81 protein-coding genes and 2 rRNA genes are annotated in these 82626 nt (G+C 46.8%); 36 read left to right on the top strand and 47 right to left on the bottom strand.

Going from position 1 to position 82626, the window contains the following annotated elements:
* Positions 1-93 (bottom strand): 16S ribosomal RNA (locus CBX98_RS22980); the annotation flags it as partial.
* A 494-nt stretch (positions 94-587) separates the two neighbouring features.
* Here CBX98_RS22980 and CBX98_RS22975 point away from each other — a divergent pair.
* The gene (locus CBX98_RS22975) at positions 588-1136 is read left to right on the top strand and encodes a gamma carbonic anhydrase family protein (RefSeq protein ID WP_074190038.1); all 549 of its coding nucleotides are present in this window, start codon (positions 588-590) and stop codon (positions 1134-1136) included.
* Positions 1137-1143: 7 nt separating this feature from the next.
* On the opposite strand, the gene CBX98_RS22970 is transcribed toward CBX98_RS22975, so the two are convergent.
* The 4 genes from CBX98_RS22970 to CBX98_RS22955 all read right to left on the bottom strand — a co-directional run bounded on the left by CBX98_RS22970 (position 1144) and on the right by CBX98_RS22955 (position 3868).
* Complete coding sequence (locus CBX98_RS22970; protein WP_012841273.1) at positions 1144-1407, bottom strand: DUF1488 domain-containing protein; 264 nt, start codon at positions 1405-1407, stop codon at positions 1144-1146.
* Positions 1408-1410: 3 nt separating this feature from the next.
* Positions 1411-2244: a shikimate dehydrogenase gene (gene aroE / locus CBX98_RS22965; RefSeq protein ID WP_074190039.1), complete on the bottom strand. Its 834-nt coding sequence runs from the start codon at positions 2242-2244 to the stop codon at positions 1411-1413.
* A 101-nt stretch (positions 2245-2345) separates the two neighbouring features.
* Positions 2346-3263, bottom strand: a complete 918-nt coding sequence (hemF, locus tag CBX98_RS22960) for an oxygen-dependent coproporphyrinogen oxidase (protein WP_109170335.1) — start codon at positions 3261-3263, stop codon at positions 2346-2348.
* A gap of 47 nt (positions 3264-3310) precedes the next feature.
* On the bottom strand, positions 3311-3868 hold the full coding sequence (locus CBX98_RS22955) for an L-threonylcarbamoyladenylate synthase (RefSeq protein WP_048625612.1): 558 nt from the start codon (positions 3866-3868) through the stop codon (positions 3311-3313).
* Positions 3869-4067: 199 nt separating this feature from the next.
* On the opposite strand from CBX98_RS22955, the gene purE reads away from it, so the two are divergent.
* Complete coding sequence (gene purE / locus CBX98_RS22950) at positions 4068-4553, top strand: 5-(carboxyamino)imidazole ribonucleotide mutase (RefSeq protein ID WP_109170334.1); 486 nt, start codon at positions 4068-4070, stop codon at positions 4551-4553.
* Positions 4554-4557: 4 nt separating this feature from the next.
* Positions 4558-5691: a 5-(carboxyamino)imidazole ribonucleotide synthase gene (locus tag CBX98_RS22945; protein WP_109170333.1), complete on the top strand. Its 1134-nt coding sequence runs from the start codon at positions 4558-4560 to the stop codon at positions 5689-5691.
* 65 nt (positions 5692-5756) lie between these two features.
* On the opposite strand, the gene CBX98_RS22940 is transcribed toward CBX98_RS22945, so the two are convergent.
* The 4 genes from CBX98_RS22940 to CBX98_RS22925 all read right to left on the bottom strand — a co-directional run bounded on the left by CBX98_RS22940 (position 5757) and on the right by CBX98_RS22925 (position 9074).
* The gene (locus tag CBX98_RS22940; protein WP_109170332.1) at positions 5757-6326 is read right to left on the bottom strand and encodes a topoisomerase DNA-binding C4 zinc finger domain-containing protein; all 570 of its coding nucleotides are present in this window, start codon (positions 6324-6326) and stop codon (positions 5757-5759) included.
* Positions 6327-6404: 78 nt separating this feature from the next.
* Positions 6405-6884, bottom strand: coding sequence for a DUF494 family protein (locus tag CBX98_RS22935; RefSeq protein ID WP_005379074.1), 480 nt, complete (start codon positions 6882-6884; stop codon positions 6405-6407).
* 2 nt (positions 6885-6886) lie between these two features.
* The gene (dprA, locus tag CBX98_RS22930) at positions 6887-7996 is read right to left on the bottom strand and encodes a DNA-processing protein DprA (RefSeq protein ID WP_109170331.1); all 1110 of its coding nucleotides are present in this window, start codon (positions 7994-7996) and stop codon (positions 6887-6889) included.
* Positions 7980-9074 (bottom strand): LysM peptidoglycan-binding domain-containing protein, encoded by a 1095-nt coding sequence (locus tag CBX98_RS22925; RefSeq protein ID WP_109170330.1) that lies wholly within the window; start codon positions 9072-9074, stop codon positions 7980-7982. Before CBX98_RS22925 ends, dprA begins: the two co-directional genes overlap by 17 nt.
* A gap of 138 nt (positions 9075-9212) precedes the next feature.
* Here CBX98_RS22925 and def point away from each other — a divergent pair, with 138 nt between their 5' ends.
* From def to CBX98_RS22895, 6 genes are all read left to right on the top strand, one after another.
* Positions 9213-9731, top strand: a complete 519-nt coding sequence (gene def / locus CBX98_RS22920) for a peptide deformylase (protein WP_005379068.1) — start codon at positions 9213-9215, stop codon at positions 9729-9731.
* A gap of 33 nt (positions 9732-9764) precedes the next feature.
* Positions 9765-10712, top strand: a complete 948-nt coding sequence (gene fmt / locus CBX98_RS22915) for a methionyl-tRNA formyltransferase (RefSeq protein ID WP_005394039.1) — start codon at positions 9765-9767, stop codon at positions 10710-10712.
* An 80-nt stretch (positions 10713-10792) separates the two neighbouring features.
* The gene (gene rsmB / locus CBX98_RS22910) at positions 10793-12076 is read left to right on the top strand and encodes a 16S rRNA (cytosine(967)-C(5))-methyltransferase RsmB (RefSeq protein WP_025628789.1); all 1284 of its coding nucleotides are present in this window, start codon (positions 10793-10795) and stop codon (positions 12074-12076) included.
* Between the two features lie 64 nt (positions 12077-12140).
* Positions 12141-13517, top strand: coding sequence for a Trk system potassium transporter TrkA (trkA, locus tag CBX98_RS22905; protein WP_005394041.1), 1377 nt, complete (start codon positions 12141-12143; stop codon positions 13515-13517).
* Between the two features lie 9 nt (positions 13518-13526).
* Positions 13527-14972: a TrkH family potassium uptake protein gene (locus CBX98_RS22900; RefSeq protein ID WP_109170329.1), complete on the top strand. Its 1446-nt coding sequence runs from the start codon at positions 13527-13529 to the stop codon at positions 14970-14972.
* A gap of 25 nt (positions 14973-14997) precedes the next feature.
* Entirely contained in the window at positions 14998-15582 is a 585-nt protein-coding gene (locus CBX98_RS22895; RefSeq protein WP_065646623.1) for a DUF3157 family protein, read from the top strand.
* A 38-nt stretch (positions 15583-15620) separates the two neighbouring features.
* Here the strand turns inward: CBX98_RS22895 and CBX98_RS22890 are convergent, their stop codons facing one another.
* Positions 15621-16274, bottom strand: coding sequence for a hemolysin III family protein (locus CBX98_RS22890; RefSeq protein WP_005394044.1), 654 nt, complete (start codon positions 16272-16274; stop codon positions 15621-15623).
* A 70-nt stretch (positions 16275-16344) separates the two neighbouring features.
* Positions 16345-17151, bottom strand: a complete 807-nt coding sequence (locus CBX98_RS22885; RefSeq protein ID WP_005394045.1) for a sporulation protein — start codon at positions 17149-17151, stop codon at positions 16345-16347.
* A 296-nt stretch (positions 17152-17447) separates the two neighbouring features.
* On the opposite strand from CBX98_RS22885, the gene CBX98_RS22880 reads away from it, so the two are divergent.
* From CBX98_RS22880 to CBX98_RS22860, 5 genes are all read left to right on the top strand, one after another.
* Positions 17448-17615, top strand: coding sequence for a hypothetical protein (locus CBX98_RS22880; RefSeq protein WP_005379043.1), 168 nt, complete (start codon positions 17448-17450; stop codon positions 17613-17615).
* Between the two features lie 166 nt (positions 17616-17781).
* On the top strand, positions 17782-18048 hold the full coding sequence (locus CBX98_RS22875) for a YihD family protein (protein ID WP_047010287.1): 267 nt from the start codon (positions 17782-17784) through the stop codon (positions 18046-18048).
* A 313-nt stretch (positions 18049-18361) separates the two neighbouring features.
* Positions 18362-19783, top strand: a complete 1422-nt coding sequence (ccoG, locus tag CBX98_RS22870; RefSeq protein ID WP_047010286.1) for a cytochrome c oxidase accessory protein CcoG — start codon at positions 18362-18364, stop codon at positions 19781-19783.
* Positions 19784-19836: 53 nt separating this feature from the next.
* Positions 19837-20823 (top strand): serine/threonine protein kinase, encoded by a 987-nt coding sequence (locus CBX98_RS22865; protein WP_109170336.1) that lies wholly within the window; start codon positions 19837-19839, stop codon positions 20821-20823.
* Between the two features lie 34 nt (positions 20824-20857).
* Positions 20858-21460: a thiol:disulfide interchange protein DsbA/DsbL gene (locus CBX98_RS22860; RefSeq protein ID WP_005379036.1), complete on the top strand. Its 603-nt coding sequence runs from the start codon at positions 20858-20860 to the stop codon at positions 21458-21460.
* A 46-nt stretch (positions 21461-21506) separates the two neighbouring features.
* Here CBX98_RS22860 and CBX98_RS22855 read toward each other — a convergent pair whose 3' ends face one another.
* Positions 21507-22385, bottom strand: a complete 879-nt coding sequence (locus CBX98_RS22855) for an acyltransferase (RefSeq protein ID WP_005394051.1) — start codon at positions 22383-22385, stop codon at positions 21507-21509.
* A gap of 149 nt (positions 22386-22534) precedes the next feature.
* On the opposite strand from CBX98_RS22855, the gene CBX98_RS22850 reads away from it, so the two are divergent.
* On the top strand, positions 22535-23491 hold the full coding sequence (locus CBX98_RS22850; RefSeq protein WP_109170327.1) for a DUF2860 domain-containing protein: 957 nt from the start codon (positions 22535-22537) through the stop codon (positions 23489-23491).
* 57 nt (positions 23492-23548) lie between these two features.
* Here the strand turns inward: CBX98_RS22850 and CBX98_RS22845 are convergent, their stop codons facing one another.
* Positions 23549-25072, bottom strand: coding sequence for a YifB family Mg chelatase-like AAA ATPase (locus CBX98_RS22845; RefSeq protein ID WP_006742918.1), 1524 nt, complete (start codon positions 25070-25072; stop codon positions 23549-23551).
* 464 nt (positions 25073-25536) lie between these two features.
* Here CBX98_RS22845 and ilvG point away from each other — a divergent pair, with 464 nt between their 5' ends.
* Genes ilvG through ilvA form a run of 5 tightly spaced genes read left to right on the top strand, consistent with a single transcriptional unit; the run spans position 25537 to position 31836 of the window.
* Positions 25537-27183, top strand: a complete 1647-nt coding sequence (gene ilvG / locus CBX98_RS22840; protein WP_005394061.1) for an acetolactate synthase 2 catalytic subunit — start codon at positions 25537-25539, stop codon at positions 27181-27183.
* Between the two features lie 11 nt (positions 27184-27194).
* On the top strand, positions 27195-27479 hold the full coding sequence (gene ilvM / locus CBX98_RS22835) for an acetolactate synthase 2 small subunit (RefSeq protein ID WP_005378958.1): 285 nt from the start codon (positions 27195-27197) through the stop codon (positions 27477-27479).
* 12 nt (positions 27480-27491) lie between these two features.
* Positions 27492-28430 carry a branched-chain-amino-acid transaminase gene (ilvE, locus tag CBX98_RS22830; RefSeq protein ID WP_109170326.1) on the top strand — a complete coding sequence of 313 codons (939 nt, stop codon included), beginning with the start codon at positions 27492-27494 and terminating at the stop codon, positions 28428-28430.
* Between the two features lie 14 nt (positions 28431-28444).
* Positions 28445-30286: a dihydroxy-acid dehydratase gene (gene ilvD / locus CBX98_RS22825; RefSeq protein WP_005394064.1), complete on the top strand. Its 1842-nt coding sequence runs from the start codon at positions 28445-28447 to the stop codon at positions 30284-30286.
* A gap of 2 nt (positions 30287-30288) precedes the next feature.
* Positions 30289-31836, top strand: a complete 1548-nt coding sequence (gene ilvA / locus CBX98_RS22820; RefSeq protein WP_104971093.1) for a threonine ammonia-lyase, biosynthetic — start codon at positions 30289-30291, stop codon at positions 31834-31836.
* A gap of 55 nt (positions 31837-31891) precedes the next feature.
* Here ilvA and punR read toward each other — a convergent pair whose 3' ends face one another.
* Positions 31892-32794: a DNA-binding transcriptional activator PunR gene (gene punR, locus CBX98_RS22815; RefSeq protein WP_005394068.1), complete on the bottom strand. Its 903-nt coding sequence runs from the start codon at positions 32792-32794 to the stop codon at positions 31892-31894.
* 152 nt (positions 32795-32946) lie between these two features.
* On the opposite strand from punR, the gene punC reads away from it, so the two are divergent.
* Positions 32947-34152, top strand: a complete 1206-nt coding sequence (punC, locus tag CBX98_RS22810; RefSeq protein ID WP_031780373.1) for a purine nucleoside transporter PunC — start codon at positions 32947-32949, stop codon at positions 34150-34152.
* Between the two features lie 45 nt (positions 34153-34197).
* On the opposite strand, the gene CBX98_RS22805 is transcribed toward punC, so the two are convergent.
* Positions 34198-34974, bottom strand: a complete 777-nt coding sequence (locus CBX98_RS22805; protein ID WP_104970000.1) for a transporter substrate-binding domain-containing protein — start codon at positions 34972-34974, stop codon at positions 34198-34200.
* 115 nt (positions 34975-35089) lie between these two features.
* Here CBX98_RS22805 and CBX98_RS22800 point away from each other — a divergent pair, with 115 nt between their 5' ends.
* Positions 35090-35830, top strand: coding sequence for an amino acid ABC transporter permease (locus CBX98_RS22800; protein WP_031780374.1), 741 nt, complete (start codon positions 35090-35092; stop codon positions 35828-35830).
* Positions 35831-35911: 81 nt separating this feature from the next.
* Here CBX98_RS22800 and glmU read toward each other — a convergent pair whose 3' ends face one another.
* The 23 genes from glmU to CBX98_RS22685 form a co-directional block, all read right to left on the bottom strand.
* On the bottom strand, positions 35912-37273 hold the full coding sequence (glmU, locus tag CBX98_RS22795; protein ID WP_005394079.1) for a bifunctional UDP-N-acetylglucosamine diphosphorylase/glucosamine-1-phosphate N-acetyltransferase GlmU: 1362 nt from the start codon (positions 37271-37273) through the stop codon (positions 35912-35914).
* Between the two features lie 149 nt (positions 37274-37422).
* On the bottom strand, positions 37423-37845 hold the full coding sequence (locus CBX98_RS22790) for a F0F1 ATP synthase subunit epsilon (protein WP_005378937.1): 423 nt from the start codon (positions 37843-37845) through the stop codon (positions 37423-37425).
* An 18-nt stretch (positions 37846-37863) separates the two neighbouring features.
* The gene (gene atpD / locus CBX98_RS22785) at positions 37864-39267 is read right to left on the bottom strand and encodes a F0F1 ATP synthase subunit beta (protein WP_005383849.1); all 1404 of its coding nucleotides are present in this window, start codon (positions 39265-39267) and stop codon (positions 37864-37866) included.
* 35 nt (positions 39268-39302) lie between these two features.
* Positions 39303-40169 (bottom strand): F0F1 ATP synthase subunit gamma, encoded by an 867-nt coding sequence (atpG, locus tag CBX98_RS22780; RefSeq protein ID WP_005394082.1) that lies wholly within the window; start codon positions 40167-40169, stop codon positions 39303-39305.
* A gap of 44 nt (positions 40170-40213) precedes the next feature.
* Positions 40214-41755 (bottom strand): F0F1 ATP synthase subunit alpha, encoded by a 1542-nt coding sequence (gene atpA / locus CBX98_RS22775; RefSeq protein ID WP_005394084.1) that lies wholly within the window; start codon positions 41753-41755, stop codon positions 40214-40216.
* Positions 41756-41768: 13 nt separating this feature from the next.
* Positions 41769-42302 carry a F0F1 ATP synthase subunit delta gene (gene atpH / locus CBX98_RS22770; RefSeq protein ID WP_005394085.1) on the bottom strand — a complete coding sequence of 178 codons (534 nt, stop codon included), beginning with the start codon at positions 42300-42302 and terminating at the stop codon, positions 41769-41771.
* 14 nt (positions 42303-42316) lie between these two features.
* On the bottom strand, positions 42317-42787 hold the full coding sequence (gene atpF, locus CBX98_RS22765) for a F0F1 ATP synthase subunit B (RefSeq protein ID WP_031780375.1): 471 nt from the start codon (positions 42785-42787) through the stop codon (positions 42317-42319).
* A 74-nt stretch (positions 42788-42861) separates the two neighbouring features.
* Positions 42862-43116 (bottom strand): F0F1 ATP synthase subunit C, encoded by a 255-nt coding sequence (atpE, locus tag CBX98_RS22760; RefSeq protein ID WP_002540812.1) that lies wholly within the window; start codon positions 43114-43116, stop codon positions 42862-42864.
* A 57-nt stretch (positions 43117-43173) separates the two neighbouring features.
* Positions 43174-43986, bottom strand: a complete 813-nt coding sequence (gene atpB / locus CBX98_RS22755; RefSeq protein ID WP_005378922.1) for a F0F1 ATP synthase subunit A — start codon at positions 43984-43986, stop codon at positions 43174-43176.
* Between the two features lie 8 nt (positions 43987-43994).
* Positions 43995-44384, bottom strand: coding sequence for a F0F1 ATP synthase subunit I (locus CBX98_RS22750; protein ID WP_005378921.1), 390 nt, complete (start codon positions 44382-44384; stop codon positions 43995-43997).
* A 189-nt stretch (positions 44385-44573) separates the two neighbouring features.
* Entirely contained in the window at positions 44574-45455 is an 882-nt protein-coding gene (locus tag CBX98_RS22745; RefSeq protein WP_109170325.1) for a ParB/RepB/Spo0J family partition protein, read from the bottom strand.
* Positions 45456-45479: 24 nt separating this feature from the next.
* Complete coding sequence (locus tag CBX98_RS22740; protein WP_005383838.1) at positions 45480-46253, bottom strand: ParA family protein; 774 nt, start codon at positions 46251-46253, stop codon at positions 45480-45482.
* 10 nt (positions 46254-46263) lie between these two features.
* Positions 46264-46899 carry a 16S rRNA (guanine(527)-N(7))-methyltransferase RsmG gene (gene rsmG / locus CBX98_RS22735; protein WP_109170324.1) on the bottom strand — a complete coding sequence of 212 codons (636 nt, stop codon included), beginning with the start codon at positions 46897-46899 and terminating at the stop codon, positions 46264-46266.
* 1 nt (position 46900) lies between these two features.
* On the bottom strand, positions 46901-48796 hold the full coding sequence (gene mnmG / locus CBX98_RS22730) for a tRNA uridine-5-carboxymethylaminomethyl(34) synthesis enzyme MnmG (RefSeq protein WP_047010278.1): 1896 nt from the start codon (positions 48794-48796) through the stop codon (positions 46901-46903).
* 477 nt (positions 48797-49273) lie between these two features.
* Complete coding sequence (gene mioC / locus CBX98_RS22725; protein WP_005394096.1) at positions 49274-49708, bottom strand: FMN-binding protein MioC; 435 nt, start codon at positions 49706-49708, stop codon at positions 49274-49276.
* 100 nt (positions 49709-49808) lie between these two features.
* Positions 49809-51170 carry a tRNA uridine-5-carboxymethylaminomethyl(34) synthesis GTPase MnmE gene (mnmE, locus tag CBX98_RS22720; RefSeq protein WP_012841264.1) on the bottom strand — a complete coding sequence of 454 codons (1362 nt, stop codon included), beginning with the start codon at positions 51168-51170 and terminating at the stop codon, positions 49809-49811.
* A gap of 117 nt (positions 51171-51287) precedes the next feature.
* Positions 51288-52910 carry a membrane protein insertase YidC gene (gene yidC / locus CBX98_RS22715; protein WP_005394100.1) on the bottom strand — a complete coding sequence of 541 codons (1623 nt, stop codon included), beginning with the start codon at positions 52908-52910 and terminating at the stop codon, positions 51288-51290.
* A gap of 2 nt (positions 52911-52912) precedes the next feature.
* Positions 52913-53170 (bottom strand): membrane protein insertion efficiency factor YidD, encoded by a 258-nt coding sequence (yidD, locus tag CBX98_RS22710; protein WP_005378822.1) that lies wholly within the window; start codon positions 53168-53170, stop codon positions 52913-52915.
* The gene (gene rnpA, locus CBX98_RS22705; protein ID WP_005394102.1) at positions 53137-53460 is read right to left on the bottom strand and encodes a ribonuclease P protein component; all 324 of its coding nucleotides are present in this window, start codon (positions 53458-53460) and stop codon (positions 53137-53139) included. Before rnpA ends, yidD begins: the two co-directional genes overlap by 34 nt.
* 46 nt (positions 53461-53506) lie before the next feature.
* Positions 53507-53641, bottom strand: a complete 135-nt coding sequence (rpmH, locus tag CBX98_RS22700) for a 50S ribosomal protein L34 (protein ID WP_005378825.1) — start codon at positions 53639-53641, stop codon at positions 53507-53509.
* A 242-nt stretch (positions 53642-53883) separates the two neighbouring features.
* Positions 53884-54621, bottom strand: a complete 738-nt coding sequence (locus CBX98_RS22695; protein WP_005378827.1) for an amino acid ABC transporter ATP-binding protein — start codon at positions 54619-54621, stop codon at positions 53884-53886.
* Positions 54618-55289 carry an amino acid ABC transporter permease gene (locus tag CBX98_RS22690; RefSeq protein ID WP_005378829.1) on the bottom strand — a complete coding sequence of 224 codons (672 nt, stop codon included), beginning with the start codon at positions 55287-55289 and terminating at the stop codon, positions 54618-54620. The genes CBX98_RS22695 and CBX98_RS22690 overlap by 4 nt, the downstream gene beginning before the upstream one ends.
* A 114-nt stretch (positions 55290-55403) precedes the next feature.
* Entirely contained in the window at positions 55404-56150 is a 747-nt protein-coding gene (locus CBX98_RS22685) for an amino acid ABC transporter substrate-binding protein (protein ID WP_005378831.1), read from the bottom strand.
* A gap of 412 nt (positions 56151-56562) precedes the next feature.
* Between CBX98_RS22685 and dnaA the strand changes: the two genes are divergently transcribed.
* The 6 genes from dnaA to CBX98_RS22645 all read left to right on the top strand — a co-directional run bounded on the left by dnaA (position 56563) and on the right by CBX98_RS22645 (position 64386).
* Positions 56563-57969, top strand: a complete 1407-nt coding sequence (gene dnaA / locus CBX98_RS22675) for a chromosomal replication initiator protein DnaA (protein WP_005378835.1) — start codon at positions 56563-56565, stop codon at positions 57967-57969.
* Between the two features lie 63 nt (positions 57970-58032).
* Entirely contained in the window at positions 58033-59133 is a 1101-nt protein-coding gene (gene dnaN, locus CBX98_RS22670) for a DNA polymerase III subunit beta (protein ID WP_005394106.1), read from the top strand.
* 9 nt (positions 59134-59142) lie between these two features.
* Positions 59143-60222, top strand: coding sequence for a DNA replication/repair protein RecF (gene recF, locus CBX98_RS22665; protein ID WP_005394107.1), 1080 nt, complete (start codon positions 59143-59145; stop codon positions 60220-60222).
* 13 nt (positions 60223-60235) lie between these two features.
* Positions 60236-62653, top strand: a complete 2418-nt coding sequence (gene gyrB, locus CBX98_RS22660; RefSeq protein ID WP_005394109.1) for a DNA topoisomerase (ATP-hydrolyzing) subunit B — start codon at positions 60236-60238, stop codon at positions 62651-62653.
* Positions 62654-62999: 346 nt separating this feature from the next.
* Positions 63000-63416: a GreA/GreB family elongation factor gene (locus CBX98_RS22655; RefSeq protein ID WP_012841260.1), complete on the top strand. Its 417-nt coding sequence runs from the start codon at positions 63000-63002 to the stop codon at positions 63414-63416.
* Positions 63417-63948: 532 nt separating this feature from the next.
* Positions 63949-64386: an Hsp20 family protein gene (locus CBX98_RS22645; RefSeq protein ID WP_005394114.1), complete on the top strand. Its 438-nt coding sequence runs from the start codon at positions 63949-63951 to the stop codon at positions 64384-64386.
* An 84-nt stretch (positions 64387-64470) separates the two neighbouring features.
* Here CBX98_RS22645 and CBX98_RS22640 read toward each other — a convergent pair whose 3' ends face one another.
* The 5 genes from CBX98_RS22640 to CBX98_RS26310 all read right to left on the bottom strand — a co-directional run bounded on the left by CBX98_RS22640 (position 64471) and on the right by CBX98_RS26310 (position 71565).
* Entirely contained in the window at positions 64471-65724 is a 1254-nt protein-coding gene (locus tag CBX98_RS22640) for a valine--pyruvate transaminase (protein ID WP_109170322.1), read from the bottom strand.
* A 221-nt stretch (positions 65725-65945) separates the two neighbouring features.
* On the bottom strand, positions 65946-68030 hold the full coding sequence (locus CBX98_RS22635; RefSeq protein WP_109170321.1) for an alpha-amylase: 2085 nt from the start codon (positions 68028-68030) through the stop codon (positions 65946-65948).
* A gap of 216 nt (positions 68031-68246) precedes the next feature.
* Positions 68247-70313 carry a glycine--tRNA ligase subunit beta gene (gene glyS, locus CBX98_RS22630; protein WP_005394119.1) on the bottom strand — a complete coding sequence of 689 codons (2067 nt, stop codon included), beginning with the start codon at positions 70311-70313 and terminating at the stop codon, positions 68247-68249.
* 12 nt (positions 70314-70325) lie between these two features.
* A complete protein-coding gene (gene glyQ, locus CBX98_RS22625) occupies positions 70326-71243 on the bottom strand; it encodes a glycine--tRNA ligase subunit alpha (RefSeq protein WP_006743179.1) in 918 nt (305 codons plus the stop codon).
* Between the two features lie 178 nt (positions 71244-71421).
* Positions 71422-71565: a hypothetical protein gene (locus CBX98_RS26310; protein WP_012841258.1), complete on the bottom strand. Its 144-nt coding sequence runs from the start codon at positions 71563-71565 to the stop codon at positions 71422-71424.
* 162 nt (positions 71566-71727) lie between these two features.
* Here CBX98_RS26310 and CBX98_RS22620 point away from each other — a divergent pair, with 162 nt between their 5' ends.
* Positions 71728-72282, top strand: coding sequence for a TMEM165/GDT1 family protein (locus tag CBX98_RS22620; protein WP_012841256.1), 555 nt, complete (start codon positions 71728-71730; stop codon positions 72280-72282).
* A gap of 206 nt (positions 72283-72488) precedes the next feature.
* Positions 72489-72749 carry a hypothetical protein gene (locus tag CBX98_RS22615; RefSeq protein WP_031780377.1) on the top strand — a complete coding sequence of 87 codons (261 nt, stop codon included), beginning with the start codon at positions 72489-72491 and terminating at the stop codon, positions 72747-72749.
* A gap of 42 nt (positions 72750-72791) precedes the next feature.
* Here CBX98_RS22615 and tusA read toward each other — a convergent pair whose 3' ends face one another.
* Positions 72792-73040 (bottom strand): sulfurtransferase TusA, encoded by a 249-nt coding sequence (tusA, locus tag CBX98_RS22610; protein ID WP_005394130.1) that lies wholly within the window; start codon positions 73038-73040, stop codon positions 72792-72794.
* A 133-nt stretch (positions 73041-73173) separates the two neighbouring features.
* Here tusA and CBX98_RS22605 point away from each other — a divergent pair, with 133 nt between their 5' ends.
* Together CBX98_RS22605 and CBX98_RS22600 are read left to right on the top strand one after the other, a co-directional pair.
* Complete coding sequence (locus CBX98_RS22605; protein ID WP_046874581.1) at positions 73174-73356, top strand: hypothetical protein; 183 nt, start codon at positions 73174-73176, stop codon at positions 73354-73356.
* A 166-nt stretch (positions 73357-73522) separates the two neighbouring features.
* Positions 73523-74467 (top strand): LysR family transcriptional regulator, encoded by a 945-nt coding sequence (locus CBX98_RS22600; protein ID WP_109170320.1) that lies wholly within the window; start codon positions 73523-73525, stop codon positions 74465-74467.
* Positions 74468-74518: 51 nt separating this feature from the next.
* Here the strand turns inward: CBX98_RS22600 and CBX98_RS22595 are convergent, their stop codons facing one another.
* The 3 genes from CBX98_RS22595 to fadB all read right to left on the bottom strand — a co-directional run bounded on the left by CBX98_RS22595 (position 74519) and on the right by fadB (position 79142).
* Complete coding sequence (locus CBX98_RS22595; RefSeq protein WP_085344399.1) at positions 74519-75499, bottom strand: MDR family oxidoreductase; 981 nt, start codon at positions 75497-75499, stop codon at positions 74519-74521.
* A 281-nt stretch (positions 75500-75780) separates the two neighbouring features.
* Entirely contained in the window at positions 75781-76956 is a 1176-nt protein-coding gene (fadA, locus tag CBX98_RS22590; RefSeq protein ID WP_006743176.1) for an acetyl-CoA C-acyltransferase FadA, read from the bottom strand.
* A gap of 14 nt (positions 76957-76970) precedes the next feature.
* The gene (fadB, locus tag CBX98_RS22585) at positions 76971-79142 is read right to left on the bottom strand and encodes a fatty acid oxidation complex subunit alpha FadB (protein ID WP_005394137.1); all 2172 of its coding nucleotides are present in this window, start codon (positions 79140-79142) and stop codon (positions 76971-76973) included.
* Between the two features lie 261 nt (positions 79143-79403).
* Between fadB and CBX98_RS22580 the strand changes: the two genes are divergently transcribed.
* From CBX98_RS22580 to CBX98_RS22560, 4 genes are all read left to right on the top strand, one after another.
* Complete coding sequence (locus CBX98_RS22580; protein ID WP_005378891.1) at positions 79404-80027, top strand: YigZ family protein; 624 nt, start codon at positions 79404-79406, stop codon at positions 80025-80027.
* A 46-nt stretch (positions 80028-80073) separates the two neighbouring features.
* Positions 80074-81531, top strand: coding sequence for a TrkH family potassium uptake protein (locus tag CBX98_RS22575; RefSeq protein WP_005378893.1), 1458 nt, complete (start codon positions 80074-80076; stop codon positions 81529-81531).
* A 9-nt stretch (positions 81532-81540) separates the two neighbouring features.
* On the top strand, positions 81541-82068 hold the full coding sequence (gene hemG, locus CBX98_RS22570) for a menaquinone-dependent protoporphyrinogen IX dehydrogenase (RefSeq protein ID WP_109170319.1): 528 nt from the start codon (positions 81541-81543) through the stop codon (positions 82066-82068).
* A gap of 465 nt (positions 82069-82533) precedes the next feature.
* Positions 82534-82626: ribosomal RNA gene (locus tag CBX98_RS22560) — 16S ribosomal RNA — on the top strand; the annotation flags it as partial.

Below are 82626 nucleotides of genomic sequence, written 5' to 3'. Positions count from 1 at the left end.
CCCGAAGGTTCAGATAACTCGTTTCCGCTCGACTTGCATGTGTTAGGCCTGCCGCCAGCGTTCAATCTGAGCCATGATCAAACTCTTCAATTTAAGATTTTGTTCGGCTCAATGAATACTGAACATTACATAAGTAATGTTTGAATTGACTGTGCTGAGTCTTGCGACTCAATGGTCACTTCGTTTCATTGAAACCTAATTTGAAACCGAAGTTTCTAATTGGATTATCATCAACGAGTGCCCACACAGATTGATAGGTCTATATTGTTAAAGAGCTTTCCTGTTGAGCTTTGCTCAAAACAGGACGGCCATTTTAGCGAGTTAAAGTTTAGTGTCAATCACTTTTTTCAAACTTTCTTCAAGCGTTTCCGCTTGGCTAATTTGGCTTGCTAACTTGGCTTTCGTTTCTTTCGAAGCATTGCCGTGTCAGCGAGGTGGCATTATAGAGATTGCGATCACATTGGCAAGCCCTTTTTCACGTTTTTTTTGATTTTTTTATCGTTTGGGTGTTTTTTATTCTAAAAGGCGAGTTTTCACTACTATTCTACCTCCATGTCCCCTGTACTCGCCCCTAATAAGGAGAAAAGATGAGCTTAATTAGAAGCTACAAAGGTATAAAGCCTCAACTTGGTGAGCGTGTTTACGTTGACTCAACCTCAGTGTTAGTCGGAGATATCCGTATTGGGGACGATTCTAGCATTTGGCCATTAGTAGCGGCACGAGGCGATGTGAACCACATTCACATTGGTGATCGAACTAATATTCAAGATGGCAGTGTTTTGCATGTCACCCATAAGAACGCCGAAAACCCAAACGGCTACCCACTTATCATTGGCAATGACGTTACGATTGGCCACAAAGTGATGCTGCACGGTTGTGAGATCCACGATCGTGTTTTGGTTGGTATGGGGGCGATTGTTTTAGATGCTGTCGTTATTGAATCAGAGGTGATGATTGGAGCGGGCAGTTTAGTGCCGCCAGGAAAGAGATTAGAAAGCGGCTATCTTTATGTCGGTAGTCCAGTTAAACAAGCTCGTCCTCTATCAGAGACAGAACGAGCTTTTTTGCAAAAGTCTGCCAATAACTATGTTCAAAACAAAAACGACTACTTACATGAAGTAGAAGACTTGAACTAAAGGTCTATTAGCCGATGATAATATGGCCTTCTTCGTTGAAGGCTTCATCTTCTATTAACTCTTCTGCTATTTCTTCCAGATCAAATCGGTAGTCAATAAAAGCAGAGAGCACGGCCTGCTCCGTATCTAACTCTGAGCCAGATAACTTTTCTAACTTTTGTTTCGTCACAAAGCATTCTATTAGTGCGCCTGATTGTTGCGCCGCAAAGTTTACTGATTGTGATACTTCATCCCATGATTGCATGTCTGGGAATAAAATGGATTGATTCATCGCTTATTGACCTTCAAGGTTCTTTCTTAATTCACGCAAAATCTGTTTGGCGCCTGGACGAAGACCGCGCCATAACATAAAACTCTCAGCAGCTTGGCCAACTAACATACCTAAACCATCATAAGCATGTGCCGCACCGTGTTGCTTAGCCCATTGGTTAAATGTGGTATCACCTTTGCCATACATCATGTCGTAGCTTGTACTATTGGCGGCGAACACCGAGGAAGAGATCGCAGGTAACTCACCACTCAATGATGCAGACGTGGAGTTGATTACGACATCGAACTCTTCAGCAATGGTATTCATCTCGTTTGCTGTAACAGGGCCATATGCAGAAAACAATTCTGCCAATTCTTCGGCTTTGGAAAATGTACGATTAGTTATCGTTAGAGATGTTGGTTTTTGATCGAGCAATGGTTTAATCACACCTCGAGCGGCACCACCAGCTCCTATGATCAAGATACGTGCACCTTCTAACACGACTTGATGTTGCAACAAGTCCTGCACTAAACCTGCACCATCAGTGTTATCACCAATGATTTCACCATCATCAAGCTTCTTAAGTGTATTCACAGCTCCAGCAAGCTGAGCACGCTCGGTCAAACGGCTGGCAAATTGATAGGCGTCTTCTTTAAAAGGCAAGGTCACGTTACAGCCTTTGCCGCCGTCAGCAAAAAATGCTTTCGCCGCCTCGATAAATCCACCCACAGGCGCACATTCTGCGGTGTATGTTAGGGACTGATTAGTTTGGCGAGCAAAGAGTGTATGGATAAATGGCGACTTGCTGTGCCCGATAGGGTTACCAAACACGGCGTAACGATCGATTTGCAGGGTCATTTCCTTACCTTTATTCCTTACTTAGATATAGAGAAAACAGGGCCATCTGATTACAGATGACCCTATCACTATCTATCTATATAGAAAAGGAGATTCCGTGCTTACCATTCGCGTGGTTTCAGGTATCGCTCGTAAAGTTCGGCTTCAGGCGTTCCTGCTTCTGGTTCGTAGCGGTACTCCCATCGCGCTAACGGCGGCATCGACATCAGAATCGACTCGGTACGCCCACCACTTTGTAAACCGAATAAAGTGCCACGGTCGTACACTAAGTTGAACTCAACATAACGACCACGACGGTAAAGTTGGAATTCACGTTCGCGCTCGCCATATTCGATGTCTTTACGACGAGACACGATCGGCAAATAAGCTTGGCAATAGCCTTCACCCACCGCTTTGATGTAATCAAAACACTTATCAAACTCCCAGTGATTCAAATCATCAAAGAACAAACCACCAACACCACGAGTTTCATTTCGATGTGGCAAGAAGAAGTACTTATCACACCACGCTTTGTGTTCTGCATATACTTCTTCACCAAATGGGGCACAGATTGCCTTAGCTGTATCGTGCCATGACTGACAATCTTCTTCGAAAGGATAGAAAGGAGTCAGGTCGAAACCACCACCAAACCACCAAATTGGTTCTTCGCCCTCTTTCTCGGCGATAAAGAAACGCACATTCGCATGAGAAGTTGGGACGTAAGGGTTTTTGGGATGGATAACCAAAGAGACCCCCATCGCTTCAAAACGGCGACCCGCTAGCTCCGGACGATGTGCCGTCGCAGATGCTGGCATTTCTTTCCCTTCTACATGCGAGAAGTTCACCCCACCTTGCTCGAAAACAAGGCCATCACGCATAACACGTGAGCGCCCACCGCCACCAAGACGTTCGCCCGGTTCACGATGCCATGCATCCTCGACAAAGACGGCCTTTCCATCTTTTTGTTCTAACTGCTGACAAATGGAGTCCTGAAGTGACATCAGGAACTGCTTTACGGCGTGCTTATCGATTGCTGACATACGTTATTACCTATTACGTGATACCGGTTGATGACTGGCAAGCAGGGTTAGCCCTGTCTTAATATTTGTGAAGTTTTGGCGTCACGAATCTCGCTGGGTTTATCACGGCCGCTGGTTTCACCACGAAGAATGGCCACCAGCTTATCACCCAATTGCTGCTCTACCTCTTCCGTGTTCATACACGGTGGCAAGCCGGAAAGATTCGCGCTGGTAGAGGTTAACGGCTTTCCGAATGCATTACACATCTTTTGAACCAAAGGATGATCAGTCACACGAACTGCAATTGAATCAAATTGCCCTGAAACCCAGTTGGAGACTTTATCGCTCGCTGGCATGATCCAAGTGTATGGACCAGGCCAAGTTGCATGAACGGTCGCTAATTGTTCTGGAGTCAGTTGAGATTCATCAATATATGGCAAGAGCTGCTCATAACTTGCAGCGATCAGAATCAGCCCTTTTTCCACCGGACGCTGCTTGAGATCCAGCAGTTTTTGAATTGCTTCTGGGTTATCTGGATCGCATCCGACACCAAAAACCCCTTCTGTTGGGTAGGCAATCACTTCGCCTTGTTGTAGTGCGTTGAGCACTTGTTCAAAGTTATCCACCGATTACTTCCTGATTGTCTGACTGTATTATTTTCACTAAGTGTACAAATATTCATTCTCAGACACTAAAGCAATTTTTTTATAAAATGTATCAATAGCGTCAACAACAAGACGCAAACGTTTGCTTGAGATAAAAATCCCCGTATAATGCGCACAAATTTATCAGCTCACCTAATTTTGCAGCTTGAAGGAGTTTGAGATGAAAGTCGGTATCATCATGGGTTCTAAATCCGATTGGCCAACCATGAAACTAGCAGCAGACATGCTAGACCAATTTGGCGTACCTTACGAAACAAAAGTCGTGTCAGCACACCGAACTCCTCAATTACTGGCGGACTACGCCAGTGGCGCAAAAGAACGCGGCATCAAAGTGATCATCGCCGGTGCAGGCGGTGCAGCTCACCTACCAGGTATGGCAGCTGCATTTACTAGCATTCCTGTACTCGGTGTTCCAGTTCAGTCTCGCGCACTAAAAGGCATGGACTCTCTGCTATCTATTGTACAAATGCCAAAAGGCATTGCAGTCGGTACGTTAGCGATTGGCGAAGCGGGCGCAGCAAACGCCGGTATCCTAGCAGCGCAAATTCTAGGCACTCATGATGAAAACATCATGGCGAAGGTAGAAGCATTCCGTAATGAGCAAACGGAAACAGTTCTCGCAAATCCAAACCCTGCAGAGGATTAATCAGATGCATGTACTGGTTCTTGGTGCGGGTCAATTAGCTCGAATGATGTCTCTGGCTGGTGCGCCACTGAATATTCAAATTTCAGCTTACGATGTCAGCAGCGGTGATGTCGTTCACCCTTTAACTCAACAGGTACTTGGCCATGGCTTGGAAAATGCGATTACGCAAGTTGATGTGATTACTGCCGAGTTCGAGCATATTCCACATGACGTGCTCAAGGTTTGCGAAGCGAGCGGCAAGTTCCTACCAAGTACGCAAGCCATCAAAGCAGGTGGTGATCGCCGTATTGAAAAAGCACTGCTTGATGATGCTGGCGTGCGCAACGCGAAATACTACGTGATTGAAACTCGTGAAGACTTTGAGCGCGCAATTGAACACGTTGGTATGCCAATGGTGCTGAAAAGTGCATTAGGTGGTTACGATGGTAAAGGCCAATGGCGCTTAAAAGAAGCTTCTCAAGTCGACGACATTTGGACTGAGATGGCAGAGTGCATCGCGGCAACACCAACTCAAGCGATTGTTGCTGAAAAGTTTGTTCCTTTTAACCGCGAAGTATCATTGGTTGGTGCTCGAAGCAAAGATGGCAGTGTGGAAGTGTACCCTCTGGCAGAGAATGTTCACACCAACGGTGTATTGAGTCTTTCTACTGCGATTGATGCGCCAGGGTTACAGGAACAAGCAAAGCAAATGTTCACGGCAGTCGCAGATAGCCTAGATTACGTTGGTGTATTGGCGCTCGAATTCTTTGATATCGATGGCACACTGTTAGTGAATGAGATTGCCCCACGCGTACACAACTCTGGTCACTGGACACAGCAAGGTGCAGAAACGTGTCAGTTTGAAAACCATCTGCGCGCAGTATGCGGCTTACCATTAGGTAGTACGAAATTGGTTCGTGAAACCTCAATGATCAATATTCTTGGTGAAGACACACTACCAGATGCATTGTTATCAATGGATGGTTGCCACATTCATTGGTATGGCAAAGAGAAACGTGCAGGTCGCAAGATGGGACACATCAACGTGTGTGGTGACTACCCAGGAGAATTGCACCTTAGGTTGTGCGCTCTGGCAGACATCTTAGACCCAATAGCTTTCCCTGCTGTGCAAGCGTTCGCTAAACAGCCTCAACACTAACGTTTGGCAGCAAAAAAACAAAAAAGGGTCGCACGATGCGACCCTTTTCAATTCCTTTGATTCATTTACCCTTGCTGGGTGTGCTGACACTTACGATTAGCACACTGCAATTTCACACCACTGGCAAGTTTCTTCTCCACCAACAGAGTAAAACCACACTCTTCGCATCGCCCCTTGACCGGAGCAAGGTTCACAGCAAATTTGCATTTAGGGTAGTTATCACACGCGTAGAATGTTTTGCCAAATCGGGTTTTACGCTCAACCAAATGTCCTTTGCCACATTCAGGGCAAGCGTGTTGCTCTTGCGGCTGCTTTTCTGGCTCTGGTTGATTAATCGACTCAATATGATGGCACGCCGGATAGTTACTGCAACCAACAAACATCCCATAACGCCCTTGGCGTAATACCAACTCGTTACCACAACCTGGACAAGAAACGCCAAGCTCTTTGACGATGTGTCCATCATTGTTGTGCAGAGCTTTGATGTAATCACAGCTTGGGTAGTGGCTACAGCCAAGAAAGGGACCGTGTTTGCCATGTTTGAGGATCAACTCACTGCCACATTTAGGACACGGCTCGTGTTCCAATGCGTGTTCATGGGCAGAGAAAAGGGTGTTGTCGATTTTACTACTCATACTTACCGTTTCGTGAAAAACACACCAAAAGACAAGCTCGCGTTCTTGCTAGCTAAACTCGAACTTGCCTAGATTGGGTTAGTGAAGAATCCCTTGTTCCTTGGTGTACAACAGCTCTTCCATTAGCGTATAAGCGTTTTCATTACCAGGCACATTAAACAGCACCATCAAAATGATCCATTTGAGGTCTTCAAGCTCAAACTCGCTCGTTTCTAGACCCATCACTCGGTCAATCACCATTTCGCGAGTTTCTGTGGTTAACACATTGATTTGCTCAAGAAACAATAAAAACCCTCGGCATTCCAAATCTAAACGCTGCATCTCTTTCGCTGTGTAGATACGAGTTGATGACGAAGCCATGCAAGTCGAGATTGCAGAAGAGGTGTCACTTTGCTGCAATGCGGCAAGCTCTTCTAACCAGACAAGGGCTTTGTAGATATCTTTTTGTTGGAAGCCTGCACGGAGCAGCTCTTCTTCCAACTCGTCTTGTTCGACCTGTAACTCTGCATCGCTATGGATGTAGGTTTCGAATAGATACATCAGTATATCCATCATCATAGCTAGCCCCTCCCCTTTCGAATATAGCCACCTGAAACCGCAACGACATGCCCAGAGAGTTCTAACTCTAAGAGCTGCATCATGACTTCCTGGACAGGTATATTGGTCCTGTTTGCAAGAATATCAACCGGTGTAGCTTCACTTCCTACGTTAGCTAACAGCTGAGGAAATGGCAATTCTTCTTCATCATTTAACGTAGAAAATAAATCGGTACTCTGATTAATAGACCAATCAAGCAAAGACTGTATTTCATCTAAGACATCTTTCGTCTTTTCTACGAGGCAAGCACCATGACGTATCAACTGGTTGCCACCGCTGGCATTAGGGGCATTTATCGAAGCTGGCAGCGCAAACACTTCTCGACCTTGCTCAAGCGCGTAACGAGCAGTAATTAACGAGCCACTCCTTTCCGCCGCTTCCACAACTAACACACCTAGCGATAATCCGCTAATAATGCGGTTTCGACGCGGGAAGTTTTCCGGGCGCGGCTTGGCGTTGGGGCGAAACTCAGACACCAAAGCCCCATGTTCAATAACACGTTGCGCTAAACCACGATGACGTGCCGGATAAATATTTTCTAAGCCAGATCCCAGCACCGCAATCGTCTTACCTTTTGCTTGCAACGCACCATCATGCGCATGGCCATCAATGCCTAAAGCGAGACCACTGGTGACAATAAAATCGTGCTGAACAAATTCTGCGGCAAAGTGGCGTGCATGCTGTAAGCCATCAATACTCGCATTTCGGCTGCCAACCATTGCTATCTGTGGCTGCGAAAGACAAGTAGAATTTCCTTGAACAAAAAGCAGAGGTGGCGGCGCAACGATTTGTTTGAGTTGAGGTGGATAAAGCGGGTCAGTCAGTGTCAGGATATGATGATTTGTAGAAGCCTCAAGCCAACTTAAACAGGCTTCAACTTCTTTATCTGTTGAAGCCCAAGCTTGAATTTGCTTAGTTGTTAACCCAAGTTGTTGTAGCTGTTCGGGAGAGAGGTTTACGATGTTACCCGGCGTGTCTCTTGCCAGTAGCTTATTCATTTTGACCCCGCCAATGCCTGGTAAACAACTCAGTTTTAACCAGGCAGCGAGATCATCGTTATTTCGTCGATTCATCGATGGTTAATTCGTCCGCCAACGGTGACACCACCGAAATATCTTGGTTAATGGGTTTAGTACTGTTAGTGATCAGTGCCAAGCTAAAGTACTCATAGGGACGAATGACCAGCAACTCACCAACTTTGCTTTGAGGCAAAGTAATTTTCTTATCAAGCACGCCAAACTCTTTCTTGAACTCATCGCCGTCTTTGTAAACTGGGTGCGCGTCTTCTTTTAAATCAAACACACTGCCTTGCTTCAGATTGTCTGACGTGCCTTTATCAATCACCACGACTTGGTTAGTTGAACTAAAGCGAATACCTTCGATATTACCTAGCAACTTTGCCGAACTGCCTTGTGGCGACGGCAGCGGGTAGAACGTAGTCGTGAAGTCAGTATTTTCAACCGATTGATTTGGCAACGCGATATCGTTACGTAGAATTTCTTGCATCTGCGATGTAAGCTTCAAACCTGAATAATCACTCGAAGCTTCAACGAGCTCGCCTTTGGCAATCAAACGCAGCGCGGTAATCTCTTTAGACACATCGTCACGCGAAAAGGTAGCTACTGGTCGGTAAATAGCCCAACCTGTCGCGGTCTGATTACCATTGATATACAGCACATCTTCTGCAGTCAGATACTTACTGCCTTTGCTGCTACCCATCACTTTTGCTGCACTGTTCAACGCATCTTGATCCAGCAACCGATCCGATTTGAGGTAAGGCATCACCAAACCTTCCGCGACCGTTGGTACCGCTTTCTTTTCCGTGATACGTGCTTTCGGGCTCAGCTTCTTAACCGGTTTTAGGCTCAATACGGGCTGACCGTTAATCCACACCAAAGACAGCTTGTCACCGGGATAAATTAAATGAGGGTTGTCGATTTCCGGGTTTACTTGCCATAAACGAGGCCACAACCACGGGCTATCCAAGTACATGGCCGAAATATCCCATAGCGTATCGCCCTTCACGACTACATATGTTTGTGGCGCATCATCTTTAACAGTCAGTGGGTTTGCATCCACATTTGCTACAGCGTTGAAAGAGAAAAGTAACGGCAACGTAACACTGGCAACGTTGCGGAAAATTCGATTCATGACCCTCGTCCTTGGTCTATTAAGCAGGAACCAGAATGGAAATTGGTGCAAGGATGCTGTCATTTAGGCTATAAAATGTCTAGAATTGAGCCAACAAGGTTTGTGCTGTTTCGGCACAGTTCAATATTTCGAGTGAATATGTCTGTATTACAAGTATTAACATTCCCGGATGATCGCCTGCGCACAGTCGCAAAGCCTGTTGAAGCGGTGACGCCTGAGATTCAAAAAATCGTCGATGACATGATTGAAACCATGTACGACGAAGAAGGTATTGGCCTTGCTGCAACGCAGGTTGATATCCACAAACGTATCGTAGTGATTGATATTTCAGAAACTCGCGATGAGCCGATGGTGCTAATCAACCCTGAGATTCTGGAAAAGCGTGGCGAAGATGGCATCGAAGAAGGCTGTCTGTCGGTACCAGGTGCACGCGCACTTGTGCCTCGCGCTGCAGAAGTTACCGTTAAAGCACTGGATCGTGATGGCAAAGAGTTCACCTTTGAAGCCGACGACCTGCTAGCGATTTGTGTTCAACACGAGCTTGATCACTTACAAGGTAAGCTATTCGTGGATTACCTATCGCCACTGAAACGCAAACGCATTCAGGACAAGCTAGCAAAAATCAAACGCTTTAACGAGAAGCAGCAAAACGCTTAATCTCGAACCATACCAATTAGAAGGAAGCCTACCTTGAGTCAGTCTTTACGTATTGTCTTTGCAGGTACTCCGGATTTCGCCGCCCGTCACTTGGCGGCGTTGTTGTCTTCGGAGCATGAAGTCATCGCGGTTTACACAAACCCAGATCGTCCAGCGGGTCGTGGCAAGAAATTGGCTGCGCCACCGGTAAAACAACTGGCGCTGGAACACAACATCCCGGTTTACCAACCTGAAAGCTTTAAGTCCGACGAAGCGAAACAAGAACTTGCCGATCTGAACGCCGATCTCATGGTTGTCGTGGCGTACGGTATGCTACTGCCACAAGCGGTTCTTGATACCCCTAAACTGGGTTGTATCAACGTACATGGTTCTATCCTACCTCGTTGGCGTGGTGCGGCTCCAATCCAACGCTCTATTTGGGCGGGCGATGCAGAAACGGGCGTGACCATCATGCAGATGGACATCGGTCTCGACACTGGTGATATGCTGAAGATTGCAACTCTGCCAATCGAAGCGACAGATACCAGCGCTTCAATGTACGAAAAATTGGCTGAGCTTGGCCCAGAAGCCCTGATTGACTGCTTAGCCGACATTGCTGCGGGTAAAGCAGTGCCAGTGAAGCAAGACGATGAGCTAGCGAACTACGCGAAAAAACTCAGCAAAGAAGAAGCACGCATTAACTGGAACGACGATGCGGCTCACATTGAGCGCTGCGTTCGTGCATTTAACCCATGGCCAATGAGCCACTTTGAGGCGGCAGAAAACAGCATCAAAGTATGGCAAAGCCGTGTGGCAGAGCAAACCAGTGACAAGCCAGCCGGCACCATCTTGCAAGCAGATAAAACCGGTATTTATGTTGCGACAGGCAACGGCGTACTGGTGCTAGAACAACTGCAAGTTCCTGGCAAAAAAGCCATGTCAGTTCAGGATATTCTGAATTCGCGCGCGGCTTGGTTTGAAGTTGGTACTCTGCTGGTTTAAGCCATACTAGGGGTTATCATCCCCAATAATACGAACTTTTAGAGGGCAGAGATGCCCTCCTTTACTTTAAGGTACTCATCATGAATGTTCGCGCTGCGGCTGCTAACGTCCTGTATCTTGTCGTCGACAAGGGCCACTCACTTTCAAGCGCTCTTCCAGCGGCTCAACAAACGGTACGACCTCGTGACCACGCTCTGCTACAAGAGATCTGTTACGGTGCGCTACGTTACCTACCTCGCCTAGAAATGATCGCAAACCAGTTGATGGATAAGCCGCTCAAAGGCAAACAACGTGTATTCCATCACCTAATTCTGGTTGGTATTTACCAACTGAGCTTCATGCGTATTCCTGCGCACGCAGCTGTCGGTGAAACGGTTGAAGGCACTAAAGAGCTGAAAGGTCCTCGTCTGCGTGGTTTGATTAACGCTGTATTGCGTAACTACCAACGCAACCAAGAAGAACTCGACCAAATGGCCGTCAGCAACAACGCTGGCAAGTACGGTCACCCAAGCTGGTTACTAAAACTGCTGCAAGAGGCCTACCCACAGCAATGGGAAAGCATTGTTGAAGCGAACAACCAAAAAGCACCAATGTGGCTGCGTGTGAACCATCAGCACCACACTCGTGATGAATACCTTGCGCTACTCAAAAATGAAAACATTGATAGCACGCCACACACAGAAGCAATGGACGCCATAAAATTGGCCGCGCCATGTGACGTGATGAAGCTACCTGGTTTTGAGAAAGGTTGGGTTTCAGTACAAGATGCGGCAGCGCAGCTCTCGATCAACTACCTAAAACCACAAGACGGCGAACTGATTTTAGATTGCTGTGCAGCGCCAGGTGGCAAGACGGCACACATTCTAGAGCGCACGTCGGGCAGTGAAGTGGTCGCGATTGACTGCGACGACACACGCTTGAAACGTGTGCATGAAAACCTGAAGCGTCTCAACCTTCAGGCAAAAGTGGTTTGCGGTGATGCGCGTAATCCACAAGAATGGTGGCAAGGCGAGCAATTTGATCGCATTTTGCTGGATGCCCCATGTTCTGCGACTGGCGTGATTCGTCGTCACCCAGACATAAAATGGCTACGTCGTGCAGACGACATCGCCGCATTAGCAGAGCTACAAAGTGAAATTTTTGATGCCATGTGGACGCAACTGAAACCTGGCGGCACAATGGTTTACGCGACTTGTTCAATCACACCGCAAGAAAACGTGGAGCAAGTAAAAGCGTTTTTAGCACGTACCGCGGATGCGCAACTGCTGGATTCTGATCCCGACCAGCCTGGTCGTCAAATTCTACCAGGCGAAGAAGACATGGATGGTTTCTACTACGCAGTGCTAACCAAAACACACGCGTAACAGCATGCTAAATAGGGCGATTGGAGTGATTTCAATCGCCTTTTTCAGATAACGAGAAAAGAGTATGAAGATCATTATTCTTGGTGCAGGTCAGGTTGGCGGCACACTGGCAGAAAACCTAGTGGGTGAAAACAACGACATCACCATCGTCGACAACAATGCCGACCGACTGCGCGAATTACAGGACAAATACGACCTGCGTGTGGTCAATGGCCATGCGAGCCACCCCGACGTGCTGCACGAAGCGGGCGCACAAGACGCCGATATGCTCGTCGCGGTGACCAACACTGATGAAACCAACATGGCCGCCTGTCAGGTCGCGTTCACTCTATTCAACACCCCAAACCGCGTTGCGCGTATTCGCTCTCCAGAATATCTGGCCGAAAAAGAAGCCCTGTTTAAATCTGGCGCCATTCCTGTCGATCACCTTATCGCACCAGAAGAACTCGTTACGAGCTACATCGAACGTCTAATCCAATACCCAGGCGCGCTGCAAGTGGTGAGCTTTGCTGAACAGAAAGTCAGCCTAGTGGCGGTAAAAGCCTACTACGGTGGCCCGTTGGTGGGTAACGCGCTGTCTGCTTTGCGTGAGCACATGCCGCACATCGATACCCGTGTGGCAGCGATTTTCCGTCAAGGCCGTCCGATTCGCCCGCAAGGCACCACCATTATTGAAGCCGATGATGAAGTGTTCTTCGTCGCCGCAAGCAACCATATTCGCTCAGTGATGAGTGAGCTTCAGCGCCTAGAAAAACCGTACCGCCGCATCATGATTGTTGGCGGGGGTAACATTGGTGCCAGTCTCGCAAAGCGCTTAGAACAAAACTACAGCGTGAAGCTGATTGAACGTAACTACCAACGTGCAGAAAAACTGTCAGAAGAGCTAGAAAACACCATCGTGTTCTGCGGCGACGCGGCAGACCAAGAGCTTCTCTCGGAAGAGAACATCGACCAAGTCGACGTCTTCATCGCGCTGACCAACGAAGATGAAACCAACATCATGTCTGCGATGTTGGCAAAACGCATGGGCGCGAAAAAAGTAATGGTGCTGATCCAACGTGGCGCTTATGTAGATCTGGTACAAGGCGGCGTAATTGATGTGGCGATATCACCACAACAAGCGACCATTTCCGCCTTGCTGACGCACGTTCGTCGCGCTGATATCGTGAACGTATCCTCACTTCGCCGCGGCGCTGCGGAAGCAATTGAAGCCGTCGCTCACGGTGATGAAAGTACATCCAAAGTTGTTGGACGTGCGATTGGAGATATTAAGCTCCCACCTGGGACCACCATTGGTGCTATCGTTCGTGGCGAAGAAGTCCTTATTGCCCACGACCGTACGGTCATCGAGCAGGATGACCATGTGGTGATGTTCCTGGTCAACAAAAAATACGTATCAGACGTCGAAGCGCTATTCCAGCCGAGTCCATTCTTCCTCTAGGATTTTCCTATGGTCAACTTACGTCCCGTACTATTTGTTATCGGGCTGGTTTTATCCAAACTGGCCCTTTTTATGTACGTGCCGACTTTGGTCGCTTTCTTCACTGGTACGGGGGGATTTCTCGATTTCGCCCAAGCCGTTGTGATCACGCACCTTGCCGCTTTCATTTGTTTGACGATCGGTCGAACCGCCAAGTTCAAACTCAGCGTACGCGATATGTTCCTCATAACCAGTTTGGTTTGGACCATCGCCAGTGCGTTTGCCGCCTTGCCGTTTGTGTTCATCAACCACATCAGCTTCACCGACGCCTACTTCGAAACGATGTCGGGTATCACCACGACGGGCTCAACGGTGCTCAGTGGCCTAGACAACATGGCGCCGAGCATCTTGCTGTGGCGCTCTATTTTGCAGTGGCTTGGGGGGATTGGTTTTATCGTAATGGCGGTGGCGGTGCTACCTATGCTCAATGTCGGTGGTATGAAGCTATTCCAAACCGAATCATCCGATTGGTCTGATAAAAGTAGCCCGAGAGCAAAAACGGTCGCCAAAAACATCGTAGCGGTTTATTTGATGCTTACTGGCTTATGCATTGTGGGCTACTTGGTCACCGGCATGAACCTGTTTGAAGCGATCAATCACGCCTTTACCACGCTATCAACGGGCGGATACTCTACATCCGATGGGTCGATGAACCACTTCTCTAATGGCGCACACTGGGTGGCCACTACCTTTATGTTCTTAGGTGGCTTGCCATTTTTGCTCTTCATCGCCGCGTTACGTAAACGTAGTATTGATGTGTTGGTTAACGACGCTCAAGTTCGAGGATTCGCGTACCTGTTCGTGTTCTCAAGCTTAGTGATTTCAGCCTGGTTAGTGATTCGAGACGGATACACCATTTTGGATGCGCTACGAGTGTCGATGTTTAATATCGTCTCTGTCGTCACCACAACCGGCTTTGGCTTAGAGGACTTCACCGCGTGGGGCGCATTACCCACAACTCTTTTTGCCTTCTTAATGATGGCGGGGGCATGCTCAGGATCAACGTCTGGCGGGATCAAAATCTTCCGTTTCCAAATCGCAATGACACTGCTGAACAAACAGATGATGAAATTGATTCACCCTTCAGGTGTGTTTGTACAGCGCTACAACCAACGCCCAGTGAATGATGACATTGTTCGCTCGGTGGTCGCGTTTGGCTTGATGTTCTTTATCACCATCATCTTTATCGCGGGTTGCTTGAGTGCACTGGGTTTAGACCCCATCACTAGCATCTCTGGTGCCATCACTGCGGTAGCCAACGTCGGCCCAGGTATGGGAAGCGTGATTGGACCGACGGGTAACTTCGCGCCTCTGCCAGATACCGCCAAGTGGCTCCTGAGCTTTGGCATGTTAATGGGCCGCTTGGAAATTCTGACTATTCTTGTACTGTTCTTCCCTGCGTTTTGGCGCCGTTAAGCAGACACAAATAAAAGGTATAACAATGAAAACATGGATCACTCTGGCGACCCTACTTGCCGCCTCATCCACATACGCCGCTGAAGTCATCACTTTAGCCGATGGTCGAGAAGTGAAGTTAAACGATGACTTTACTTGGGAATACGTCATGAAAAAACCTGCGCAGCAAGCAACAGAGACGCAAGCGACAACAAGTGCGGTTGAAACGATCGCATCTCCCGCAATTGCGACAATTCCAGTGGTGACGAAAACTGTTGGCACTACCGTGGTGGTAAACGCCAAAAAGCCAACCATGCAGCTGTCTGACTCTGGTGTCGACGTACTGATTGGCTCCGCGAGCTATCAAGATGGTGAGCTCGTACTGCCAACGTCCATTACCAATCAAAGCTCACAATCGGTGATTCAAGTTGAAGTGGAAGTTCAGGTATTTGATATGTCTGGCCAGCAACTGGCGAAAGAAAAAGTCACAGTTTGGCAATCCATCAAGCGAATGGCGGATACTTACCTGCGACCAAAGCAAGCAGAACAGGGTAAAAGCATCAAACTGGCAGTGCCGCAGTCTCAGCAATACCAGTTTTCAGCCAAAGTGTTAGAAGTGAAAACTCGTTAATGTGATAACACATGTTTTGTCGAGTTCATATCTATCCGTTAGATAGGCTCGACAAAATAATAAATTGCGAAGAAGTGACACACACAACCCGCTAAAACGAAGCCGTGCCAAATCGCATGATTGAATGGAATACGCTTCGCAACGTAGAAAATCACCCCCAGTGAATACACAATCCCACCAGCTGCGAGTAATGTCAGTCCGCCAATATCCAAGTTGATCGCCAACTGATAAATCACAATCAACGACAGCCAGCCCATGACCAAATACGTCATCAAGGAAAGCTTTTTAAATCGGTAAACAAACGCGACTTTCATGATGATGCCGAGTAGAGCGATGGTCCAGATAACAATCATCAAACCAAACGCGAGCGGCGTACGTAAACTCACCAACAAAAAAGGCGTATAACTGCCAGCAATGAGCAGATAAATGGCGCAGTGATCGAAAGTTTTTAGCCAGCGTTTGGCATTGGGGTGCGGAATTGCGTGATACAGCGTCGAAGCCAAAAATAGCACGATAATACTCGCACCATAGACAGCCATACTGGCCAGCGTCAGCGTATCAGCTTGCTGGTCTATGGCTTTGATTAGCAGCAGTATCAAGCCAACAATACCAAAAATCATCCCAATGCCATGAGTGATGGTATTAGCCAGTTCTTCGCGTTGACTGTATTGAGGTTTCTGCAGTTCAGACATCAATGCGCCTATACTAGAGTTTGAAATTTGCTCTAGTATGGCACATTAGGCTTACACGTGTAAGCTTAAATTAAGACTCATGAACGGCCGTGGTTTGATCGAGATAATTAAGTACAAGTTCGCCCACTTGATCAAGCTTAGTCGTGGCTGGAATGGTCAACTCTCGTTTGAGTTTTCCGCTACCCAGTAAGCTTGCGAGCATGCCACCCTCGCCCTTGCGTGTGCGGTCAACTTCAAACCATAATTTGAGTTCTTGCTCGCTACGATGAGCGACAAATTCTAACTCACGCCACACGCCATGGTATGGCCCGTCAGTCGGCACCATCTCAAATTCTTGCACAAATGGCAGGTCGAACCCTTTTACTTCCTCACACTCCACTTGGCGAATACGCAAACCTTGCGCTTCAAATGCGGATAACACCGCATCCATTAGTGGATCAGGTCGAACGGTGAGGATGTCTTTATCGGTCGGGTCTAAAGCAGCAGCAACGTCCAAGCCGGTTTCGAGCCACACTTTGGCGTCACCAATGGTGACAGGCGTATTCCAAGGCACATCGAGCTGAACATCGAAGGTACGCTCTTCGCCAGAATGGATGGTAAACGCATAAGGGAGGCTCCACTTAGCAAGCACATGAGTCTGAGGTACTCGACGCATGCTGTGTCCTTCTCGCGCACCACGGTCATCAGGAGCTTCCGCGATATAGCGGCAACACAGTTTTAAATCGATGTTGTCGATCGCTTGTTCAGTGGCACCACCATAAACATGGATAGACACATCCACACTTTGACCAGGATATAGCACGTCTTGATTTAGGATTGAGTCAACCTTAGCACTCCCAATCCCAAAACTGGCAAGTGTCTTCTTCAAAAATGACATAGGCACCTCCTTCGTCGAGATCTCATACTACTACTGCTGATCGAGGGATCAAACAAAAATTGCCTCGATCATCGCGACAAAATGACAAAATCTAAACAATTCAATTGCTCAACTATCGACCAATTATTACAAGGATGCTAATCTTATACGTGATATGCATGCATATCGGTATTCCTGATTCATTAACTGGATTGGCGAGAGCCAGAAGAGTGATTCTTCAATCTTGTTGGAGCCTAGCTCATAATGATTCAGGCCATTACATCGGCAATGGATATGCCTGACAGTTAGGTAAATTAATGCGCCCAACAACAGTCAGGTTCGCACACACTAATACTAGTGCAATGCGCCGCCGCAGTGGCTTTACTACTGCACCAAAGGCAAAGCAAGTTGCGCCAGCAATGACATTGGTTGAGAAGACAGCAATGATGTCGAGTGTTCCGGCCAAAGTTATCAAAGCAGCTTAATCAAAAGCGCGGCGCCAGCTGCGCTTTTTTCTTTGCACGCACCTCAAACCACCTCAACGACTTAGAACAAAACACAGTGAAATAGATAGTTTTTCCTATTTGGTCTTCGCAAAGCAATTTGGTACCTTTACAGCTAATTACACCTATAAATTCTGTGGAGAAAGAAATGAAGTGTCATCGCATTGAAGAGCTGCTTGAGCTACTAGAGCCTGAATGGCATAAAGACCAAGAAATGAACCTACTGCAGTTCATCGTGAAGCTAGCGAAAGAAGCAGGCTACGAAGGCAAGCTAGAAGATCTGACCGACGACGTGCTGATCTACCACCTTAAAATGCGTAACAGCAGCAAAGACGAAATGATCCCAGGTCTTAAGAAAGACCAAGAAGATGATTTTAAAACTGCGATTCTGCGCGCTCGTGGCGTCATCAAATAACCGGCTCAACAACCCAGTATTCTTTAAGCGACTCCCTCAAATGAGTCGCTTTTTTATAACTAAAATTTTTAGTCCCACAGTTGGTTATAACTGTTCAGCCAATTATCAGGTTAACTGTACTGACTTTTGTTGTTAAACGTTGACTGCGTTAAAGAAAAGGAATTGTTATTGATTGTATAATCGCCGTTCATCAGTATTTACTAAAATAATTATGTCCGGTCATGATTTATGATAAGGACGAAGTAGCAATGTCATCGAGCGACATCAATAGAAATGACGCCGTACATTATAAAAGCCTAAGAAGGATGAGTGCATGAGTCAGGATAAGATCGATATCAAAGATGTGACTCCTAAAACCTATAATCCCAAGACTCATAAAGGGAATGGGGATCGGTTCAACCCAAGTAATCGCATCTATGTACGCGAAAGCAAAGGGACTTACCAGAAACTGCGTCGTTACGGTGGTTGGTTCTTACTGCTTCTCTTCGCTTTGATACCGTGGATTCCTTACGGTGAACGTCAAGCGATCTTGCTCGATATTGGCAACCAGCAGTTCAACTTTTTCGGTACCACGTTGTATCCGCAAGATCTTACCCTACTCGCCTTGCTATTTGTGATCGCAGCGTTTGGGTTGTTCTTTATTACCACCTTCTTAGGTCGAGTTTGGTGTGGCTATCTCTGCCCACAAACCGTCTGGACCTTCATGTATATCTGGTTTGAAGAGAAACTGGAAGGCAGCGCCAATAAGCGTCGCAAGCAGGACTCCAATAAGCTGACGGCAAATTTAGCGATGCGCAAAACCATCAAACATATCGCTTGGTTTGCCATTGCGCTCGCCACTGGTTTTACTTTTGTTGGCTACTTCGTTCCAATGAAGCAATTGGTTATCGACTTTTTCACTTTTAACGCCAACTTCTGGCCCGTCTTTTGGATCATGTTCTTTGCCATTTGTACCTATGGTAATGCTGGTTGGATGCGTTCCATCATGTGTATTCACATGTGTCCTTACGCGCGCTTCCAGTCTGCCATGTTTGATAAAGACACCTTCATCGTTGGCTATGATGCCAAACGTGGTGAAAAACGTGGTCCACGTCCGCGCAAAGCCGATCCAAAGCAACTTGGTTTGGGGGATTGTATTGATTGTGACTTGTGTGTGCAGGTGTGCCCAACAGGTATCGATATTCGTGACGGCTTACAATATGAATGTATTAACTGTGGCGCCTGTATTGATGCGTGTGACAACACCATGGATCGCATGGGTTACGAGAAAGGACTAATCAGCTACACCACCGAGCACCGCTTATCGGGTAAGAGTACCAAAGTCATGCGTCCGAAGCTGCTGGGCTATGGAGCTGTGCTACTGGTCATGATTGGTCTGTTCTTTGCCCAAATCGCAGCGGTAGACCCAGCAGGCATGAGTGTTATTCGCGACCGTAACCAACTGTTCCGCGTTAATAGCTCGGGCGAAGTAGAAAACACCTACACCCTCAAAGTGATCAACAAAACCCAGCAAGTGCAAGAGTACTCGTTGGATGTTGAAGGGCTATCCGATGTAAGCTGGTATGGTAAGCAGACAATTCAGGTACAGCCAGGTGAGGTATTGAACTTACCAATGAGTCTTGGCGCCGATCCTGACAAGCTAAACTCTGCGATTACGACAATTCAGTTTATACTCACCGATAAGAGCAACGAATTCACCATTGAAGTGGAAAGCCGTTTTATTAAAAAACTATAGCGCTACTTCAGTGACTAACGGAAAAAGGCTCAGTAATGAGCCTTTTTGTTTATATGTCCCAAAGTATGTTTAACTTTGACGCCCTTACCCCAGATTTTATGTGGTACGCGTTAGAAAGCATCGGCGTTCGCGCAGAATCAGGCTTTCTTCCCCTCAATAGCTACGAAAACCGTGTTTATCAATTCACTGACGAAGAGCGTCGCCGTTATGTCGTCAAGTTCTACCGCCCTGAACGTTGGAGCAACGAACAGATCCAAGAGGAGCACGACTTCACTTTAGAACTAATTGGAAACGAAATCCCCGTCGCACCACCTGTGCGCATCAACGATGAAACCCTGCATCACTATCAAGGCTATGCCTTTGCGCTGTTTGAGAGCGTAGGTGGTCGCCAGTACGAGGTTGACAACTTAGATCAGCTCGAAGGTGTAGGGCGCTTCCTTGGTCGCATCCACAAAGTGGGTAGCCGCCAAGCCTTCCAACATCGACCAACGATTGGCTTGCAAGAATACCTGTATCAACCAAGAGAGATTCTGCAAAACGCCAACATGATTCCAATGCACTTGGAGAACAGCTTCTTCAATGACTTGGATATGCTGATCAAATCAATTGAAAGCCACTGGCAAGAAGGCTTCAATATCATTCGTTTGCATGGCGATTGCCACCCAGGCAATATTTTGTGGCGAGATGGCCCTATGTTTGTTGATTTGGATGACGCTCGTAACGGCCCTGCAGTACAAGACTTATGGATGCTACTGAACGGTGAACGCCAAGACAAACTGATGCAGCTGGATATTGTTTTAGAAGCTTATCAAGAGTTTTGCGACTTTAACCCCGCAGAATTGAAACTAATTGAGCCACTTCGCGGTCTACGAATGGTGCACTATATGGCATGGCTAGCAAAACGTTGGCATGACCCTGCGTTTCCTCTCGCTTTTCCATGGTTTAATGAGCCAAAATACTGGGAAGGTCAGGTCCTTGCATTTAAAGAGCAGATCGCCGCTTTAGAAGAAGCACCGCTGTCTTTAATGCCTCAATGGTAAGTCAGGCCACAAATTCAAAAATGGAGATATTTCGATGAAAAAACTGTTCGCACTGTTTTCTATGCTGATGCTAAGCCTGTCGGCACATGCAGCGCAATTCAAAGAAGGTGAACATTACAAAGTATTGGATCTTGAGGCATCAAAAAAACCTCTTGTGACGGAGTTTTTCTCTTTCTACTGCCCGCACTGTAATAGCTTTGAACCTGTTATCCAGCAACTGAAAAAGCAGTTGCCAGAAGGTACTAAGCTATTAAAAAACCACGTTTCTTTCATGGGTGGCAACATGGGCCCATCAATGAGCAAAGCCTACGCGACCATGGTTGCACTAAAAGTGGAAGACAAAATGGTGCCAGTGATGTTTAACCGCATCCACAATCTAAAGAAGGCGCCACGTAACGATGAAGAGCTTCGCCAAATCTTCCTTGATGAAGGTGTAGACGCGAAAAAATTCGACTCAGCATTCAAAGGCTTTGCGGTTGATTCCATGGTTCGCCGTATGGACAAGCAATTTGAAAACAGCGGTCTAACCGGCGTTCCTGCGGTTATCGTTAACAACAAATACCTAGTTCAAGCACAAAGCATCAAAACAATGGATGAGTACTTCTCTCTGGTGAACTACTTGCTGACACTAAAATAAGCACATCGATATCAATCAAAAGGGGAGCACATCGCTCCCCTTTTGTTTATTTGTAAATCTCTTGTAGTAACCGATCTTTTTCTTGCCACACATCACCCAACCACTGCTGAAATTGTCGCTTATAGGGCTTATCGTTAAAGTAATCACCAAGCACTCGTTCATCGACGGGCAACACATTCACACGCACAACAACCTTGCCCATTCGGCCCATTAATAAATCCTTGAATGGCTTATTTGTATTTTCTGGGTACGCCAGCGTCACATCGATAATGTTCTCGAACTGCTCTCCCATTGCCGCTAATGTGTATGCGATCCCGCCCGATTTTGGTTGCAGCAAATATTGGTAGCTCGTCTTGCTCTTACGCTGTTTTTCTTCGGTAAATCGAGTGCCTTCGACATAATTAACCACTGTGGTTGGGGCATGTTTGAACTTGGCGCACGAGCGACGTGTCGTCTCTAAATCTTGACCTCGTTTGTGCGGGTTGCGGATCAGATACTCTCGCGAATAACGACGCATAAATGGCATGTCGAGCGCCCAACACGCCATCCCAATGAAAGGCACATACAACAGTTGTTGTTTGAGGAAAAACTTCGGCATAGGTATGCGGTCTTTAAACACGCAGCAAAGCACCACAATATCGGTCCAACTGAGATGATTACTGATCAACAGATACCACCCGTCTTTTTTCAGCGCCTCACCGCCCTGAACATCCCAGTCAACACGGTTAGAAACCGCCAGAATGCCCGCATTGACGGTAGCCCATAACCACATCACCTTGTTGGCACAAGCGGTCGCTTTCGCTTTTAGCTCCACGCTTGGAAGCAATACTTTAAACACAGCGATAATACAAATTGCGAGTGAACACAGCGCAGAATTGATAATCACAAAAGAAGCGTTAAAAAAAAATAACAAATATGCCAACATGATAGTCAAACAACAGTGATAATGTGTGAAGAATAAAACAGCGTGTAATTATACTGCGCCTTTGCCACATTGGAATATGCGTGGGAATGGTCAGATTTGTTACCTCAACCAATATTTGCACCACTCATTCGACAATAAGGAGATAACGAATGAAACCAAGGCTAATTCTCTTGCCTTTGGCCTTTGTCGTCAGTTCTGCTCAGGCTCAACTCGCTGAAACCGCAGGTTTTGGCGGTGAAATTTCGCTGAATGCCGGATTTGTATCATCAGAATCCAACTTCAATACGGAAAATAGTAACACCATCGATTCTCTCGATAAGCGCGCCGATAGTGACAGTTCCGTTATCGCTGCGCCGCTAGGAAGCATTACTTACACTTTTGGTAACCGACTCAATCACCAAGTGTACGCGGGTACTACACGTTCCGATGTCGCGGTTGGTACACTCGCTTTTCAGCTGGGCTATCAACACGAGTTGCCATCTGGCACCGTGCTCGATGTTTCCTATCTGCCGACGGTACTTAAAGGCGAAACTTGGCGTAACCCATATCAAGTCGGAATCGCCCGTCAAGAAACGGATGTGGACGGCAATGCCTATCGCTTTCAAATCAAAGGATTGATTGATAAAAACTTCAACCTTGATCTCGCTTATGCTGATAAAGACATTGAACAAGAAGAAGTAACGGACCGTTCACTCGCTCGCGATGCGAGCCTTTACTACGTTAAAGGTGACTATCGGATTTCACTTAATCAAACATCCATGTTGCAACCGGCGTTTACCTACATTAATCAAGATGCCGACGGTAATGCGGAATCATTTGATTCGTACGGGTTTGACATCAGTTGGTTTAAATTTATCAATCGTCATCGGTTGGCCCTCACCGCAGGTTATGCATGGAAAGACTATCAAGCCACTAGCCAAACTTTTGCTAAAACACGAAATGACGACACCGTCAGCCTATTTGCAGCCTATGAATATCAAAACGTATTTGATTGGCAAAACTGGTCGTTCATCTCTTTAGCCGGCTACAGCCAAACGGACTCAAATATCACGTTCTATGATGAGAAAGAGTACCTGTTGTCTCTTGGTCTCAACTACACCTTCTAACGTCCTTCATCGCAACAAGGCACTTACAACACTTGTTGCGGTGATATTTGCACGTCTCTATACCGCTTGCGCCGTGAGTTGTTTCAGTAAGCGATCCATCGCTCGATACCCAAGCGCCTCGGCTAAGTGCGCTCGTTCAATCTGCTCCGCCCCATCAAGATCTGCTATCGTTCGTGCTACTTTGATAATGCGATGATACGCGCGAATCGAAAGCCCCAAACGATGTAAAGCGGTTTCAAGAAACTCCGCATCACTTTTGTGTAAGGGGCAAAACGCCTCGATTTCTCGACTGCCTAACAGTGCATTTACCTTACCGCTGCGGTTCAACATATTGGTACGCGCATGATTCACACGTTCTTTAACGATAGCGGTCGGCTCACCGCGATCACCACCTTCTGCTAATGTCCCTTTGGGCAGAGCAGGGATTTCTAAAGACATATCAAAGCGATCTAACAGCGGTCCAGATAATCGACCAAGGTAGCGCAAAATAGCTTGTGGGTTGGTACGGGCTTGATTACCTTCGTAATATCCTGTCGGACTTGGGTTCAGTGCACCAACTAATTGGAAGCGAGCCGGAAAACGTGTTTTACCTTGCGCCCGAGATATAATGATCTCACCAGATTCGAGCGGTTCGCGTAACGAGTCCAGCACCTTTCGGTCAAATTCGGGCATTTCGTCGAGAAACAACAAGCCGTTGTGGGCTAAAGAGATCTCCCCGGGTCTGGGTACCGAGCCACCGCCAACTAATGCCGCCATTGAACTTGAATGATGCGGAGAACGAAACGGACGCGACTTCCAATTGTGCTCATTAATTTCACTCTGCGTCAGCGACGCCACCGAAGCGGTTTCCATTGCTTCTTCGTCACTCATCTCCGGTAGTAAGTCACACAAACGCGAAGCCAACATGGTCTTTCCAGTACCTGGCGGGCCAAGGAAAAGTAAGTTGTGGTTTCCAGCGGCAGCTATCTCCAATGCGCGCTTACCTTGTTGTTGGCCAATAATATCTTGTAAGTCTCGACCATGTTTTTCGACTATTTTGCGCTTAGGCGTTTGAAAAAGATTCAGTCGATGTTGACCACAAAGCTCGGCACATACTTCCAGTAATGATTGGGCCGATTTATGTTGTTCCTTCCCCACCAGCGCCGCCTGATCGCCATTTACATGTGGGACCACTAAATGACGTTGAATCTTACTGGCTTCCAGCGCAGCAGGCAGCACACCTTTTACAGGTCTTAGACCACCAGATAGCGCTAACTCGCCAACAAATTCGTAGTTTTTAAGCTTATCTGTCGCGATTTGCTCCGAAGCGGCCAAAATCCCCAATGCGATAGGAAGATCAAAACGCCCTCCCTCTTTGGGCAAATCTGCTGGAGCTAAATTAACGGTGATCCGCTTAGCTGGAAACTGAAAATTAGAATTAATGATCGCGCTACGAACGCGATCTTTGGACTCTTTTACCGTCGTCTCTGGCAGCCCTACCAAGGTAAACCCGGGCATACCATTGCTAATATGAACTTCTACACTAACCGATGGCGCTTGCACCCCGACGCTTGCTCGACTATGAATGATTGCCAGCCCCATACGTTCCTCAATTTATTGAACACTCTGTAAACAAATGTTTTATCTAGTTGGTTATGTTATATACCGCGTCCCAATTGAGAGTTAATGTGAAAAAAGAATGACTTTTTGCTTGTCATGCAGCGGAATTGTGTGATACCACTAATGACGCAAACAATTTCGTAGAACATTACACAACATTTTTTAACGAAAAAAGAACGACAGACAGATGAACCTTTTCGCTCATATCAACGCACTGCTAGCCCTGATTATCGTGGTCATTATTGGCACCGCGCGGGGTATTGTGGGCGAAAGGTAACCACAAATTACAAAAAACCCCCGCACTGAAAAGTCCGGGGGTTTTTTTACAACTACAAGTTGTCATCTGTCTAACCCTCGGACAGTTTAACGGGAAGAATGGGAGTGCACATGAAGTGCAATAAATATGGCAATCGCTACGAGCCACAACGTAGCAAAGGAGGTTTACGATGACTGGTGCACAACTTGTCGTAGCCGCTTTAAGACAGCAAGGCATCGAAACCGTTTTTGGCTACCCTGGCGGGGCCATCATGCCAATCTACGATGCTTTGTATGACGGAGGGGTGGAGCACATCCTATGCCGTCATGAGCAAGGGGCCGCCATGGCCGCAATTGGTATGGCTCGTTCCACTCAAGACGTTGCTGTATGCATGGCAACTTCCGGCCCAGGGGCCACTAACCTTGTTACCGGCCTTGCCGACGCTTTCCTTGACTCCGTACCTCTAGTAGCCATCACAGGCCAGGTTGCTAGCTCTCATATCGGTACCGATGCATTCCAAGAAATGGATGTGATCGGAATGTCCCTAGCCTGTACTAAGCACAGCTATCTCGTGACCGAAATTGAAGACCTAGCGCCAACGCTAGCCGAAGCGTTTGAAGTGGCCAAAACGGGTCGTCCGGGTCCAGTCATTGTCGATATCGCCAAAGACGTTCAACTGGCTCAAACCCCAACAGATCTACTGCCTCCATACGTAGCGCCTGCAATCGAAGATGTCAGCGCTGAAGACATTAAGCGCGCACAAGATGTACTGGCAGCCTCAACTCGCCCAGTGTTGTATGTTGGTGGTGGCGTGCAACTCGCTAAAGCAACCGATGCAGTACGCGAATTCCTTCGCTTAAACCCAATGCCAGCAGTTAGCACACTAAAAGGCCTCGGTACCATTGAACGCCATGACCCTCACTATCTTGGTATGTTGGGCATGCACGGCACCAAAGCCGCTAACCTAGTGGTTCAAGAAGCCGATCTATTGATCGTGGTTGGCGCACGCTTTGATGACCGTGTGACGGGTAAGCTCGACACGTTTGCACCAAATGCGAAAGTGATTCACATCGACATTGATGCTGCGGAGATTCATAAACTGCGCCACGCCAACGCACCATTGCGTGGCGACATCAACACCATTCTTCCTCAGCTAGAGCTGACTCAAGATATCTCACCGTGGGTACATCACAGTGAAAGTCTGCGTAGCGGCTTTAAGTGGCGTTACGACCACCCGGGCGAGTTAATCTACGCACCGCTATTGCTTAAACAACTGTCAGACATGATGCCAGACAGCTCAATTGTCTCGACTGATGTAGGTCAGCACCAGATGTGGGCAGCGCAACATATCCAGCCACGCGAACCACAAAATTTCATCACTTCTGCTGGCCTTGGCACCATGGGCTTTGGCTTGCCAGCAGCGATGGGTGCAGCAGTCGCACGTCCTGATGATCAGTCTATCCTTATTACAGGTGACGGTTCATTTATGATGAACGTGCAGGAATTGGGCACGCTGAAGCGTCGTCAGATTCCAGTGAAGATTGTCCTTCTTAATAACCAACGTCTTGGCATGGTTCGCCAATGGCAGTCGCTGTTTTTCGACGGTCGCCACAGTGAAACCATTCTTGATGACAACCCAGACTTCGTGATGCTTGCCAAAGCGTTCGATATCCCGGGCAAAACCATCACCAAGAAAGAAGAAGTGGAGCCAGCGCTGAAAGAGATGCTAGCGAGCGAAACTTCTTACATGCTTCACGTTTTGATTGATGAAGAAGAAAACGTGTGGCCATTGGTGCCACCTGGCGCATCAAACAGTGATATGTTGGAAAATACATAGGAGACAATCGCATGGACAGATATTTACTCGACATCAAAGCCGATGACAAACCGGTACTGTTGGAGCGCGTTCTACGTGTGATTCGTCACCGAGGCTTCGTGATCAAACAAGTCGCTGCTACGCAAAACCACGAAAGTAAAGTAGCCAGCGTCGAGATCATCGTCGACAGCGATCGACCAATCTCGTTTTTGATCAATCAAATAGAGAAGTTGTGGGACGTTCGTAAGGTTGAGGTGCTAAAAATCCGCAACGATGAACTGCCAAATCACAACTTACAACAACACGTAAGTGCATAAGGAAGGCAACAAATGGCAACGAAAACTGCAGATTTCATTTGGTTTAATGGTGAGATGGTTCCATGGGCAGAGGCGAACGTGCACGTTCTGACTCACGCAATGCACTATGGTACATCCGTGTTTGAAGGCGTGCGCTGTTACAACACACCAAAAGGCCCAATTGTCTTCCGTCACCGTGAGCATGCACAACGTTTAAAAGATTCCGCCAAGATTTACCGTTTCCCGATCCCTTTTTCTGTAGAAGAAATCATGGAAGCCACCCGCGAAACACTGCGCCAAAACAAACTCGATAGCGCTTATATTCGTCCATTAGGTTTTGTCGGTAATGTTGGTTTGGGCGTGTGCCCACCAGTTGGCACTGAAATGGATCTAATCATTGCGGCATTCCCTTGGGGCTCTTACTTAGGCGAAGAAGCGCTAGAAAAAGGTGTCGATGCGATGATCTCAAGCTGGAACCGCGCGGCACCAAACACCATCCCGACAGCAGCTAAGGCCGGCGGTAACTACCTATCTTCACTACTGGTTGGTGGTGAAGCCCGTCGTCACGGATACGACGAAGGTATCGCACTGAGCGTTGATGGTTACCTATCAGAAGGGGCTGGCGAAAACATCTTCGTTATCAAAGATGGCGTGATCACCACACCACCAGCAACCAGCGCGATTCTGCCGGGCATTACTCGTGATTCGATCATGACGATTGCACGCGATAAAGGTTATGAAATGCGTGAAGCCAATATTGCACGTGAAGCGCTTTACCTTGCCGATGAAGTCTTCATGACAGGTACTGCAGCTGAAATTGTGCCAGTGGCAACCATCGACAAAATTGAAGTGGGCACAGGTAAACGCGGCCCAATCACTAAAGAACTACAAGCAGCCTACTTTGGCCTATTTGACGGCACCACGGAAGATAAGTGGGGCTGGTTAGACTATGTGTACCCAGAACAGAAGTAAGAAGGATTTAAGAAATGCCAAAATATAGATCAGCTACCACCACACATGGTCGTAACATGGCGGGTGCACGAGCACTATGGCGTGCAACGGGTGTGAAAGAAGAAGACTTCGGTAAACCAATCATTGCCGTCGTAAACTCGTTTACTCAATTTGTTCCGGGTCACGTACACCTAAAAGACATGGGTCAGCTTGTCGCACGTGAAATCGAAAAAGCCGGCGGCATCGCAAAAGAATTCAACACCATCGCGGTTGATGATGGTATCGCAATGGGTCACGGCGGCATGCTGTATTCACTGCCATCGCGTGAGCTGATTGCAGACTCAGTAGAATACATGGTGAATGCGCATTGTGCTGATGCCATGGTATGTATCTCTAACTGTGACAAAATCACTCCGGGAATGTTGATGGCATCCATGCGTCTCAACATCCCGGTTATCTTTGTTTCTGGTGGCCCGATGGAAGCGGGTAAAACAAAGCTTTCTGATCAGATCATCAAACTAGACCTTGTTGATGCAATGATCCAAGGCGCGGATCCAAAAGTATCTGATGAGCAAAGCGAGCAGATCGAACGCAGCGCATGTCCAACCTGTGGATCGTGTTCAGGCATGTTCACGGCAAACTCGATGAACTGCCTAACAGAAGCACTGGGTCTTTCTCAGCCGGGCAACGGTTCTATGTTGGCGACTCACGCTGATCGTGAACAGCTATTCCTTAACGCGGGCAGACGCATTGTTGAACTGACTCGTCGTTACTACGAGCAAGATGACGAATCCGCGTTGCCACGCAACATCGCAACTTATGATGCCTTCGAAAATGCAATGGCACTGGATATTGCCATGGGTGGTTCAACCAACACCATTTTGCACCTGCTGGCCGCGGCGCAAGAAGGTGAAGTGGATTTCGATATGGAAGATATCGATCGCCTGTCTCGCCAAGTGCCACACCTATGTAAAGTGGCACCATCCACTCAGAAATATCACATGGAAGACGTACACCGCGCTGGTGGCGTAATGGCGATTCTTGGTGAATTGGATCGTGCAGGTCTTCTACACAATGATGCGCGCACCGTACTGGGTCTTTCAATGAAAGAGCAGTTGGCAAAATACGACATCATCCAAACGGAAGACGAAGAAGTACTTAAGTTCTACCGCGCAGGCCCTGCGGGTATTCGTACCACCCAAGCGTTTTCGCAAGATTGTCGTTGGGATCGCCTTGATGACGACCGTGCAGAAGGTTGTATTCGCGCGAAAGACAACGCCTTCAGCCAAGAAGGTGGCCTAGCCGTTCTATCAGGCAACATCGCATTGGATGGCTGTATCGTTAAGACAGCCGGTGTTGATGAAAGCATTCTTAAGTTCACTGGTCCGGCTGTGGTATTTGAAAGCCAAGAAGATGCGGTGGAAGGCATCTTAGGAGGTAAAGTGAAAGCCGGTGATGTGGTTGTTATCCGTTATGAAGGTCCAAAAGGTGGCCCAGGCATGCAAGAAATGCTTTACCCAACCACTTACCTAAAATCGATGGGCCTTGGTAAAGAATGTGCACTGCTGACTGACGGTCGTTTCTCTGGTGGTACATCAGGACTCTCTATCGGCCATGCTTCTCCTGAAGCCGCTAACGGCGGTGCTATTGGACTGGTGAAACCGGGCGATATGATCGCGATTGATATTCCGAACCGTTCAATTTCACTCGAAGTGTCTGAACAAGAACTTGCAGAGCGCCGTGCAAAACAAGATGAACTTGGCTGGAAACCTGTTGATCGTCAAAGAGAAGTTTCCTTTGCACTTAAAGCGTACGCGAGCATGGCCACCAGTGCTGACAAGGGTGCAGTACGAGACAAGTCGAAGCTAGAGGGCTAGCAATGATGGAATCTCAACCCGAAAAGAAAGTAAATCAAACTGGCGCAGACTATCTGCGCCAAATCCTCCGCGCTCCGGTGTATGAAGTCGCAACAGTAACACCACTGCAAGAAATGCCACGATTGTCTGCACGTATTGGTAATAATGTGCAAATCAAGCGCGAAGATCGCCAACCCGTGCACTCATTTAAATTACGCGGTGCGTACAACATGGTGGCAAGCCTAACTGAAGCACAAAAAGCCGCTGGTGTCATCGCTGCATCGGCAGGTAACCACGCTCAAGGCATGGCACTGTCTGGCACTAAGCTGGGAATCAAAACCACTATCGTGATGCCAAAGACCACGCCGGATATCAAAGTCGACGCCGTACGCAGCTTTGGTGGCAATGTGGTGCTGCACGGCAGCAACTTTGATGAAGCAAAAGCAGAAGCCGAACGTTTGTCAGAGCAATATGGCTATACTTTTGTGCCCCCCTTTGATCACCCACTGGTGATCGCAGGTCAAGGCACCATCGGTATGGAAATGCTGCAGCAAAATGGTCACCTTGATTACATCTTTGTTCCTGTCGGTGGCGGCGGTTTGGCCGCTGGTGTTGCGGTACTTGTGAAGCAACTCATGCCAGAAATCAAAGTGATTGCGGTCGAGCCAGAAGACTCTTCATGCCTCAAAGCGGCATTGGATGCAGGTGAACCAGTAGTATTAGACCAGGTCAGCATGTTTGCCGATGGCGTCGCTGTAAAACGCATTGGTGAAGAGACGTTTCGTCTGTGCCAAAAGTACATTGATGGCCACATTGCGGTCTCTAGTGATGAAATCTGCGCAGCTGTGAAAGACATCTTTGAAGATACTCGCGCCATTGCTGAGCCTTCGGGGGCGCTTGCTCTGGCGGGGCTGAAGAAATTTGCTGAACAGAACAAGCTGAAAGACAAAAACCTAGGCACGGTACTGTCTGGCGCAAACACCAACTTCCACGGGTTACGCTACGTGTCAGAACGTTGCGAGTTAGGTGAAAAACGTGAAGGTTTATTGGCAGTGACGATCCCTGAACGCCAAGGAGCATTCTTTGAATTCTGTAACTTGATTGGCGGTCGTGCAGTTACGGAGTTTAACTATCGTTATAACGATGACGAACTCGCTAATATCTTTGTCGGTGTCCGTCTGCAAGGCGGTCAAGAAGAGTTGGAAAACATCATTCACGATCTACGTGAAGGTGGCTATCCGGTGGTTGACCTTTCTGACGATGAAATGGCGAAGCTACACGTTCGCTACATGATCGGCGGGAAGCCATCGAAGCAACTCAAAGAGCGACTCTACAGCTTTGAATTTCCAGAGTACCCAGGTGCCTTGCTGAAATTCTTAAGCACGCTTGGTACCCATTGGAATATTAGCTTGTTCAACTACCGTAACCACGGCGCAGACTACGGACGCGTTTTATGTGGTTTCGAGTTAGATGAAGGAGATTTAGCTCAGTTTTCGGCACATTTGCGCGAACTTGGCTATCAATGCAAAGACGAAACAGACAACCCGTCTTACAAGTTCTTCCTGTCATAAAACGCCACGCTCCAAACATATCAAATAAAACACCTCGCTATTGCGAGGTGTTTTTTTATGACTGTAACCAATCTTGATGTAGCTGATTAGGCGATCCTAGGTAATCCACCATCCATTGGATCAATTTATGATTATCATCTTTGCGCCAGACCAAGCAACAATGACTGAGCGGCTTATCATCTGGCATCACCTTCTCCACCAGCACACCATCATTGATCAGTGGCGTTGCAATATGACGTGGCATGTAACCCACGCCAACTCCATTTTTCAAACATTCAATTGCACTGTACCAGTTGGGTAGTAACAATCGGCGTTGTTGCGGGTAATGGCCAGTATGGCGCTTTGGCAGCACGTTCGAAGTATCATCAAGGCAGATCGCCGGAAATTGACTCACAAACTCTTCAGTAAGCACTTGTTGGCGAACACAGGGATGAGCGGGAGACATTACAAATGCCCAATCCAATACGCCCATATCTTTGACTTCAAAATCTCCACCAACGGGAACCGCAGATGTCGCGCCAACGACAATGTCGGCTCTACCTTGTGCTATGGCTTCCCAAGAGCCATTAAATACTTCCATATTGATCTGCAATTCAGCAAATTCAAACTCGCGATAAAAGTCTTCCACCAAAGGTTTGAGTTTTTCTAACTTCACCACGTTATCTAAAGTCAGCTTTAACGTGCTCTTCCATCCCTGAGCTGCTCGGCGTGTTTGTGCTTTCACCTCTTCCATTTGACGCAGCAAAGAGCGAGCCTCAGCCATAAAAAGCTCACCTGCTGGAGTTAACTCCACTTTCCTCGGTAAGCGTCGAAACAGCACCACATCTAAATCTTGCTCGACCTGCCTTACTCCATAACTGATGGCTGAAGGGACTTTATGCAGCACCTCAGCCGCAGCGGTGAAACTGCCTAAACGGGCAACCGTATCCAGCATTTCCAGAGACGCTTTAGAGAACATGATTTAACCTTTCAAAAAATTTGATTGATAACCAACAATTTTAGCGTTTTATTTTCTTAAAATCGAAAAATAGAATAATAAGGTAAATAAATCAGGGTTGGCGCCAACTGATGTTGATTAAAAAATGATTAAATAATTTGACTGGTTGAATCATGAAAATATCAAAACTACAGCTCATTTATCTGGCAGCATTATCGATGCTTGGCTTCGTTGCTACCGATATGTATCTGCCAGCATTCAAAGCGATGGAAATCGACTTTGCAACAGGCCCTGAGCAAATAGCGCTCTCTTTAACAGTATTCCTAGTTGGTATGGCGGTTGGCCAGCTAATGTGGGGATTGGCATCCGATAAATTTGGCCACCGCAATACACTCGCGGCCGGGTTAGTGCTGTTTACTATCGCGTCATTCGGTTTGGCTTTCTGTGACCAAGTATGGCAACTACTGACACTGCGCTTTATCCAAGCTATCGGTGTATGTGCACCAGCCGTGATCTGGCAAGCCATGGTCATTAAACGCTACTCAAGCAGCAGTCAGCAAATTTTCGCAACGATCATGCCGTTAGTCGCGCTATCACCAGCACTAGCACCTCAATTAGGGGTAGTGTTGGCAGATAACTTCGGCTGGCACAGTATCTTTATTACGCTAACACTAGTTGGTGTCTTCTTGGTCTTTGCGACAATGGCCCAAAAAGACGAGAAAGCAGAAATCAAACAAACCAGTATGTCTGCCGATATCAAAGCGCTGCTAAGCTCTAAAAAATACCTTGGCAACGTGTTTATGTTTGCGACGGCTTCGGCTGCATTCTTTGCTTACCTAACTGGTATGCCAGAAATCATGGCGCAACTGGGCTACGAAGCCAAAGACATTGGTCTGAGCTTTATCCCACAAACTATCGCGTTTATGGCTGGTGGTTACTTGGGTAAAGTCGGCGTTCGTAAATTTGGTGATGAAAAAGTTCTACGTCAATTGATTGGACTATTTAGTGTCGCGGCAATAATGATATTCATTGCCTCACAATGGGAACTGTCTTCTATCTGGCCAATTCTAGCGCCTTTCTGTTTAATTGCGGTAGCCAATGGTGCGCTATACCCAATCGTAGTAAACCGCGCGTTGGCAAGTGCTAAGCAAAGCCCTGCAACAGCTGCAGGCCTGCAAAACAGCTTACAAATTACTGTGAGCAGTCTATCAAGCGCATTAGTTGCTGCAATGGCAAGCCAAGCTCAAATGGTAACGGGCGTTGCAATCATCATCTGTATGGGTGGTCTTTGGATGGGTTACATCTTATCTAACCGTGAATTGTCTCAGCACTTCACGACTCCAGACAATGCTCGTGTAGTGAGTGAAGACGAACTTTAATTGTTCAGATAATAAAAAAGAGCCGCGTAATGCGGCTCTTTTTGTTTATAAGCTTTTCAACCCCCACTTCTTGGCAGTCAGCTTGAAAAAGCCTTGGGTCTTTTTCAGCTCAACCCAATGGTTGATGTAATTAATCCATACTTGATCGTCTTGCGGCAACAGCATCGCAATTGGTGTCGGTTTACGCGGAGCGGTCACTGGTACTATCGCTAGTTGTTTAAACTTGTCCACCAACGTCGCTGCTTCCACATTGGACGTCACCGATACATCGGCCCTGCGAGCTAGTAATTCTTGGAAGTCGCGCGCTGGCGCTTCAATCACAATGTGTTGAGCCAGCGGGAAAAACTCTTTCACCATTTTTTCTTGCACCGTTCCTAGTGTCGCCGCGACTTTCACATCAGGCGTATTAAAATCTGCCCAATCAGAGAATTTGGCGAGATCTTTCTTTTGCACAACAGGTACAAAGGCAAGGTAGAAATACGGTTGGCTGTATCCAGCGACTTTCGCGCGCGACATATTCAGGGACGCGCTGCCAGTAATATCGTATTTGTTGGCGGTAATGCCATTGACTAACGTCTTCCAATCCGTGGCTACATACTCTACTTTTACACCGAGATCTTTAGCAAGCTCTGTCGTTACGTCGATATCAAAGCCACGATAACTGTTAGTTGCAGGGTCTTTCATCGTCATCGGATTCCAATCTCCCGTCGTTCCAACACGGAGTACACCATTGTCTAAAATGGATTGAAGACGGCTTTCAGCATGAGCAATTTGAGTTGCAGCAAGTAAACACATTCCTAGCGCTAGTAAAATCTTTTTCATTTTTATTCCCTTAAAAATAATGACCTTATACGGTTTAATGATTAACCTTTATTAAAGCTCTATTGATAACATAGCAGCAACAATGGAAGTTTTTTAGTTAATTCAGGGAGTAAATGTGACCTTTCGAACTCTATGGCTGATTTCGCTGCTGTTGCTCACAGGTTGCTCAGATTATCAATGGGGCTGGTATGTACTCGATCCTTCTACGGAGCAAGGACTCACCAATCTGAAGTTTTTAATCGCCGGATTTAGTGACACCATCCAAGTATCACTCCTCAGTATGTTATTTGCGATGACCTTAGGTTTAATCATCGCCCTACCGGCTCTGTCGAACTCTCCCTACTTGAAGTGGATCAACCGCATTTATGTCGAGGTAGTCCGTTCAGTGCCTGTTTTAGTCTTACTACTTTGGGTGTATTACGGTATGCCAACGCTATTGGATGTTTCACTCAATCACTTTTGGGCAGGAGTCATTGCACTGACCATTGCTGAGAGTGCGTTTATGGCGGAGGTGTTTCGCGGTGGAATCCAAGCAATCAGTCGTGGCCAGCATGAAGCGGCTGAATCTTTGGGCTTAAGCTATTGGCAAAAGATGCGCTTGGTAATTCTTCCTCAAGCGTTTCGGCAAATTCTCCCGCCACTGGGCAATCAATTTGTCTACATCCTCAAGATGAGCTCTTTAGTCAGTGTTATTGGTTTAAGCGATCTCACTCGCCGTGCCAATGAGCTGGTGGTGAATGAGTACTTACCCTTAGAGATTTATACCTTCCTCGTTTTGGAGTACTTGTTGCTCATTCTATTCGTATCCCAAGCCGTTCGTTGGCTCGAAAAACGCATCGCCATTCCCAGTTACTAACGATGAAGCCTTTAGCTAGAAACAACAAAGCCGCTCTTGTTGAGCGGCTTTGACAATATAGCGACAGAACGCAGGTACTGCTTATTTCTGTTTTACAGGGCGTTGCCAGCCATTAATTTTGCGCTCTTTGACGCGAGTAATCACTAACTCGCCTTCTTCAACATCTTTTGTCAGCGTCGTGCCTGCACCGATGGTTGCGCCATCAGCGATAGTGACAGGCGCCACCAGTTGACTATCAGAACCAACAAAAACATCATTACCGATGATGGTTTTAAACTTGTTCGCACCATCGTAGTTACAAGTAATCGTACCGGCACCGATGTTCGTACGTTGACCGATTTCAGCATCACCAAGGTAAGTTAGATGGTTCGCTTTTGAGCCTTCTCCGATACGCGCATTTTTCACTTCTACGAAGTTACCCACATGGGAATCGTTACGCATCTCAGCACCAGGACGAAGGCGAGTAAATGGACCAACGGTACATTCTTCACCAACCGTTGCACCTTCAATCACACTGTAAGGGCGAACGATGGTGTTGTCGTCGATTTCACAATCTTTCAGTACACAACCCGCACCGATAACCACGTTATCACCGAGTGATACTTTACCTTCGATGATAACATTCACGTCAATTTCACAGTCCATACCGCACTGCAACTCACCACGCAAATCAAAGCGTGCTGGATCGCGTAGCATCACACCTTGCTCTAGTAGCTTCTGAGCTTGCATTGATTGGAAAGCACGCTCTAGACGAGCAAGCTGCGCGCGGTCGTTGACCCCTTCCACCTCAATGGCATTGACTGGGTGTACAGCTTCAACGGCACGACCTTCATCGTGTGCGGCTGCAATAACGTCAGTTAGGTAGTATTCGCCTTGCGCGTTGTTGTTGTTTAAGCCAGACAACCAACGCTTGAGATCCCCACCAGTCGCAACCATCACGCCAGTGTTGATCTCTTTAATTTGTTTTTGTTCTTCCGTTGCATCTTTTTGCTCAACAATCGCAACAACTGGACCATTTTTACGAATAATACGACCATAACCTGTTGGGTTATCAAGCATCACTGTAAGCAGTGCAATACCACCAGTTGGTTGAGCATCCAACAAGTTCTCGATGGTTTCAGCTGAAATTAATGGCACATCACCATAAAGCACGAGGATTTTCTCATCGTCTTCGAAGCGAGGAGATGCTTGGTCAACTGCATGGCCAGTTCCCAACTGATCCGCTTGCAGCACCCAGTTTACTGGCTCTTCAGCAAGAGTGGTTTGCATTTGATCACCACCGTGACCAAATACTAAGTGAATATTTTGTGCACCAAGACCAGTACATGTATCAATCACATGTTTTGCCATTGGCTTCCCTGCCAAAGTGTGAAGCACTTTAGGCATGTTCGAATGCATACGGGTACCTTTACCCGCAGCAAGAATCACTGCACTGAATTTCATTGAGAACCTATTGACGTTTTATGTTAATTGGCCGTTATTTTAAACAGCTCTTTTAAAATAGTTAATGGAGTAAGGTAAATTTCCAACTAAAATTAATCAAAAAGGCGACCATTTGGCCGCCTTTTGTCATGCAACGTTGCTAATTGAGCTTAGCGACGCTTTTTTGTCAGCTCGATAACTCGTAGCTGAGCAATGGCTTTAGCCAGTTCACTGGCCGCTTGTGCGAAGTCCATGTCACCATGCTGATTCTGGATTTGCTCCTCAGCGCGGCGCTTGGCTTCTTCTGCCTTCGCTGCGTCTAGTTCTTCACCACGGATAGCGGTATCAGCCAGTACAGTCGCTGTACCAGGCTGAATCTCTACCATACCACCAGAAACATAAATGATTTCTTCGTGGCCGTGCTGTTTCACAATACGCACCATACCAGGCTTGATAGCGGTCAGCAGCGGTGTGTGACCATGGAAAATACCAAGTTCACCTTCGCTACCGGTCACCTGAAACGTTTCAACACGACCAGAGAAGATTTTCTTCTCAGCGCTTACTACGTCTAGGTGAAAGGTTATTGCTGCCATATCGCCTCCTAGTTAGCCTTATAGCTTCTTCGCATTCTCAATAGCATCGTCGATGCTACCGCAGTACATGAATGCCTGCTCAGGAATGTCGTCGTATTCACCAGCTAGTAGACCTTTGAAGCCACGTAGAGTCTCTTTTAGAGGTACGTAAATACCAGGGTCACCTGTAAATACTTCTGCTACGTGGTAAGGCTGAGTTAGGAAACGCTCAATCTTACGTGCACGAGATACAACTTGCTTATCTTCTTCAGATAGCTCGTCCATACCTAGGATAGCAATGATGTCTTTCAGCTCTTTGTAGCGCTGAAGTGTCTGCTGAACGCCACGAGCAACTTCGTAGTGATCTTGACCAACTACTAGTGGATCAAGCATACGAGATGTTGAATCTAGTGGGTCGATCGCAGGGTATAGACCCATTGCAGCGATGTTACGGTTAAGTACAACCGTTGCATCCAAGTGCGCGAACGTGGTTGCTGGAGACGGGTCAGTCAAGTCATCCGCAGGTACGTATACCGCCTGTACAGACGTGATAGAACCTGATTTCGTTGACGTGATACGCTCCTGAAGTACACCCATCTCTTCTGCAAGAGTTGGCTGGTAACCTACCGCAGAAGGCATACGACCTAGCAGTGCCGATACCTCTGTACCTGCAAGTGTGTAACGGTAGATGTTGTCAATGAACAGTAGTACGTCACGACCTTCGTCACGGAAACGTTCTGCCATTGTTAGACCAGTCAGTGCAACACGTAGACGGTTACCTGGTGGCTCGTTCATCTGACCGTAAACCATTGCTACTTTAGATTCTTCAGGCTTCTCAACGTTTACAACGCCCGCTTCCTGCATCTCGTAGTAGAAATCGTTACCTTCACGAGTACGCTCACCAACACCCGCAAATACGGATAGACCTGAGTGCTGTAGTGCGATGTTGTTGATAAGTTCCATCATGTTAACGGTCTTACCAACACCTGCACCACCGAATAGACCGATTTTACCACCCTTAGCGAATGGACAAATTAGGTCGATTACTTTAACGCCCGTTTCTAGAAGTGCGATCTCGTTTGATTGTTCTTCGTAGCTTGGTGCGCTGCGGTGGATAGAGTAAACCTCTTCCGCGCCCACTTCACCACGCTCATCAATCGCGTCACCTAGGACGTTCATGATACGACCTAGAGTTTTAGTACCGACTGGTACTGAAATTGGAGCGCCAGTGTTAACCACTTCAACTCCACGACGTAAACCATCAGAGCTACCCATTACGATACAACGAACTACGCCACCGCCTAGCTGTTGTTGAACTTCAAGAACTAGACGCTCTTTTGAGTCCGTTACGTTTAGAGCGTCATATACACTAGGTACATTGCTCTGTGGGAACTCTACGTCGACTACCGCACCGATGATCTGTACGATCTTACCTGTAGCCATCGTTAATCCTCTAAACTATTTCGTTTTACCTAAGCTTAAACCGCAGCTGCACCACCAACGATTTCCGATAGTTCTTGTGTGATCGCAGCCTGACGGGCTTTGTTGTACACAAGTTCCAAATCGTCAATCAAGTTGGTTGCGTTATCCGTTGCAGCCTTCATCGCAATCATTCGAGCCGCTTGTTCACAAGCAAGGTTCTCAACCACACCTTGGTATACCTGAGACTCTACGTAACGCACTAGTAGCGTATCCAGTAGAGGTTTTGGCTCAGGCTCATAGATGTAGTCCCATGAGTGCTCACGCTGCATCTCTTCGCTGTCCGATTTAGGCAAAGGTAGCAATTGATCGATCGTTGGTTGCTGAACCATAGTATTCACAAACTTGTTGAATACTACGTATAGACGGTCCAGTTCACCTTCATCGTATTTCTTCAGCATTACGCCAACAGAACCGATTAGGTCTTCTAAGCTTGGGTTATCACCCAGGCCAGAAACCTGTGCCGCAACTTTTGCGCCACCATGTTTAAAGAAAGCTGTTGCTTTTGAGCCAACAACGGCAAGCTCAATCTCAGCACCTTTCTCTCTCCATGCTTGCATGTCTGTAACGGCTTTTTTGAACACGTTAATGTTCAAACCACCACACAGACCACGGTCTGTCGAAACGATGATGTAACCAACACGTTTAGCTTCACGCTCTTCTAGGTACGGATGACGGTACTCTAGGTTTGCGTTAGCCACATGACCGATCACTTTACGCATTGTTTCAGCGTATGGACGAGAAGCTTCCATTGCATCTTGAGAACGACGCATTTTTGAAGCTGCTACCATTTCCATCGCTTTCGTAATTTTCTGCGTGCTTTTAACACTACCGATTTTATTACGTATCTCTTTTGCGCCGGCCATCGTTACTCTCCGTTAGTTGGTGGCAGAAACTGCCACCGACCTAATTACCAAGTTTGGGTTGCTTTGAAGTCGTCAGTCAGTTTCTTCAACTGAGCTTCGATTTCATCGTTGTAAGCGCCAGACTTGTCGATCTCAGCTGCTAGTTCAGCGTATTGACCGCGAGCGTACGATAGTAGAGCCGCCTCGAAATCTAGAACTTTGTTAAGTTCTACATCATCAAGGTAACCGCGCTCTGCCGCGAAGATAGTTAGAGCTTGGTCAAATACAGACATTGGAGCGTACTGCTTCTGCTTCATTAGTTCTGTTACTTTTTGACCATGGTCTAGCTGTTTCTTCGTTGCTTCATCAAGGTCAGAAGAGAACTGAGCAAATGCTGCTAGTTCGCGGTATGCAGCTAGTGCTGTACGGATACCACCTGATAGTTTCTTGATGATTTTCGTCTGAGCTGAACCACCTACACGAGATACTGAGATACCTGGGTCAACCGCTGGACGAACACCGGCGTTGAATAGCTCAGTTTGTAGGAAGATCTGACCATCGGTAATCGAGATTACGTTAGTCGGTACGAATGCTGAAACGTCACCTGCTTGAGTTTCGATGATAGGAAGAGCAGTCAATGAACCAGTCTTACCTTTCACTTCACCGTTAGTGAAACGTTCTACGTACTCTTCGTTTACACGAGCTGCACGCTCTAGTAGACGCGAGTGTAAGTAGAATACGTCACCTGGGAATGCCTCACGGCCTGGTGGACGTTTAAGTAGTAGAGAGATCTGACGGTAAGCTACCGCTTGCTTAGATAGGTCATCGTAAACAATCAGTGCGTCTTCACCGCGATCGCGGAAGTATTCCCCCATCGCACAACCTGCGTATGGCGCTAGGTATTGCAGCGCTGCAGATTCAGAAGCTGATGCAACTACAACGATAGTGTTTTGTAGTGCGCCGTGCTCTTCTAGTTTGCGAACTACGTTAGCGATAGTCGATGCTTTCTGACCAATTGCTACGTAGATAGAGAAAATACCAGAGTCTTTCTGGTTGATGATCGCGTCGATCGCCAGTGCTGTTTTACCAATCTGACGGTCACCGATGATAAGCTCACGCTGACCACGACCGATAGGGATCATTGAGTCAACTGACTTATAACCAGTTTGCACAGGTTGGTCTACCGATTTACGGTCGATTACACCTGGTGCGATCACTTCTACAGGCGAAGTCATTTTCGCTTCGATTGGACCTTTACCATCGATAGGCTCACCTAGCGTGTTTACTACGCGGCCTAGTAGTTCTGGACCAACTGGCACTTCAAGAATGCGGCCAGTACCTGTAACTTTCATGCCTTCCTTAAGGTCAGCATATGGGCCCATTACAACCGCACCAACCGAGTCACGCTCAAGGTTAAGTGCCAGTGCATAACGGCCACCCGGTAATTCAATCATTTCACCTTGCATCACGTCCGCTAGGCCGTGGATGCGGATGATACCATCGCTTACCGATACGATAGTACCCTCGTTGCGAGCTTCACTAACAACTTCGAAAGATTCGATACGTTGTTTGATTAGATCGCTAATTTCCGTGGAATTAAGTTGCATGCTCCAATCCCCATTAAGACTGCAATGCATCGCTCAGGCGGTTCAAACGACCACGCGCTGAGTCATCGATGACTAGGTCTCCGGCTCGAATAATAACCCCACCAAGTAGGGTCTCATCTACACTGCAATTCAGCTTCACTTTGCGTTCAAGACGCTTTTCAAGTTTGCTGCCAATGTTTGCAAGTTGCTCATCAGAAAGTTCTGTTGCTGAAATGACTTCAACATCGATTTCTTTCTCATGCTCTTTCTTCAGAGTGTAAAACTCTGTGCAAACATCAGGAAGGGCCGCTAAACGACCATTCTCAGCCATCACCTTCAAAAGGTTTTGACCGTGCGTATCAACTTGTTCGCCGCAAACTGCAACAAAAATCTCTGCCATTTTATCAGCAGAAACCGAACCGGTTAGAAGTTCGTTCATTTGTTCGTTTTTGGCCACTTCAGCAGCAAAAGATAACATTTGGCCCCATTGGTCCAACTGGTCTTTCTCTAAAGCAAAGTCGAAGGCTGCTTTAGCATAGGGGCGTGCGATAGTAGTCAAATCAGACATATGCGCCCCCAGACTTAAAGTTTTGCAGTAATGTTGTCGAGAATATCTTTTTGCGCATCTTTATCGATAGAACGCTCAAGGATTTTCTCAGCACCAGCTACAGCCAGAGTAGCAACTTGTTTGCGCAGGTCATCGCGCGCACGATTGCGTTCAGCTTCAAGTTCTGCTTCTGCTTGCGCTAGGATTTTCTGGCGTTCTGCCTGAGCTTCCTCGCGAGCTTCATCAAGAATTTGAGACTTGCGCTTGTTCGCTTGTTCGATGATCTCAGTTGCTGTGCGCTTCGCTTCTTTCAATTGATCAGAAGCGTTGGCTTGTGCTAGATCCAAGTCTTTCGCAGCACGTTCTGCTGCTTGAAGGCCATCAGCAATTTTCTTCTGACGCTCTTCGATCGCTTTCATCAATGGTGGCCATACATACTTCATGCAGAACCACACAAATAGTGCAAACGAGATTGCTTGACCTAGCAGAGTTGCGTTTATGTTCACAACAGCTACCCCTCTATTTGGACTTAGTGTTAATCAGTGACAAGCGCTAATCGCTCGTCCCGAGTTAAAGGTGATTAACCTAGTTGACCAACGAATGGGTTTGCGAAAGTGAATAGTAGCGCGATTACGATACCGATCATTGGAACCGCATCAAGTAGACCCGCGATGATGAACATCTTAACTTGTAGCATAGGAGCCATTTCTGGTTGACGTGCAGCACCTTCTAGGAATTTACCACCTAGCAGTGCGAAACCAATCGCTGTACCAAGAGAAGCAAGACCGACGATAATACCTACGGCGATTGCAGAAAAGCTCAGTAAAGTTTCCATTACTATCTCCAATTTATAGTTGTTGGCTTAGTGCCCAAATAAAAAGCTTTAAAAAAATTAATGATCAGGATCTTCGTGTGCCATTGACAGGTAAACAATTGTCAACATCATGAATACGAAGGCTTGAATCGTAATAACCAAGATATGGAAGATTGCCCACGGTAGTGAACCCATCCATTGTAAGTACCATGGTAGCATTGCCGCACAAAGAATGAATACAACCTCACCCGCGAACATGTTACCGAATAGACGCATACCAAGTGATAGAGGTTTCGCCAGTAGCGATACCACTTCAATCAGCAGGTTAAACGGAATCATAAGTGGGTGATTGAATGGATGTAGTGCAAGTTCTTTTGCGAATCCACCTAGACCTTTCACTTTGATGCTGTAGTAAATCATCAATGCAAAAACGCCTAGAGCCATAGCCATGGTGATATTCACATCAGCAGACGGTACAACCTTAAGGTAAGGGATACCTAGCCAATGTTCTGCTGGGTACGGTAAGAAGTCGATAGGAACTAAGTCCATCACGTTCATCAAAAATACCCAACAAAAGATAGTCAGTGCTAAAGGCGCGATCAGTGGGTTGCGTCCATGGAACGTGTCTTTGACGTTATCGGCGACAAATTCAACGATCATTTCTACAGCACACTGAAGCTTACCCGGTACACCCGCTGTTGTTCTCTTCGCTACTTTGTAAAAAATTCCGAGGAAGATTAAACCAGTAAACCAAGAAAAAAACAGGCTATCGATATGTACGTTCCAGAAACTTGTCTCCGACCCTACTAAACCCAACTTATACAGCGATAGGTTAGAAAGGTGGTGGGCAATGTAACCGGACGATGTTAGCGCTTCACCTGGCGCAGCCATAACTCATCCTATTTTTTGTTGTTAATGAATAGCACTGGTGCACAGATATTAATACCTAGTACCAGCAAATAGGTTAGTTTGAGGGGAACAAGTTCCACCTGCATATACATGTAGGCAACATAGAACAGTGCAACCGTGATGAGAATTTTCAGTACTTCACCCGTATAGAAGGAAGCCGCGATGCGCTTGGCAGCGCGAGCCCCACTAAACATGAAAGCACACAGCGCGAATACTGCATTGGCAACAACAAAAATGCCTCCGCCAATCAGCGCTGAAAATCCCCAGTCAGGATTTATGGCTACCGCCATTCCTGCTGCCACAAAAATAACCGCGCCAGACTGGATCATTAACAATTGCCTTGCGAGCTCTCGTCCTGGTCTAGCTAACGCAGCTACCATGTATTCGTACCTCTAGTAATATCCACTTCGCACTAAACTCTCTGTGCTGGGAAATTGGCGAAAATTATACGTTCAGTTCAACGTAAAGCAATTCGATTGCATCAAAAACTTACAGTTTTGTTTACAAAACGACAACTTTCGCACAAAATTCGATTAATTAGATTAATTGACCTAAATCAATTATCTCATCTAGGCCTCAAGCTTGGCAATTAGTTGGTCCAATTTGTGAGGCTCATCAATACTTATCGTCAATTTCGCTTTTCCGTTTGCAGAACGGGTCAGAGAAACTTTTGCATCAAGCAGCTGACTCAATTTATGCGACATTTGCTCAGCTTCGGTATCTTCTTGTTGCCCTTTTTGCTCATTTTGTGGGGCTAAGCACTTTTTTACTAACTGTTCGGTTTGGCGAACAGTCATTTGCTTTTTCGCGACTTGTTGAGCAACCTCAACCTGCTGCTCACCCTGCAAGGCCAATAACGCTCGCGCATGACCCATTTCTAGCAATTTATCCGCAACCAAGCTTTTCACATTGGACTCAAGCTGATTTAAACGTAACAAGTTACTGACTGTCGTTCTCGACTTACCAATCACTTCCGCGACTTGTTGATGCGTAAGCGTAAATTCGTCTTGTAAGCGCTCAAGCGCTTGTGCTTCTTCAATCACATTCAAGTCTTCGCGTTGAATGTTCTCAATCAACGCCATGGCAATCGCCGCGCGATCTTCGACTTTCTTCACCAAACACGGCACGCGTTTTAAACCAGCCTGCCTTGCCGCACGCCAGCGGCGCTCACCTGCGATGATCTCAAACTGGCCGCTTTCAACCTGGCGAACCACGATTGGCTGAATAATGCCTTGTGACTGAATCGAAGCCGCTAATTCTTCTAGCGCTTCAGGCGCCATATCTTTACGCGGTTGGTATACGCCCGGTTGCAATTGACCAATCGCTAAGTCGGTTAACTCACCGTCTGCCGATAATTCTTGGCTATGCGATGCAATATGCTGTTTTTCACGAGCAAACGAACTGGTCGACAATAACGCATCCAGTCCTTTTCCGAGACCACGCTTAGACATGGGGTTGAATTCCTTAGGTTAGAGTTAAACTGGGATTTCTTCGCGGCGGAGCATTTCGCCCGCTAGAGCAAGATACGCTTTGGCCCCTGCAGAGTACTTATCGTAGTACATCGCTGGTTTACCGTGACTTGGCGCTTCGGCCAAACGCACATTACGCGGAATGACGGTACGGTAAACTTTATTGCCAAAGTGTTTTTTAAGTTGATCGGACACTTCATTCGATAGGCGGTTGCGCGGGTCGTACATAGTACGCAGTAAACCTTCGATTTTGAGGTTTTCATTAACCACAGCCGCTAACTTGCTGATTGTGTCCATAAGAGCAGTTAAACCTTCTAACGCAAAGTATTCACATTGCATCGGCACCAGCACAGAATCAGCTGCCGCCATCGCATTGATTGTAAGAAGGTTTAGAGAAGGAGGACAATCAATAAAGATGAAATCATAGTTATCGCGAACTGACGACAATGCATTTTTTAAACGCACTTCGCGAGCGAACACTTCCATCAATTTGATCTCTGCCGCGGTTACGTCACCGTTCGCCGCGATCAAATCATACTTCCCTGTGGTTTGGGTACATACGACTTGATCGAACGGTGTATCTTCGACCAAAAGATCGTATGCGGTGGCATCGACCATATACTTATCCACGCCACTGGCCATCGTAGCATTGCCTTGCGGGTCGAGATCGATCACCAAAACCTTGCGCTTTGTTGCCGCCATCGAAGCCGCTAAGTTAATGCACGTTGTTGTTTTGCCGACCCCACCTTTCTGGTTGGCGATTGCTACAATTTTACCCACGATTACCTCGCTAATTTTCCTTGCGCGATAAGATTACTAGATGACGATCACCTTCCAACTCAGGAACAGCTAAAGATATGATCTCTGTCACACAGCACCATTCAGGAAGCTGATCCATTTCATCTTTAGGGTGCTGTCCTTTCAGCGCTAGAAACACCCCATGCTCTTGTTTCGGCAAATGGTGGCACCATTCCACCATGTCTGTCATTGAAGCAAAAGCTCGACTCAAAACGCCATCAAATTTTTCTTCAGGTTGGAATTCTTCTACGCGACTTTGAATTGGTGTCACGTTTTTCAGCCCTAATGTGTGCACGACTTGCTTGATAAAACGGATGCGTTTGCCAAGACTGTCGAGCAAGAAGAAGGTCTTCTCAGGGTTCATGATTGCCAAAGGTATGCCCGGTAAGCCCGGACCAGTACCAACATCAATAAAGCGCTCACCGGGCAGGTGTGTGCTCACCACGATGCTATCAAGAATATGTTTCACTAACATATCAAGCGGATCGCGCACCGACGTTAAGTTGTACGCTTTGTTCCACTTGTCGAGCAGTTCGACGTAACCGACCAATTGCTCTCTTTGTTGCTCTGACACTTCTAAATCGGTTTTCGCGATCAGTGAATCCAGTTTTGTTCGCAATGCGCTCATTTTATTCTTCCTCACCTTTCTTCAGCAAACCATGCTTTTTCAAGTGAACAAGAAGAATAGAGATTGCTGCAGGCGTAATACCAGAAATGCGCGATGCAATACCGATGCTCTCTGGTTTGGCCTCACTCAATTTAGCAACGACTTCGTTTGATAAACCTTTTACATCGCGGTAATCCAAATCAGCAGGTAACTTGGTATTTTCGTGACGCAATGATTTTTCGATCTCTTCCTGCTGACGCTTGATGTAACCATCGTATTTTACTTGAATTTCAACTTGCTCCGCCGCTTGCTGATCTTCAAGTGCAGGAGCAAACGCTTCAAGTTGCGTCAGTTGCGAATAAGTGATCTCTGGACGACGCAGAAGATCCTCACCACTCGCTTCACGTGCCATTGGGGTTTTCAGCAGCTTGTTCAGCTCATCAACGCCTTCTGATTTCGGATTCATCCACGTTGATTTCAAACGCTGACGTTCCGTTTCCATGTTATTGAGTTTCTCGTTAAAGCGAGCCCAACGAACATCGTCAATCAAGCCTAACTCGCGTGCTTTTTCCGTTAAACGTAAATCGGCGTTATCTTCACGTAGCAACAAGCGGTATTCCGCACGAGAAGTGAACATGCGGTACGGTTCTTTGGTACCCATGGTCGATAAATCATCAATCAATACGCCCATGTAAGCTTGGTCACGACGTGGGCTCCAGCCTTCTTTGTCTTGGCTGTACAAGCTTGCGTTTAGACCGGCCATCAAGCCTTGCGCTGCGGCTTCTTCGTAGCCAGTCGTACCATTTATCTGACCAGCAAAGAACAGACCATGAATAAACTTGGTTTCGTACGTTTGCTTCAAATCACGTGGATCGAAGAAATCGTATTCAATCGCATAACCAGGACGAACGATATGCGCATTTTCAAAACCTTTCATTGAGCGAACGATTTGTACTTGCACATCAAATGGCAAGCTAGTCGAGATACCGTTAGGGTATAGCTCGTGCGTCGTTAAACCTTCTGGCTCAATGAAGATTTGGTGGCTATTTTTATCCGCAAAACGCATCACTTTGTCTTCAATCGACGGGCAGTAACGCGGACCAATGCCTTCAATCACACCCGCGTACATCGGACTGCGATCCAAGTTGCTACGGATCACGTCGTGCGTTTGCTCATTGGTGTGCGTAATAAAACATGGGATCTGACGCGGGTGTTGTTCGCGTTTACCCATGAATGAAAATACAGGGGTAGGGTTATCACCGTGCTGAGCTTCAAGCACTGAAAAATCAACGGTGCGAGCATCAATGCGCGGTGGGGTACCCGTTTTTAAACGATCCACACGGAATGGCAGTTCACGTAATCGATCCGCTAATGCGATCGACGGTGGATCTCCTGCACGTCCGCCTGAAGAGCTCTCCATGCCAATGTGGATCTTACCACCAAGAAACGTACCTACCGTTAGTACGACGGCTTTCGCATGGAAGCGAAGTCCCATTTGAGTCACCACGCCAACCGCGCGGTCTTGCTCAACAATCAGATCATCCACTGACTGCTGGAACAGCGTTAAGTTAGGTGCATTTTCTAATGCGTTACGGACGTACGCTTTGTACAGAGCACGATCCGCTTGAGCTCGAGTCGCTCGAACTGCAGGACCTTTGGAGGCATTTAGTGTACGGAATTGAATACCTGCATGGTCGATGGCTTCAGCCATCAAACCGCCCATAGCATCCACTTCTTTTACTAAGTGACCTTTACCAATACCACCAATCGCCGGGTTACAAGACATCTGGCCTAATGTATCGATGTTATGGGTAAGGAGAAGCGTTTTTTGTCCTGTGCGTGCAGATGCGAGCGCGGCTTCCGTTCCTGCGTGTCCGCCACCGACAACAATGACGTCAAAGTTTTCGTGATAAAGCATGAACTGACCTCAGGTATTCAAAGGGATTTAATGGACAGATAAAGGAGCCGTATTTTACCTGCTTTATGCCACAGAGAAAAACGTTTTCTCGTTTTATCCGTTTTAAGCTTCAAGATAAATATATATAAGATCTATATATATGATCTTTTATTAGATCTACTATTAGGATCGACCGTTTCTGTGGATAACCTAAAAATGATCAACAAGATCATGGATCTTCTTTGGATCATATCTTGTGATCATGATTGGATCAGATCGAGGATTACCTGGGATCAAAAGTGGTAGTTATACACAGGGGGTAAAATTGATCAAAGTTGTTATTGGGATAACTAAAGGAAAATCACTGGATCTTATCGTAGTTATCCACAGCTCGTTTGATTGGTTTTTGAGCAGTTAAACAAAATAATTTGACGGGAGTTATTCACATTGGGGAAAACAGAGCCGAATTTCGACTCTGTTGAAGGGAAAGCGGAGAGCTTAAAAGCGTTCGATATTCTCTTTTAACCATGCCTCAGCTGCGTCTTCGGGTACTGCATGGCTCAGTACATCAATCTTAAGACAATCAGCGAGCGGTGTGGCACCAATGTCCTCTAGTAAATCATAAGCGTGTTGACCAGCGGCGCAGAACGTATCATAGCTTGAATCACCAATCGCAATCACTGCGAACTTTACGTCGGTCATTTTCGGCGGGGTATTTTGTAATGCCGCGATAAAAGGTTGAATATTATCAGGGTACTCACCAGCCCCATGGGTTGAGGTGATCACCAACCACGTTCCTTGATTTTCGATCTCATCAAGAGATGGCTGATTGTGGATCGTTGTTTCAAATCCATTCTCGTTGAGTAGATCACTCAGGTGATCCCCTACGTATTCTGCGCCACCTAGCGTGCTGCCTGTAATAATGTGGATCATACTTCTTCCTTATTGAATGCGACGGCTAAAGCTCATGGATGGCTTGCCGTACAAAAAGAAACGCGGTGTGAGTTAAGCTCAGCACCGCGCGTTCGATTATTTACTTACCGATACAGAATGAAGAGAAGATTCGGCCCAGTAAGTCGTCAGAACTGAACTCGCCGGTAATCTCGTTGAGATGCTGTTGGGTGATGCGCAGCTCTTCTGCCAATATCTCACCAGCCATATAGCCTTCAAGCTGTTCTTGGCCTATTTGAAGGTGCTGTGCGGCGCGTTCCAACGCATCGAGGTGACGGCGACGAGCCATAAAGCCACCCTCACTGTTGCCAGAGAAGCCCATGCATTCTTTGAGGTGTTCACGCAGAGCTTCAACTCCTGCACCAGTTTTCGCTGACAAGCGGATGAGGGTAGGGTTATTGACGTGGCAGATCCCCATTTCTTCACCCGTTTGATCCGCTTTGTTTCGGATCACGGTTATGCCGATATTGTCGGGTAGGCGATCTACAAAGTCTGGCCAGATATCTTTTGGATCGGTGGCATCGGTTGTGGTGCCATCTACCATGAACAAGACGCGGTCTGCTTGAGCGATTTCATCCCACGCGCGTTCGATACCGATTTTCTCGACTTCGTCGGAGGCATCACGCAGACCTGCTGTATCAATGATGTGCAGTGGCATACCATCAATGTGGATATGCTCACGCAGTACGTCACGTGTCGTACCTGCGATGTCGGTTACGATTGCAGACTCTTTGCCTGATAGTGCGTTCAGTAGGCTTGATTTGCCCGCATTTGGACGACCAGCAATCACGACTTTCATCCCTTCACGCATGATTGCGCCTTGGTTGGCTTCTTTGCGCACCGCATCTAGGTTATCGATGATGGCTTGTAGGTCACCAGCCACTTTGCCGTCGGCCAGAAAGTCGATCTCTTCTTCTGGGAAGTCGATGGCTGCCTCAACATAGATACGCAAATGAATCAGCGACTCAACTAAGGTATTAATGCGCCCTGAAAAGGCGCCCTGTAAGGATTGCAGCGCCGATTTTGCTGCTTCTTCAGAACTTGCATCAATGAGGTCTGCAATTGCTTCTGCTTGAGCGAGGTCGAGTTTATCGTTCAGGAACGCGCGTTCAGAGAACTCACCAGGGCGAGCTGCTCGAATACCATCAATACCTAGAATGCGTTTTATCAGCATATCCATCACGACGGGGCCGCCATGGCCTTGCAGCTCAAGTACGTCTTCACCTGTAAATGAGTGCGGGTTAGGGAAGTACAGAGCGATGCCCTGATCAAGCACAGTGCCATCTTCTGACTTAAACGGCAGGTACTCTGCATAGCGGGGCTTTAGTGTCTTACCCGTGACTTCTAACGCCACTTGGTTGGCTTTAGGGCCTGATACTCGAATAATACCGACACCGCCACGACCAGGCGCGGTCGCTTGAGCGACAATCGTATCTGTAGTCATAATTTTGCCTTTTGAGCTGGGCTCAAATTGAGCCATAACTTTAGTTAGCTGAATTGTAATCAGCCAAAAACAAAAAGGCGACCTTTTGGCCGCCTTTCTCAATCATTTCCTAAAAGGTTACTTGCTGTGTAAGCCTTTTTTCTCTAACCCTTTGTAGATCAGAGTTTGCTGGATAAGCGTTACGATGTTCGACACCAACCAGTACAGAACGAGACCTGATGGGAAGAACAAGAAGAAGAAGGTAAACATAACCGGCATAAAGGTCATGATCTTCTGCTGCATTGGATCCGTTACCGTTGTCGGGCTCATCTTCTGGATTAGGAACATAGACGCACCCATCAATAGCGGCAGGATGTAGTAAGGGTCCTGCGCTGACAAGTCATGAATCCAACCGAAGAATGGTGAGTGACGAAGCTCTACCGATTCCATTAGCGCCCAGTATAGTGCGATGAAAATAGGCATCTGTAGGATAAGAGGTAAACAGCCACCTAGTGGGTTTACTTTCTCTTTCTTGTACAGTTCCATCATTTCTTGGCTCATACGCTGACGGTCATCACCGATGCGCTCACGCATAGCTTGCAGCTTAGGCTGAAGCATACGCATTTTCGCCATAGACGTGTATTGCGCTTTCGTTAGTGGGTACATTGCACCACGAACGATGAAGGTCAGACAGATGATTGCCACACCCCAGTTACCAACAAAGCTCTGGATGAATGAAAGCAACATATGAAGAGGCTTCGCAATGAACCATAACCAGCCGTAGTCCACTACTAGGTCTAGGTTAGGTGCCACTTCTGCCATTTCATCTTGCAGTTTTGGACCAACCCAAAGTGTTGCTTCAAACTTAGCCTGATCGCCTGTTGCGATAGTTTTGTTCGGCATACGAACGCCGATGTCGCCTAGGTTGCCAATTACACGAGTGTATAGGTTGGTACCTGGTTCGTTACGTGGGATCCAAGCTGCGGCAAAGTAGTGCTGAATCATTGCCGCCCAACCTTGGCCATCGGCTAGGTTAAGAGACAGGTTGCGATCCTGCATATCATCAAAGCTGTACTTCTTGTAACGCGTATCTTCTGTTGAGTATGCGCCACCACGGTAAGTAGGCATTGTGATGCTACCACCATCGTCCATTAGGTTTTGACGTAGGTGAGCGTACATACCAAATGTTGCGTTATTGCCTGAGTTGTTCACTACATCGTATTCAACATTAAGCGCGTAGCTGCCGCGTTTAAAGATGTAAGTTTTGGTGTATTCGATGCCGTTTGCAGTGAATGTCATCGGAACGCGAAGTTCATCTTGACCGTCAGCTAGAGTGAAGCTGTCTGCACTTACGTTGTAGTGAGGGCGATTTGTGCTGCTCAAGTCGATACCTTGAGGACCCACTAGACCGCTTTGAGCGATAAATTGGTGACCTTGAGCGTCTTTAAGCAGAACAAAAGAATCTGATGAATCTAACTCAGCAGAGTATTCGTTAAGGTTGGCATGTACCACATCGCCACCAACGGTGTCGATCGACAGAGTTAAAACATCAGTCGTTACTGTGATAGTTTTTGCAGAAGCTTGCTGTTGACCTGGAACTGGGTCAAGTTCATCAGCAAAAGATGGTGCAGGTAGAGTGCTGCTTGATTGAGCCTGTTCAACTGCTTGAGGTTCTGGATTCTTTGCAACTTGCCATTGTTGAAACAGCAAAAAAGAAACCAGGGCCAAACCGATGAGCAGGATATTACGTTGAGAATCCATCGTTAGTTATCTCTGTCTTGTTTTTGGACTGGTGGAACGGGGTCATACCCCCCTTCATTCAAAGGGTGGCATTTTAATAGACGTTTGCCTGATAACCAACATCCTTTTACAAAACCGTGAGCTCTCAAAGCTTCTAGCGCGTAAGTGGAACAGGTTGGTGTGAACCGGCAACGAGGACCAATCAAAGGGCTGATAAACCAGCGATACAGATAAACGAGCCCAATGGCTATCCACGTGAAGGGCGAGACAGGCGTTGCCATAGCTTATCAAACAACTTAAAAATTTCCTCATTGCTTAAATCTTGCGCGCTTTTCTTCGCAATCACAACAAAATCTTTGTTTGGAAGCTGATGTTGATTGTTACGAAAGCTTTCACGAGCCAAACGCTTAAATCGGTTACGACCGACAGCCGTTTTGATTTGCTTTTTTGGAACCGCTAAACCTAATCGTGGATGAGAAAGTTTGTTATTGCGAGCAATGATGGTGAAATGAGGCGAGCCAGCTCGATGAGCTTGCTGGAAGACGTTTTGATAATGCTCGGGAGTTAACAAACGTAACTCCCGATTAAACGCGTACGTGTTCAAAATAAACTAGCGATTATTTTGATAGGCGCGCACGGCCTTTTGCACGACGTGCGTTGATAACTTTACGACCGTTCTTAGTTGCCATGCGAGCACGGAAGCCGTGAGTACGCTTGCGCTTTAGAACTGTAGGTTGAAAAGTGCGTTTCATGATAATTACCTTTACTGATCAGTAGTTTTAGGTTCTTGTTAAACCCGGCGTGGGTATTTGCTTTCTTATATAAAGAAGCTCTTTATATAGAGAAGGACAACCGACGCCTCTCAACAAAGAGGCGGAATTGTAATCACACTCACATAATGTGTCAATGACTCAATGAGTACGAAATTCCGGCCGGGCGATTATACGTAGTGTGAGTAAAATCTCAAGGATCAATCGATCCTGATGCTTGATCGTTACTCTATTCCTACTTGGTTAAGGAATTTTTTCAAACGAGGATCTTGTGGATTATCGAAGATATCCTGTGGAGAACCTTGCTCTACGATATTGCCTTCCGCCATGAAGATCACTCTATCAGCGACTTCTTTCGCGAATTGCATCTCGTGCGTCACCACCAGCATGGTTTGATGCTGATTAGCTAACTTCTTCATTAATGAGAGAACTTCTCCAACCCATTCAGGATCCAACGCAGAAGTTGGTTCGTCAAATAACAGCAGTTCTGGTTGCAGCGCCATCGCTCGGCCGATACCCACACGTTGTTGTTGGCCGCCAGACAATGCCGCTGGATAACTATCGCCTTTATCCCCAAGGCCGATGTCATCCAGAATTTGTTGCGCTCGTTTGAGAGCATCGGCTTTTTTCCAACCTCGAACGGTCACTAGACCTTCGGCAATGTTCTGGCGCGCATTCATATGGGCAAACAGGGCATAGTTTTGGAACACAAAGCCAGTTCGACGACGCAGCGCTAATACTTCGGCTTTTGTGTGTTTTTGAGTATCAACGGAGATGTCATCTATCGTGATACGACCTTCATCTGCTTGTTCTAGAAAGTTCACCGTACGCAGCAAGGTTGATTTACCCGTACCACTTGAGCCGATAATCACGATGATCTCACCTTGCTTAATATCGAGGTCGATGCCTTTCAGCACTTCAGTCTCACCAAAACGTTTGTGAATATTTTCTAACTTAATCATCGTACGTACGCCTTATTCAGTTTTGCTTCTGCCCAGATTTGTACGCGAGTCAGAATCACCACCACGCCCCAGTAAATAAGAGCAACCGCAAGGAAAGCTTCAAAGAAACGGAAACTTGATGAGGCTTCCATCTGTGCTTTCGCCATGATTTCGGCCACACCAAGCGTGAAGGCGAGAGACGTTGACTTGATCATATCGATGAAATAGTTCATCAATGAAGGCAGTGCGACACGCGTTGCTTGAGGTAAAATCACTCGGCGCATCGCCTGAGATGTTGTCATACCCACCGACAAGCTCGCTTCCATCTGGCTACGATCAATACCAATAATGGCGGCACGAATACTTTCCGCCATATAAGCGGCAAAGTGCAGCGTTAAACCGATCACCGCTGCTGAGAAGGCATCAATACCCACCATCAATGGGAAAATTTGTGGTAAGCCGTAATAAAGCAGGAAAAGCTGAACTAAGAGAGGGGTGCCACGGAAGAAGCTGATGTACAGTTGGCTTAATTGATCTAGAACTGGCAGTTTAAATACGCGAATATTGGCTAAAATGACGGATAAAATCAGTGAAAACACCAATCCCCATGTCGCCATTTCCATGGTAGTGCCAAGATATTTCAGCAATATCGGCAGCAGTTCCAACATGTAATTAAAGTCAAATCCCATACGGCTTACCTAAAGGCTAGAGAAAAGAAAAGGTGGAAAACAAGTTCCACCTTTACGTAAGTTTATTTTAGTCCGAGAGTGATACCACTTTGCGGCCTAAAGTACAAAGAGTTCTTATTTCGTGATGTCAGCGCCAAACCACTTCACGGAAATTTTCTCTACTGTACCATCTGCGCGCATCTCAGCCAGTGCTTTGTTTACTTCTTCTTGCAGCTTACGACCTTTCTCGTTGTCCACGAAAGGCCATGCGTTTTGAATGGTTTCAAACGGTTCGCCCGCCAATTCCAAAGGAAGACCGGTTTTCTTAATCAGCTCTAACGCAGAAAGACGATCCATTACAAATGCATCTGCACGACCGAGCGCCACGTCATGTTCGATACCTGTGTCGTACGTTTTAATGTTGATCTTGCCGTCTTTGTCGTATTGACGCAGCAGTTGCTCGAAGTTAGATCCTAGATTCACAGCAACGGTTTTGCCCGCAAGATCGTCAACACCTTTGATGCTGTCGTTGCCTTTACGCACGGTAATTTGTGCGCCATCTACAACGTAAGGGTCTGCGAATAGGTATTTGGCTTTACGCTCATCAGTCATGGTGATTTGGTTGGAGATCGTATCGATGCGACCGGTTTCTAGCAGACCAAATAAACCAGAGAAGTTAGCGGTTACGTATTCGATTTTGTAATCGTTGCGTTTGCCGATTTCATCCCACATGTCGACTTCAAAGCCTTGTAGCTTATCTTGCTTTACAAAAGTAAACGGGAAGTAGCGACCTGACATACCAACTTTGACTTCAGTAGCGGCTTGTACGGTTGCTGCCGACAGTGCAATGGCTGCAACGGCAACCTTAATCCAGTTTTTCATAATACATCTCCATAATTTTATGGTTGGAAATACTACTGTTAGTTAGCTCAATTAAATAAATAACCAAGAGCAATAACCTAGACCTGTGAGTTATTAGATAATAGAAGAAGAATGTTAAATGTGACGAAAATGCGAACTGAACCAGGGGAAATGATCGACAAAATCAGCATTGGGAATAAAATAATACACAGACTTATCACCAATCGCTCGATCTTGTGAATTTTGCCCAATTGTGGATCGTTGTGTGGGCAAATTTGGGGCAAGGTGTGTTGATCTCATCAAGTTTGCAGAAATAATTGTGAATAACTTGGATCTTATTCACTGGATCGTCGATCAATCGCTGGCGATCTTGGTTATCAACAGGTAAAATTGCCAGTCTTTTCCGATAATTCAATTACTCAGTGGGGGCACCGTGTCATCTTCGCTTTGGCTGCAATGTTTGCAGCAGCTTCAAGAAGAGCTACCAGCTACAGAATTCAGCATGTGGGTTCGTCCGCTACAAGCGGAGCTCAATGACAATACTCTCACTCTATTTGCGCCAAACCGCTTTGTGTTGGACTGGGTGCGTGATAAGTATCTGAACAATATTACTCGCTTACTGCAGGAATACTGTGGTGGCGACATTCCTAACTTACGCTTTGAAGTGGGCAGTCGACCTGTCTCTGCTCCAAAACCAGCGCCGACACGTACGCCTGCAGATGTGGCTGCGGAGTCATCTGCACCTGCGCAATTACAGGCACGTAAGCCAGTACACAAAACCTGGGATGACGACGCTCAAGCGATTGCGGCGATCAATCACCGCTCAAACATGAACCCAAAACACAAGTTCGACAACTTTGTTGAAGGTAAGTCGAACCAACTGGGTTTGGCTGCGGCGCGTCAGGTATCGGATAACCCAGGTGCAGCTTACAACCCACTATTCCTATACGGCGGCACGGGTTTGGGTAAAACCCACTTATTGCATGCGGTGGGTAACGCGATTGTGGATAACAACCCGAACGCGAAAGTGGTCTACATGCACTCAGAGCGTTTTGTGCAAGACATGGTGAAAGCGCTGCAAAACAATGCGATTGAAGAATTCAAACGCTACTACCGCAGTGTGGATGCACTCCTTATCGATGACATCCAATTCTTTGCTAATAAAGAACGTTCGCAAGAAGAATTCTTCCATACCTTCAACGCACTATTGGAAGGTAACCAGCAGATCATCTTAACGTCTGACCGTTATCCTAAAGAGATTAATGGCGTTGAAGATCGTCTTAAATCTCGCTTTGGTTGGGGTCTTACTGTTGCGATCGAGCCGCCTGAGCTTGAAACGCGTGTGGCGATCTTGATGAAAAAAGCCGAAGATCACCAAATCCACCTTGCTGATGAAGTGGCATTCTTCATTGCCAAGCGTCTGCGTTCGAACGTTCGTGAGCTAGAAGGTGCACTGAACCGCGTTATCGCGAACGCGAACTTTACTGGCCGTCCAATCACGATTGATTTTGTGCGTGAAGCGCTGCGCGATCTGCTTGCTCTACAAGAGAAGCTGGTGACGATCGACAACATTCAAAAGACGGTTGCTGAATACTACAAGATAAAAGTGGCGGACTTGCTGTCCAAACGTCGCTCTCGTTCCGTAGCGCGTCCTCGTCAGCTGGCCATGGCGTTAGCAAAAGAGTTAACCAACCACAGCTTGCCAGAAATCGGTGATGCGTTTGGGGGCCGTGACCATACGACCGTACTTCATGCGTGTCGCAAGATTGAGCAGCTGCGTGAAGAGAGCCACGATATTAAAGAAGATTACTCTAACTTGATTCGCACCCTGTCCTCGTAATCGGTTAGAATAACGGTATTCTAAGCAAATCATTTATTGAGCTGACAGCGTAAAGAGCCAAGCATGAAATTTACCATTGAACGTAGTCATTTAATCAAACCGCTACAGCAGGTTTCGGGCGCTTTAGGTGGCCGACCAACTCTGCCAATCCTGGGTAACCTACTTCTTAAAGTAGAAGAGAACGTATTGTCGATGACGGCAACCGATCTTGAAGTAGAGTTAGTAAGCAAAGTGACGCTAGAAGGTGATTTTGAAGCGGGCAGCATTACCGTTCCTTCGCGTAAGTTTCTCGATATCTGCCGTGGTTTACCGGACGATGCGATCATCACATTTGTTTTAGAAGGTGATCGCGTACAAGTTCGCTCTGGTCGCAGCCGTTTCTCATTGGCAACGCTTCCTGCGAACGATTTCCCTAATATTGAAGACTGGCAAAGCGAAGTGGAAGTATCACTGAGCCAAGCCGATCTACGTACGCTGATCGACAAAACTCAGTTCTCGATGGCGAATCAAGACGTTCGTTACTACCTCAACGGTATGTTGTTTGAAATTGACGGTACCACGCTACGCAGCGTGGCGACGGACGGCCACCGTATGGCGGTATCGCAAACTCAGCTGGGTGCGGATTTTGCGCAGAAGCAAATCATCGTGCCACGCAAAGGTGTGCAAGAATTAGTGAAGTTGATGGACGCGCCAGAGCAACCTGTAGTACTTCAGATCGGTAGCTCCAATGTTCGTGCTGAGGTGAATAACTTTACTTTTACCTCTAAGTTGGTTGATGGTCGTTTCCCTGACTACCGCCGCGTATTGCCTCAGAGCACCAATAAGACCCTAATAGCAAGTTGTGACGAGTTGCGCCAAGCCTTCTCTCGTGCTGCGATTCTTTCCAACGAAAAATTCCGTGGCGTGCGTGTGAATCTGGCTGATACTGAAATGCGCATAACCGCGAATAACCCAGAACAAGAAGAAGCGGAAGAGATGCTTGATGTGACCTTTGAAGGTGACGCCATCGAAATCGGCTTTAACGTAAGCTATGTGCTTGATGTTCTGAACACGTTGCGTTGTGAAAATGTACGTGTGTCGATGTCGGATGCTAACGCTAGCGCATTGATTGAAAATGCCGACGATGACAGTGCCATGTACGTGGTGATGCCAATTCGTCTATAAGCCAACTGAATGCCTCTTTCTCGTCTCATCATTCAGCAGTTTCGAAACATTAAAGCCTGTGATATTGAGTTATCAGCAGGCTTTAACTTTCTTATCGGGCCGAACGGCAGCGGTAAAACCAGTGTCTTAGAAGCGGTTTACCTGCTCGGGCATGGCCGCTCATTCAAGAGTTCTCTCACCGGACGAGTGATACAAAATGAGTGTGACGAACTGTTTGTTCATGGTCGTTTTTTGAACTCGGATCAATTTGAGCTACCTATCGGCATTAATAAGCAGCGTGATGGCTCAACAGAGGTTAAAATAGGCGGTCAATCTGGACAAAAATTAGCGCAGTTGGCACAAGTTCTGCCTCTGCAGTTGATACACCCAGAAGGGTTTGATTTACTGACAGATGGCCCTAAACATCGTCGTGCGTTTATTGACTGGGGCGTGTTTCATACCGAGCCCGCTTTTTATCAAGCATGGGGAAGGTTCAAGCGCCTAAACAAGCAGCGCAACGCGTTGTTGAAAACCGCCAATAGTTATCGTGAACTCAGTTATTGGGATCAGGAAATGGCAGGGTTGGCTGAAAACATCAGCCAATGGCGAGCAAGTTACATCGAACAGATGAAAACCGTCGCAGAAACTATCTGTCAGACATTTTTGCCAGAATTTGAGATCCAATTGAAGTATTATCGTGGCTGGGATAAAGACACCCCATACCACGAGATACTAGAAAAGAATTTTGAGCGTGATCAGGCATTGGGATACACCTTTAGTGGCCCAAACAAGGCTGATTTGCGCATTAAAGTGAACGGAACGCCCGTTGAAGATGTTCTGTCACGCGGTCAATTAAAACTCATGGTGTGTGCATTGCGTGTCGCGCAAGGGCAACACCTGACAGAGATGACCGGTAAACAATGCATTTACCTAATTGACGACTTTGCGTCGGAATTAGATAGCCAACGTCGCAAGCGTCTTGCTGACTGCTTAAAAGAGACGGGCGCACAAGTATTTGTAAGCTCTATCACTGAAAGCCAAATCGCCGATATGTTGGACGACAACGGTAAATTGTTTCATGTGGAACATGGCAGGATAGAGTCAAACTAGAAGAGAGAAACTCATGTCTGAAAATTACGATTCATCGAGTATTAAGGTACTGAAGGGTCTGGATGCGGTACGTAAGCGTCCAGGAATGTACATCGGCGATACGGACGACGGCACCGGCCTTCACCACATGGTTTTCGAGGTGGTGGATAACTCAATTGATGAAGCGTTGGCAGGTCACTGTAAAGACATCGTTGTGACAATTCATGAGGATAACTCGGTTTCCGTTAGCGATGATGGTCGTGGCATTCCAACAGAAATCCACTCAGAGGAAAATGTCTCTGCAGCAGAAGTAATCATGACGGTACTTCACGCGGGTGGTAAGTTCGACGATAACTCATACAAAGTATCGGGTGGTCTTCATGGGGTAGGCGTTTCAGTGGTAAACGCGCTATCTGAGAAAGTTGAGCTGACGATTCATCGTGGTGGCCATATCCATACGCAAACCTACCGTCATGGTGAGCCTCAAGCGCCACTAGCTGTTGTGGGTGATACGGATAAAACCGGTACACAAATTCGTTTCTGGCCAAGTGCCGAGACCTTCTCTAACACTGAGTTCCACTATGACATTCTGGCGAAACGCCTGCGTGAACTGTCATTCCTGAACTCTGGTGTATCGATCAAATTGGTTGATGAGCGTGAAGCGGACAAACACGATCACTTCATGTATGAAGGTGGTATTCAAGCGTTCGTTGATCACCTAAACACCAACAAAACGCCAATCATCGAAAAAATCTTCCACTTTAACTCAGAGCGTGAAGACGGCATTTCAGTTGAAGTGGCGATGCAATGGAACGATGGTTTCCAAGAGAATATCTTCTGCTTTACCAACAATATCCCACAGCGTGATGGTGGTACTCACCTTGCTGGTTTCCGTGCTGCGCTAACACGTACATTGAACAGCTTCATGGATAAAGAAGGTTTCTCGAAGAAAGCGAAAACCGCGACTTCAGGCGACGATGCGCGTGAAGGTCTAACTGCGGTTGTTTCGGTGAAAGTGCCAGATCCTAAGTTCTCAAGCCAAACTAAAGACAAACTGGTTTCTTCTGAAGTGAAATCAGCTGTTGAGTCTGCAATGGGTGAAAAACTGTCTGAGTTCCTGATTGAGAACCCGACAGAAGCGAAGATGGTTTGTTCGAAAATCATCGATGCAGCACGTGCACGTGAAGCAGCGCGTAAAGCTCGTGAAATGACGCGCCGTAAAGGTGCACTAGACCTAGCTGGCCTTCCAGGTAAACTTGCAGACTGTCAGGAAAAAGATCCGGCACTCTCTGAACTATACATAGTGGAGGGTGATTCGGCAGGCGGCTCCGCAAAACAAGGCCGTAACCGTAAGAACCAAGCAATCCTACCGCTAAAAGGTAAGATTCTTAACGTAGAAAAAGCACGTTTCGACAAGATGCTGTCTTCGCAAGAAGTGGCTACTCTGATCACCGCACTAGGTTGTGGTATCGGTCGTGACGAGTACAACCCGGACAAGCTTCGTTACCACAACATCATCATCATGACCGATGCCGATGTCGATGGTTCGCACATCCGTACGCTACTATTGACCTTCTTCTACCGTCAAATGCCAGAGCTTATCGAGCGTGGTTACGTGTACATCGCTCAGCCACCACTTTACAAAGTGAAAAAAGGCAAACAAGAGCAGTACATCAAAGACGAAGAAGCGATGAACCAATACCAAGTATCATTGGCTCTGGATAATGCATCGCTACACGTAAACGCAGAAGCACCAGCATTGGCAGGTGAAGCACTAGAGAAGCTTGTTCAACAGTACAATGCGGGTATTAAACTGGCGGAACGTATGAGCCGTCGTTACCCAAGTGCTTTGGTAAACGAGCTGATTTACACTCCTCGTCTAACGCCTGAGCAATGCCATGACGCATCAGTTGTTGAAGCGTGGACGAAGCAGCTTATTGAGCAGCTGAATGCGAAAGAAGTGGGTGCGAGCCAATACAGCTACGAAGTTGAACAGCACGAAGAACTAGGCTTAAACTTGCCTAAGATCGTGGTTCGTACTCACGGCGTGACGCACGAACATGCAATTAGCATCGACTTCCTAAACTCGAAAGAGTACGGCAAGTTGGCTGATCTATCAGAAGCGCTGGATGGGCTTCTGGAAGAAGGTGCGTACATCAAACGTGGTGAGCGTACGATGCCAGTAGCAAGCTTTGCAGAAGCGCTTGATTGGTTGGTTAAAGAGTCAATGCGTGGTCTGAGCCGTCAGCGTTACAAAGGTCTAGGTGAGATGAACCCAGATCAGCTGTGGGAAACGACTATGGACCCAGAAACGCGTCGCATGATGCAAGTAACGATTGAGGATGCGGTAGGCGCAGACCAATTGTTCACAACACTAATGGGTGATCAAGTAGAACCTCGTCGTAACTTCATCGAAGAAAACGCGCTGAAAGTAGCGAACTTAGACGTGTAGCGACAACTTGTCTTAATAGGAAAAAGCAGCGAGAAATCGCTGCTTTTTTTTGTTTTAACCACCAACGAAAATCGCCACTTTCTGCCAAGACTTTGGTTTTTCTGGTGCTAACTGCCAATAACCTGATCAAGCTTGCCATTTTATTTCTGTTTTCTTTTTTTCTCGCCATTTTGTTCGCTTGGGCGCTTTTGCTTTCTTTTTTCTGCTCGCTATAGTGCTGAAGAGCTGATGAATAAGGAGGTTGAGAAAATGGTGATGACTTTCCTGAACTAAGCCGGAGGTGATGCACTTCCGGTTCAATGCACTGAATTTATTTGTAAGACAAGGCATTAAGAAGGAAATAATCATGTTTGAACGCTGGTTCTCGGCGTACTGTTTGGCGCTGCGAACTTGGTGGTTAACCAGTCGCTTTTTAACCTATCAATCACCACTAAGGTTGTTGTCACTCTTTGAAACTTACGAGCAACAAGCCCATTGCCGTAACCGAGCTCGTATTGCGGTTGGGGATACGGTTCGCTTAGTGGATGTTGAGCGTGCTTATCAATATCGCATGACGTTAGTCAACTCGCACAAGAGCCAACCGATGACAGGTATGCTCGCAGTCGATTCTTATTTGGGATCCCGTTTATTAGGGCGAGCTAAAAATGATGCGTTCGAAATAGAAATTTTTAATCAGCGACGCTGCTTTGTGATTACTGAAATTGTTCATCAATCGCAGCCACCAGCGCAGAAAATGCTGTGTGGCTGTCTGTTGTGTCAATAAATAGAGGTGAAGTCATGAGTAAGAAAGACAAGAAACAACCACAGTTGAGTCTGAAAGAAAAGCGTAAGTTAAAACAGGAAAATGCGGCAGAAAAGAGCGTTGTAAAAGCGCGTAAATCCTCCCGCAAGTAGAGTGCAGATTAAGCCCACCAGAAAGGTGGGCTTTTTAATACCGATCGCAAAGCGAGGGTAAACAGACCTTTCTGGGGAGATAGCGAGCGCACTTAAAATTTTTTATTTTTTCCCTTGAAAGTCATTTTTGACGACCTTATATCTAGTTGTGAAGAGGATGACTGGCTTGCTAGAGACTAGAAGACAGCCCTCTGGAATCGCTAAAACGAGATCGCTCAAAAGAGGATATGGCGTTTTAGCACACAACTTAAACCTTTAGATTTCCTATCATGTCTCCGAGCCAAATGATGGCCTGCGGAATGATAAGAATCTCTTAGCTCGGCGTTGGTTTTTGCATAAACACGCCTGTGAGATGAAGGTCATCTGAGCTAAGACTATTGCTTAATTAAGAGGATAGATTTATGCGTAACGTAGATTTCTCACCACTATACCGTAATGCAATTGGCTTTGATCGTCTGCTAAACCTGATGGAAGCGAATACAGCGAAAAATACTTCTGGCGGTTACCCTCCGTACAACATTGAGCAAAAAGACGAGCATAACTACCGTATTACTATGGCAGTTGCTGGCTTCTCTGAAGACCAACTCGATCTGACTCAAAACGAAAACATGTTGATTGTGAAGGGCGAACGCAAAGCAGAAGAAGGCAAAAACTACGTGTACCAAGGCATTGCAGAGCGCGACTTTGAACGTAAATTCCAGCTAGCGGATTACGTCAAAGTGACAGGCGCATCAATGGAAAACGGCTTATTACATATTGATTTGGTTCGTGAAATTCCAGAAGCAATGCAACCACGTAAAATTGCTATCGGCAGCAACAACCTGCTAGAAAATAACTAATCAGCAAGTAATTTGCTTATAGAGTGAGAAAGAGCGCCGGTTGGCGCTCTTTTTAATTGGAGTAGCCGAAGCGATTGCTTCGTATTACAGACCTTGCTGGTAAGCCTTTTCAACTTCTTCCGCTATAATCGCAATCCCTTTCTGCATCATCTCATCGTCTTGAACGTAGTTCATGCGTAAGCACTGATGAGCGTGGTCCCATTCGTCTTTCTGGCCAATAAAGAAGTATTCACCCGGGACTATCAATACACCAAGCGCTTTCAAGCGTTGGTACAGTTCCATTGTTGTTATTGGCAGTTCATCAAACCATAACCACAAGAAGATAGCGCCTTCCGGTTTGTGAATACGGAAGCGCTCATCGGTAATCGCTTCTTGCAGCAGTTCAACCGCACGTTGCGATTTCTGCTTGTAAAACGGCTTAATCACCTCTGAACTCAGTTTAAGCAGGTCGCCTTTAGCGATGATGTGGTTTGCCAGCGCTGGACCCACACTGCCTGGCGCTAAGCTGATGATGCCGTTCATATTGGTTAACGCTTGAGTGATTTCTTCACTCGCAATTACAATCCCACATCGCACACCCGGCAAGCCAAGTTTAGATAAGCTCATGCACAAGATGGTGTTTTCATTCCAGAATGGTTCGACATCTTCAAAAATGATGTTCGGGAATGGCAAGCCGTACGCATTGTCGATGATCAGTGGGATGTTGTTCTCGCGCGCCAATTTGTCCAGTTTACGCACTTCTTCGTCAGTTAGTACGTTTCCTGTTGGGTTGGTTGGGCGAGATGCGCAGATTGCCGCAACAGAATCGTCGACGGTGAGCTGTTCAAAATCGACGTGGTATTTAAACAATCCGTTATCTAACAGCTCGATTTCTGGGTGGTAAGAGACAAAAATATCTTCATCAATGCCAGCATCACCATAGCCGATGTACTCAGGCGCGATAGGCAGTAGCACCTTCTTATGCGAACCGTCTGGCTGTTTACCTGCGAGTAAGTTGAACAAGTAGAAGAAGCCACTTTGGCTGCCGTTAGTTAGGCTGATGTTCTTCTCTGAAATGTCCCAACCGTAAGTTTCACGGAATAACTGAGCCAGCGCTTTCACGAACGCGTCTTTACCCTGTGGCCCATCGTAGTTGGCTAGGGCGGCGACGAGTTCGCCACTGGCGAGCATTTCCTCACTGGCTTGGTGAAAGTAATCGAGCATGGCAGGAATGGCGGCTGGGTTACCTCCACCGAGCATGATGGCACCTGGTGTGCGCAGACCATCATTCAAATCGTCCATTAACTGCGTGATACCTGAATACTGATTAAATTTTTCACCAAACTTTGAGAACTGCATGCTGACTGATACCTAATTCATTGTGATTGCTTATGTGTATTGAATGCTGATGAAACATCAGCTTATAGAGTAATACTTGACCTTACCCTAATGTTATTACGACGCAAAGTGTGAATTTACTCGAAGAAGAAAAAAGTTTGTCATCAGACCAGATGATGGGGATATGAGCAGTGAATAAAAAAGGGAAGCGAAATGCTTCCCTTGCTGGTGGAGTGAATCGGCTATTCGCCAGTGTAGACGATCAGCACTTTGTCGTCGTGGTATTGGCGCTCGAACGCGTAATACCCTTCTTGATTGCGAGTGATGTGTTTGCCTTGCGCAACCGCTGGGTGGCGTTGACGGAACTCGCCGAGTTTTTGCCAATGTTGCAGCAAGTCTTCACGTTCGCCATGAATCTTATCCCATGGCATATCAGAGCGAGTACCTTGAGTAGGATCGGAGCCAGTCACGCCAAAGTCACGAGCAATCTCATCGCCGTAGTAGATTTGCACTGCACCCGGAGCCAACATCAGTGCATTTGCGGCACGTGCTTGGTCATCGAAGCTGCGGCTGCGTGCCGACCAAAACAGCTGTGTATCGTGTGAAGATAGGTAGCTCAACACGTTGAACTCAGGATCGGAGTTAATACGTTCTGCGTAGCGGCGATAATCGCTATCGAGTTGAGCGAAGCATTTCAGCGCTTTTGGTGCCACATCAGATTGGAACTCGAAGTTGATGATGGAATCGAAGCCGTTATCGAAATACGGGCTCTTCACCACGCTGTGTGCCCATACTTCACCTGTCATCCAAAATGGCAGGTCATCTAGTGCTTTGTCTGGATTGTTTTGCTTCCACTGGGCAAGCGCTTGAGTGGTGCTGGCTTTCAACTCTGCCCACGCTTCCATTTCAACGTGTTTAGCGGTGTCGACGCGGAAGCCATCAATGCCATAGTCACGTACCCAGTCGGATAACCACGTAACCAGATGCTCACGCGGGGTTTGCAGTTCATCTTGCGCATTGGTGTCTTTATTGCGGAAGAAGTTTGGTAGTCCGGTTTTCTGAGTTGATTCGGTTTTGAGATCCGGTAAGTAGTTCAAAGACATGGTGATGTCGTTGTATCCCGGCGCATCGTAATCGCCAATGTCGGTGCGAAGCCAATCTTTGCCCCACCACTTTTCCCACGCTTCGCTATCACCGTATTTGATGTAATCGTTGAAGCTGTGCCAGCTTTGTCCTGATTTTGGCTGCCAGTCGGTCCATTTTTCACCAAGGACTTCTTTGGCTTCTTGGTCATCAAGGTAAAGCTTACCAAAGCCGAATTCCTGCATGTCTGCTAATGTCGCATAACCTGTGTGGTTCATGACCACATCCCAAATCACGCGGATACCTTTCTTATGGGCAGTATCGACGAAGGTTCTGAGTTCATCTTCGGTACCCATGTTGGCATCAAGTTTGGTCCAATCTTGGTGATAGTAGCCGTGGTAGCCATAGTGCTTGAAGTCGCCTTTATCACCGCCGCCAACCCAGCCGTGGATTTGTTCCAGTGGTGAAGTTATCCAGATAGCATTCACACCAAGTGATTCGATGTAATCGAGTTTTTTCGTTAGACCCGCTAAGTCACCACCGTGGAAGGTACCAATCTCATATTTTCCGTCTTTGCTGCGACCGTAGCTGTTGTCGTTGTCTGGGTTGCCATTATAGAAGCGGTCGGTCATGACGAAGTACACCGTCGCGTTGTCCCAACTGAACGGTTTGTCGGCTTGCTGCTCAACCTCTTCTAGTAACAACAGACCTTGGCTCATTGGGCCCGGCTGCATGGTTACGCTGCCATTGGCGACTGCAGCTTGTTGTCCGGTTAAGGCATCACGAACGACAGTGCCATCACTGAAGGTTTGGGCAACGTTGATGGTTTTTGGCGTATCGGTTGCGACAGGGCAAGAGTAGGTAATATCTTGATTCTGTTTGGGTTTGAGCCTAACAGTTAGCTCGTTAGTGGTTGGGTTGAGCGTAAATTGATAGGTGTTGGCTTTGAAGATGCGCAGCGGCATTTGGACATCTGTGGCGCAATTATCCATTTTTAATGGACGATTGAATTTGATGCGGCTTTCTTCTGCCAAAGCAAAGCTACTTCCACAGCTTTGATTACTGTCGGCAATGGTAAAGGTGTAGCTGCCTTTTTCGAGTTTTTGCTCGGCGACAAGTAAGCCTTGTGAGTTTTCCTCAAAAACTGCGGTGTCATCACCAACGCTTAATACGATGGCATTTTCTGGAATCTGGCTGCAGGCGCTCAGTAGACCGATAGAGAGTGCGAGAGTTGTTTTTTTCATTGTGTCCTTCCCCCGAATAAACAGTCCAGTTATAGCAAAACTGTGCCTCTACAATCCGAGCTCTACACCAACAAGTTAAACGCGTCTCACCCTACAAATTTTAGTCTTGTTCACAAAATGAATAATAAGCTTCATCTTCATCGGTTTGAAGGCAACAAAAAAGGGAAGCATCTGCTTCCCTTTACTTATCTCTTAATCACTTCGAAGAGTAATGAATTACTTTTGAAGGACAGAGATATCTGCGACCTGTAAGAACAGGTTACGCAGGTTGTTCAGCAATGTCAGACGGTTCTTCTTAAGTGCTTCGTCGTCTGCCATTACCATTACGTTATCGAAGAATGCATCTACTGGCTCACGTAGATCTGCTAGCTTGCTTAGGGCTTCTTGGTAGTTACCGGTCGCAAATGCAGGCTCTAGTGCTTCAGTCATGACTTCAACGCTTTCTGCTAGTGCTTTCTCTGCGTCTTCTTGTAGCAATGCTAGGTCAATTTCTTCTGCTAGTTCGCCGTCGAATTTCGCTAGGATGTTACCTACACGCTTGTTCGCTGCTGCTAGAGACTCAGCTGCTTCTAGTTCACGGAAGTGAGAAACCGCTTTAACACGTTGGTCAAAGTCTGCTGGTTTAGTTGGACGACGCGCTAGTACCGCTTGAATGATGTCTACGCTGAAGCCTTCGTCTTGGTACCAAGCACGGAAACGACCAAGCATGAACTCGATAACGTCTTGTTCAACGTTGTCGTTGGTTAGGCGGTCGCCGAACAGTGACTTCGCTTTCGCAACTAGGTCAACAAGATCTAGGTTGTAGCCGTATTCAACGATGATACGCAGTACACCTAGCGATGCGCGGCGTAGTGCGAATGGATCAGAACCTTTAGGTGCTTGACCAATACCGAAGATACCGACGATAGTGTCTAGTTTGTCTGCCATTGCTACAGCTGTTGAAACGCCGTTTGATGGCAGTTCATCACCTGCGAAACGAGGCATGTATTGCTCGTTCAGTGCGACTGCAACTTCTTCTGCTTCACCGTCGTGGCGCGCGTAGTGCATACCCATCACACCTTGAGTATCCGTAAATTCGAATACCATTGAGGTCATTAGGTCACATTTTGCTAGTAGACCAGCACGCTTTGATTTCTCAACGTCAGCACCAATTTGCTCCGCAATGTAGCCAGCAAGTTCTGTGATGCGGTCGGTTTTGTCTTTGATCGTACCCAGTTGCTTTTGGAAGATCGCTTGCTCTAGTTCAGGCAGACGGTCGATAAGCGGACGCTTACGGTCTGTGTTGAAGAAGAACTCTGCGTCAGCAAGACGAGGACGAACCACTTTCTCGTTACCTTCGATTACGTAACGAGGCTCTTTTGATTCGATGTTCGATACGAAGATGAAGTTAGGTAGTAGCTTCTTGTTTTCGTCGTAAACAGGGAAGTACTTCTGGTCACCTTTCATGGTGTAAACCAACGCTTCAGAAGGCACTTTTAGAAACTCTTCTTCGAACTTCGCTGTTAGTACTACAGGCCATTCAACCAGAGACGTTACTTCTTCTACTAGGTCATCTTCTAGATCAGCGATACCGCCAACTTCGGCTGCCGCTTTTTGTGCGTCAGCTAGGATGATGGCTTTACGTGCTTCGTAATCAGCCATAACTTTACCGCGCTCTTCTAGGATTGCAGGGTATTGCTCAGCAGAATCGATAGTGAACTCTTGCTCACCCATGAAGCGGTGACCACGGATAGTGCGGTCAGAAGCGACACCAAGGATCTCGCCTTCGATTAGGTCGCTGCCCATCAGCATGGTTAGCGTCTTAACTGGACGGATAAATTGAGTCGTTTTGTTACCCCAGCGCATTGGTTTTGCGATAGGTAGGTTTGCTAGTGCTTTCGCTGCAAGTTCAACGACGATCTCAGACGTTGGCTGACCTTTCACTTCTTGTTTGAACAGTAGCCATTCACCTTTATCTGTAACCATGCGCTCTGCTTGGTCAACAGAAATACCACAACCGCGTGCCCAGCCTTGAGCCGCTTTGGTTGGGTTGCCTTCCGCGTCAAACGCTGCAGAAACCGCAGGGCCACGTTTTTCAACGATTTTGTCTGATTGGCTTTCTGCTAGTGCCGCGACTTTAAGTGCAAGACGACGAGGAGCCGCAAACCATTTCACGCCTTCGTGAGCAAGCTCAGCGCTTTTTAGTTCTGCTTCGAAGTTTGCTGCGAATGCTTCAGCTAGCGTACGAAGTTGCGTTGGTGGTAGCTCTTCTGTACCTAGCTCGATTAGAAATTCTTTTGCCATGTTCTCTACCCCTTACGCTTGTTCTTTCTTACACATTGGGAAGCCAAGAGCTTCACGCGATGCGTAGTATGCTTCTGCTACTGACTTAGTCAGATCGCGAATGCGCAGGATGTAACGCTGACGCTCAGTTACTGAGATCGCTTTACGCGCGTCTAGTAGGTTGAATGCGTGACCTGCTTTTAGGATGCGCTCGTAAGCAGGTAATGGCAGTGGCTTTTCAAGCTCAAGCAACTCTTTACACTCTTTCTCACACTGCTCGAAGAAACCAAATAGGAATTCAACGTCTGCGTGCTCGAAGTTGTAAGTCGATTGCTCTACTTCGTTTTGGTGGAAGATATCACCGTAAGTCACCTTGCTGCCGTCTGGCGCGATGTTCCAAGTTAGGTCGTAAACAGAGTCTACTTCTTGGATGTACATTGCTAGACGTTCGATACCGTAAGTGATCTCACCAGTGACTGGTTTACACTCAAGGCCGCCAACTTGTTGGAAGTAAGTAAACTGAGTCACTTCCATGCCGTTTAGCCAAACTTCCCAGCCTAGACCCCATGCGCCTAGTGTTGGGTTTTCCCAGTTGTCTTCTACGAAACGGATGTCGTGTACAAGAGGGTCAATACCAAGAACTTCAAGGGAGCCAAGGTACAACTCTTGAATATTGTCAGGCGATGGTTTTAGCGCTACTTGGAATTGGTAGTAGTGCTGAAGACGGTTAGGGTTTTCACCGTAACGGCCATCAGTAGGACGACGTGAAGGTTGTACGTAAGCTGTCGACATTGGCTCTGGGCCAAGCGCTCGTAGACAGGTCATTGGGTGAGAGGTACCCGCACCCACTTCCATATCTAGCGGTTGAACAATGGTACAACCATTTTGAGCCCAATAATCCTGCAGCGCGAGGATCATTCCCTGGAAGGTTTTGATATCGTATTTTTGCATAAGTCAGGTTCGCGCGATTCTCTTGTTACTCGTTAATTCGTCATCTATGCCGAGTTTTTCAACTCTAACAACGGCGATAAAGAGTAATTACGGTTGAATAAATTAACAATCTAGTATAACCAGATATTGAGCATGGGAGTAGAGCTAATCTTGATTAATTCGTGGGCGATTTTCTCCTTTAATGAATTTTTACCGCGTTATCTGCTGTATTTTTCTTAAAAGGGAGTTTTTGCCTGCTTTGGCTCTTGAGAAGCGCAACAAAGGTGGCTAGAATTGCGCCTGTCTTTGGGGAGTAGCTTACCTGATGAAGTTTCTGTTTCATCTGGTTCGTCCGTCAACATAATTGGTGCAAAATCACCATGGCGTTCGAGACTTGAAGCCTTTCAAGTTTAGCAAGACCTTAGACAAATCATCACGAACCGGGGTAGGGGCGTGAGGTTTGTCTTTGGTTAAATATAATAATCCCTGCCCCAATGAGCATGTCGTGAGCGTTTTAGCTATTTCAATTACTACTGTAGCGTTAGCAGAAATTGGCGATAAGACCCAATTGCTATCTCTATTACTCGCAAGTCGTTACCGCAAACCAATCCCAATTATTGCAGCAATCTTTTTGGCAACCATTGCCAACCACGCTTTGGCTGCATGGTTAGGTGTGGTTGTCGCTGACTATTTATCACCTGATATTTTAAAGTGGGTGCTGGTGGTCAGTTTTGTCGCGATGGCGGCTTGGGTGTTGATTCCTGATAAGTTGGATGATGACGAACAGATTTCAAACCGAGGTCCTTTCATTGCCAGCTTTATTGCTTTCTTTGTGGCTGAGATTGGTGATAAAACTCAGATCGCCACTTCTATCCTAGGCGCGCAATACGCGGATGCGCTGAGTTGGGTCATACTTGGCACGACCATTGGTATGTTGTTGGCTAATGTGCCTGTGGTGTTAATTGGTAAGCTTTCAGCAGACAAGATGCCCCTGGGGTTGATTCGTAAAGTCACCGCTATTTTGTTCGTGTTGTTGGCGATTGGTGCGGCCTTCTTTTAATGTTTTTAGGCGGATAACGCAGCCTGAAAATGGAAAATGTTATCCGCGAACAATCGTTAAAATGATGCAAATAATCAATAACTAGCGAATTAGTGGCGTAGCTCAAACTCTGACTTAAAATCGCTCCGTAGCGTGACGGATGACATATTAGTGTCATACTTGTCATGGTAGTTTAATGGTGTGAATGATAGCGAGAGGGCAAGTTTATGCTTACACGTTACATGGGGATGACCCCAAAGAGTCAGAGTTATTTATTCACCTTTGGTTTGGCGCTGTGCTTGTTAGCGATGGTACTGACTGATATGTGGTTGCCGATTGTGGCAGGATCGTTCGTTCTTACTGGATTAACAGTAGAGGCGTGGATTCGCGTAGCCCACATCATTCCTATGCATGAAGAGATGCGGGCAATGAAAAAACAACTCAACAAGCTCCAATCAGAAGTTCGCACACTCGAATACGATGAATAAACAAACGGCAGCCAATCGGCTGCCGTTTTTAATTCGACCAGATTATTCCAATCCTTTCTTGATCAGGTACTGATACGGAACTTGCTCCGTTTGTGCTGCAATTAATTGGTGATCCATAAAACGGCAGAAACTCGGAATGTCTCGAGTCGTGGATGGGTCATCTGCTTTGACCAGCAAAATCTCACCATCTTGCATGTTGCGAATTGTCTTCCTGACCATCATCACTGGCTCTGGGCAGCGCAGTCCTTCCGCCTCTAATGTCTTTGTTGCCAGTTCAGGATTAAAGCTCATAGTGTGATTCTCGTAACTAACTTAGCGGTGAATTCTACGTTCGTTGAAAAAATATTCAATAACCACTTGGCAAACGGAATTTTTTGTTTTACCTTAAATTAACAATTTGGTAACAACTGGCAAGGGAGAGGCAATGTTAACAGCGTTAGACAGACTTACGATTTACTCCGTACTGTGTTTTATCTCGTTTTGTGCTTTGGTACTCAGAACGCCAGCTGACACCTCTTTGATGCCTCTTGTAGGCATGATTGCCACTATTATTGGGATTTGGATCGAGATGCGCAAATGGTCAGGTGCATCTGAGCAAGAAAATTAGCGCTTTTTGCTCCGATCAGAATACTTTAATAACGCTCACCTATTTTTACCGACACTTCATTCCGACACTATCCCCATTTTTCTTGGGCTTCCCCGCTGAAAGGCGGGATTTTTTTTGTCTGAAGAGTACAATTTACCCAAACACATACAAAATAAGTGGCTAATTCGTGGAACTGGAAGACATCTATCGCCGAGATTTAAATTTACTGGTTGCGTTGCGAGTACTGATAGAAGAAAACAGTGTCAGTAAGGCGGCAACACGTCTGAATTTGAGTCAATCGGCAATGAGTCGTGTGTTAGGGCGATTACGCGATCTGCTTGGCGATCCGCTGTTTACGCGCCAAGGTCAGCACTTGATCCCAACCCAAAAAGCGCTAGAAATTGATCGCTCTTTAGGCGAGCCATTAGAGTCTTTACGTCAGTTGTTATCTCCGGTTGAGTTTGACCCATTGCAATGCGTACAGACTTTCAACATCGTGACCACAGACTATGCCATGCAAACGATCTTACCGTTCGCTTTGCCGAGAATTTACCAAGAAGCGCCAAACGTGTCTTTTAACTTCTTACCACTGCAACACGACCGTTTATCAGATCAGCTCACTTATGAAGGTGCAGACTTAGCGATTTGTCGCCCGACAGGTCCGGTGGAGCCGCTACGCAGTGAAGTGTTGGGGCGAGTGGGGGTGCTGTGTATGCTTTCAAAACAGCATCCATTAGCGGATAAAGAAATGAGCTTGGATGATTATCTGAGTCATCCACATGCCATGATCGCCATCAGTGATGGTGTTAAGGCACTGATCGAACAAGCTTTGATGGAGAAACCTAAGCGTAAAATGGTTCTGCGGGCTTATCATTTAGAAGCCGCATTGGCGATCATGGATACCTTGCCAATTATCATCACAGTGCCAGCGGACTTGGCGTATCTGGTTGCCGAGCGTTATGACTTGGTGGTGAAACCATTACCATTCCAATTTACTCCATTTGAATACTCGATGATTTGGCATGCGCGTTGCGAGCATTCTCCTGCTCAAGAATGGTTAAGAACGATTGTGCGTGAAGAATGTAGCCGTCTAATAGCTAAGCGTATCAAAGATATGGGACTAAACTGCTAACAAAAAGAGCCAGTAATACCGGCTCTTCGTCTGTTTACGCTGAGTCAGTGTTTATAGCTTGATAACTACACGACCTGTTACTTGACCGTTGGTGATGTCTTCTGCGTATTTTGGTGCTTCTGCTAGTTCTACTTCAGTACATGCTTGCTCGAAATAGCTGTCTGGTAGTAGTTCAACCAGTTTTTCCCATGCTGCGATGCGTTTCTCTGTTGGACACATTACTGAGTCCACACCTTGTAGACGAACGTTACGTAGGATGAACGGCATCACTGTAGTTGGTAGATCAAAACCACCTGCAAGACCACAAGCGGCGACTGCACTGTTGTAATCCATTTGCGCTAGTACTTTTGCTAGTACTTTGCTGCCGACGGTATCTACCGCACCTGCCCATACTTGCTTTTCAAGTGGACGTGCTGGTTCCTCAAATTCAGTACGGTCGATGATGCGGCTAGCACCTAGTTTTTCAAGTAGCGGGCCGTTTGTCTCTACACGTCCTGTCACTGCAGCAACTTTGTAGCCAAGCTGTGCTAGGAGCGTTACTGCAACCGAGCCTACGCCGCCACTTGCGCCCGTTACTAGGATTTCACCAGCTTCAGGTTTGATGCCAGCATCAAGCAGTGCTTGAACACATAGCATACCAGTGAAGCCAGCAGTACCAACCATCATTGCTTTTTTGCTGTCTAGACCTTTTGGTAGTGGCACTAGCCAATCCGCTTTTAGACGAGCACGTTGAGCCATGCCACCCCAATGGTTTTCACCCACGCCCCAGCCAGTTAAGACCACTTTGTCACCAGCTTGGTAACGCGAATCTTCAGAACTTACAACCGTACCCGCTAGATCAATGCCAGGTACCATCGGGAAGTTACGGATGATTTTACCTTTACCTGTGATCGCCAAACCATCTTTGTAATTCAACGATGAGTAATCGACTTCAACCAGAACGTCACCTTCCGGCAGTTGTGTTTCATCGATTTGCTCGATACTAGCGATAGTGCGTTTGTCTTCTTGGTTTAGAACTAGAGCATTAAACATAAGGTTCTCCGAAATTGCGTTAGCGTGACTCAGTTGCCACATACAGCAAGATATTAACTGTCTATAAGTCTATGTCTTCTCTATCTATGAATAAAATGAAAGTTACTCATTTCATGTATGCTTCGTATGCATATTTACTGTGTTTGGCGTAAAACAAAGGGCGACATCTGATGTCGCCCTTAAGTGTAATACTAAATTATTTTAGTATTTATTCATTTCATGCTGGTTGTTGAGTAGATCACTACGACCATCGTCGTTTTGAGCCTACTTCACCCCAAGCGTTAAGGCCTCTCAAATACGGTCGCTATACCCTGACCCAAACCGATACACATAGTGGCTAGACCATATTTCGCATCTTTCGCTTCCATTAGGTTGATCAACGTTGTTGAGATGCGTGAACCAGAACAGCCTAGTGGATGACCCAATGCTATCGCACCACCGTTAAGGTTGACCTTCTCATCCATAACATCAAGCAGGCCTAAGTCTTTAGCACACGGCAGAGACTGCGCTGCAAATGCTTCGTTTAGCTCAACCACATCCATGTCTTCAATTGAAAGACCGGCACGCTTGAGCGCTTTTTTCGTCGCAGGTACAGGACCGTAACCCATAATAGAAGGATCGCAGCCCGCAATGGCCATGCCTTTAATACGTGCACGAATCTTCAAGCCAAGCTCATTGGCTTTCTCTTCACTCATGATCAACATCGCTGATGCACCATCGGACAGCGCCGATGAAGTACCGGCTGTTACTGTACCGTTTGCAGGGTCGAACACTGGGCGAAGTTGAGATAGACCTTCAACGGATGTTTCAGGGCGAATCACTTCATCATAGTCGAGAGTAAACAGTGTACCGTCAGCCGCATGGCCTTCAATTGGTAGGATTTCGTTTTTAAAGCGACCCTCTACGGTTGCTGCGTGCGCACGAGCGTGAGAGCGCGCGGCAAACTCGTCTTGTTGCTCACGGCTAATGCCATGTAATTTACCAAGCATTTCAGCCGTTAAGCCCATCATGCCCGCAGCTTTTGCTACGTTCTTTGACATACCAGGGTGAAAGTCTACCCCGTGGTTCATCGGCACATGCCCCATGTGCTCAACGCCACCAATTAGGCAGATTTCAGCATCGCCAGTCATGATCGCACGTGTACCGTCATGCAGCGCTTGCATGGATGAGCCACACAAACGGTTAACCGTCACAGCGCCAATTTCAATCGGCAGGCCCGCGAGTAGCGCGGCATTACGTGCAACGTTAAAGCCTTGCTCTAGTGTTTGCTGTACACAACCCCAGTAGATGTCTTCAATCTCGCTTGGGTTCACTTGTGGGTTACGTGCAAGAATGCCTTTCATTAGACGCGCAGATAGATCTTCTGCTCGTGTATGACGGAAAGCACCACCTTTAGAGCGACCCATTGGAGTACGTAGACAATCGACTACGACAACATTTCTTGTTTGATTAGTCATTTTAGAATCCCTCCTTAGATAGAACCTTGCTGTTGTGCACCGTAAAAGCTTTCACCTTTCGCCGCCATATCAATCAGCATTTGCGGTACTTGGTACATCGCACCTAGCTCGGCGTGTTGTTTTGCCATTTCAACGTATTCAGCAATACCCACGCTGTCTAGGTAGCGGAATACGCCACCGCGGAATGGAGGGAAACCAAGACCATAAACCAATGCCATGTCTGCTTCCTGCGGAGTAGCGATGATGCCTTCTTGAAGGCACAGCACCACTTCGTTGATCATTGGAATCATCATACGTTGAATGATGGTCTCATCGTCAAAGTCATGCTTATCGGCACAAACGTCAGCAAGTACTGGTAAGATCGCTTCTGAGAAGGTTTTCTTCGGCTTACCTTTTTTATCTATGGTGTAGCTGTAGAAGCCATTACCATTTTTCTGACCATATTTGTCTGCTTCGAATAGTGCATCAATCGCATCACGACCTTGTTTACCCATACGCTCAGGGAAACCCTCTGCCATCACAGCTTGTGCGTGGTGCGCGGTATCAATGCCGACTACATCAAGCAAGTACGCCGGTCCCATCGGCCAGCCAAACTTACGCTCCATGACTTTGTCGATTTTCGTAAAGTCAGCACCATCACGAAGTAGCATGCTGAAGCCGCCAAAGTATGGGAACAATACGCGGTTAACGAAGAACCCCGGGCAGTCATTAACGACAATTGGTGATTTGCCCATTTTCGCAGCATACGCCACAACACGATTGATGGTTTCATCAGAGGTGTGCTCACCACGGATGATCTCAACAAGAGGCATACGATGCACTGGGTTGAAGAAGTGCATACCACAGAAGTTTTCTGGGCGTTTTAGTGATTTGGCCAATAGGTTGATAGGAATCGTCGAGGTGTTTGAGGTGATAACGGTGTCGTCACCGACATGGGACTCAACTTCACTCAAAACTGCTGCTTTTACTTTCGGGTTTTCAACGACAGCTTCAACAATCACATCAGAGTTTTCAATACCTGCGTAATGTAGGCTCGGTGTGATTGACGCTAAAATACCCGCCATCTTAAAGCCATCAATGCGACCGCGAGATAAGCGTTTATTCAGCAGCTTAGATGCTTCAGTCATGCCTAGGTCGAGCGACGCTTGTGCGATGTCTTTCATTAAGACAGGCACACCTTTTAGCGCTGATTGGTAAGCAATGCCGCCACCCATGATACCTGCACCTAATACGGCTGCACGTTGCGTGTCTTTACTTGCTGACTTCGCTGCTTTTTTCGCAATGCCTTTGATGTATTGATCGTTAAGGAATAGGCCAACCAGTGATTTTGCTTCTTCCGATTTAGCTAATTTCACGAAGTGCTTACGTTCAATGTCTAACGCTTCATTACGTGCAAAGCGAGCACCTTCTTCAATCGTGATAACGGCTGTCATTGGGGCAGGGTAGTGAGGGCCAGCTTTCTGTGCCACTAGACCTTTCGCCATGGTGAAGCTCATCATCGATTCTAGCTTACTCAGCGTTAGAGGAGATGTTTTCTGTGCTCGGCGTGCTTGCCAGTCAAGTTTCTCATTAATTGCAGAGTTAAGAGTTTGTAGTGCCGATTCGTATAAAGCATCAGTCTCTACAACAGCATCGAGTAAGCCAATTTTCAATGCTTCATCAGCTCGGCATGCTTTACCTTGGGTGATGATTTCCATTGCGCTGTCTGCGCCAATAACGCGAGGTAAGCGTACACAACCACCAAAGCCCGGCATGATTCCCAGTTTCGTTTCTGGTAGGCCGATGCTGGTGGTTTTGTCACCAATACGCATGTCTGTTGCTAGCACACATTCACAACCGCCACCAAGAGCGTGGCCTTTGATCACCGAGATGGTCGGAACGGGTAAGTCTTCTAATTTGTTAAAGATGCTGTTAGCAAATTGCAGCCATTGGTCGAGCTCGGCATCCGTTTTAGCAAACAGACCTAAAAACTCGGTAATGTCTGCGCCTACAATGAATGCGTCTTTATCTGAAGTGAGCAACAACCCCTTGAGGCCTTGATGGGCAATGAGCGCATCAAGAGCTTTATCTAGCGATTCCAATGTCGCTAGGTCGAGTTTGTTGACGGATTTTGGAGAGCAGAAGCTTAGCTCTGCAATACCATCTTGTATTTCCTTTACCTGTAGGGTTTCGGCTTGGTAAATCATTGTCTATCTCCATGACATACAATCGTGGATTGTCTGTATACCTATTTCAACGACGCCGTGTACCTCGGCAAATAGGTATCGAGGAAGTCGTTTTATTTTTGTTCTGGTTTGACCAGTAAAGTTAGTTTGGATCGTGGATTGTCTAATTTCAATACATTTTTTAAACAAGTGTTTAACATTGTGCGCTGTGGCAGATCTTATGCGACGGGTAAATCACACTCGTGATAGACTTCAGGCAAATAGACCTGAATCCATAATCCTATGAATGACAAGCCTTATCTGATTCCAGCAGAGCCCGCTCAATTTGAAGAAGAAATTAAAAAGAGCGTCTTCATTACTTATTTGGCACACACGCCAAGTATCGAAGCAGCAAAAGCATTTGTTGATCAAATCAAAGCTAAACACGCTGATGCCAGACATAACTGTTGGGGCTTTGTTGCTGGCCGCCCGGAAGATTCAATGAAATGGGGCTTTAGTGATGATGGGGAGCCATCCGGAACTGCAGGCAAACCGATCCTGGCGCAGCTGTCTGGATCTGGGGTGGGGGAGATCACGGCAGTGGTCACGCGATACTCTGGTGGAATCAAGTTAGGTACAGGCGGCTTGGTTAAAGCGTATGGGGGTGGGGTACAACAAGCGCTCAAGCTGCTTCAAACTATTGAGAAAAAAATAACCACAAAGCTCAGACTAACGTTAGACTATGGGTTTATGCCGATCGCACAGTCAATCATGCCGCAATTTGGTGCGATAGAAGTCGAGGCTGAATACAGCGATCAGGTGGTATTAGTGGTGGAAATTGAGCTTCGAGAAGTGAGCGCGTTTACCCAAGCAATCATCAATAAAAGCGGGGCAAAGGCAATTGTCACTCCGCTAGACGGACAATAATGAAAAACAGGAAGCAACAGGGACAGCTTCGCTAGTCAATTTATCCATGCAATTTCGTTCAATTATTCGAATCGTCGGGCTACTGCTCGCACTCTTTAGTGTCACTATGCTTGCGCCAGCACTCGTTGCGCTGATCTATCGAGATGGTGCAGGTGTGCCTTTTGTCACGACATTTTTTGTTCTGCTGTTTTGTGGGGCCGTTTGTTGGTACCCAAACCGCAGGTATAAGCACGAGCTTAAAGCTCGAGATGGCTTTCTTATTGTCGTTCTGTTCTGGACAGTACTTGGCAGCGCAGGCTCGATCCCCTTTCTAATAGCTGACAACCCGAACGTCTCAGTGACAGATGCGTTTTTTGAATCGTTTTCTGCTCTCACGACGACTGGGGCGACCGTTATTGTTGGTTTGGATGAGTTACCTAAAGCGATTCTATTCTATCGACAGTTACTGCAGTGGTTCGGCGGTATGGGGATCATCGTATTAGCGGTGGCGATTTTGCCAGTACTTGGCATCGGTGGTATGCAGCTTTACCGCGCCGAGATCCCTGGTCCAGTCAAGGATACTAAAGTGACGCCGCGCATAGCAGAAACTGCTAAGGCGCTTTGGTACATCTATTTGAGCCTGACTATCGCCTGTGCTTCGGCTTTTTGGTTAGCTGGTATGACGCCATTTGATGCCATCAGTCACAGCTTTTCCACCATTGCCATTGGTGGCTTCTCTACCCACGATGCCAGCATCGGATACTTTGATAGTTACGCGATTAACCTGATTACGGTGGTTTTTCTGCTTATATCTGCATGTAACTACACGCTGCACTTTGCTGCATTTGCTTCAGGTGGCGTACATCCCAAGTATTACTGGAAAGATCCTGAGTTTCGTGCCTTCTTGTTTATTCAAGTGCTGCTATTTATCATTTGCTTTCTATTATTACTGAAACATCACTCTTACACATCGACATACGATGCTTTCGATCAGGCTCTGTTCCAAACCGTATCAATATCCACAACAGCGGGCTTTACGACAACAGGTTTTGCGGATTGGCCGCTCTTCTTACCTGTGCTGTTATTGTTCTCTTCCTTTATAGGTGGTTGTGCTGGTTCAACAGGCGGCGGTATGAAAGTGATCCGTATCCTGCTTCTTACCTTACAAGGTGCGCGTGAACTAAAACGTTTAGTCCATCCACGCGCGGTTTACACCATCAAAGTAGGTGGCAGTGCCCTACCGCAACGTGTTGTCGATGCGGTTTGGGGTTTCTTCTCCGCATACGCATTGGTATTTGTGGTTTGTATGTTGGGGTTGATTGCAACAGGAATGGATGAGCTTAGTGCGTTCTCGGCGGTGGCTGCGACTCTGAACAACCTCGGTCCTGGCTTGGGAGAAGTGGCGCTTCACTTTGGTGATGTTAACGACAAAGCAAAATGGGTATTAATAGTTTCTATGCTGTTTGGTCGTTTGGAAATCTTTACCTTACTTATTCTACTTACGCCGACGTTTTGGCGTAGCTAAGGGGAAATCGTGGCAAAAGCATTATTTCTATACTCTTCCCGTGAAGGGCAGACTAAAAAAATTCTCCACTATATAGATGAACAACTTCAAGACTTCGATTGTGAGTTGATGGATTTACATAATGTCGAGACGATTGATTTCAGCCAATACGACAGAGTATTGATAGGCGCCTCTATTCGCTATGGCCATCTTAATAAAAAGCTATACCAGTTTATTGATCGAAACCTCAATCAATTGGAGCAAAATAAAGTGGCATTTTTCTGCGTAAACCTAACCGCTCGTAAAGAGGACCAAGGAAAGGATACACCTGAAGGTAGTGCCTACATTCGCAAGTTCCTAATTAAGTCGCCTTGGAAACCAACGTTAATCGGTGTTTTTGCTGGTGCACTTTATTACCCACGTTACAGCTGGTTCGACAGAACTATGATTAGGTTCATTATGTCGATGACAGGTGGCGAAACCGATACGACCAAAGAAGTGGAATACACCAATTGGGAAAAAGTGGCTCTTTTCGCAGATAAATTCAGAGAACTGTAGAAATAACGTGCTCTTTTGACTGCTTTTGATGCAAATTTATCCGAACGATAAAAAAATCAAAAAAAACGAGAAAAAGGGCTTGCCAATGTGATCGCAATCTCTATAATGCCACCTCGCTGACACGGCAACGCTTCGAAAGAAACGAAAGCCAAGTTAGCAAGCCAAATTAGCCAAGCGGAAACGCTTGAAGAAAGTTTGAAGAAAGTTTGAAAAAAGTGATTGACACTAAACTTTAACTCGCTAAAATGGCCGTCCTGTTTTGAGCAAAGCTCAACAGGAAAGCTCTTTAACAATATAGACCTATCAATCTGTGTGGGCACTCGTTGATGATAATCCAATTAGATACTTCGGTATCAAATTAGGTTTCAATGATACGAAGTGACCATTGAATCTTCGGATTCAGCACAGTCAATTCAAACATTACTTTATGTAATGTTCAGTATTCATTGAGCCGAACAAAATCTTAAATTGAAGAGTTTGATCATGGCTCAGATTGAACGCTGGCGGCAGGCCTAACACATGCAAGTCGAGCGGAAACGAGTTATCTGAACCTTCGGG

It is taken from the genome of Vibrio sp. T9, assembly GCF_003123985.1.
Taxonomy (GTDB): Bacteria; Pseudomonadota; Gammaproteobacteria; order Enterobacterales; family Vibrionaceae; genus Vibrio; species Vibrio diabolicus.
This window is presented reverse-complemented; position numbering and strand designations above follow the sequence as displayed.

Excerpts from the sequence above, each read along its gene's own strand:
- glyQ (WP_006743179.1), bottom strand. The coding sequence starts at position 71,243 with ATGCAAAAATACGATATCAAAACCTTCCAGGGAATGATCCTCGCGCTG.
- CBX98_RS22635 (WP_109170321.1), bottom strand. The coding sequence starts at position 68,030 with ATGAAAAAAACAACTCTCGCACTCTCTATCGGTCTACTGAGCGCCTGC.
- CBX98_RS22645 (WP_005394114.1), top strand. The coding sequence starts at position 63,949 with ATGCGTAACGTAGATTTCTCACCACTATACCGTAATGCAATTGGCTTT.
- atpD (WP_005383849.1), bottom strand. The coding sequence starts at position 39,267 with ATGGCTACAGGTAAGATCGTACAGATCATCGGTGCGGTAGTCGACGTA.
- CBX98_RS22890 (WP_005394044.1), bottom strand. The coding sequence starts at position 16,274 with ATGTCTGAACTGCAGAAACCTCAATACAGTCAACGCGAAGAACTGGCT.
- atpG (WP_005394082.1), bottom strand. The coding sequence starts at position 40,169 with ATGGCCGGCGCAAAAGAGATACGTAATAAAATCGGTAGTGTTAAAAGC.
- recF (WP_005394107.1), top strand. The coding sequence starts at position 59,143 with ATGCCTCTTTCTCGTCTCATCATTCAGCAGTTTCGAAACATTAAAGCC.
- dprA (WP_109170331.1), bottom strand. The coding sequence starts at position 7,996 with ATGAATCGACGAAATAACGATGATCTCGCTGCCTGGTTAAAACTGAGT.
- fadB (WP_005394137.1), bottom strand. The coding sequence starts at position 79,142 with ATGATTTACCAAGCCGAAACCCTACAGGTAAAGGAAATACAAGATGGT.
- CBX98_RS22900 (WP_109170329.1), top strand. The coding sequence starts at position 13,527 with ATGGTCAACTTACGTCCCGTACTATTTGTTATCGGGCTGGTTTTATCC.
- def (WP_005379068.1), top strand. The coding sequence starts at position 9,213 with ATGTCTGTATTACAAGTATTAACATTCCCGGATGATCGCCTGCGCACA.
- rsmB (WP_025628789.1), top strand. The coding sequence starts at position 10,793 with ATGAATGTTCGCGCTGCGGCTGCTAACGTCCTGTATCTTGTCGTCGAC.
- glyS (WP_005394119.1), bottom strand. The coding sequence starts at position 70,313 with ATGGCAAAAGAATTTCTAATCGAGCTAGGTACAGAAGAGCTACCACCA.
- CBX98_RS22640 (WP_109170322.1), bottom strand. The coding sequence starts at position 65,724 with ATGCAGTTCTCAAAGTTTGGTGAAAAATTTAATCAGTATTCAGGTATC.
- glmU (WP_005394079.1), bottom strand. The coding sequence starts at position 37,273 with ATGAAATTCAGTGCAGTGATTCTTGCTGCGGGTAAAGGTACCCGTATG.
- CBX98_RS22925 (WP_109170330.1), bottom strand. The coding sequence starts at position 9,074 with ATGAATCGAATTTTCCGCAACGTTGCCAGTGTTACGTTGCCGTTACTT.
- purE (WP_109170334.1), top strand. The coding sequence starts at position 4,068 with ATGAAAGTCGGTATCATCATGGGTTCTAAATCCGATTGGCCAACCATG.
- rsmG (WP_109170324.1), bottom strand. The coding sequence starts at position 46,899 with ATGAGCGCATTGCGAACAAAACTGGATTCACTGATCGCGAAAACCGAT.
- CBX98_RS22945 (WP_109170333.1), top strand. The coding sequence starts at position 4,558 with ATGCATGTACTGGTTCTTGGTGCGGGTCAATTAGCTCGAATGATGTCT.
- CBX98_RS22880 (WP_005379043.1), top strand. The coding sequence starts at position 17,448 with ATGCGCCCAACAACAGTCAGGTTCGCACACACTAATACTAGTGCAATG.
- atpA (WP_005394084.1), bottom strand. The coding sequence starts at position 41,755 with ATGCAACTTAATTCCACGGAAATTAGCGATCTAATCAAACAACGTATC.
- punC (WP_031780373.1), top strand. The coding sequence starts at position 32,947 with ATGAAAATATCAAAACTACAGCTCATTTATCTGGCAGCATTATCGATG.
- yidD (WP_005378822.1), bottom strand. The coding sequence starts at position 53,170 with ATGGCAACGCCTGTCTCGCCCTTCACGTGGATAGCCATTGGGCTCGTT.
- CBX98_RS22855 (WP_005394051.1), bottom strand. The coding sequence starts at position 22,385 with ATGTTGGCATATTTGTTATTTTTTTTTAACGCTTCTTTTGTGATTATC.
- yidC (WP_005394100.1), bottom strand. The coding sequence starts at position 52,910 with ATGGATTCTCAACGTAATATCCTGCTCATCGGTTTGGCCCTGGTTTCT.
- ilvM (WP_005378958.1), top strand. The coding sequence starts at position 27,195 with ATGGACAGATATTTACTCGACATCAAAGCCGATGACAAACCGGTACTG.
- aroE (WP_074190039.1), bottom strand. The coding sequence starts at position 2,244 with ATGACCCTGCAAATCGATCGTTACGCCGTGTTTGGTAACCCTATCGGG.
- CBX98_RS22935 (WP_005379074.1), bottom strand. The coding sequence starts at position 6,884 with ATGATGATGGATATACTGATGTATCTATTCGAAACCTACATCCATAGC.
- CBX98_RS22895 (WP_065646623.1), top strand. The coding sequence starts at position 14,998 with ATGAAAACATGGATCACTCTGGCGACCCTACTTGCCGCCTCATCCACA.
- CBX98_RS22695 (WP_005378827.1), bottom strand. The coding sequence starts at position 54,621 with ATGATTAAGTTAGAAAATATTCACAAACGTTTTGGTGAGACTGAAGTG.
- ccoG (WP_047010286.1), top strand. The coding sequence starts at position 18,362 with ATGAGTCAGGATAAGATCGATATCAAAGATGTGACTCCTAAAACCTAT.
- CBX98_RS22865 (WP_109170336.1), top strand. The coding sequence starts at position 19,837 with ATGTCCCAAAGTATGTTTAACTTTGACGCCCTTACCCCAGATTTTATG.
- CBX98_RS22850 (WP_109170327.1), top strand. The coding sequence starts at position 22,535 with ATGAAACCAAGGCTAATTCTCTTGCCTTTGGCCTTTGTCGTCAGTTCT.
- CBX98_RS22575 (WP_005378893.1), top strand. The coding sequence starts at position 80,074 with ATGCAATTTCGTTCAATTATTCGAATCGTCGGGCTACTGCTCGCACTC.
- gyrB (WP_005394109.1), top strand. The coding sequence starts at position 60,236 with ATGTCTGAAAATTACGATTCATCGAGTATTAAGGTACTGAAGGGTCTG.
- atpH (WP_005394085.1), bottom strand. The coding sequence starts at position 42,302 with ATGTCTGATTTGACTACTATCGCACGCCCCTATGCTAAAGCAGCCTTC.
- tusA (WP_005394130.1), bottom strand. The coding sequence starts at position 73,040 with ATGAGCTTTAATCCTGAACTGGCAACAAAGACATTAGAGGCGGAAGGA.
- atpB (WP_005378922.1), bottom strand. The coding sequence starts at position 43,986 with ATGGCTGCGCCAGGTGAAGCGCTAACATCGTCCGGTTACATTGCCCAC.
- CBX98_RS22805 (WP_104970000.1), bottom strand. The coding sequence starts at position 34,974 with ATGAAAAAGATTTTACTAGCGCTAGGAATGTGTTTACTTGCTGCAACT.
- CBX98_RS22745 (WP_109170325.1), bottom strand. The coding sequence starts at position 45,455 with ATGTCTAAGCGTGGTCTCGGAAAAGGACTGGATGCGTTATTGTCGACC.
- ilvE (WP_109170326.1), top strand. The coding sequence starts at position 27,492 with ATGGCAACGAAAACTGCAGATTTCATTTGGTTTAATGGTGAGATGGTT.
- CBX98_RS26310 (WP_012841258.1), bottom strand. The coding sequence starts at position 71,565 with ATGAAACAGAAACTTCATCAGGTAAGCTACTCCCCAAAGACAGGCGCA.
- CBX98_RS22875 (WP_047010287.1), top strand. The coding sequence starts at position 17,782 with ATGAAGTGTCATCGCATTGAAGAGCTGCTTGAGCTACTAGAGCCTGAA.
- CBX98_RS22860 (WP_005379036.1), top strand. The coding sequence starts at position 20,858 with ATGAAAAAACTGTTCGCACTGTTTTCTATGCTGATGCTAAGCCTGTCG.
- CBX98_RS22940 (WP_109170332.1), bottom strand. The coding sequence starts at position 6,326 with ATGAGTAGTAAAATCGACAACACCCTTTTCTCTGCCCATGAACACGCA.
- CBX98_RS22615 (WP_031780377.1), top strand. The coding sequence starts at position 72,489 with ATGCTTACACGTTACATGGGGATGACCCCAAAGAGTCAGAGTTATTTA.
- CBX98_RS22595 (WP_085344399.1), bottom strand. The coding sequence starts at position 75,499 with ATGTTTAATGCTCTAGTTCTAAACCAAGAAGACAAACGCACTATCGCT.
- dnaN (WP_005394106.1), top strand. The coding sequence starts at position 58,033 with ATGAAATTTACCATTGAACGTAGTCATTTAATCAAACCGCTACAGCAG.
- trkA (WP_005394041.1), top strand. The coding sequence starts at position 12,141 with ATGAAGATCATTATTCTTGGTGCAGGTCAGGTTGGCGGCACACTGGCA.
- CBX98_RS22885 (WP_005394045.1), bottom strand. The coding sequence starts at position 17,151 with ATGTCATTTTTGAAGAAGACACTTGCCAGTTTTGGGATTGGGAGTGCT.
- ilvA (WP_104971093.1), top strand. The coding sequence starts at position 30,289 with ATGATGGAATCTCAACCCGAAAAGAAAGTAAATCAAACTGGCGCAGAC.
- CBX98_RS22970 (WP_012841273.1), bottom strand. The coding sequence starts at position 1,407 with ATGAATCAATCCATTTTATTCCCAGACATGCAATCATGGGATGAAGTA.
- hemF (WP_109170335.1), bottom strand. The coding sequence starts at position 3,263 with ATGTCAGCAATCGATAAGCACGCCGTAAAGCAGTTCCTGATGTCACTT.
- CBX98_RS22790 (WP_005378937.1), bottom strand. The coding sequence starts at position 37,845 with ATGGCAGCAATAACCTTTCACCTAGACGTAGTAAGCGCTGAGAAGAAA.
- CBX98_RS22750 (WP_005378921.1), bottom strand. The coding sequence starts at position 44,384 with ATGGTAGCTGCGTTAGCTAGACCAGGACGAGAGCTCGCAAGGCAATTG.
- CBX98_RS22605 (WP_046874581.1), top strand. The coding sequence starts at position 73,174 with ATGTTAACAGCGTTAGACAGACTTACGATTTACTCCGTACTGTGTTTT.
- CBX98_RS22975 (WP_074190038.1), top strand. The coding sequence starts at position 588 with ATGAGCTTAATTAGAAGCTACAAAGGTATAAAGCCTCAACTTGGTGAG.
- punR (WP_005394068.1), bottom strand. The coding sequence starts at position 32,794 with ATGTTCTCTAAAGCGTCTCTGGAAATGCTGGATACGGTTGCCCGTTTA.
- mnmE (WP_012841264.1), bottom strand. The coding sequence starts at position 51,170 with ATGACTACAGATACGATTGTCGCTCAAGCGACCGCGCCTGGTCGTGGC.
- CBX98_RS22845 (WP_006742918.1), bottom strand. The coding sequence starts at position 25,072 with ATGGGGCTGGCAATCATTCATAGTCGAGCAAGCGTCGGGGTGCAAGCG.
- CBX98_RS22580 (WP_005378891.1), top strand. The coding sequence starts at position 79,404 with ATGAATGACAAGCCTTATCTGATTCCAGCAGAGCCCGCTCAATTTGAA.
- ilvD (WP_005394064.1), top strand. The coding sequence starts at position 28,445 with ATGCCAAAATATAGATCAGCTACCACCACACATGGTCGTAACATGGCG.
- atpE (WP_002540812.1), bottom strand. The coding sequence starts at position 43,116 with ATGGAAACTTTACTGAGCTTTTCTGCAATCGCCGTAGGTATTATCGTC.
- CBX98_RS22685 (WP_005378831.1), bottom strand. The coding sequence starts at position 56,150 with ATGAAAAACTGGATTAAGGTTGCCGTTGCAGCCATTGCACTGTCGGCA.
- CBX98_RS22690 (WP_005378829.1), bottom strand. The coding sequence starts at position 55,289 with ATGGGATTTGACTTTAATTACATGTTGGAACTGCTGCCGATATTGCTG.
- mioC (WP_005394096.1), bottom strand. The coding sequence starts at position 49,708 with ATGATCCACATTATTACAGGCAGCACGCTAGGTGGCGCAGAATACGTA.
- CBX98_RS22655 (WP_012841260.1), top strand. The coding sequence starts at position 63,000 with ATGTTTGAACGCTGGTTCTCGGCGTACTGTTTGGCGCTGCGAACTTGG.
- mnmG (WP_047010278.1), bottom strand. The coding sequence starts at position 48,796 with ATGCTTTATCACGAAAACTTTGACGTCATTGTTGTCGGTGGCGGACAC.
- ilvG (WP_005394061.1), top strand. The coding sequence starts at position 25,537 with ATGACTGGTGCACAACTTGTCGTAGCCGCTTTAAGACAGCAAGGCATC.
- fadA (WP_006743176.1), bottom strand. The coding sequence starts at position 76,956 with ATGACTAATCAAACAAGAAATGTTGTCGTAGTCGATTGTCTACGTACT.
- rpmH (WP_005378825.1), bottom strand. The coding sequence starts at position 53,641 with ATGAAACGCACTTTTCAACCTACAGTTCTAAAGCGCAAGCGTACTCAC.